General features: G+C 62.4%; 115 protein-coding genes (2 of these 115 running past the window's edge). 54 read left to right on the forward strand and 61 right to left on the reverse strand.

Going from position 1 to position 111308, the window contains the following annotated elements; translation table 11 throughout:
• Window positions 1-302 carry the 3' portion of a DUF1513 domain-containing protein gene (locus PVW51_RS04915; RefSeq protein ID WP_274573822.1) on the forward strand. The gene continues 781 nt to the left of window position 1, outside the view, so the window shows 302 of its 1083 coding nt (coding positions 782-1083); its start codon lies off the left edge, out of view; it ends in the stop codon at window positions 300-302.
• A 466-nt stretch (window positions 303-768) separates the two neighbouring features.
• On the opposite strand, the gene PVW51_RS04920 is transcribed toward PVW51_RS04915, so the two are convergent.
• The 3 genes from PVW51_RS04920 to PVW51_RS04930 form a co-directional block, all read right to left on the reverse strand.
• Window positions 769-1413 (reverse strand): Hint domain-containing protein, encoded by a 645-nt coding sequence (locus PVW51_RS04920; protein WP_274573823.1) that lies wholly within the window; start codon window positions 1411-1413, stop codon window positions 769-771.
• Window positions 1414-1646: 233 nt separating this feature from the next.
• On the reverse strand, window positions 1647-2294 hold the full coding sequence (locus tag PVW51_RS04925) for a sulfotransferase family 2 domain-containing protein (protein WP_274573824.1): 648 nt from the start codon (window positions 2292-2294) through the stop codon (window positions 1647-1649).
• Entirely contained in the window at window positions 2291-3232 is a 942-nt protein-coding gene (locus PVW51_RS04930) for a DMT family transporter (protein WP_274573825.1), read from the reverse strand. The genes PVW51_RS04925 and PVW51_RS04930 overlap by 4 nt, the downstream gene beginning before the upstream one ends.
• Before the next feature lie 86 nt (window positions 3233-3318).
• Between PVW51_RS04930 and PVW51_RS04935 the strand changes: the two genes are divergently transcribed.
• Together PVW51_RS04935 and PVW51_RS04940 are read left to right on the forward strand one after the other, a co-directional pair.
• The gene (locus tag PVW51_RS04935) at window positions 3319-4944 is read left to right on the forward strand and encodes an AMP-binding protein (RefSeq protein WP_274573826.1); all 1626 of its coding nucleotides are present in this window, start codon (window positions 3319-3321) and stop codon (window positions 4942-4944) included.
• Between the two features lie 139 nt (window positions 4945-5083).
• Complete coding sequence (locus PVW51_RS04940) at window positions 5084-6097, forward strand: hypothetical protein (protein WP_274573827.1); 1014 nt, start codon at window positions 5084-5086, stop codon at window positions 6095-6097.
• Window positions 6098-6235: 138 nt separating this feature from the next.
• On the opposite strand, the gene PVW51_RS04945 is transcribed toward PVW51_RS04940, so the two are convergent.
• The 5 genes from PVW51_RS04945 to PVW51_RS04965 form a co-directional block, all read right to left on the reverse strand.
• Window positions 6236-7591 carry an SPOR domain-containing protein gene (locus PVW51_RS04945; protein ID WP_274573828.1) on the reverse strand — a complete coding sequence of 452 codons (1356 nt, stop codon included), beginning with the start codon at window positions 7589-7591 and terminating at the stop codon, window positions 6236-6238.
• 111 nt (window positions 7592-7702) lie between these two features.
• The gene (upp, locus tag PVW51_RS04950) at window positions 7703-8347 is read right to left on the reverse strand and encodes a uracil phosphoribosyltransferase (RefSeq protein ID WP_274573829.1); all 645 of its coding nucleotides are present in this window, start codon (window positions 8345-8347) and stop codon (window positions 7703-7705) included.
• 132 nt (window positions 8348-8479) lie between these two features.
• Window positions 8480-9667: a phosphopentomutase gene (locus PVW51_RS04955; protein WP_274573830.1), complete on the reverse strand. Its 1188-nt coding sequence runs from the start codon at window positions 9665-9667 to the stop codon at window positions 8480-8482.
• Window positions 9667-10971, reverse strand: coding sequence for a thymidine phosphorylase (locus PVW51_RS04960; protein ID WP_274573831.1), 1305 nt, complete (start codon window positions 10969-10971; stop codon window positions 9667-9669). Before PVW51_RS04960 ends, PVW51_RS04955 begins: the two co-directional genes overlap by 1 nt.
• Complete coding sequence (locus PVW51_RS04965) at window positions 10968-11369, reverse strand: cytidine deaminase (RefSeq protein ID WP_274573832.1); 402 nt, start codon at window positions 11367-11369, stop codon at window positions 10968-10970. The genes PVW51_RS04960 and PVW51_RS04965 overlap by 4 nt, the downstream gene beginning before the upstream one ends.
• Before the next feature lie 212 nt (window positions 11370-11581).
• Between PVW51_RS04965 and PVW51_RS04970 the strand changes: the two genes are divergently transcribed.
• Window positions 11582-13855 (forward strand): NADP-dependent malic enzyme, encoded by a 2274-nt coding sequence (locus PVW51_RS04970; protein WP_274573833.1) that lies wholly within the window; start codon window positions 11582-11584, stop codon window positions 13853-13855.
• Between the two features lie 46 nt (window positions 13856-13901).
• Here PVW51_RS04970 and PVW51_RS04975 read toward each other — a convergent pair whose 3' ends face one another.
• Window positions 13902-14012 carry a malic enzyme gene (locus PVW51_RS04975; RefSeq protein ID WP_114275121.1) on the reverse strand — a complete coding sequence of 37 codons (111 nt, stop codon included), beginning with the start codon at window positions 14010-14012 and terminating at the stop codon, window positions 13902-13904.
• A 131-nt stretch (window positions 14013-14143) separates the two neighbouring features.
• Window positions 14144-14911: a MipA/OmpV family protein gene (locus PVW51_RS04980; RefSeq protein ID WP_274573834.1), complete on the reverse strand. Its 768-nt coding sequence runs from the start codon at window positions 14909-14911 to the stop codon at window positions 14144-14146.
• Between the two features lie 221 nt (window positions 14912-15132).
• Between PVW51_RS04980 and PVW51_RS04985 the strand changes: the two genes are divergently transcribed.
• Both PVW51_RS04985 and PVW51_RS04990 read left to right on the forward strand, forming a co-directional pair.
• The gene (locus PVW51_RS04985) at window positions 15133-17025 is read left to right on the forward strand and encodes a propionyl-CoA synthetase (protein WP_274573835.1); all 1893 of its coding nucleotides are present in this window, start codon (window positions 15133-15135) and stop codon (window positions 17023-17025) included.
• A 20-nt stretch (window positions 17026-17045) separates the two neighbouring features.
• Window positions 17046-18284 (forward strand): adenylate/guanylate cyclase domain-containing protein, encoded by a 1239-nt coding sequence (locus PVW51_RS04990; protein WP_274573836.1) that lies wholly within the window; start codon window positions 17046-17048, stop codon window positions 18282-18284.
• A gap of 192 nt (window positions 18285-18476) precedes the next feature.
• On the opposite strand, the gene PVW51_RS04995 is transcribed toward PVW51_RS04990, so the two are convergent.
• Both PVW51_RS04995 and PVW51_RS05000 read right to left on the reverse strand, forming a co-directional pair.
• Window positions 18477-18674 carry a CsbD family protein gene (locus PVW51_RS04995; protein WP_269361169.1) on the reverse strand — a complete coding sequence of 66 codons (198 nt, stop codon included), beginning with the start codon at window positions 18672-18674 and terminating at the stop codon, window positions 18477-18479.
• A gap of 229 nt (window positions 18675-18903) precedes the next feature.
• The gene (locus PVW51_RS05000; protein ID WP_205388209.1) at window positions 18904-19665 is read right to left on the reverse strand and encodes an NAD kinase; all 762 of its coding nucleotides are present in this window, start codon (window positions 19663-19665) and stop codon (window positions 18904-18906) included.
• Between the two features lie 189 nt (window positions 19666-19854).
• Here PVW51_RS05000 and glyA point away from each other — a divergent pair, with 189 nt between their 5' ends.
• A complete protein-coding gene (gene glyA, locus PVW51_RS05005; RefSeq protein WP_274573837.1) occupies window positions 19855-21132 on the forward strand; it encodes a serine hydroxymethyltransferase in 1278 nt (425 codons plus the stop codon).
• A 262-nt stretch (window positions 21133-21394) separates the two neighbouring features.
• A complete protein-coding gene (locus PVW51_RS05010) occupies window positions 21395-21790 on the forward strand; it encodes a (R)-mandelonitrile lyase (RefSeq protein WP_274573838.1) in 396 nt (131 codons plus the stop codon).
• A gap of 27 nt (window positions 21791-21817) precedes the next feature.
• Here PVW51_RS05010 and PVW51_RS05015 read toward each other — a convergent pair whose 3' ends face one another.
• A complete protein-coding gene (locus PVW51_RS05015; protein WP_269361173.1) occupies window positions 21818-22168 on the reverse strand; it encodes a VOC family protein in 351 nt (116 codons plus the stop codon).
• Window positions 22169-22183: 15 nt separating this feature from the next.
• Window positions 22184-22558, reverse strand: coding sequence for a hypothetical protein (locus PVW51_RS05020; protein WP_269361175.1), 375 nt, complete (start codon window positions 22556-22558; stop codon window positions 22184-22186).
• Between the two features lie 320 nt (window positions 22559-22878).
• Here PVW51_RS05020 and PVW51_RS05025 point away from each other — a divergent pair, with 320 nt between their 5' ends.
• The 4 genes from PVW51_RS05025 to PVW51_RS05040 all read left to right on the forward strand — a co-directional run bounded on the left by PVW51_RS05025 (window position 22879) and on the right by PVW51_RS05040 (window position 29119).
• Window positions 22879-23661, forward strand: a complete 783-nt coding sequence (locus PVW51_RS05025) for an alpha/beta fold hydrolase (RefSeq protein WP_274573839.1) — start codon at window positions 22879-22881, stop codon at window positions 23659-23661.
• A gap of 60 nt (window positions 23662-23721) precedes the next feature.
• Window positions 23722-24933, forward strand: coding sequence for an SAM-dependent methyltransferase (locus PVW51_RS05030; RefSeq protein ID WP_274573841.1), 1212 nt, complete (start codon window positions 23722-23724; stop codon window positions 24931-24933).
• Between the two features lie 184 nt (window positions 24934-25117).
• On the forward strand, window positions 25118-28600 hold the full coding sequence (carB, locus tag PVW51_RS05035) for a carbamoyl-phosphate synthase large subunit (protein WP_274573842.1): 3483 nt from the start codon (window positions 25118-25120) through the stop codon (window positions 28598-28600).
• Between the two features lie 231 nt (window positions 28601-28831).
• Window positions 28832-29119 carry a hypothetical protein gene (locus PVW51_RS05040; protein WP_274573843.1) on the forward strand — a complete coding sequence of 96 codons (288 nt, stop codon included), beginning with the start codon at window positions 28832-28834 and terminating at the stop codon, window positions 29117-29119.
• Window positions 29120-29170: 51 nt separating this feature from the next.
• Here PVW51_RS05040 and PVW51_RS05045 read toward each other — a convergent pair whose 3' ends face one another.
• Window positions 29171-30019, reverse strand: coding sequence for a hypothetical protein (locus PVW51_RS05045; RefSeq protein ID WP_274573844.1), 849 nt, complete (start codon window positions 30017-30019; stop codon window positions 29171-29173).
• A gap of 132 nt (window positions 30020-30151) precedes the next feature.
• On the opposite strand from PVW51_RS05045, the gene PVW51_RS05050 reads away from it, so the two are divergent.
• On the forward strand, window positions 30152-31276 hold the full coding sequence (locus tag PVW51_RS05050; RefSeq protein ID WP_274573845.1) for a beta-ketoacyl-ACP synthase III: 1125 nt from the start codon (window positions 30152-30154) through the stop codon (window positions 31274-31276).
• 19 nt (window positions 31277-31295) lie between these two features.
• Here PVW51_RS05050 and arsH read toward each other — a convergent pair whose 3' ends face one another.
• Both arsH and PVW51_RS05060 read right to left on the reverse strand, forming a co-directional pair.
• The gene (arsH, locus tag PVW51_RS05055; protein ID WP_443287609.1) at window positions 31296-32003 is read right to left on the reverse strand and encodes an arsenical resistance protein ArsH; all 708 of its coding nucleotides are present in this window, start codon (window positions 32001-32003) and stop codon (window positions 31296-31298) included.
• Window position 32004: 1 nt separating this feature from the next.
• Window positions 32005-32463 carry a hypothetical protein gene (locus PVW51_RS05060; protein WP_269361185.1) on the reverse strand — a complete coding sequence of 153 codons (459 nt, stop codon included), beginning with the start codon at window positions 32461-32463 and terminating at the stop codon, window positions 32005-32007.
• 259 nt (window positions 32464-32722) lie between these two features.
• On the opposite strand from PVW51_RS05060, the gene PVW51_RS05065 reads away from it, so the two are divergent.
• Window positions 32723-33304, forward strand: coding sequence for a thymidine kinase (locus PVW51_RS05065; RefSeq protein ID WP_269361187.1), 582 nt, complete (start codon window positions 32723-32725; stop codon window positions 33302-33304).
• Between the two features lie 355 nt (window positions 33305-33659).
• On the opposite strand, the gene PVW51_RS05070 is transcribed toward PVW51_RS05065, so the two are convergent.
• The 4 genes from PVW51_RS05070 to PVW51_RS05085 form a co-directional block, all read right to left on the reverse strand.
• The gene (locus PVW51_RS05070) at window positions 33660-33998 is read right to left on the reverse strand and encodes a tRNA-binding protein (protein ID WP_269361189.1); all 339 of its coding nucleotides are present in this window, start codon (window positions 33996-33998) and stop codon (window positions 33660-33662) included.
• Entirely contained in the window at window positions 33991-34806 is an 816-nt protein-coding gene (gene proC / locus PVW51_RS05075; protein WP_274573846.1) for a pyrroline-5-carboxylate reductase, read from the reverse strand. The genes PVW51_RS05070 and proC overlap by 8 nt, the downstream gene beginning before the upstream one ends.
• A 34-nt stretch (window positions 34807-34840) precedes the next feature.
• Window positions 34841-35341, reverse strand: a complete 501-nt coding sequence (locus PVW51_RS05080) for a YbjN domain-containing protein (RefSeq protein ID WP_274573847.1) — start codon at window positions 35339-35341, stop codon at window positions 34841-34843.
• A 338-nt stretch (window positions 35342-35679) separates the two neighbouring features.
• Window positions 35680-35925: an accessory factor UbiK family protein gene (locus PVW51_RS05085; RefSeq protein ID WP_274573848.1), complete on the reverse strand. Its 246-nt coding sequence runs from the start codon at window positions 35923-35925 to the stop codon at window positions 35680-35682.
• 93 nt (window positions 35926-36018) lie between these two features.
• Here PVW51_RS05085 and lgt point away from each other — a divergent pair, with 93 nt between their 5' ends.
• Genes lgt through pgeF form a run of 3 tightly spaced genes read left to right on the forward strand, consistent with a single transcriptional unit; the run spans window position 36019 to window position 38716 of the window.
• Window positions 36019-36906, forward strand: a complete 888-nt coding sequence (gene lgt / locus PVW51_RS05090) for a prolipoprotein diacylglyceryl transferase (RefSeq protein ID WP_274573850.1) — start codon at window positions 36019-36021, stop codon at window positions 36904-36906.
• Window positions 36903-37964 (forward strand): class I SAM-dependent methyltransferase, encoded by a 1062-nt coding sequence (locus PVW51_RS05095; RefSeq protein ID WP_274573852.1) that lies wholly within the window; start codon window positions 36903-36905, stop codon window positions 37962-37964. Before lgt ends, PVW51_RS05095 begins: the two co-directional genes overlap by 4 nt.
• On the forward strand, window positions 37961-38716 hold the full coding sequence (gene pgeF, locus PVW51_RS05100; RefSeq protein ID WP_269361197.1) for a peptidoglycan editing factor PgeF: 756 nt from the start codon (window positions 37961-37963) through the stop codon (window positions 38714-38716). Before PVW51_RS05095 ends, pgeF begins: the two co-directional genes overlap by 4 nt.
• Before the next feature lie 20 nt (window positions 38717-38736).
• Here the strand turns inward: pgeF and PVW51_RS05105 are convergent, their stop codons facing one another.
• The gene (locus tag PVW51_RS05105; RefSeq protein ID WP_274573853.1) at window positions 38737-38946 is read right to left on the reverse strand and encodes a hypothetical protein; all 210 of its coding nucleotides are present in this window, start codon (window positions 38944-38946) and stop codon (window positions 38737-38739) included.
• 53 nt (window positions 38947-38999) lie between these two features.
• Here PVW51_RS05105 and PVW51_RS05110 point away from each other — a divergent pair, with 53 nt between their 5' ends.
• On the forward strand, window positions 39000-39146 hold the full coding sequence (locus tag PVW51_RS05110) for a hypothetical protein (RefSeq protein ID WP_205388210.1): 147 nt from the start codon (window positions 39000-39002) through the stop codon (window positions 39144-39146).
• A gap of 305 nt (window positions 39147-39451) precedes the next feature.
• The gene (locus tag PVW51_RS05115) at window positions 39452-40240 is read left to right on the forward strand and encodes a Hint domain-containing protein (RefSeq protein ID WP_240313050.1); all 789 of its coding nucleotides are present in this window, start codon (window positions 39452-39454) and stop codon (window positions 40238-40240) included.
• Between the two features lie 36 nt (window positions 40241-40276).
• Here PVW51_RS05115 and PVW51_RS05120 read toward each other — a convergent pair whose 3' ends face one another.
• Window positions 40277-40777 (reverse strand): Lrp/AsnC family transcriptional regulator, encoded by a 501-nt coding sequence (locus PVW51_RS05120; RefSeq protein ID WP_269361200.1) that lies wholly within the window; start codon window positions 40775-40777, stop codon window positions 40277-40279.
• 219 nt (window positions 40778-40996) lie between these two features.
• Between PVW51_RS05120 and trxB the strand changes: the two genes are divergently transcribed.
• The 3 genes from trxB (at window position 40997) to PVW51_RS05135 (ending at window position 45624) form a co-directional block, all read left to right on the forward strand.
• Window positions 40997-42007 (forward strand): thioredoxin-disulfide reductase, encoded by a 1011-nt coding sequence (gene trxB, locus PVW51_RS05125; RefSeq protein WP_269361202.1) that lies wholly within the window; start codon window positions 40997-40999, stop codon window positions 42005-42007.
• A gap of 68 nt (window positions 42008-42075) precedes the next feature.
• Window positions 42076-43767 (forward strand): adenylate/guanylate cyclase domain-containing protein, encoded by a 1692-nt coding sequence (locus PVW51_RS05130; protein WP_274573855.1) that lies wholly within the window; start codon window positions 42076-42078, stop codon window positions 43765-43767.
• Window positions 43768-43908: 141 nt separating this feature from the next.
• Window positions 43909-45624 (forward strand): bifunctional sulfate adenylyltransferase/adenylylsulfate kinase, encoded by a 1716-nt coding sequence (locus tag PVW51_RS05135; protein ID WP_274573856.1) that lies wholly within the window; start codon window positions 43909-43911, stop codon window positions 45622-45624.
• 56 nt (window positions 45625-45680) lie between these two features.
• On the opposite strand, the gene PVW51_RS05140 is transcribed toward PVW51_RS05135, so the two are convergent.
• The 4 genes from PVW51_RS05140 to PVW51_RS05155 all read right to left on the reverse strand — a co-directional run bounded on the left by PVW51_RS05140 (window position 45681) and on the right by PVW51_RS05155 (window position 48170).
• Window positions 45681-46541, reverse strand: a complete 861-nt coding sequence (locus PVW51_RS05140) for a glycosyltransferase family 10 domain-containing protein (RefSeq protein ID WP_274573857.1) — start codon at window positions 46539-46541, stop codon at window positions 45681-45683.
• Window positions 46538-47428, reverse strand: a complete 891-nt coding sequence (locus tag PVW51_RS05145) for a PhzF family phenazine biosynthesis protein (protein ID WP_274573858.1) — start codon at window positions 47426-47428, stop codon at window positions 46538-46540. Before PVW51_RS05145 ends, PVW51_RS05140 begins: the two co-directional genes overlap by 4 nt.
• Before the next feature lie 106 nt (window positions 47429-47534).
• Complete coding sequence (locus tag PVW51_RS05150; protein ID WP_114275152.1) at window positions 47535-47753, reverse strand: DUF1150 family protein; 219 nt, start codon at window positions 47751-47753, stop codon at window positions 47535-47537.
• Window positions 47754-47756: 3 nt separating this feature from the next.
• Window positions 47757-48170, reverse strand: a complete 414-nt coding sequence (locus tag PVW51_RS05155; protein WP_114275153.1) for an Hsp20 family protein — start codon at window positions 48168-48170, stop codon at window positions 47757-47759.
• A gap of 159 nt (window positions 48171-48329) precedes the next feature.
• Between PVW51_RS05155 and PVW51_RS05160 the strand changes: the two genes are divergently transcribed.
• From PVW51_RS05160 to PVW51_RS05170, 3 genes are all read left to right on the forward strand, one after another.
• Entirely contained in the window at window positions 48330-48554 is a 225-nt protein-coding gene (locus PVW51_RS05160) for a YdcH family protein (protein WP_269361211.1), read from the forward strand.
• Between the two features lie 79 nt (window positions 48555-48633).
• Window positions 48634-49122, forward strand: coding sequence for a 5-(carboxyamino)imidazole ribonucleotide mutase (purE, locus tag PVW51_RS05165; protein ID WP_274573859.1), 489 nt, complete (start codon window positions 48634-48636; stop codon window positions 49120-49122).
• Entirely contained in the window at window positions 49115-50182 is a 1068-nt protein-coding gene (locus tag PVW51_RS05170; protein WP_274573860.1) for a 5-(carboxyamino)imidazole ribonucleotide synthase, read from the forward strand. The genes purE and PVW51_RS05170 overlap by 8 nt, the downstream gene beginning before the upstream one ends.
• Here the strand turns inward: PVW51_RS05170 and PVW51_RS05175 are convergent.
• Both PVW51_RS05175 and PVW51_RS05180 read right to left on the reverse strand, forming a co-directional pair.
• Window positions 50172-51314, reverse strand: a complete 1143-nt coding sequence (locus PVW51_RS05175) for an alpha-D-ribose 1-methylphosphonate 5-triphosphate diphosphatase (RefSeq protein ID WP_274573861.1) — start codon at window positions 51312-51314, stop codon at window positions 50172-50174. The two genes, PVW51_RS05170 and PVW51_RS05175, sit on opposite strands and share 11 nt — an antisense overlap.
• Entirely contained in the window at window positions 51301-52086 is a 786-nt protein-coding gene (locus tag PVW51_RS05180; protein WP_274573862.1) for an alpha/beta fold hydrolase, read from the reverse strand. Before PVW51_RS05180 ends, PVW51_RS05175 begins: the two co-directional genes overlap by 14 nt.
• A 70-nt stretch (window positions 52087-52156) precedes the next feature.
• Between PVW51_RS05180 and PVW51_RS05185 the strand changes: the two genes are divergently transcribed.
• A complete protein-coding gene (locus tag PVW51_RS05185; RefSeq protein WP_274573863.1) occupies window positions 52157-52612 on the forward strand; it encodes an NUDIX domain-containing protein in 456 nt (151 codons plus the stop codon).
• On the opposite strand, the gene PVW51_RS05190 is transcribed toward PVW51_RS05185, so the two are convergent.
• Window positions 52578-53426: a DMT family transporter gene (locus PVW51_RS05190; RefSeq protein ID WP_274573865.1), complete on the reverse strand. Its 849-nt coding sequence runs from the start codon at window positions 53424-53426 to the stop codon at window positions 52578-52580. The genes PVW51_RS05185 and PVW51_RS05190 overlap by 35 nt on opposite strands.
• A gap of 249 nt (window positions 53427-53675) precedes the next feature.
• Window positions 53676-54566 carry a DMT family transporter gene (locus PVW51_RS05195; RefSeq protein WP_274573866.1) on the reverse strand — a complete coding sequence of 297 codons (891 nt, stop codon included), beginning with the start codon at window positions 54564-54566 and terminating at the stop codon, window positions 53676-53678.
• A 115-nt stretch (window positions 54567-54681) separates the two neighbouring features.
• Between PVW51_RS05195 and PVW51_RS05200 the strand changes: the two genes are divergently transcribed.
• The 4 genes from PVW51_RS05200 to PVW51_RS05215 all read left to right on the forward strand — a co-directional run bounded on the left by PVW51_RS05200 (window position 54682) and on the right by PVW51_RS05215 (window position 57798).
• A complete protein-coding gene (locus PVW51_RS05200) occupies window positions 54682-55521 on the forward strand; it encodes a helix-turn-helix transcriptional regulator (RefSeq protein WP_274573867.1) in 840 nt (279 codons plus the stop codon).
• 208 nt (window positions 55522-55729) lie between these two features.
• Window positions 55730-56239: a hypothetical protein gene (locus tag PVW51_RS05205; protein ID WP_274573868.1), complete on the forward strand. Its 510-nt coding sequence runs from the start codon at window positions 55730-55732 to the stop codon at window positions 56237-56239.
• 228 nt (window positions 56240-56467) lie between these two features.
• Window positions 56468-57385, forward strand: a complete 918-nt coding sequence (locus tag PVW51_RS05210; RefSeq protein WP_274573869.1) for a hypothetical protein — start codon at window positions 56468-56470, stop codon at window positions 57383-57385.
• Between the two features lie 14 nt (window positions 57386-57399).
• Window positions 57400-57798 carry a pentapeptide repeat-containing protein gene (locus PVW51_RS05215; RefSeq protein ID WP_114275727.1) on the forward strand — a complete coding sequence of 133 codons (399 nt, stop codon included), beginning with the start codon at window positions 57400-57402 and terminating at the stop codon, window positions 57796-57798.
• A gap of 376 nt (window positions 57799-58174) precedes the next feature.
• Here the strand turns inward: PVW51_RS05215 and groL are convergent, their stop codons facing one another.
• The 3 genes from groL to PVW51_RS05230 all read right to left on the reverse strand — a co-directional run bounded on the left by groL (window position 58175) and on the right by PVW51_RS05230 (window position 61229).
• Window positions 58175-59821: a chaperonin GroEL gene (groL, locus tag PVW51_RS05220; protein WP_269361223.1), complete on the reverse strand. Its 1647-nt coding sequence runs from the start codon at window positions 59819-59821 to the stop codon at window positions 58175-58177.
• Window positions 59822-59891: 70 nt separating this feature from the next.
• Window positions 59892-60179, reverse strand: a complete 288-nt coding sequence (gene groES, locus PVW51_RS05225; RefSeq protein WP_269361225.1) for a co-chaperone GroES — start codon at window positions 60177-60179, stop codon at window positions 59892-59894.
• Between the two features lie 372 nt (window positions 60180-60551).
• Complete coding sequence (locus PVW51_RS05230; protein ID WP_274573871.1) at window positions 60552-61229, reverse strand: DUF2161 domain-containing phosphodiesterase; 678 nt, start codon at window positions 61227-61229, stop codon at window positions 60552-60554.
• A 52-nt stretch (window positions 61230-61281) separates the two neighbouring features.
• On the opposite strand from PVW51_RS05230, the gene PVW51_RS05235 reads away from it, so the two are divergent.
• The 7 genes from PVW51_RS05235 to PVW51_RS05265 all read left to right on the forward strand — a co-directional run bounded on the left by PVW51_RS05235 (window position 61282) and on the right by PVW51_RS05265 (window position 66669).
• On the forward strand, window positions 61282-61635 hold the full coding sequence (locus PVW51_RS05235; protein WP_274573872.1) for an MmcQ/YjbR family DNA-binding protein: 354 nt from the start codon (window positions 61282-61284) through the stop codon (window positions 61633-61635).
• Window positions 61636-61724: 89 nt separating this feature from the next.
• Window positions 61725-62645, forward strand: coding sequence for a manganese-dependent inorganic pyrophosphatase (locus tag PVW51_RS05240; RefSeq protein ID WP_274573874.1), 921 nt, complete (start codon window positions 61725-61727; stop codon window positions 62643-62645).
• Window positions 62646-62748: 103 nt separating this feature from the next.
• Window positions 62749-63621 carry a TIGR01459 family HAD-type hydrolase gene (locus PVW51_RS05245; protein WP_274573876.1) on the forward strand — a complete coding sequence of 291 codons (873 nt, stop codon included), beginning with the start codon at window positions 62749-62751 and terminating at the stop codon, window positions 63619-63621.
• Between the two features lie 86 nt (window positions 63622-63707).
• Window positions 63708-64151 (forward strand): MaoC family dehydratase, encoded by a 444-nt coding sequence (locus PVW51_RS05250; RefSeq protein WP_114275166.1) that lies wholly within the window; start codon window positions 63708-63710, stop codon window positions 64149-64151.
• Window positions 64152-64236: 85 nt separating this feature from the next.
• Complete coding sequence (locus PVW51_RS05255) at window positions 64237-65169, forward strand: bifunctional riboflavin kinase/FAD synthetase (RefSeq protein ID WP_269361236.1); 933 nt, start codon at window positions 64237-64239, stop codon at window positions 65167-65169.
• Complete coding sequence (locus PVW51_RS05260; RefSeq protein WP_274573877.1) at window positions 65166-65630, forward strand: YcgN family cysteine cluster protein; 465 nt, start codon at window positions 65166-65168, stop codon at window positions 65628-65630. Before PVW51_RS05255 ends, PVW51_RS05260 begins: the two co-directional genes overlap by 4 nt.
• Before the next feature lie 4 nt (window positions 65631-65634).
• Complete coding sequence (locus tag PVW51_RS05265) at window positions 65635-66669, forward strand: threonine aldolase family protein (RefSeq protein WP_274573878.1); 1035 nt, start codon at window positions 65635-65637, stop codon at window positions 66667-66669.
• Window positions 66670-66685: 16 nt separating this feature from the next.
• Here the strand turns inward: PVW51_RS05265 and PVW51_RS05270 are convergent, their stop codons facing one another.
• Both PVW51_RS05270 and PVW51_RS05275 read right to left on the reverse strand, forming a co-directional pair.
• Complete coding sequence (locus tag PVW51_RS05270) at window positions 66686-67492, reverse strand: alpha/beta fold hydrolase (RefSeq protein WP_274573879.1); 807 nt, start codon at window positions 67490-67492, stop codon at window positions 66686-66688.
• Window positions 67489-68085, reverse strand: coding sequence for a 2-hydroxychromene-2-carboxylate isomerase (locus PVW51_RS05275; RefSeq protein WP_269361243.1), 597 nt, complete (start codon window positions 68083-68085; stop codon window positions 67489-67491). The genes PVW51_RS05270 and PVW51_RS05275 overlap by 4 nt, the downstream gene beginning before the upstream one ends.
• Window positions 68086-68191: 106 nt before the next feature.
• Between PVW51_RS05275 and PVW51_RS05280 the strand changes: the two genes are divergently transcribed.
• A complete protein-coding gene (locus PVW51_RS05280; protein ID WP_114275172.1) occupies window positions 68192-69223 on the forward strand; it encodes a ribose-phosphate pyrophosphokinase in 1032 nt (343 codons plus the stop codon).
• 89 nt (window positions 69224-69312) lie between these two features.
• Here the strand turns inward: PVW51_RS05280 and PVW51_RS05285 are convergent, their stop codons facing one another.
• The 6 genes from PVW51_RS05285 to PVW51_RS05310 all read right to left on the reverse strand — a co-directional run bounded on the left by PVW51_RS05285 (window position 69313) and on the right by PVW51_RS05310 (window position 74791).
• On the reverse strand, window positions 69313-69663 hold the full coding sequence (locus tag PVW51_RS05285; RefSeq protein WP_114275173.1) for an H-type lectin domain-containing protein: 351 nt from the start codon (window positions 69661-69663) through the stop codon (window positions 69313-69315).
• 243 nt (window positions 69664-69906) lie between these two features.
• Window positions 69907-70344: a F0F1 ATP synthase subunit epsilon gene (locus PVW51_RS05290; protein WP_114275174.1), complete on the reverse strand. Its 438-nt coding sequence runs from the start codon at window positions 70342-70344 to the stop codon at window positions 69907-69909.
• 13 nt (window positions 70345-70357) lie between these two features.
• On the reverse strand, window positions 70358-71782 hold the full coding sequence (atpD, locus tag PVW51_RS05295; RefSeq protein ID WP_269361248.1) for a F0F1 ATP synthase subunit beta: 1425 nt from the start codon (window positions 71780-71782) through the stop codon (window positions 70358-70360).
• A 19-nt stretch (window positions 71783-71801) separates the two neighbouring features.
• Window positions 71802-72677, reverse strand: coding sequence for a F0F1 ATP synthase subunit gamma (locus tag PVW51_RS05300; protein WP_274573880.1), 876 nt, complete (start codon window positions 72675-72677; stop codon window positions 71802-71804).
• 14 nt (window positions 72678-72691) lie between these two features.
• Window positions 72692-74230, reverse strand: coding sequence for a F0F1 ATP synthase subunit alpha (atpA, locus tag PVW51_RS05305; RefSeq protein ID WP_269361251.1), 1539 nt, complete (start codon window positions 74228-74230; stop codon window positions 72692-72694).
• A complete protein-coding gene (locus PVW51_RS05310; protein ID WP_274573881.1) occupies window positions 74231-74791 on the reverse strand; it encodes a F0F1 ATP synthase subunit delta in 561 nt (186 codons plus the stop codon).
• A gap of 436 nt (window positions 74792-75227) precedes the next feature.
• Between PVW51_RS05310 and PVW51_RS05315 the strand changes: the two genes are divergently transcribed.
• The gene (locus PVW51_RS05315) at window positions 75228-76886 is read left to right on the forward strand and encodes a calcium-binding protein (RefSeq protein ID WP_274573882.1); all 1659 of its coding nucleotides are present in this window, start codon (window positions 75228-75230) and stop codon (window positions 76884-76886) included.
• Window positions 76887-76976: 90 nt separating this feature from the next.
• Here the strand turns inward: PVW51_RS05315 and PVW51_RS05320 are convergent, their stop codons facing one another.
• Window positions 76977-77723, reverse strand: a complete 747-nt coding sequence (locus PVW51_RS05320) for a methyltransferase domain-containing protein (protein ID WP_274573883.1) — start codon at window positions 77721-77723, stop codon at window positions 76977-76979.
• A gap of 64 nt (window positions 77724-77787) precedes the next feature.
• On the opposite strand from PVW51_RS05320, the gene gloB reads away from it, so the two are divergent.
• The 4 genes from gloB (at window position 77788) to PVW51_RS05340 (ending at window position 82628) form a co-directional block, all read left to right on the forward strand.
• Window positions 77788-78555 (forward strand): hydroxyacylglutathione hydrolase, encoded by a 768-nt coding sequence (gloB, locus tag PVW51_RS05325; protein ID WP_274573884.1) that lies wholly within the window; start codon window positions 77788-77790, stop codon window positions 78553-78555.
• Window positions 78556-78789: 234 nt separating this feature from the next.
• The gene (gene clpA / locus PVW51_RS05330; protein WP_274573885.1) at window positions 78790-81111 is read left to right on the forward strand and encodes an ATP-dependent Clp protease ATP-binding subunit ClpA; all 2322 of its coding nucleotides are present in this window, start codon (window positions 78790-78792) and stop codon (window positions 81109-81111) included.
• A 243-nt stretch (window positions 81112-81354) separates the two neighbouring features.
• A complete protein-coding gene (locus PVW51_RS05335; protein ID WP_269361261.1) occupies window positions 81355-81585 on the forward strand; it encodes a DUF2798 domain-containing protein in 231 nt (76 codons plus the stop codon).
• A gap of 65 nt (window positions 81586-81650) precedes the next feature.
• The gene (locus PVW51_RS05340; RefSeq protein WP_274573886.1) at window positions 81651-82628 is read left to right on the forward strand and encodes a M23 family metallopeptidase; all 978 of its coding nucleotides are present in this window, start codon (window positions 81651-81653) and stop codon (window positions 82626-82628) included.
• Window positions 82629-82639: 11 nt separating this feature from the next.
• On the opposite strand, the gene PVW51_RS05345 is transcribed toward PVW51_RS05340, so the two are convergent.
• The 3 genes from PVW51_RS05345 to PVW51_RS05355 form a co-directional block, all read right to left on the reverse strand.
• Window positions 82640-84514, reverse strand: coding sequence for a peptidoglycan -binding protein (locus tag PVW51_RS05345; protein WP_274573887.1), 1875 nt, complete (start codon window positions 84512-84514; stop codon window positions 82640-82642).
• Between the two features lie 2 nt (window positions 84515-84516).
• Window positions 84517-85713 carry a biopolymer transporter ExbB gene (locus tag PVW51_RS05350; protein WP_269361265.1) on the reverse strand — a complete coding sequence of 399 codons (1197 nt, stop codon included), beginning with the start codon at window positions 85711-85713 and terminating at the stop codon, window positions 84517-84519.
• 73 nt (window positions 85714-85786) lie between these two features.
• Window positions 85787-86317, reverse strand: coding sequence for a gamma-glutamylcyclotransferase (locus tag PVW51_RS05355; protein WP_269361266.1), 531 nt, complete (start codon window positions 86315-86317; stop codon window positions 85787-85789).
• 66 nt (window positions 86318-86383) lie between these two features.
• Between PVW51_RS05355 and PVW51_RS05360 the strand changes: the two genes are divergently transcribed.
• Window positions 86384-87400, forward strand: a complete 1017-nt coding sequence (locus tag PVW51_RS05360; protein WP_274573888.1) for a DUF2125 domain-containing protein — start codon at window positions 86384-86386, stop codon at window positions 87398-87400.
• Here PVW51_RS05360 and PVW51_RS05365 read toward each other — a convergent pair.
• The 5 genes from PVW51_RS05365 to PVW51_RS05385 all read right to left on the reverse strand — a co-directional run bounded on the left by PVW51_RS05365 (window position 87388) and on the right by PVW51_RS05385 (window position 92155).
• Window positions 87388-88179, reverse strand: a complete 792-nt coding sequence (locus PVW51_RS05365) for an extensin-like domain-containing protein (RefSeq protein WP_274573889.1) — start codon at window positions 88177-88179, stop codon at window positions 87388-87390. The genes PVW51_RS05360 and PVW51_RS05365 overlap by 13 nt on opposite strands.
• Window positions 88176-89096: a prephenate/arogenate dehydrogenase family protein gene (locus PVW51_RS05370; RefSeq protein WP_274573890.1), complete on the reverse strand. Its 921-nt coding sequence runs from the start codon at window positions 89094-89096 to the stop codon at window positions 88176-88178. Before PVW51_RS05370 ends, PVW51_RS05365 begins: the two co-directional genes overlap by 4 nt.
• A complete protein-coding gene (hisC, locus tag PVW51_RS05375; protein ID WP_274573891.1) occupies window positions 89089-90180 on the reverse strand; it encodes a histidinol-phosphate transaminase in 1092 nt (363 codons plus the stop codon). The genes PVW51_RS05370 and hisC overlap by 8 nt, the downstream gene beginning before the upstream one ends.
• A gap of 65 nt (window positions 90181-90245) precedes the next feature.
• Window positions 90246-91664, reverse strand: a complete 1419-nt coding sequence (locus PVW51_RS05380; protein WP_274573892.1) for a homospermidine synthase — start codon at window positions 91662-91664, stop codon at window positions 90246-90248.
• A 59-nt stretch (window positions 91665-91723) separates the two neighbouring features.
• Window positions 91724-92155, reverse strand: a complete 432-nt coding sequence (locus tag PVW51_RS05385; protein WP_240313051.1) for an acyl-CoA thioesterase — start codon at window positions 92153-92155, stop codon at window positions 91724-91726.
• 387 nt (window positions 92156-92542) lie between these two features.
• Here PVW51_RS05385 and PVW51_RS05390 point away from each other — a divergent pair, with 387 nt between their 5' ends.
• Complete coding sequence (locus PVW51_RS05390; RefSeq protein WP_274573893.1) at window positions 92543-92875, forward strand: hypothetical protein; 333 nt, start codon at window positions 92543-92545, stop codon at window positions 92873-92875.
• A gap of 51 nt (window positions 92876-92926) precedes the next feature.
• Here PVW51_RS05390 and rpsD read toward each other — a convergent pair whose 3' ends face one another.
• Together rpsD and PVW51_RS05400 are read right to left on the reverse strand one after the other, a co-directional pair.
• Entirely contained in the window at window positions 92927-93547 is a 621-nt protein-coding gene (rpsD, locus tag PVW51_RS05395; RefSeq protein ID WP_114275193.1) for a 30S ribosomal protein S4, read from the reverse strand.
• 219 nt (window positions 93548-93766) lie between these two features.
• On the reverse strand, window positions 93767-94345 hold the full coding sequence (locus tag PVW51_RS05400) for a DNA-3-methyladenine glycosylase I (protein WP_274573894.1): 579 nt from the start codon (window positions 94343-94345) through the stop codon (window positions 93767-93769).
• 104 nt (window positions 94346-94449) lie between these two features.
• Between PVW51_RS05400 and PVW51_RS05405 the strand changes: the two genes are divergently transcribed.
• The 5 genes from PVW51_RS05405 to yddG all read left to right on the forward strand — a co-directional run bounded on the left by PVW51_RS05405 (window position 94450) and on the right by yddG (window position 100018).
• Window positions 94450-95292, forward strand: coding sequence for an EAL domain-containing protein (locus PVW51_RS05405; protein ID WP_274573895.1), 843 nt, complete (start codon window positions 94450-94452; stop codon window positions 95290-95292).
• A 131-nt stretch (window positions 95293-95423) separates the two neighbouring features.
• Window positions 95424-96599, forward strand: a complete 1176-nt coding sequence (locus tag PVW51_RS05410; RefSeq protein ID WP_269361283.1) for an acetyl-CoA C-acetyltransferase — start codon at window positions 95424-95426, stop codon at window positions 96597-96599.
• A gap of 367 nt (window positions 96600-96966) precedes the next feature.
• Window positions 96967-97689 carry an acetoacetyl-CoA reductase gene (phbB, locus tag PVW51_RS05415; protein ID WP_269361285.1) on the forward strand — a complete coding sequence of 241 codons (723 nt, stop codon included), beginning with the start codon at window positions 96967-96969 and terminating at the stop codon, window positions 97687-97689.
• 524 nt (window positions 97690-98213) lie between these two features.
• Window positions 98214-99155, forward strand: a complete 942-nt coding sequence (locus PVW51_RS05420) for a transcriptional regulator GcvA (protein ID WP_274573896.1) — start codon at window positions 98214-98216, stop codon at window positions 99153-99155.
• Window positions 99152-100018: an aromatic amino acid exporter YddG gene (gene yddG, locus PVW51_RS05425; RefSeq protein ID WP_274573897.1), complete on the forward strand. Its 867-nt coding sequence runs from the start codon at window positions 99152-99154 to the stop codon at window positions 100016-100018. Before PVW51_RS05420 ends, yddG begins: the two co-directional genes overlap by 4 nt.
• Before the next feature lie 10 nt (window positions 100019-100028).
• Here the strand turns inward: yddG and PVW51_RS05430 are convergent, their stop codons facing one another.
• From PVW51_RS05430 to PVW51_RS05440, 3 genes are all read right to left on the reverse strand, one after another.
• Window positions 100029-100193 (reverse strand): YdcH family protein, encoded by a 165-nt coding sequence (locus PVW51_RS05430; RefSeq protein WP_269361291.1) that lies wholly within the window; start codon window positions 100191-100193, stop codon window positions 100029-100031.
• 110 nt (window positions 100194-100303) lie between these two features.
• On the reverse strand, window positions 100304-101056 hold the full coding sequence (locus PVW51_RS05435; RefSeq protein WP_274573898.1) for a tRNA1(Val) (adenine(37)-N6)-methyltransferase: 753 nt from the start codon (window positions 101054-101056) through the stop codon (window positions 100304-100306).
• A complete protein-coding gene (locus PVW51_RS05440) occupies window positions 101053-101268 on the reverse strand; it encodes a putative signal transducing protein (RefSeq protein ID WP_269361295.1) in 216 nt (71 codons plus the stop codon). The genes PVW51_RS05435 and PVW51_RS05440 overlap by 4 nt, the downstream gene beginning before the upstream one ends.
• A gap of 55 nt (window positions 101269-101323) precedes the next feature.
• On the opposite strand from PVW51_RS05440, the gene PVW51_RS05445 reads away from it, so the two are divergent.
• Window positions 101324-102322, forward strand: coding sequence for a polyprenyl synthetase family protein (locus tag PVW51_RS05445; RefSeq protein WP_274573899.1), 999 nt, complete (start codon window positions 101324-101326; stop codon window positions 102320-102322).
• On the opposite strand, the gene PVW51_RS05450 is transcribed toward PVW51_RS05445, so the two are convergent.
• The 4 genes from PVW51_RS05450 to soxR all read right to left on the reverse strand — a co-directional run bounded on the left by PVW51_RS05450 (window position 102315) and on the right by soxR (window position 107360).
• Entirely contained in the window at window positions 102315-103208 is an 894-nt protein-coding gene (locus PVW51_RS05450) for a 4-(cytidine 5'-diphospho)-2-C-methyl-D-erythritol kinase (protein WP_274573900.1), read from the reverse strand. The two genes, PVW51_RS05445 and PVW51_RS05450, sit on opposite strands and share 8 nt — an antisense overlap.
• Before the next feature lie 7 nt (window positions 103209-103215).
• Window positions 103216-104931 (reverse strand): tetratricopeptide repeat protein, encoded by a 1716-nt coding sequence (locus PVW51_RS05455; protein ID WP_274573902.1) that lies wholly within the window; start codon window positions 104929-104931, stop codon window positions 103216-103218.
• A 158-nt stretch (window positions 104932-105089) separates the two neighbouring features.
• Complete coding sequence (locus tag PVW51_RS05460; protein WP_274573903.1) at window positions 105090-106739, reverse strand: electron transfer flavoprotein-ubiquinone oxidoreductase; 1650 nt, start codon at window positions 106737-106739, stop codon at window positions 105090-105092.
• A gap of 165 nt (window positions 106740-106904) precedes the next feature.
• On the reverse strand, window positions 106905-107360 hold the full coding sequence (soxR, locus tag PVW51_RS05465; RefSeq protein ID WP_274573904.1) for a redox-sensitive transcriptional activator SoxR: 456 nt from the start codon (window positions 107358-107360) through the stop codon (window positions 106905-106907).
• Window positions 107361-107442: 82 nt separating this feature from the next.
• On the opposite strand from soxR, the gene PVW51_RS05470 reads away from it, so the two are divergent.
• The 3 genes from PVW51_RS05470 to PVW51_RS05480 all read left to right on the forward strand — a co-directional run bounded on the left by PVW51_RS05470 (window position 107443) and on the right by PVW51_RS05480 (window position 109508).
• Window positions 107443-107823 carry a VOC family protein gene (locus tag PVW51_RS05470; protein ID WP_274573905.1) on the forward strand — a complete coding sequence of 127 codons (381 nt, stop codon included), beginning with the start codon at window positions 107443-107445 and terminating at the stop codon, window positions 107821-107823.
• A 138-nt stretch (window positions 107824-107961) separates the two neighbouring features.
• Window positions 107962-108432, forward strand: coding sequence for a transcription elongation factor GreA (gene greA / locus PVW51_RS05475; protein WP_269361305.1), 471 nt, complete (start codon window positions 107962-107964; stop codon window positions 108430-108432).
• A gap of 14 nt (window positions 108433-108446) precedes the next feature.
• Entirely contained in the window at window positions 108447-109508 is a 1062-nt protein-coding gene (locus PVW51_RS05480) for a hypothetical protein (RefSeq protein ID WP_269361308.1), read from the forward strand.
• Window positions 109509-109911: 403 nt separating this feature from the next.
• Here the strand turns inward: PVW51_RS05480 and PVW51_RS05485 are convergent, their stop codons facing one another.
• A protein-coding gene (locus PVW51_RS05485) for a molybdenum cofactor synthesis domain-containing protein (protein ID WP_274573907.1) crosses the window boundary here: on the reverse strand, window positions 109912-111308 show its 3' portion. Its footprint extends 724 nt past the window's final position; the window shows 1397 of its 2121 coding nt (coding positions 725-2121); its start codon lies beyond the right edge, outside the window; it ends in the stop codon at window positions 109912-109914.

Here is a 111308-nt window from a genome sequence, read left to right on the forward strand (position 1 = left end):
TCTTCGACGCCCCGCCCGAGGCGGTGCGCGAGATGGAGGGCTATATCGGCAGTATCGCCATTTCGCCGGACGGGGCCCGGGTTGCCGTCACCTCGCCCCGTGGCAACCGGGTGCAGATCTTTGACACGGGCACCATGGCCCTGTCGCAGGTCATCTCCCTGAACGACGTCTGTGGCGTGGCCCCGGCGGAGGGTGGTTTTACCGTGACCACAGGTGCCGGAGAGCTGCGGTGCCTGCGCGGGTCGGGCGAGGCCAGGGCAAAAGCCGATCTGATGTGGGACAATCACCTGATCCCGGTCTAGAGCCTGTGACGAAACACCCGAAAAACCATGCACCACGTAGCGCGCTGAAATCACTGATTTCAGGCAGCGTTACGTGAGTAAGGTTTTCGCATGACGCCGTGAGACATCACGCGAAACGCCTTGGCGCATCATTCCGCAAGGGACGACATGTCATACATGGCATGTCAAAAATGACAGGTCTTGTATGACATGTCTGCAATTGCTTGGAGCAGGGAGCAGGGAGCAGACGGCAAATGTGGAAAGCGCAACGCGCATCGCCTGTGGTTTCGACGATGACCTGAGTGGCCTGAGGTTCAGGCACCGGCCAAAATTTGGGTTGTCCGGAGCCATTCTTGCCTCCCGGAATATGCCTGCCCCCGTGAAATGCAAAAAGGGGCCGCGGCTCTCACCTCGCGGCCCCTTTGCTGACATGGGGATGTCTGCTTGTCTCTCCGCGGCCCCCTCCAGATGGGCCACGCCGGTCAGATCAACAGGGTGCGGCAGAACTGCCACCACGACCGCCTGTGGCCAGCATCCGGTCTTCCATGGTCAGGCATGCGGCCAGAAACGCCGCATCGCTCAGCCCCAGAACGTCATAGACGGGGGCGGTGCCGTCCAGCAGATTTTCCAGCACCATCCGCGCCACCGGGCAATGGATCAAGGCGCCGCCCTCGGCATAGATGACCTGTTCATCGGCAAAGGAGATCACCACCAGCTCCACCATTTCCTGAGGTGCCGCACGGTGGATGCCGCGCACCCCTACCAGCGCCTGCGCCGGGACAAGGGCAAAGGGATCGCCATAGATATCGGCGGCCGCATCGCTTTCCACCAGCACCCCCTGATCGGCCAGCAGGGTCAGTTCGGCACGGTTGTCCAGCGCACCGGCAGGCACGATGACCGGCCAGAGGGCCGGGTTCGTATCGGGGGCGTCGATCCACATCATGACGCGGCGCAGTTCGGTGATCTGCTGCATGCCATGGTCAAAGGTCAGGACGGAATCGCCAACCGCCAGCGCTTCGACAGCGCGCCAGCCCAGGTTTGACGCCACCCGCGTGCCCGCCATCAGACCGTTTGTCAGTGTCGCAAGACCGCCGTCATAGGCGCCCGTCATCTCGGGCGTTCGGCGGTTCATTTCTTTTGTCTTCCATCCAAACATTTCATCCATCCCCATGGTGACACGCCGTGGCAGGGCGCTGGTGCAGTTGATGGCACCAAGTGGGGTGATTCCCATGTCCGGTACGGGACCGGAAAGCGGCGGAAATCTGGCATTGTCCCCGGTTCCGGCGACAATACCGCTGATTTCGGGGGAATTGAGTGGCGCAAAGATGGCAATCCTGCGGAATAGGTGACCACCGCCAGCGCGGTTCAGGGAAACCGGTAGCCGAAGCGCGCGATGTCCCCGGCGCAGCAGCGCGCGACGATCTCGCGCAGGTCCGGGGTGTAGAGACTTTGACAGGTTTCCGTCCGCGCGGATGTGTTGACATGCGGCAGCTCCAGCCGAAAGCCCAGATGATCCCAGAGCGGTGCCGCATCCGCCTCCAGATGCTCCAGCCGGATATAGGCGCTGCAGCGTTCCACGCCGGTCACATCGCGCATGTAACGGGTGGCGGGCCAGTCCCGCAGGCTGGACTGCAGTGCCGCGTCGGAGAGGAAACCTGCGAAATCCGTCGATTTTGCCAGATGCACGGCGGGGTGGTCGAATGCCTGCTCGCGCAGCCAGTGGTAATAGCTGACCACGCGGTCCCAGGGGTTGCGCACCAGGGTAAAGGTGAACATTTCCGCGATCTCCCCGGGGGTGATCAGCCCGTCGATATCCGCAAGCGTGCTGTGTTTCCACAAACGGCCCGCCGCCTGCACCCCTTTCAGACGCCGCCGCCGCTTTGCCGCCTTGGGCGTGTCGCCCAGCATGATGTCGTCTTTCATCGCCCGCGCCTCCAGCGCCAGCGCCATGGAGGTGCCGCCCGTCTTGGGGCTGTGGACAAAGATATAGGACCGTCCCCGGCTGATGATCACGGGGCTTCACCCGCAGGCGCGCGCCCCGCCGATACCGGCGTGTCGGAGCGCAGCGCGATGATGCTGCCCGCACAGGCAATCAGCGCCATGCCCGCCAGCGCCAGCGGCGGTACCGCCTGACCCCAGAGCATCCAGGCCCAGAAACTGGCAAAGACCAGCAGCGAATATTCAAAGACCGCGACATGGCTTGCCTCGCCGATCAGGTAACCGCGCACGATCAGCGCAATGCCGATCAGCGAGCCGACCGCCTGCACCGCGAACCAGAACAGCATCGGTGCGTCCAGCGGCCCCCAGGACCGCAGGACAAAACCCGCATGCCCCTCGGGCGCGCCAGTGCCGGGGATGAGCGCCATGCCGATCAGGCCGAATATCCCCAGGACACCAAAGAAGCCGGCGCTGAGCGTCAGGGTGCTTTCGCCTTCGCACCAGGCGCGGGTGGCCACGGCGCCCACGGCATAAAGCAAGCCCGCAAGGATCGGCGCGAAGGCCACCCAGTCGAGCGCCGAAGGATCGGGGCGGATCACCAGAAGCGCCCCGGCAAAGCCGATGCCCACGGCGCACCAGCGGTAGGGGCCGACCTGCTTGCCCTGGAACAGGACCGAGATCAGCACCACAAAGAGCGGCGAGGTGAACAACCCGGCCACCACCACCCCGATGGGCAGCACCGACAGGCAGCCGAAGTAGATCAGCATTGCGCCCCCCTGAAACAGGCTGCGCCCGAGCACCGCCCAGGGCCGTTTCGGCCGCAGGCTGCCAAAGCCCAGGGCAACCACCGCCCCAAGTATGGCAACCGCCATCAGCGACCGGACAAAGTGGAATTGCCAGAGCGAGCCGCGCTCGGAGATAAAGGGGACGAAATTATCCGTCAGACCCAATGTCGCCATGCCGCCCAAGACCGAAACTGCCGCCAAACCCGGCCTGATGCTCTGATTGCTCACCCGATACCCCTTTTTTTCACCTTTCCAAAGTCGCCCTCGCACCGCAATACTCAATCCGCCGAAGCGTACCAGCAGGGAGGATGCAAATGGGTTGGATGCAGGACGAAACGGGGCTTGAAAAATGCCCTGCCAATTATGTGCCGTTGACCCCCCTGTCGCATCTGCAGCGCGCGGCCGATGTTTTTGCCAGCCGCCTGGCCGTGGTCTATGGCGATCACCGGGTGACCTATGCGCAGTATCACGCGCGCTGCTCGCGTCTGGCCTCGGCCCTTGCCGCGCACGGCATCCGTCCCGGTGACGTGGTGGCAACACTGCTGCCCAATACCCCGGCACAGGCAGAGGCGCATTTCGGCGTGCCCGCCTGCGGCGCGGTGTTGAACACGATCAACACGCGGCTGGATCTGGGCACGGTGAGCTATATCCTGGCCCATGGCGGCGCAAAGCTGGCGCTGGTGGATACGGAATTCGTGCCGCTGGTGGAGGCCGCGCGGGAGCAATTGCCGCAGAGCGACCTGCAGATCGTCGAAGTGACCGATGTGTCGGCGGGCCCCGCGACCGGGCGGCATCCGGTTTATGAGGATTTCCTGGCCCAGGGCGATGCGGATTTCGCCTGGCAGATGCCGCAGGATGAATGGGAAAGCCTGGCGCTGAACTATACCTCCGGCACCACCGGGCGGCCCAAGGGGGTCGTCTATCATCACCGCGGCGCCTATCTGATGACCATGGGCACGGTGATTTCCTGGCGCATGGTGCTGCATCCGATCTACATGCAGATCGTTCCGCTGTTTCACTGCAACGGCTGGAACCACACCTGGATGATGCCCCTGATCGGCGGCACGCTGGTCTGCAGCCGCGACATCACCGCCAAGGCCATTTATGACGCCATCGCGGATGAGGGCGTGACCCATTTTGGCGGCGCGCCCATCGTGTTGAACATGATCGTCAATGCGAAAGCCGAAGACCGCCGCGACTTTGACCACGAGGTCGAGGTCTTTACCGCCGGTGCGCCGCCCGCCCCCGCGACCCTGTCCAAGATCGAGAAGCTGGGCTTCAATGTCACCCAGGTTTACGGGCTGACCGAAACCTATGGCCATGTGACCGAATGCCTGTGGCGGGCCGAGGATTGGGAGGCGCTGGATCAATCCGCCCGTGCCGCGATCAAGGCCCGGCAGGGGGTCGCCATGCCGATGATGGAGCATATCACGGTGATGGACCCGCAGATGGCCCAGATTCCGAAGGATGGCAGCACCCAGGGCGAGATCATGATCCGGGGCAATTCGGTGATGAAGGGATATCTGAAGAACCCGCAGGCCACGAAAGAGGCGCTGGCCGGCGGCTATTTCCACTCCGGTGACCTGGCTGTGCAACATGATGACGGCTACATCCAGATTGCGGACCGCGCCAAGGACATCATCATCTCGGGCGGCGAGAACATTTCGAGCGTCGAGGTCGAAGGCGTGTTGATGGGCCACCCGGACGTGAACCTTGCCGCCGTGGTGGCACAGCCGCATGAGAAATGGGGCGAGGTGCCTTGCGCCTTTGTGGAACTGAAACCGGGTGCGGTGGAAGATGCCGAGGCGCTGATCGCCTATGCCCGCGAGACGCTGGCCGGGTTCAAGACGCCAAAGCGGGTGGTCTTTCAGGAGCTGCCAAAGACATCGACCGGCAAGATTCAGAAGTTTGAACTGCGCAAGGCCGCAGCCGCGCTTTGACGCGCTCTCGGCCGGCTGCGGCGGTTGCCTGCATGATGACAACCGGGGGGTGCGGCGGAACGGCAATGCCGCTGGGCCATTGCCGCCGCCACCTTCGGTGTTAAACTAGGCAAAAAACAAGAGGCAGACCCGCACCCCCATGACCGCGCTCACCAAATATGCCCGGCTCGAGGCAACCGCGCTGTGGCGCGCCACGCCCGAGGCGCAGCGTCAGGAGGTGATCGTGTCGGTTGGCGATGCGACGCTGGTGATCTCCAACCTCAACGACCGGCCCCTGACCCATTGGTCGCTTGCCGCGGTGGAACGGGCCAACCCGAACGAAACCCCGGCGATCTATCACCCGGATGGCGACCCCGGTGAAACGGTGGAGATCGCGGAAAACGAAACCGAGATGATCGAGGCGATCGAGACCCTGCGCCGTGCGATCACCCGCGCGCGCCCCAGGCCGGGGCGGCTGCGGCTGGTGGGCATGGTTGTTTCCTTTATCGTGGTCGCCGCACTTGTCCTGTTCTGGCTGCCCGGTGCCATGCAGGATCACACCCTGCGCGTCGTGCCGGGCGTGAAACGCACGCAGATCGGGCTTGCCCTGCTCAGCCGGATCGAACGTGTCTCCGGCCCCGCCTGTGCAGAGACCGCAGGGCGCGCCGCGCTTTCGCTTCTGGCAAGCCGGCTGTCGGCGGGGAAACTGGCGGTCCTGCCGGATATGACCCGCGAGAGCCTGCATCTGCCCGGTGGCTTGATCCTGCTGGACCGCTCGGTGATCGAGGATTTCGAAGAACCCGATGTTGCCGCCGGTTTTGTCATCACGGAAATGGCCCGCCGGGCGGACAGTGACCCGCTGCGCGATCTGCTGCGGGCGGTGGGCCTGCGGGAGAATTTTCGCCTGCTGACCACCGGCGACGTCGCCCCGCAGGCGCTGGACCGCTATGCCGAACAGCTGCTGGCCACCCCACCGGCAGCGGTGAACCTTACGGCTCAGCTGGCGCTCTTTGCCAAAGCCAAGGTGCGCAGCACCCCCTATGCCTATGCCCGCGACATCAGCGGTGAAACCACCCTGCCCCTGATCGAGGGCGACCCGATGGCAGGCAAGCTGACCGCCCCGCTGATGTCCGACGCCAACTGGCTGCGCCTGCAAAGCATCTGTGGCGGCTGAGGCCTGGCTTTCTCCTTTACCGGACCTGATGGGCAAAGACGGATTTCCGCCCCGCCGCCGGACGGCCTTTGGGCAAAGAAATGGCCAGCCGGATATTCTCCGACTGGCCAGGGCAAGCTGCTGAAAAGTTGAAACGCGTTAGTTACGCGCGAAAGCGTCGCTGTAACCGGCCCCCTTCAGGCGGCGCATCGCATTCTGGATCGCCTGTGCCGAATGGAACGGTCCGGCCTGCACGGTCATATAGGTCTTGCCGTTCCTGCTGTGTTTGCCGATGCGGGCCGCCATGCCCATGCGGGCGATGTTCTGTGCCGCTCTCTGCGCATTGGCAGGGTTGCCAAAGGTCCCGATCTGCACAAAGTGCTTGTCGGCCAGGGCCCGTGAGGGGGTCGCGGCGGCGGCCTGCGGCTGCGCCGCCTTGGGCGCGGAGCGCGAGGAATAGACAGGCTGGCGCTTTGCCGGGGTCCGCGCGCTTGCCGGATGATTGCGGATGATCCGCTTGGTCAGCTGGCCGTTGCGTTGCACGATTGTGACTTCACCCAGTTCCCGGCGCTGCGTCACGATATCGAGATAGGGATAGACCAGTGGCACAGAGGCCGTCAGATCGCGCCCGGTGGCCTGGTTGATCAGGCGGCGCGGGACGGTCTGTGTCCAGATCAGCAACATGTCGCTGCGTCCGGCAAGGCTCTGCTCTGCCCGGCGCGGGTTCAACCGGCCATCTTCCCAGACGGTCTTGTAACCCGGGGGCACGCGCACGTTGTCATAGGTGTTGAGGCGGTTCTGCGCCACATGTTTGGGCACGATGCGTGTATGCGCCGTGACCTCGGACGCGGTGACAGCATAGCTCCGCGTCCCGCCGGCCGCATATCCCGGTGCGATGATCGGTTCCGCCTGGGGTCCGCAACGGACCGGTGTGCTGGCAGAGCCGCGCAGGTATTGCTGGGACAGGGGCGATGCCCCCCGGCAGGCCGTGGCGACCTCTGCGCTGCGCCGCAGCTGGGGCGCGGGCGCGGGTGCGGGAACCGGGGCGGCGATGATGACCGGCGCAGGTTTGATCCGGGGCTGTGGCTTGGGCGCCGGAGCGGTCTGGCGGACAACAACGGGGGCCGCCTGACGTTTGCGCTTGGGCGCCGCCACCTTGCGCGGTTTCGGGGCCGGTGCCGCCGCTGCGGGTGCATTGTTGAGGGTGATCTGAACAGGCGCTTCCGCCGGTTGGGCCGGTGCTGCCGCCGCCGATGCGACCTGCCCCGACAGGCTGGGCTTGAACCCGCAGATCGTCTTGCGGGACCGGGTCACGCGTGGAATCCAGGACACATTGCCATCAATACCGGCACGGATGAAGACGCAGCCCTGACTGTCAACATATTGCTTGCCCTTATAGGAGTCAGGCGGAAACTCCGCCGGTTGCTGTTCCTGAATCTGGGCATCGACCTGCAGGGCCGCCAATCCGCCGGAAGCGGCAATAATGGCAATGGCAATCAGTCTTGTAAGCTTCATCTCGTGCCCCCACACAATCCGAATGAGAATTTCGGCCAAGGATGCCCCAGCCTGTTCGCGGTGTCCAGCGCGCAAGCCGCTTTATCCAGCTGTTTCCGGGCGGTGATTGATCTACTTCGTGCCAAACATCCGGTCGCCGGCATCGCCCAGCCCCGGCACGATGTATCCCACGTCGTTCAGCGCCTCGTCCACGGCTGCGGTGACGATGGGCACATCGGGATGGGCCTCCCGCATCCGCGCGATTCCCTCAGGTGCTGCCAGAAGACACAGAAAGCGGATGTTGGTGGCACCCGCCTGTTTCAACAGGTCAATCGCCGCCGCCGAGGAATTGCCCGTGGCCAGCATCGGATCGACCGCAATCACCAGCCGGTCGTCCAGCCCCTCCGGCACCTTGAAATAATACTGCACGGGTTGCAGCGTTTCCTCGTCCCGGTAGAGGCCGACAAATCCGACCCGCGCCGAGGGGATCAGCTCAAGCACACCGTCCAGCAACCCGTTGCCCGCCCGCAGGATGGAAATCAGCGCCAGTTTCTTGCCGTCAAGCGTGGGCGCGTCCATCTCCTGCATGGGCGTGTTGATCTTCTTGGTGGTCATCGGCAAGCCGCGCGTGACCTCATAGGCCAGCAGCTGGCTGATCTCGCGCAGGAGCTGCCGGAACACCGCCGTCGGCGTGTCGCGGTCGCGCATGATGGTCAGCTTGTGCTGAACCAGCGGATGGTTCACCACGGTCAGATGGTCGTCGGTCAATGGGGGCATGGGCAGCACTTTCCTTTTGCTCCGTTGTCGCGCGAAACCGAAGATTTCGCAAGCAGCGCCCCCTGCTCTTTTTGGCCTTAAATATACCCGGGGGAATCGGCTTTGCCGATGGGGGCAGCGCCCCCCGCCCCCCTATCCGCCCGTGCCGACGCCGAGGTGGCGCGCCACCAGTGCGGCGACATCCCGAAAACCGATCAGCCCCAGCGGCCCCGCAGTGTCGCCCGCCACCAGCACCGGCACCCGCTCGCGGGTGTGATCTGTGCCAACCCAGGTCGGATCATTGCCGTGATCGGCGGTCAGCACCATGATGTCACCGGGTTGCAGCCGCCCCAGTAGCTTGCCGATCTCGGTGTCGAACCATTCCAGATGCCGGGCATAGCCCGCGACGTCACGGCGGTGACCATAAAGGCTGTCGAACTCCACGAAATTGGCGAAGGTCAGGCTGCCCGGCTCGGCCTCTTCCACCAGGTCGCCCAGGTGGCGCATCAGCTGGGCATCGGTGCCCTTGCGGACCTCGTCGATGCCCTGCATCGAAAAGATGTCCCCGATCTTGCCCACCGCATAGACCTTTTGTCCGGCGTCCTGCACCCAGTTGGTCAGAACCGGCGCGGGTGGCATGATGGCGAAATCACGGCGGTTCGCGGTGCGGGTGAAGCCTTCGTCCGCGCTGCCGGTAAAGGGCCGGGCGATCACCCTGCCCACCGTCATCCCATGCAGGCGCGGCGCGATGGCCTTGCACAGCGTCAGCAGACGGTCCAGCCCGAAGCACTCCTCATGGGCCGCGACCTGGAACACGGAATCGGCGGAGGTATAGCAGATCGGCCAGCCGGTCTCGCAATGCTGCGCGCCCAGATCCGCGATGATCCTGGTGCCGGAGGCATGGCAGTTGCCCAGGATGCCTGTCGTCCCCGCAGCCTCGACCACGAAATCGGCGAGGTCATCTGGAAAGGCGGGGCGCTTGTCCGGGAAATAGTGCCAGTCCCAGGGCACCGGCAGGCCCGCCAGTTCCCAATGACCCGAGGGGGTGTCCTTGCCCCGCGAGACCTCGGTCGCGGCACCGAAGGTGGCGTTGCCCGCACTCGGCGGCACCGTCTCACCCTCGGCCAGCGCCATTGCTTCAACAAGGCCCAGCGCCATCAGGTTGGGCAGCTTCAGCGGGCCGCTGCGCCCCTCCTCCGCGCCCCCCCGCGCGCAGGCCTGCATGATATGGCCCAGCGTATTGGCCCCGGTGTCCGGCACATCGCCGTTGAAATAGCTCTCCGCGTCCGGCGCGCCGCCGATCCCGACGGAATCCATCACCACCAGAAAGGCGCGCGGCATCATCCGACCCTTTCGATGATGAGATCCGGCAGCTTGGGCCGCGATGGCCCCAGCGTGATCGCCGCCACCACCGCCGCTGCCGCCCGGTCCGCCTGATCCGAGCGTGCCGCATGGACCACGGCGAGGGGTTGCCCCTTGCCGATCTTCGCGCCAAGCCGCACCACCTCCGACAGGCCGACGGCGGGATTGACGTGATCGCTTTCCACCTCGCGTCCGCCGCCAAGCTGCACCACGGCAAGGCCCAGCGCCTCGCCATCAATGGCGCGCACATAGCCGCCCGAGGGGGCCTTGACCTCGCGGATGATGCTGGCCTCGGGCAGGAAGCGCTGCCAGCTGTCGACAAATCCGACCGGCCCGCCCATGGCGCTGATCATCCTGCCGAAACGCTCGGCGGCGGCACCGTTGCGGATCGCCTTGGCAATGGCATCGGCCCCGTCCTGCACATCGGCCACCAACCCGCTGTTGGCCAGCAGAACGCCCCCCAGGGCTGCCGCCACATCCACGATGGGGCCACGGCCCGTGCCGGTCAGCACCCGCATCACCTCAGCCACCTCCAGCGCGTTGCCCAGGCTGGGCACCAGCGGCTGGCTCATGTCGCTGATCACCGCAGTGGTCCGGCATTTCGCCGCATTGGCCGTCTTGGTCAGCGCCTCTGCCAGGGCCTGAGCCGCGGCAAGGTCCTTCATGAAGGCCCCGCTGCCGACCTTGACGTCCAGAACCAGCCCGTCGACCCCGGCTGCCAGTTTCTTGGACAGGATGGAGGCGGTGATCAGGTCCAGCGATTCCACCGTGGCGGAGACATCGCGCACCGCATAAAGGCGTTTGTCCGCCGGGGCGATATCCGCTGTCGCCCCGACAATGGCGCAGCCGGCCTGCGCCACGATCTGCCGGAACCGCTGTTCATCGGGCTGGGTGCCGAAGCCGGGTATCGCCTCCAGCTTGTCGAGCGTGCCGCCGGTATGGCCCAGCCCGCGCCCCGAGATCATCGGCACATAGGCCCCGCAGGCCGCAAGCGCCGGGGCCAGCAGCAGCGACACACAATCGCCCACGCCCCCGGTCGAGTGTTTATCAAGCACCGGACCATCCAGATCCCAGGACAGCACCCGGCCGGAATCGCGCATCGCCAGGGTCAGCGCCACCCTTCCCACATCCGAAAGCCCGTTCAGGCAGACCGCCATGGCAAAGGCCCCGGCCTGCGCATCGCTGACCTGGCCATCGGCGAGCGCCCGGGCAAACCATCCCAGTTCGTCGCGCGTGGGGGTCTGACGTTGTCTCAGCTTTGCCAGGATGGCACGGGCATTCATCCCTGCCCCTCCATATAGGCGGCGGTGAAACTGCCGGGCAGCAGATCGGCAATTGTGGTGCCCTGTTCGACACCTGCAAGCGTGGCCATGGTCACGGGCACCTCACCAGCGCCGAATTCCGCCAGTTTCTGGCGACAGCCGCCGCAGGGCGTGACCGGCATCGGGCTGTCGGCAACCACATATGCCTCTTTCAGCTCTGTCTCTCCGGCGGCGACCATGGCGGCAATCGCCCCCGCCTCGGCGCAGGTGCCTTCGGGATAGGCGACATTCTCCACGTTGCAGCCGACATAGATTGCGCCGGATGCGCTGCGCAGGGCTGCCCCGACCTTGAAGCCCGAATAGGGCGCATGCGCGTTCTCGCGCACCTCGACCGCTGCCTGCCGCAAATCTGAACTCATGATCACCCCCTGTCACGCATTGTATAAAAACCCTCGCAGAAAGTATCAAAGGACAAAACCCCTGTTCCCGCCCGTCAAGCGGAACAACCGTCCCGGAAAAGCAAACACGGCTTTGCAATGGGGCTTTGCCAAAGCAACTGGCATATGACATTCTGGCGCATGAAAACCAGATAGTTTAACATTAAACAAAATTTCAACAGGAGCACCAGCGCATGTCCGACACCTCCAACCAGCGACAAGCCGCGCTTGACTATCATGCCCTTCCAAAGCCCGGAAAGCTTGAGATCAGGGCAACCAAGCCGCTGGCGAACGGGCGTGATCTGTCGCGCGCCTATTCTCCCGGGGTGGCCGAGGCATGCCTTGAAATCAAGGCCGATCCCTCAACCGCAGCGCTCTATACCGCGCGCGCCAACCTGGTGGCCGTTGTCACCAACGGGACGGCGGTACTGGGATTGGGCAATATCGGTGCGCTGGCGTCGAAACCGGTGATGGAGGGCAAGGCGGTCCTGTTCAAGAAGTTCGCCAACATCGACTGTTTCGACATCGAACTGGATCAGAGCGACCCTGAAAAGCTGGCCGATATCGTCTGCGCGCTGGAACCGTCCTTTGGGGCGATCAACCTTGAGGACATCAAGGCACCGGATTGCTTTACCGTTGAACGAATTTGCCGCGAGCGGATGAATATCCCCGTCTTTCACGACGACCAGCATGGCACGGCCATCGTGGTCGGCGCGGCGGCAAAGAATGCGCTGCATGTCGCGGGCAAGAAATTCGAAGACATCAAGATCGTTTCCACCGGCGGCGGGGCGGCTGGCATTGCCTGTCTCAACATGTTGCTGAAACTGGGGGTGAAGCGCGAAAACGTCTGGCTCTGCGACATTCACGGCGTGGTCTACAAGGGCCGTGAGGAGGACATGAACCCGATCAAATCCGAATTCGCGCAGGACACCAAGCTGCGCACGCTGGATGACGTGATCCCCGATGCCGACATGTTCCTGGGCCTGTCCGGCCCCGGTGTGCTGTCGCCGGAGATGGTGGCCAAGATGGCCAGCCGGCCGATCATCTTTGCGCTGGCCAACCCGACACCGGAGATCCTGCCCGAAGTCGCGCGCGCGGTGGCGCCGGATGCGATCATTGCCACAGGCCGGTCTGATTTTCCCAATCAGGTCAACAACGTGCTCTGTTTCCCTTTCATTTTCCGGGGCGCGCTGGATGTGGGCGCCAGCACCATCAACGACGCGATGCAGCTTGCCTGTATCGACGGGATTGCCGCCCTTGCCCGCGCCACCACCAGCGCCGAAGCCGCCGCCGCCTATCAGGGCGAGCAGATGACCTTCGGGCCGGAATACCTGATCCCCAAACCCTTTGACCCGCGCCTGATCGGCGTTGTCTCCTCTGCCGTGGCGCGGGCGGCGATGGAAACCGGCGTCGCGGCGCGGCCGATCGAGGACCTGGAGGCCTACAAGCGCAAGCTGGACGGGTCGGTGTTCAAATCCGCCCTGGTGATGCGCCCGGTGTTCGAGGCCGCCCGCGCTTCCCCGCGCCGGCTGGTCTTTGCCGAGGGCGAGGACGAGCGGGTGCTGCGCGCGGCGCAGGCGATCATCGAGGAAACGGTGGAAACGCCGATTCTGATCGGCCGCCCCGAGGTCATCGAAAAGCGCATCGAACAGGCGGGGCTGAACCTGCGTCTGGGCGAGAACTTCGATCTGGTGAACCCGGAGAACGATCCGCGCTATCGTGACTATTGGGAAACCTATCATCACCTGATGGCGCGGCGCGGCGTGTCGCCCGACATCGCCAAGGCCATCATGCGCACCAATACCACCGCCATCGGCGCGGTCATGGTGCATCGGGGCGAGGCCGACAGCCTGATCTGCGGCACCTTCGGGGAATTCCGCTGGCATCTGAACTATGTCGAACAGGTGCTGGGCCGCGACGGTTTGCGCCCGCATGGGGCGCTCAGCATGATGATCCTTGAGGATGGGCCACTGTTCATCGCCGACACCCATGTCCACCTGCACCCCAGCCCCGAACAGATCGTCGAGGTCGCACGCGGGGCGGCACGGCATGTGCGCCGTTTCGGGATTGAACCCAAGATCGCCTTCTGCTCGCAATCGCAGTTCGGCAATCAGGGTGACGGCACCGGGGGACGCCTGCGCGCCGCCATCGGGATACTGGACGCGGCGGGCGATGATTTCTGCTATGAGGGCGAGATGAACATCGACACGGCGCTGGATCCGGCGCTGCGTGAACGGTTGTTGCCCGGAAACCGGATGAGCGGGGCGGCAAACGTGCTGATCTTTGCCCATGCGGATGCGGCGTCAGGCGTGCGCAACATCCTGAAAATGAAGGGCGGCGGGCTGGAAGTGGGGCCGATCCTGATGGGCATGGGCAACCGTGCACATATCGTGTCGCCCTCGATCACCCCGCGCGGATTGCTGAACGTGGGGGCCATCGCCGGCACGCCGGTCACGCATTACGGATAAGGCCTGCGGGCCGCTCCGGCCTGCGCCGGGGCGGCCCTGATCCGCCTTACTTGCGGGGTGCGGCGGGTTTGATATCTGCCACGGTCGCGGCGGCCTTTGGTGCCGGCTTGGCAGCTTTGAGGGATTTCTTCTTCTTGTTGGCGATCTTGTCACCCATTGTCGTGAACCTTGTCATGACGCGGGTCCGGCGGGATGCCGACCCTGATGGTCACTTTGTCCAAAGCAAAATGCCGGGCTGTCGCATATTCGACAGCCCGGCATATTTGCGACATCAATTTTCAGGGTGGCTCAGAACCGCCAGTCAAAGACCCGGCTGACCCCGAAACGCAGGGTCCATTGATCGTCTGAACCTGCTGCCGTGATCGGGCTGTCGGCGGCAGAATTCTGCAACCGTTCATAGGCCAGGGCCCCCTCCAGCGCCCAGCGGTCATCCAGCGCATAGATCGCCTCGACCGTGACACCGGCGCCCAGCACACCGCCCTCTGCGGCGAAGGGAGCAAAGGCGGATGCCCCCGATTGCGCCGGGGTCACCCCGAAATAGGTCTGGGCATATTCGGTGTTGCCGAAGTTGACGCGCGGCCCCGCCATGATGGTCAGGCGCTCATTCGGGCGAAAGATCAGATCGCCGCCCAATGCGCCGGTGACACCATGGTGCCCGCCAAAGCCGTGACGGACCTCGCCAAAGACCTGCCAGTTGGTTTCGCGGTAGATCAGGCCCAGGCCCAGTTCAACCGCGGCGTCAATGTCGCCCAGACCGGCCAGCTCGGGGTTGTCCGCCACATCGCGCGAGCCGACGTATTTGAACGCGCCGCGCAGGGCAAAGCCGTTGTCCGGAATGGCGCGCACGCCGTTGCCCGTATTCACCGGGCCCCATGTCAACGCGCCAAAGGTGAAACCGATGTCGGGCCCGATCGTAAAATCATCCGCACCGGGATAGGAGGGAGCCGCCGAAACCCCGCCGCGCAGGGCGAAGTTGAAGGACCGTTCCTGTGCCGTTGCGGGCATGGCCGTCAGGGTGGCGGCCGCAAGGCCGAAGGCAAGCGTCGATGCGCGCATGAAAATCATCTCCGTCAATGGAAGCAATATTTACTCTTTCTCGGACCTAGCACGCGGGCCGGGAAAGAACAGCCGCAATCCGGTCACATAGGTGTAAACTCATGCGCGGCATCGGGACGGATACGGAAAATTTCTTTGCATTTCTGGCGCATCGGGGCCGAAGGCCCTTGTTCGGGCGGCCTGCCCTCGCGTAACCAATTGCAAACGGGGAGGACGAAGACATGGGCTACCACGCACTCTACGAGGCCTGGAAACAGGACCCGGAAGGTTTCTGGCTTGACGCCGCCAAGGCCATTGACTGGGTGGAACCGCCGAAGAAGGCGCTCTTTGACCGCGGCGCCGACATGTACGAATGGTACGCCGATGCGCAGGTCAACGGCTGTTACAACGCCGTGGACCGCCATGTGGAAAACGGCCGCGCCGATCAGCTCGCCATTATCCATGACAGCCCGATCACCGGGACCAAGCAAAAGATCACCTTCGCCGAATTGCAGACCCGTGTGGCCAAGCTTGCCGGGGCGCTGCAGGCGCAGGGCGTGACCAAGGGTGATCGGGTGATCATCTATATGCCCATGGTGCCCGAAGCGCTGGACGCCATGCTGGCCTGTGCGCGTATCGGTGCGGTGCATTCGGTGGTCTTTGGCGGGTTTGCCGCCAACGAACTGGCAGTGCGCATCGACGATTGCACGCCCAAGGCGATTCTCGCCGCCTCCTGCGGGCTGGAGCCGGGGCGCGTCGTCGCATACAAACCCCTGCTGGACGGCGCCATCGAGATGGCCCGGCACAAGCCCGAGGTCTGCCTGATCCTGCAGCGCGAACAGCACCTTTGCGATCTGACCCCGGGCCGCGATCTGGACTGGGCGGAGGTCTGTGACGCGGCCACCCCTGCCGGGTGTGTACCGGTCGAGGGCAACCATCCGGCCTATATCCTTTATACCTCCGGCACGACCGGCGCGCCCAAGGGCGTCGTGCGCCATACCGCGGGCCATCTGGTCGCGCTGAACTGGACGATGAAGAACATCTACAACGTCGATCCCGGCGATGTGTTCTGGGCCGCATCCGATGTGGGCTGGGTCGTGGGCCACAGCTATATCTGCTATGGTCCGCTGGTGCATGGCAACACAACCGTGGTCTTCGAAGGCAAACCCATCGGCACGCCGGATGCAGGCACCTTCTGGCGCATCATCGCGGAGCATAACGTGCGCTCCTTCTTTACCGCCCCCACCGCGATCCGCGCCGTCAGGCGCGAGGACCCCGAGGGCGACTTCATCCGGAAATACGACCTGTCCTGCCTGCGCGCGCTCTACCTCGCGGGGGAACGCGCGGACCCCGACACGATCATCTGGGCGCAGGAGAAACTGGGCAAGCCGGTCTATGACCATTGGTGGCAAACCGAAACCGGCTATACCATCGCGGGCAACCCCGCCGGGCTGGAGGCGCTGCCGGTCAAGATCGGATCGCCGACGGTGCCGATGCCCGGTTACGACGTGCAGATCCTGGATGAGGCAGGCCAGCCGCAGAAACCCGGCGCGCTGGGGGCCATCGCCATCAGGCTGCCCCTGCCCCCCGGCACCCTGCCCACCCTGTGGAATGCCGAAGACCGGTTCCGCAAAAGCTATATGACCACCTTCCCCGGCTATTATGAAACCGGCGATGCGGGCATGATGGACGAGGACGGATACCTTTATATCATGGCGCGCACCGATGATGTGATCAACGTCGCGGGGCACCGCCTGTCCACCGGCGCCATGGAAGAGGTTCTTGCCGGACATCCGGATGTGGCCGAATGCGCCGTGGTCGGCGTTGGCGACGCGCTCAAGGGCCAGGCACCGATCGGCTTTGTCTGCCTGTCCAAGGGCGTGAACCGACCCCACGCCGAGATCGCGGCCGAATGCGTGAAACGCATCCGCGATCAGATCGGCCCGGTTGCCGCCTTCAAACAGGCGCTTGTGGTGGACCGCCTGCCAAAGACCCGGTCGGGCAAGATCCTGCGCGCCACCATGGTCAAGATCGCCGACAATCAGGATTTCAAAATGCCCGCGACCATCGACGATCCGGCAATCCTGGACGAAATCCGGGCAGCGCTGCAAACTATAGGCTATGCTCAGGGATAGGTAATCTTCGGAGGATCACCTTGGAAACATCTAGAGCCACCGATTTTGAATTCGCGGCAGCGCTGTCGGATCTGACCAATTGGCTGATCCGGCAGGGTCTGGAAAACACACCCGTCGAGACCTGGCTCGAAGCCTGCTGCGAGAAACTGGTCGCGGCAGGCATCCCCCTGCAACGGGTCAACCTGTCGCTTCGGGCGCATCATCCGGAAATCGGTGCTGTGGCTTTTCGCTGGTTCCGGAGCGGGGCCTATGAACGCTTTGACTACCAACGCTCCGCCACCACACCCGACGAATACCTGCAAAGCCCGCTATACTACCTGCTGACCCACGATATTTCCGAACTGCGGCAGAAACTGACGGACCCTGAACCGGCGATGAATTTTCCGATCTTCGACGAGTTGAGGGAGCGCGGCGGGACGGAATATTACGCCGCCAAGCGCTTTTTCCTCAGGGCTGACCATGACTCGCCGGTCAATCCCCGCAACGCGGGCGAAGAGGGCATGACCATTTCCATGACCACCGATGCCCCCGGCGGGTTCACCACGGCGCAGCTGGATGCGGTCCGAAACCTGCTGCCCGCCCTGTGCCTGACGCTGAAAAGCGGTGCCAACCGTCTGATGGCCGAAGATATCACCGCCGCCTACCTTGGGCGCGACGCCAGCGCGCGGGTGCTGTCGGGTGCCATCACCCGCGGATCCTCCGAAACGATTTCGGCGGTGATCTGGTATTTCGATCTGCAAGGCTTCACCAAGATGTCCGAAACCCTGCCGGGCACCGCGATCATTGACCTTCTGAACGATTATTTCGCGCTCGCGGTCGAGGTGGTCGAACGCAATGGCGGCAATGTGCTGAAATTCATGGGCGACGGGATGCTGGCGATTTTCGATCTGGTTGAGGTCCCCGATGCGCGGCGCGTGGCACTTGATGCCGCCCTTGAGCTGCGCGCGGCTTTTGCCAGGCTGAACGAAGAACGCACAAGGGACGGCCTGACGACAACCGGCTTCACCCTCGCCCTGCATGCGGGAGACGTTCTTTATGGCAATATCGGGGGCAAGACGCGGCTGGATTTCACGGTGATCGGACCGGCGGTGAACACCACCGCGCGTATCCTGGGCATGACTGGCCCGCTGGATCAGACGATTGTCATCTCTTCCGCCGTCGCAAAACCGATTAGGGAGACCCGGCCAGAGCTGGTGTCGCTGGGCCAGTACCGGCTGCGCGGCGTCACCGAGCGGCAGGAATTGTTCACGCTTGATTAAAGTTTTCAGTTTTCGTTGAAGCGAAACATCGCCAATGTCCCGAGAGCGCCGGAGGCGCGGCAGGGTATTGGCGATACAACATAAACTGGAAACGCTACAGGGCGCACCGGATTAAGACACCCGGTAGCACAGGGGCCTCACAGCAAAGGGCGGCCGCTTGGACCGCCCTTGCACAATCTTTGTTGGCCTGTCTCAGACCCGCGCGGCGAATTCATTCACCTGACGCTCGGCCTCTTCCTTGGCCACGCCATAGCGCTCCTGAATCTTGCCAACCAGCTTTTCGCGGTCGCCTTCGGCCTCTGTCACCTCATCGTCGGTGAGTTCGCCCCATTCGGATTTGATCGAGCCGGTCATCTGTTTCCAATTGCCTTTGATCTGGTCCCAATTCATGTCTGCTCTCCTTTGATTGCTTCATTCCGCTTTGGCACCTCCTGTGCCCTACGGGTTCATTGAAGCAACGCGACCCCGCCTGTCTTTGTTCCCGGATATCCGGGTTGCCGCCTGGCTGACGGCCAGCAGATAAGCGAATTTTCGCGCGCCCGGCCCCGGCCCTGCCGTATCAATCGGGGCCGCGCAGAACCCTGTGTGCCGGGAGAGGGTGAGACCCTGATGCCGTGCTTCAGGTGAATTGTTCCGAAATCAGCCGTTCTTCCAATCCGTGACCCGGATCGAAAAGGATCGTATGTTTGACGGAAGGTTCGGATGCGATCTCGACGGTCACGACATCGCGGTAGGACGTGCCATCCGCATCGGCCATCACCGGCCGCTTTTCCGGTTCCAGCACGTCAAACCGCACCTTGGCCGCTTTCGGCAACAGCGCGCCGCGCCAGCGCCGGGGCCGGAAGGCCGCCATCGCCGTCAGTGCCAGAACATCCGACCCGATCGGCAGAATCGGCCCGTGGGCGGAATAATTATACGCGGTAGAGCCGGCAGGCGTCGCGACCAGAGCACCATCACAGACCAGTTCATGCATCCGCAGCCGCCCATCCACCGAGATCTGCAGTTTTGCCGCCTGTGGCCCTGCCCGCAGCAGGGAGACTTCGTTGATGGCCAGCGCCGTGGCCATGTTTCCGTTGATCTGGGTGGCCTGCATGACAAGCGGGTTGATCACGGCGGTTTCCGCCGCGCGCAGCCGCTCGATCAGGTCGCTTTCACTGTATTCGTTCATCAGAAAGCCGATGGTCCCGCGATTCATCCCGTAGACCGGCAGATCCAGCGCCTGGGTCTCATGCAGGGTGGCCAGCATGAATCCGTCGCCGCCCAGCGCCACGATAATCTCCGCCTCCTCCGACGCGACATTGCCATAGCGCCCCGTCAGGACAGCCTTGGCGGTCTGCGCAACCTCGGCGCGGCTGGCCACAAACGAGATTTTCATGGACATGTCCGAGACATCTCAAAGATCATGGCGAAGGTTTCCGATGCTGCCCGTATTCCCCCGAACCAAGCACATATTGCCAATCGCTGCCAGTGCTGCCGCGCATATTGGCATTTGCGTCGTTTTACAGCCTTTCAGACCAGCGTCCTTTCCGCTACGAAACGACGAAATTTCCGGCCTCAAAGGAGCCCTCGCATGAAAGATTTCTTCACCGCCTCGCTGGCCCAGACAGACCCCGAACTTCTGGCCTCCATCACCGGCGAGCTCGGCCGCCAGCGCCACGAGATCGAATTGATCGCGTCGGAGAACATTGTCTCTGCCGCTGTGCTCGAAGCGCAGGGCTCCGTGATGACCAACAAATACGCCGAAGGCTATCCGGGCCGGCGCTATTACGGCGGCTGCGAATGGGTCGATGTGGCCGAGAATCTGGCCATCGAACGGGCTTGCAAGCTGTTTGACTGCGGTTTTGCCAATGTCCAGCCGAACTCCGGCTCCCAGGCGAATCAGGGGGTTTTCCAGGCGCTGCTGCAGCCGGGTGACACGATCCTGGGCATGTCGCTGGACGCTGGCGGCCACCTGACCCATGGGGCCGCGCCGAACCAGTCCGGCAAATGGTTCAACGCCATCCAGTACGGCGTGCGCAAGCAGGACAACCTGCTGGACTACGACCAGGTTCAGGAACTGGCAACCGAGCATCAGCCCAAGATGATCATCGCAGGTGGTTCCGCCATCCCGCGCCAGATCGACTTTGCCCGGATGCGCGAGATTGCCGATTCCGTCGGTGCCTATCTGCATGTCGACATGGCGCATTTTGCCGGTCTCGTAGCCGCTGGCGAACATCCCTCGCCCTTCCCCCATGCCCATGTGGCCACCACCACCACCCACAAGACCCTGCGCGGCCCGCGCGGCGGCATGATCCTGACCAATGACGAGGCGCTGGCGAAAAAGTTCAACTCCGCCATCTTCCCCGGCATCCAGGGCGGTCCGCTGATGCATGTGATCGCCGGCAAGGCCGTCGCCTTTGGCGAGGCGCTGCGCCCGGAGTTCAAGACCTATATCCAGCAGGTCGTGAAGAACGCCCAGGCGCTGAGCGATCAGCTGATCAAGGGCGGGCTGGACACGGTCACCCATGGCACCGACACCCATGTGGTTCTGGTCGACCTGCGCCCCAAGGGCGTGAAGGGCAATGCCACCGAAAAGGCCCTGGGCCGCGCGCATATCACCTGCAACAAGAACGGTGTTCCCTTCGACCCGGAAAAACCGACTGTGACCAGCGGCATCCGCCTCGGCTCCCCCGCCGGGACCACCCGCGGTTTCGGCGAGGCCGAGTTCCGTCAGATCGCGGACTGGATCATCGAGGTTGTTGATGGGCTTGCCGAGAACGGCGAGGAAGGCAACGCCGAGGTCGAAGCCAAGGTCAAGGCCGAGGTCGAAGCCCTTTGCGCGAAATTCCCGTTGTACCCCAACCTGTAAAGACGAAGGTGGGCCAGCGGCCCACCTGCACCCCCACGGCCCGCGGCACAGCGGCGGACCGTGGGGGGGCCCACCGCTGACAATACAGCGCCCCGAGTCGCAGGTTTCTGCGCCCGCAACTCCCGGATGATCCGAATATCTGAAGCCTTAGCAAGCGAGGCCTGTTGCTTCTGCCTGTCCGGAATGACGCGGCGCGTTGTATCTTTTGCCCGCACCGCCTTAAGGTGATCGTCTCGCCCAGCATTTCATGTGGAGACAACAGATGATCATTCACCGCGCGGGGTCGCGCCCTTCGAGCAGACCCAATCCCGAGTATTTCACCGGTACTGTCCGAATGGACCCGCTGATCAGCGCCCCTGCCCCGGCGCGCCTCAATGGCCTTTCCGTGACCTTCGAGCCCGGCGCGCGCACCAATTGGCATACCCATCCACTGGGCCAGACCCTGATCGTGACGGCCGGCGCGGGCCGCGCGCAAAAAGAAGGCGAAGAAATCGTCCGGCTCGCCCCCGGCGATGTCGTGTGGTTCGCCCCCGGCGAGAAACACTGGCACGGGGCAGCCCCCGATTGCGCAATGACCCATATCGCCCTGCAGGAGGCGCTGGAGGGCACAACCGCAGACTGGCTTGAACCTGTCACGGATGCGCAATACGGCTCCTGAACGCGGGACCGTTGGCCTCTGCTGGCGCTAGAAATGCGACAGGATGTTGATCTCGCGCCCCATCGGATCGGCAACAAAGAACCGCCGCACGCCCCAGCTTTCGTCGGTGATCGGATAGGTGATCGTTGCCCCCATCGCACGGGCGCGGTCATGAACCTCGTCCACGTTCTCGACCTCGACCGAGATGTCCGGCACCGGCGCACCGGCCCCACCCTGCGCGGCGATGCTCATCTGGACCGGCCCCAGTTCACCGGAGCCCAGCGTGATGATCCAGCCCTGGTCCATCAGGATGTTCAGGTTCAGCAGCTCGCTGTAGAAAGCCGCCAGTCCCGGCACATCGGCACTGGCGAAATTGCAGACGATACGTGTCACGGTCATCGAAATTTTCCTTGTTCAAAGATAGCCGCGCCACGACAGCCAGAACAGGAAGGCCGTGATCACGATCAACAGGTTCGCGGCCACAACAGCGGCAAGACCGATCAGACGCCCCTTGCGTCTGTCGGCCACATCTATCGCGGCCAGATGCGCGCTGACATCCGCATAGGCCTGGGAAAATTCGCGCGGGTCCAGCTGCCGCGCCAGTTTCGGATGGCCTGCCATCTTCTGGGCCGCAACCAGACGCGCGGCCTGCCCCCGCACCCGGCGCGGCAGGCGGCGGCCTGCACGGCGCAGCGCCTGTTCCAGGTCGCGCCCGCGGACCCCCAGCTTGGCCTGGAGCAGCCGCAGCAGGGCCTGGGACTTTGCGTTGATGTCTTTCTCGGTCAACATTGCCTACATCTAGGGCCTGTGGACACTCATCTTCGCCCACCCGTTTCAGTCCAAAATTGCTCAGTTCCAGGCAAGAGAGCGCGGAATAGCCAGTTATTTCAAGCTCTCTTTGCGCAGAAATGGGCAATTTGGGCGAAACCCCTTCGGGGCGGGGCGGATTTTGCCTCTGACATCCCGGATGTTCGCTTCCAATGATCACATTGCTGCGCTCATATCAGGGCGCCAGCGGCAAAATCCGTCTCGCGCGGGTGGGCGACGATGAGTATCCACAGGCCCTAAAGCGACTGGCACATTCGGCGCAATGGCGCTAACCCTTGGCCATGCTGAACTATCTTGAATATGGCACCGCATCCGGCAACCGGCCTTCGCTGATCATCGCCCACGGCCTTTTCGGATCGGGCCGCAACTGGGGCGTGATCGCCAAACGGCTCGCTGACAGCCGCCATGTCATCACCCCCGACATGCGCAACCACGGCACCAGCCCGCGCGCATCGACGCAAAGCTATCGCGACATGGCCGGGGATCTGGCCGAACTGATCGAGGCGGTCGGCGGTCCCGTTGACCTCTGCGGCCATTCGATGGGCGGCAAGACGGCGATGACCCTGGCACTGCTGCGCCCGGAACTGATCCGAACACTGATCGTCGCCGACATTGCGCCAGTCGCATATTCCCACACCCAGTCGATGTTCATCGACGCCATGCGTCAGGTGGACCTTGCCACGCTGACCCGCCGCTCCGAGGCGGAGGCGCAACTGACCTCTGCCGGGGTCGAACCCGCGCTGCAAAGCTTCTTCACCCAGTCGCTGGACGTGCCGAACAAGGCCTGGCGTCTGAACCTGGACGTGCTTGAGGCTGAAATGCCCAAGATCGTCGGCTGGCCCGAGGACCTTGGCGGCACTTTCGGGGGGCGCTGCCTGTTCCTGTCGGGTGGCGCATCCGATTACGTCCTGGCCGGGCACCGCGACCGGATCAAATCCTATTTCCCGGCCGCGCGTTTCGCCAAGCTTCCGGGTGCGGGCCACTGGCTGCACGCTGAAAAGCCACGCGAATTCGAGGCTGCGCTGCGCACTTTTCTCGATTCGGAGAGCGCGCCGGCCACTTGACCCTCTTGCCTTTCGCGACAAAAGGTTAACCTTTGGCGGTGAAGAGCATGAGGAAAGGTCATGTGGAAGTCTCTGTATGAAAAGATGATCAGCACCATGATGGTGCAGGATCGGCTGAAAACTGAATTCCCCGACGGTACAACAGCCACCTACGGGCCGGAGCAGGGCGAAATTGCCCAGGTCGCCATCCGGGACCCCCGCGCATTGCGCCAATTGTGCCTCAACCCCGACCTGGCCTTGGGCGAGGGCCTGATGAATGGCACCATTGTCCTGATCGACACGACCCTGGACGATTTCCTGCGCATCATCCTGCAGAACCGCGCGGCCGGGGATCAGCCGGGCTGGATCAAGACTGCGAACAGCGCCCGTTTTCACACCCGCCGCTTTATCCAGCGCAACACCCCGGAACGCGCCCGCGCCAATGTCGCGCATCACTACGATATTTCCGACGACCTCTACCGGCTGTTCCTGGATCAGGACATGCAATATTCCTGCGCCTATTTCACCGACCCCGCGATGTCGCTGGAGGATGCACAGGCAGCAAAGAAGGCACATATCGCCGCCAAACTGTGCCTGTCACCCGGTCAGCATGTGCTGGACATCGGATGCGGCTGGGGCGGCATGGCGCTGACCCTGGCGCGCGATTTCGACGTGCAGGTGACAGGCATCACCCTGTCCGAAAACCAGCTTGCCACCGCCCGGGCCCGTGCCCGGGCGGAAGGGCTGCAGGACCGCGTGACCTTCCGCCTGCAGGATTACCGCAATGTGACGGAAACCTTCGACCGGATTGTCAGCGTCGGCATGCTGGAACATGTGGGCGTCCCGAATTACGACACCTATTTCGCCAAGGTGGCCGAGCTGCTGAAACCCGATGGCGTGGCCCTGATCCACACCATCGGACGCAGCGCGCCACCGATGCCGCACAGTTCCTGGCTGAACAAATACATCTTTCCGGGCGGCTATGTGCCCTCACTCTCCGAACTTGCCGGCCCGATGGAACGCAGCGGATTGTGGCAAGCCGACATCGAGTTCTTGCGGCTGCATTACGCCTATACCCTGCGGCATTGGCGCAAGCGGTTCGAAGCCAATATCGACACCATCCGCGACATGTATGACGACCGGTTCATCACCATGTTCCGCTACTATTTCGCGATCTGCATCGCGGCCTTCGAACAACAGATGCAGGGCGTCTATCAGATACAGCTTGCCCACAAACGCGATGCGGTACCGCTGAGCCGTGACTATCTGTACCAGCCTGCCCCCGCAGCCTGAGCGACGGTCAGCCGCAAGGACTGGAACCGGCAGGTTTCGCCGCCCAAAAGTGTCCCCCGGGGCATTTCATTTCTTTTTGGCGAAAAATATCCCGCCTGCCCGGGGGTCGCGCGCCCAATCCGGCCTTGCGCCCGATCACGCCATGCCTATAACGCAGTGAATTTGCATATCAGGGGGCACTGCCATGCCAAAGCGCACCGACATCAAATCAATCATGATCATTGGTGCTGGCCCCATTGTCATCGGACAGGCCTGCGAGTTCGACTACTCCGGCGCACAGGCCTGCAAGGCGCTCAAGGAAGAAGGCTACCGGGTCATCCTCGTGAACTCCAACCCGGCCACCATCATGACTGATCCGGGCCTCGCCGATGCCACCTACATCGAACCCATCACGCCCGAGACCGTCGCAAAGATCATCGCAAAGGAACGCCCGGATGCGCTGCTGCCGACCATGGGCGGGCAGACCGGGCTGAACACCTCGCTGGCGCTTGAGGAAATGGGCGTGCTGAAGGAATACGGCGTCGAGATGATCGGTGCCAAGCGCGAAGCCATCGAAATGGCCGAAGATCGCAAATTGTTCCGCGAGGCGATGGACCGGCTGGGGATCGAAAACCCCCGTGCCACGATCTGCACCGCACCCAAGGATGCCAAGGGCAAGAAGGACCTTGCCGCCGGGGTCAAGCTCGCGCTCGAAGCGCTTGAAGACATCGGCCTGCCCGCCATCATCCGCCCCGCCTTCACCATGGGCGGCACCGGCGGCGGCGTGGCCTACAACCGCGAGGACTACGAATTCTTCTGCCGCTCCGGCATGGACGCCTCGCCCATGGGCCAGATCCTGATCGACGAGTCGCTGCTGGGCTGGAAGGAATTCGAGATGGAGGTGGTGCGCGATACCGCCGACAATGCCATCATCGTCTGTTCGATCGAAAACGTGGACCCGATGGGCGTGCACACGGGCGATTCCATCACTGTCGCACCTGCGCTGACACTGACGGACAAGGAATACCAGATCATGCGCAACCACTCCATCGCGGTGCTGCGCGAAATCGGCGTGGAGACGGGGGGGTCCAACGTACAATGGGCGGTGAACCCCGTCGACGGACGCATGGTGGTGATCGAGATGAACCCGCGCGTGTCGCGCTCCTCGGCGCTGGCCTCCAAGGCGACCGGCTTTCCCATCGCCAAGATCGCCGCCAAACTGGCGGTCGGCTTCACGCTGGACGAGCTGGACAACGACATCACCGGCGTGACCCCCGCCTCCTTCGAGCCGACCATCGACTATGTCGTCACCAAGATCCCGAAATTCGCATTCGAGAAATTCCCCGGCTCCGAACCGAACCTGACCACCGCGATGAAGTCGGTGGGCGAGGCAATGTCCATTGGCCGCACCATCCATGAAAGCATGCAAAAGGCGCTGGCATCGATGGAATCGGGCCTGACCGGGTTCGACGAAATCGACATCCCGGGTGTCGCCCCCCTCACCCCGGCCCTCTCCCCCTTGGGGGAGAGGGAGCAGCGCTCCCCGGAGAGCGGTTCGATCGAGGCTACAGACTCCGCTGCTAGCGGAGCGGGAGCCCTCTCCCCTCGGGGGAGAGGGTTGGGTGAGGGGGATCTGGCACCGGACCAGCGGGCCGCGCTCATCAAATCCCTCAGCAAGCAGACCCCGGACCGGTTGCGCATCATCGCGCAGGCCATGCGTCATGGGATGTCCAACGACGACATCCACGGCATCACCATGTTTGACCCCTGGTTCCTGGACCGCATTCGCGAGATCGTGGAAGCCGAAGAAGAGGTCCGGGCAAGCGGGTTGCCGCAGGACGCGAACGGGCTGCGGCACCTCAAGATGATGGGGTTCACCGATGCCCGCCTGGCGCATCTGTCGGGGCGGAGCGAGGCGGAAGTCCGTAGCGCCCGGCTCGACGCTGGTGTGAAGGCCGTCTTCAAGCGCATCGACACCTGTGCTGCGGAATTCGAGGCGCAAACGCCCTACATGTATTCCACCTATGAAGCCCCGATGATGGGTGACGTCGAATGCGAGGCGCGCCCCAGCGATAAAAAGAAGGTCGTGATCCTCGGCGGTGGCCCCAACCGCATCGGCCAGGGGATCGAATTCGACTATTGCTGCTGTCACGCCTGCTATGCGCTGACGGACGCGGGTTATGAGACCATCATGGTCAACTGCAATCCCGAGACTGTCAGCACCGATTATGACACTTCCGACCGGCTGTATTTCGAACCGCTCACCTTCGAACATGTGATGGAGATCATGCGGGTCGAGCAGGAGAACGGCACCCTGCATGGTGTGATCGTGCAATTCGGTGGCCAGACCCCGCTGAAGCTTGCCAATGCCCTGCAAGAGGCCGGTATCCCGATCCTGGGCACCACGCCCGACATGATCGACCTGGCCGAGGACCGCGAGCGGTTCCAGCAACTGGTGCAGAAGCTGGGCCTGAAACAGCCCAAGAACGGCATTGCCCATTCCGATGCCGAGGCGCTTGAAATTGCGGCCGACATCGGCTTCCCCCTCGTGATCCGCCCGTCCTATGTGCTGGGTGGCCGCGCGATGGAGATCGTGCGCGATCAGCAAAGCCTTGAGCGCTATATCCGCGAGGCGGTTGTGGTCTCGGGCAAGAGCCCGGTCTTGCTGGACAATTACCTGTCCGGCGCGGTCGAACTGGACGTGGATGCGCTTTGCGACGGCACCGATGTGCATGTGGCGGGCATCATGCAGCATATTGAGGAGGCCGGCGTGCATTCCGGCGACAGCGCCTGTTCGCTGCCGCCCTATTCGCTGGATCGCGCCATCATCGAGGAAGTCACCAAGCAGACCCATGCCCTTGCGCTGGCGCTGAACGTGGTCGGCTTGATGAACATCCAGTTCGCGGTCAAGGATGGCGAGGTCTATCTGATCGAGGTCAACCCGCGCGCCTCGCGCACCGTGCCCTTCGTGGCCAAGGCGACGGATTCGGCCATCGCCTCCATTGCCGCGCGAATCATGGCGGGCGAGCCGCTGTCGAACTTCCCCAAACGCGCACCCTACCCCGAGCAGGCCGCCTATGCCGACGTCTTGCCGCTGGGCGATCCCTTGACCCTGGCGGATCCGGACATGCCCTGGTTCTCGGTCAAGGAGGCGGTGCTGCCCTTTGCCCGCTTCCCCGGCGTCGACACGCTTCTGGGGCCGGAGATGCGCTCCACCGGCGAGGTCATGGGCTGGGACCGCGACTTCCCCCGCGCCTTCCTCAAGGCGCAGATGGGTGCCGGGAACGTCATGCCACGCGAGGGCTGCGTCTTTATCTCGATCAAGGACATGGACAAGACGGATGACATGCTCTCCGCCGCGCGGATCCTGCTGGAGCAGGGGTTCAGCATTGTCGCCACCCGTGGCACCGCCGCATGGCTCAAGCAGCACGGCCACGCCTGCGAGACCGTCAACAAGGTCTACGAAGGCCGCCCCGATGTCACCGACATGATGAAGGACGGGTCTGTGCATCTGGTGCTGAACACCACCGAGGGCACGCAGGCGGTCGAGGACAGCAAGAGCATCCGCAGCATCGCATTGTTCGACAAGATCCCCTATTTCACCACCGCCGCGGGGGCCTATGCCGCCGCGCTGGCGATCAAGGCGCAGGCGGAGGACGAGATCGGGGTGAAGAGCTTACAGGGGTGAGCGCCGGTCCGGGCAAAGCCCGGCAATCGCTCCGGTGGAGCGATTGAGACGCGAACGGGCGGAGCCCAGGCCATTTCATGCAAAACGCGGCGACGGGCAGCGGCAGACCCTGGGTCGGCACGGCTGACCGGCGCTGCTTTGGAGGTTGAAGCCGGGCCTGGCCGATGCGTGCCCTCCCGTTAAACGAGAAATCGTGTTATCCTGCCGTCAGTTCAGCCAGAGGAGGCCCCCATGTTCCGCGCCATCATTCCCACCCTGCTGCTCATTGCCGCCTGCACCCCCGTCCCCGGCACTGCCCCCTCATCCCTGCCCTTTTTCGGGAACGGCTACCGCTTCGACGGCGATGCCTGCCGCCGTCTGGGCGAGGATGCCTATACCAATCAATTCCTCGACGATGCCGCCGATCTGGTCGGCTGTCCGGCGGATCTGGAGAACCTTGGCGTCTTTGTCATCGACACCGGCGCGCAGGAGGTCGCGCGGCGGGATGGTTATGTGCTCTACTCCGTCCCGCTGCGCTAAAGCCCCCCGCCTTAAACTTGTATCAAGTTAAAGCCGGGGCGCTGTAAGGCGTCACAGAGCGGCGTATTTGCCCATCAACCTGGTGAGCCGCTGGCTGAGTGTCTCGCCGATGACGGAGGCCTTTTGCAGGTCGCGCACCTCCAGCGCCTCGCCATTGGCCGCCGCCGCAAGCAGGTCACGCAAAGCCACCCATTTGGAAGCCACCTGCCCCAGGCCGAGCTTGATGCCGATGTTCGGCGCCCCGGGCAGCCCGCGCACAGCATCCCCTTCAATCAAGGCGGTATTGATGCTCTCAAATAGGGCGATCTTTTCGATCATCTGCGCCGGTAGTTCGGCAGAGCCAAGCGACAGGCGCAGATAGCACAGGTCGCGCAGCAACTCCTCGATCAGGGTCCGCTGTCCGGCCAGATGCAGCAGTGCCGCCTGCTGTTCTGCGGAGAAATCACCCTCAAGATACCTCGGACCCGCGGCGCGGGCGGCGGCAAGCAGACCATCGGCGACATCCTGATTGCGCGACAGCAATAGGCGCATCGGCACACTGTGAAAGTCACCCGATACGATCTGTTCCGCCGAACGTGTCACCCCGAAAGACATCCGCTGTATGCGGGACAATTCCGTGCTGTGCGCCGGATCCCTCTCAGCCGTCAGCGCCGGATCACCCGCGCCGTCGATCAGCGCCTTCATCATCTGTTCGAACGCCTGCGCCTCATGCAACGCGGTCTCTGCATGCAGTTGCGATTGTGATCCCGACATCACGAAACAGGTCGACTTCGCCACCCGAAGGGCACGCTGCGCCTGTTCCGTCAACAGGGTCACCCGCAGGTGGCCTTCGGATTGCGCCAGGGCGGCGCCTGCCGACACCAACAACAGGCACAGAGCAGCCCTTATCGTCTTGATCATGCCCGGCTCCCTTGCTTGCCCCCGCAGGACTACAGGGCAATCTTTAACAGAAGCTGACCGCCGGTCCTTGTCCTGCCCCTTGCCCAGCGCCCTTTGCCCCGGTTAGTTTGACAAAACTCAAGAGGTTACCGAATGTTCACACCCGTCATCACCGGCACCGGCATCTTCACCCCCGATCAGATCATCACCAATGCGGAGCTGGTGGCCTCGTTCAACGCCTATGTCGATCTCTATAACGCGGAACATGCCGCCGCCATTGAAGCGGGCGAGGTTGAGGCCAAGGCGCATTCCTCCGAAGAGTTCATCGTCAAGGCCAGCGGGATCGAGCAGCGATATGTGATCGACAAGGCGGGCGTTCTGGACCCGCAGGTGATGCACCCGCTGCTGCGCCAGCGCAGCGATGACGAACCTTCGCTGATGGCCGAAATGGCACTGGATGCCGCCAGCAAGGCGCTTGCCAAGGCGGGCAAGACGGCAGCGGATGTGGATGCGGTGATCTGCGCCGCCTCGAACCTCGAACGCGCCTATCCGGCGGTGGCGATTGAAATCCAGGAACTGTTGGGCATCAACGGCTTTGCATTCGACATGAATGTCGCCTGTTCCTCTGCAACCTTTGGCATCCAGGCGGCGGCGGACATGGTGCGCAGCGGCTCGATCCGCTCTGCCCTGGTGGTCAATCCGGAAATCTGTTCCGCCCATCTGGAATGGCGGGACCGCGATTGTCACTTCATTTTCGGCGATGTGGCCACCGCCACGCTGATCGAGCGGGAGGAGGCCGCAAAGGGACCCTATTTCGAAATCAGATCAACCCGTTGCGCGACGCAGTTCTCAAACAACATCAGAAACAACAACGGCTTTCTGCGCCGCTCCCGGCCCGACGGTGTAGCCGACCGGCGCGACATGCAGTTCATGCAGAATGGCCGCAAGGTGTTCAAGGAAGTGCTGCCGCTGGTTTCCGATCATGTCGCGGGGCATATGGCCGACAATGGTGTCGTCAGCGGTGATCTGAAACGCATCTGGCTGCATCAGGCCAACAAGTCGATGAACGATTTCATCGGGCGCAAGGTTCTGGGCCGGGTGCCGGAACCGGGCGAACAACCCAATATCCTGCAGGATTACGCCAATACCTCCTCCGCCGGGTCGATCATTGCCTTTGCCAAATATTCCGACGATCTGAAGGACGGCGATATGGGGCTGATCTGTTCCTTCGGGGCGGGATATTCGGTGGGCTCCGTCATCGTGCAAAAACACGGCTGAGCGCACTGCCTAAGCCGCGTCAGAGGGATTTCAGCGATACCCTTTTGTGAACTTCCTCCGCGCTTTCCACCCGCTCGGAATACCGATCCACCAGATAGTCGGCACGCCCGCGCACCAGCCAGGTGAACTTGACCAGTTCCTCCATCACATCGACAACGCGGCTGTAGAACGGCCCCGCAGGCAGCTGCCCTGCGTCATCGAACTCCAGCCAGGCCTTGGGGATGCTGGACTGGTTGGGAATGGTGACCATCCGCATCCATCGTCCCAGAATACGCATCTGATTGACCGCGTTGAAGGACTGCGATCCGCCGCTGACCTGCATGACCGCCAGAGTCTTGCCCTGCGTCGGCCTGATCCCGCCTTTCAGGGAGAGGGGCAGCCAGTCGATCTGTGCCTTCATCACCGCCGTCATCGCCCCGTGCCGTTCCGGGCTGGACCAGACCATGCCTTCGGACCACACGGCAAGATCGCGCAGCTCCTGCACCTTGGGGTGATCAGCATCCGCCCCATCGGGCAGCGGCAGACCTGTCGGGTCGAACATCCGGGTCTCGCAGCCCAGGTGCCGCAGGATACGCGCCGCTTCAACCGCGGCCTTGCGCGAATAGCTGACGTCGCGCAGCGAGCCATAAAGCAGCAAGATGCGCGGCTTGTGCCCCGGATCCCCTTCTGCGCGCAATTGGTCCGTGTCGATCTGCGGCAAGGCATCCGCTTGCAGGGAGGACAGCAAATCAGCCACTTTCTTCTTCCAGGTTCAATTTCATGTCGATCAGCACCTGCTGCAGCATCGTCGTCTCGCGCAGCAGCCGCTTTGCTTCGTTGACCGTGATCCGGCCATCTTCCATGGATTGCTGATACTCGGCCATCAGCATCGCGAAACGCTGGCTCAGGGCGATCACATCGGAATTCACCCCACCCGAGCGTGGCGCATTCGGGCGGCCGTCATGAAAGGACAATTCGACGCCCCGCAGCTCTGCCAGGGCAGCGGTCACATGAGGATAGCCCGCCGCCTTTTCAAGCTCCGCCACCGCATCAATGGGCATGAAGCGATCGGCATGTTCGGCGTTGTCTGAATAATAGCGTCCCAAGGTCGCCTTGGACTTTCCGGTCAGGGCGCAGGCAGGCTCGATCCCGACATCCTTCACAAGGGCTTCGGTGTGTTTCTTCAAATAGCTGCCCATTCCGGCCATAACTTCGCTTCTCCGTTATCCGGCGCTTCCCCTTCGGGGGAAAGCGCCTCGGTTTTTCCCATTAACCGCAGACCCGACAGATGTCATTCACATTCTATCCGCAGCGTACGCGGAATGACGAGTGACCTGCGGACCCTGCGCAACGTCTGTTTTGGTTCGGCCATTTCTGAAGAGGGAGGGAACTTCAGGCCCGCAGGGCAGCAAATGGGCGAACCCTTTTGCTTGATCGCCGTGACAAACCTGACGTATGGGATGCGCCATGGCCAAACTCTATTTCCATTATTCAACCATGAACGCGGGGAAATCCACCGTTCTGCTGCAAGCTGCGCATAACTACGTCGAACGGGGGATGCGCCCCTATCTGCTGACGGCACAGCTCGATGACCGCGCGGGCGAGGCGCGCATCGCCTCGCGGATCGGCATCGGCCAGAAGGCAGATACCTTCGCCCCCGAGGAAAACCTCTTTGCCAAGATCGAAACCCGGCTCACCCAGGGGCCATGTGCGTGTATTTTCGTGGACGAGGCACAGTTCCTGAGCCCGGATCAGGTCTGGCAACTGGCACGGGTGGTCGATGACCTGAACGTGCCTGTCATGTGCTTTGGCCTGCGGGTTGATTTTCGTGGCGAATTGTTCCCGGGCTCTGCCACCCTGCTGGCCCTGAGCGATGAAATGCGCGAGGTCCGCACCATCTGCCATTGCGGCAAGAAGGCCACCATGGTGGTGAGGATGGATGCAGACGGCAAACCCCAGCGCGACGGGGCTCAGGTTCAGATTGGCGGCAATGAAACCTATCTTTCCCTCTGCCGCCGCCATTGGCGCGAGGCGGTTGGGGATAAATGACAGGTGGAATGTTTTCATAAACCGATCATTTTTGATCCCTATCCACAGCAATTCGACGATTTCTTGTGAATATCCGATAGCGGCCTGAACTTACCCCCACAGTCGATATCGGAAGTGCTACACCGCCAAACTTTCGCAATACCCCTCCTGGCAACACGAAAATCCGCCAAAAAGCACGCATTCTGGTCGCGCTGAGGGCAAAATCCCGCATCACGACGCCTCCAACGGCACCACAGAGCCGATGTGGAAATCAGCTCCGCACAGCTCACGCAGGACTTCAGGAAAGCGGCATAACTCCTTGATTTAAATCGCCCCGCCTCGAACCTGCATCAGATCAAAGGCAGGGCGCTGAAATTCAATGCATCCGCCCGCCGTCGGGAACCTCCTGATCCGGCGACAGCAGCACGATTGCCCCGTCCTTGTCCGGAACCCCCAGGACCAGGACCTCGGACATGAAGGGACCAATCTGGCGCGGCGGGAAATTCACCACCGCCATCACCTGCCGCCCGATCAGCTCATCGGGTGCATAATGTACCGTGATCTGCGCCGAGGTCTTGCGCGTGCCGATCTCCTCGCCGAAGTCCACCCAGAGCTTGATCGCGGGCTTGCGTGCTTCGGGAAAGGGTTCCGCGCGGATCACCGTGCCGACGCGGATGTCCACCTTCATGAAATCATCGAAATCAATCTCAGCCACGCGACAACTCCCTTGATCTGTCCGTGGCCGCCGCCACCGCGCGGTTCAAAAGCGCGGGAAACCCCGTTTCTGCATCCATCAGCACCTCAAGCGCAGCCTGGGTCGTGCCATTCGGGCTGGTCACATTGATGCGCAGCTGCGTGGGGTCTTCCGCCGCCTCCATGGCCAGCGCCCCGGCCCCGGCGACCGTCGCCTTGGCAAGTTGCAGGGCCAGGTCGCGCGGCAAGCCCTGGGCCACGCCGGCATCCGCCATGGTCTCAATCATGTGAAAGACATAGGCCGGGCCCGAGCCGCTGACCCCGGTCACCGCGTCGATCTGCGCCTCTTCGGTCAGACGCACGACCTCGCCCACGGCGCTGAGCAGCGCTTCGGCCTCGTCCAGCGCCGCTGCACCGGCAGCGGCATTGCCCACGATGGCCGTGATCCCGCGCGAAATCGCTGCAGGCGTGTTCGGCATGGCGCGCACGATGGGGGTCTGCGCGCCCAGAACATCTTCGAAATAGGAAATCGGGGTCCCGGCAGCGACGCTGACAAACACGGTGCTGCCTTTGCCCATGGCCTGCAGGGTCGGCAGGGCCTCTGCCATCATCTGCGGCTTGACCGCCACCAGCACAAGCGCCGGTGTTTCGGGCAGGGTTTCGTTCAGATGAACCCCCTGCCCCTGCAGCCAGTCAGATGGCACAGGGTCCATGACCCAGACGGAGGTTGGCGGCAATCCGCGCCCCAGCCAACCGGCCAGCATGGCCGACCCCATCTTGCCGCAGCCCAGCAAAACCAGGCCTCCGGCAGCAATCCGACTGTCTTTCATCACAAATCTCCCGCGTTAAACTCGCGGGAAACTGTTACGCGTGGCCGTAGGCCTCCGCAATGGCGACCTGAAGCGCATCTTTCGGTGTCCGGTCACCCCAGATCAGCAGTTGCAGCGCGGGGTAATACCGTTCCGCCGACATGACCGCAGCGGTGATCATCATGTCGATCTGCCCGGCAGAGGCATCCTGCCCCCCTGCAAGCACCAGGCCATAGCGATAGACCATGAGCTTCTGCTCGGCCCAATAGGTAAAGCTCCCCGCCCAGCATTGGTCGTTGATGGCGTTGAGCAGTTCATAGACCCCGGGCAGGGAATGCTCCGGCGGGTCCATGTCGAAGGTGCAGATCAGCCGCAGCGTTTCGTCGAACGCGGACCAGGCCAGGGTAATCGAGTAGGTGCGCCACTGGCCCTCGACGGCCATGGCGATCTGCTCATCGGAAATCCGGTCGAAATCCCATTCGTGATGGGCCGCCAGGTTTTCCACGATATCAATGGGGTGAATGTCTTCTTCAAGGTATTGCTCGGACAGGGCCATTTCGCCACCTCTTTTTTAGTCCAGAGCCGTGGTGCGCCTGCGCCACCAGCTATGGATGCCTGCACTAATAGGCGGGGAACATCTCCACGCCTATACCAGATATGGTGGGCGATAAGCGTGACCTGTGGCAACCTTTTTCTTGGGGATAACTACAAATTGCGGGGGATATCTCCAATATATTGTGGGAAAAACAATCACTGCCGCAAAATCTTAGCGGTGTTTTTCTTTTTGGCCTGAAATATCCATGCGCTCCCGCGCAAACGGGTGCCCCCTCAAGGGCCGGGTGATCACCCGCCCCTTGCAATAAACTGGAATGGCGCGGCAGCGCCGCCTTTGGGTCAGCCCTTCTTTGTCTCCAGCGCGTCGAGCCGCGCCCTGAGCGCCTCGTTTTCCTCGCACGCCTTCTGCGCCATCGCGCGCACCGCGTCGAATTCCTCGCGGGTCACAAAGTCGCGATCCGCCAGCCAGCGGTCCATCATGCCTTTCAGCGCGGTTTCAGCCTCGTTCCGGGCCCCCTGTGCCACGCCCATGGCATTGGTCATCATCTGGCTGACGTCGTCGAAAAATTTGTTGCGGGTCTGCATGTCTCGCCTCCGGGGTTCGCTTTCATCCTATATGGGGGCCACTTGTCGCAGGCGCAAGGTTGACTTCCCCGCCGGGGCGCGCTCAATCAGCGCATGATCGCAATGCTCCCCTTCCCCGAAATCTCGCCCGAGATCTTCTCGATTTCCCTGTTTGGCACAACCTTCGCACTGCGTTGGTATGCGCTGGCCTATATCGTCGGCATCCTGCTGGGCTGGCGCATCGTTGTCCGCGCCACCCGGACCCCGCGACTATGGAAGAACAACACGCCCGTGATGACCCCCTCCCAGGTCGAGGACCTGCTGTTCTGGGTGATTCTGGGCGTGATCCTGGGCGGGCGGCTGGGCTATGTGCTGTTCTATCAACCCGGGTTCTACCTGGCCAATCCGCTGCGCATCCTGCAGCTTTGGGAAGGCGGCATGTCCTTTCACGGCGGGGCCCTGGGCGTCATCCTTGCCGGATGGCTTTATACCCTGCGCCACAAGATCCCCACCATCCCGACCGGCGATATGGTCTGCCTCGGGCTGGCACCGGGGCTGTTCCTGGGGCGACTGGCCAATTTCATCAATGCCGAACTCTGGGGCCGGCCAACCGACCTGCCCTGGGGCGTCGCCTTTCCGACCGATGCCGCGCAATATTGTCCCGATGTGGCCGGACTCTGCGCCCGGCACCCCTCGCAACTCTACGAGGCGCTGCTCGAAGGGCTGATCCTGGGGGGCCTTCTGGTCTGGATGGCCTGGCGGCGCGGGGCGTTGAAACGCGAAGGGCTGATCGGCGGCACGTTCCTCGCCGGTTATGGCATCGCCCGTTTTATGGTCGAATTCGTCCGCCAGCCCGATGCGCAATTCGTCAGCGATGGCAATCCGCTGGGCCTCGCCTGGCACATGGGCGGCTATGGGCTGACCATGGGCCAGATCCTCTGCCTGCCGATGATCCTGGTCGGGGCGTTCCTGATCCTGCGGGCACGCCGTCGCCCGGCATGAGCCTGCATGACCATATCGTCGCGCGCATCCGGGCCGAAGGGCCGATGCGGCTGGATGACTACATGCAGTCCTGCCTGTTGCACCCGCGCTGGGGCTATTACGCCACCCGCGACCCGCTGGGGGCTGCGGGTGATTTCACCACCGCCCCCGAGATCAGCCAGATGTTCGGCGAAGTCATCGGTCTGTCGCTGGCACAGAAATGGCTGGACGATGGTGCGCCCTCCCCCTTCACCCTGGCGGAACTGGGCCCCGGCCGCGGCACGCTGATGGCGGACATCCTGCGGGCCTGTGCCAAAGTGCCGGGATTTGCCGAGGCGGCGGAAATCCAGCTGATCGAAGCCTCGGACGCCCTGCGCCAGATCCAGGCCCGGACTTTGCAGGCCTGGCAGGTCACCTGGTCGACCGAGGTGGGTGACCTGCCGGATCAACCGCTTTACCTGGTGGCGAATGAATTCTTTGACGCGCTGCCGATCCGCCAGTTCCTCCGGGACGGGATGCGCTGGCGCGAACGGCAGGTCGGCCTGCAGGACGGGGCGCTTGCCCTGGGTCTGGGCCCCGCCCAGCCGCAACCGGCGCTGAACAACAGGATCGAGGACACCCGCGACGGCGATGTGGTCGAGATCTGCGGTGCCCTGTCGCCAATCCTGTCCCGGATCGCCCCCCGGATCGCACAGCACGGCGGCACTGCGCTGATCATTGATTACGGCGACTGGCGCACGCTGGGCGACACCTGGCAGGCGGTGCAGGATCACGAACCCACAAACCCGCTGGCCAACCCGGGTGCCGCCGATCTGACCGCACATGTGGATTTCGAAGCGATCGCCCTGGCCGCAGCCCCCTGCGCCTACAGCCGTGTCACCCCGCAGGGGGTATTCCTTGAACGGCTGGGCATCACGCAGCGGGCGCAACAACTGGCACAGAGGCTGACCGGCCCGGCGCTGGACAGCCATATCGCCGCACATCGACGGTTGACGCATCCGCAGGAAATGGGAAACCTCTTCAAAGTGATCGCCCTTTATCCGCCAGAGTCGGCACCGCCACCGGGATTGGAACCATGACACTGGAAATTCTCACGTCGGACTGTCTTGCCCCCCTGCGCCACGGGTTTTTCACCCGCGCAGGCGGTGCATCCTCGGGCGTGTTCGCCGGCCTGAACTGCGGACAGGGCAGTTCGGACCAGCGCGAAATCGTGGCCATCAACCGCAGCCGCGTGGCAGAGGCCATGGGTGTGGCGCAGGACCACCTGCTGGGCGTGCACCAGGTCCATTCCGCCACCGCGATCACCGTGACCGCACCGCAGGCGGAAAAGCCGAAAGCGGATGCGCTGGTCACCGCCACCCCCGGCCTTGCGCTGTCGGTGCTGAGCGCCGATTGCCAGCCTGTGCTGTTTGCGGATGCCAGGGCCGGCGTCATCGGGGCGGCCCATGCCGGATGGCGGGGCGCGCTGGACGGGGTGTTGCATGCCACCGTCGATGCCATGGTGGCGCTGGGAGCCGCGCGGCCTGACATCACCGCCGTCATCGGGCCCTGCATCAGCCAGCGCGCCTATGAGGTTGGTCCGGAATTCTTCGAGGATTTCATTGCCGAGGATCAGGCCTATGCCCGCTACTTTGCCAATGGTGACGGCGACAGGATGCTGTTCGATCTGCCCGGCTTTGGGCTGAACCGGCTGCGGGCGGCTGGTGTGGGCCATGCGGAATGGACACATCACTGCACCTACAGCGATCCGGCACGGTTCTATTCCTATCGCAGATCCACCCATGCCAAGGAGGCCGATTACGGCCGCCTGATCTCTGCCATCACCCTTTGATTTTGACGCAATTGGGGCAGCTATGGCCCCCTTCCTGCCCGAATGACCCACTCGCAAAGCGGAAACAATCCCGCGAAAGCGGCAAGATTGGCCACGAAGCACCAATGATTTTCAATAAAACAAGGGCTTTGCGCAATTGAGGCGGTGCGGTCACAAATCACCGGCCAAATGATGAAGCTTTCTTGAAAATTCTCGTCAAACGCCAAAAACCCGCCCGATTGGTCCGGCATATTGATCCTCAAGCAAGGGCAGCGACCCGAAAATACAGACCGAGGATGAGACAATGAAGACCAACACACGCTTTATCAAGAACGTCGTCGAAACCGCAGCCAAGAATGACACCGTGATGCCCTGGGCGCGCGGCGCACGCCGGAAGGCTTTCATCGCCAAGCGCAACGCATCCGAGACATCGGCGCGCAAGTCCGCCTGAACACCGCACCAGCCTCCCCGAAGCGACCAGTTTCGCTGGTACGAGTGCATACCCCCCACGCGTTGATTCGCGAGGGGGGTCTTTTTTTGCGTGAAATGTGGCAGCGTCACGCGGAATTGGGGAAACAGAACGGCGAAAATCCACCAAATTGGCCTTAAATGGGGCATTAATGTTCGACAAACTTTGACAATCTAACCCTTTCATGACGATTTAAGCCTCGTAGAAGACATGAAATGACGAATGTTATTTCCGTTGTTGTCGGTGGGGGCCGACACGGATGTGACCTACCTTGGAAGGGTGATCGCATGAATATTACTGCTGCCTCAGGCGCCCGCCTGCAGACCAGACTGAAAGCACCACGCGGGTTCGACCTGAACGCGCCGGGTCCCGCAAATGGCGGGCTGCGCGCAACCGCCCCCATGCCAATGCGCAATTTCGAAATAGCGGCGTTGCGGACGGACGGTTCGCTTTACATCGGACAGGACAGGGCACCGGCCATTCCATTGTTCGAATCCGCCTTTTCCGCTTTTGCGCGCGGCACGCTGATCCAGACCGTCAATGGTGAGGTCGCGGTCGAGGATCTGCAGCCCGGCGACATGATCAACACCTCCACCGGCGAACCGGCCAAGCTGATCTGGATCGGTTCCTCCAGCTTCGTGCCCGCCGACGCGGGCCGCCGCATGCCGCTGGTGCGGATCATGGCCGACAGCTTCGGACAGGGGCGCCCCTCGTCCTTCCTGACCGTCGGACCGGGCGCAAGGGTGCTGCACACCCCCCACCACCTGCGGTCAGAGGCCGGTGGCACAAGGATGCTGACCTCGGTCCGGGAATTCGTGGACGGTGTGAACGTGATCGAGATCGTACCGCCAACACCCGTGCGACTGTTTCACATCTGCCTGGACCGCCATGCCGCGATCAATGCGGGCGGGCTTGAGATGGAAACCTTTCACCCCGGTGCCAATGCGACACGGACGGTGACCCATTCGCTGCGCGACCGTTTCCTGGGGATGTTTCCGCGCATCAGCCACATCACCGACTTCGGTCCGCTGGCCCATCCGCGCGCGCCGGAGCCTGAAAACGGTCAGGTCGCCTGAAGCCACGCCGCGACGACGCCCTCCGGGGCCTGCGCCTCAGGGGGTGGTTTTCAGGCGTTCTTCCAGAACGTCGAAGGGCACGCCGGGTTCATCCTTGGCCCCACGGATCACCAGGCTGGTCTTGACGCTGGCCACATTCGGGGTGGTCAGCAGCTTGCCGGTCAGAAAGCTTTGAAAGCTGGACAGGTCCGGGGCCACACATTTGATGATGAAGTCGACTTCGCCGTTCAGCATGTGACATTCACGGACCAGGGGCCAGTCGCGGCATTTCTGCTCAAAGGCGCTCAGGTCCGCTTCGGCCTGGCTGGCCAGCCCGACCATCGCAAAGACCTGCACCTCGAATCCCAGTTCGCGGGCATCGACATCGGCGTGATAGCCCCGGATGTAGCCTTGTTCCTCCAGCGTGCGGACCCGGCGCAGGCAGGGTGGTGCTGAAATGCCGACCCGCTTGGCCAGCTCGACGTTGGTCATCCGCCCATCGGCCTGCAATTCGGCCAGAATTTTCCGATCAATCGGATCAAGCCGTGTACCTGCCATGATGTCCCCCGTGGTATTTGCGATTCTTATATCAGCGCGGCGATTCTGCGCAATATTGTTTCGTATTCGCGCAAGAATCTTCCAGAGTCGACACTTAGCGCCGGCATCCGGGGATGAAAAGCCCTATTGGCCCGGCTTCCGGCCCCTCCAACGGGGGTTTAAGCGGCGGCGGAGCTTGTCTATATGACGAGGGCTGCAACAGATGTTCGGGGGTGCCGTATGGCCGAGACACGCAAAACCAAGGTTCTGATCATTGGCTCAGGCCCGGCAGGCTACACGGCCGGTGTCTATGCCAGCCGCGCCATGCTGGAGCCTATTCTGGTACAGGGGATCGAGCCGGGCGGCCAGCTGACCACCACCACCGAGGTCGAGAACTGGCCCGGCGACAGCGAAGTTCAGGGCCCCGATCTGATGGTGCGCATGCAGGACCATGCCAAGGCCATGGGCACCGAGATCATCGGCGACATCATCACCGATCTGGACCTGTCCAGCCGTCCGTTTCACGCCAGGGGGGACAGCGGCACGACCTATATCGCCGACGCGGTGATCCTTGCCACCGGCGCGCGGGCGAAATGGCTTGGCCTGCCGACGGAGGACAAGTTCAAGGGTTTCGGCGTCAGCGCCTGTGCGACCTGCGACGGCTTTTTCTATCGCGGCCAGGAGATCGTCGTGGTCGGCGGTGGCAACACAGCCGTGGAAGAGGCGCTGTTCCTGACCAACTTTGCCTCCAAGGTGACGCTGATCCATCGCCGCGACGAACTGCGTGCCGAGAAGATCCTGATCGACCGGCTGATGAAAAACCCCAAGATCGAGCCGCTGTGGTTCCATGAACTGCACGAGGTTTATGGCACCGACAGCCCGCTGGGTGTCGAGGGCATCAAGGTAAAGCATGTTGAAACCGGCGAGATCACGGACATCCCCGCCAAGGGCGTCTTCATTGCCATCGGCCACGCACCGGCAAACGAACTGGTCAAGGACGTGCTGGAAACCCACATGGGCGGCTATGTCGTGACCAAGCCCGACAGCACCGAAACCTCGATCCCCGGTGTTTTTGCCGCCGGTGACCTGACCGACCACAAGTACCGGCAGGCGGTGACCAGCGCCGGCATGGGCTGCATGGCAGCGCTGGAAGCGGAACGGTTCCTGGCCGAAATGGGCGACGATGTGGAAATCCAGGGCGGCAAGGACACCTCGCTGCCCCTGGGCCACGGCGCACAGGTGGCTGAATAGGCCACCAACACCCTTCTTGACCTGCTCCTTGCCTCCCCGCAAAGTCTGACCAACGCAAGGAGCAGGACATGAGCGATCTTTGGCGCGGAACCACTGCAACCCGCCTGCGCATCGCCAGCGGTCTGGTGCTGTTCATCTACGCCCTGCTGCATTTCCTGAACATCGGGCTGGGCCTGTTTTCGACCGAGCTGATACATGCGGCGCAGGATTGGCGTCAGCTTGTCACCCGCAGCATCCCGGGCACGATCCTGATCTACGGTGCCTTCACCATTCATCTGTCCATGGTCCTGGGCAGGCTTGCCCTGCGCGGCACACTGCGCATGCCGTTCTGGGAAGCGGCACAGACCGTGCTTGGCCTGATGATCCCCGTCTTGCTGATCGCCCATCTGGTCCACACCCGCACTGCGCACGAGCTTTTCGATGTGAACGACGAAATGGGGTATATCTCGCTCCTGCTCTACAACACCCTGGATGGCTGGAAACAATGCGCCTTGCTGGTGCTGGTCTGGGCGCATGGCTGCACGGGCTTGCATTTCTGGCTGCGCGGAAAGCCATGGTGGCGCAGGTCATTGCCGGCCCTTGCGGGCATTGCGGCGCTTGTCCCCGCCTTTGCACTGGCAGGCTTCCTGACCGAAGCGCGACGGATCGCCGGGAATTTTCGCATTCCCGAAAACCGTGAGGCGATCTATGCCGCCTACAACTTCCCCGATGCCGAGACTTTCGCCATGCTCATCGCCTGGACGCGCTATCTTGGCTGGGGGCTGTTTGCGGTGCTGGTTGCAGTCGGCGCAATCTATGCGATCAAATCGGTCCTGTCGCGGCGGCAATCAGTGCGGGTCAGCTATGTGGACGGGCCAGAGGTCTGGGCACCCAAGGGCCTGACTCTGCTGGAAGTTTCCCGCCTGCGGGGCGTGCCACATGCATCGCTCTGCGGGGGCCGGGGGCGCTGCACCACCTGCCGCGTTCTGATCGAGCACGGGGCAGAGAAGTTGCACCCGCCCAGCCCGGCAGAGGCCCGCGCCCTTGCCGCCGTGGGCGCAGGACCGGGGGTGCGGCTGGCCTGCCAGATCGTCCCCGTCGCCCCCACCACCGTGTTCCGCATCTTTCAGCCCGACGGACGCCGCAAACACCGGACCCACGCCAGCCAGGGCGAAGAAAAGAAGCTTGCGCTGCTGTTCCTTGACATGCGTGGCTTCACGGCCCGCACAACCGGCCAGTTGCCCTATGACGTGGTGTTCCTGCTGAACCGGTTCTTTGACGCTGTGGTTCCCGCGGTCAACCGCGAGGGCGGCACGATTGACAAATACCTCGGCGACGGGTTCCTGGCGATCTTCGAGACGGCAACCCCCGAAAGCTCTGCCCAGGCCGCGCTGCGCGCGATCGAAGGCATTGCGCAGGAACTGGACCGGTTTAACGCACAGCTTTCGGACGAAGGACAGGGGCCCGTCGCAATCGGGATCGGTGCGCACCTCGGCGAGGTGGTTCTGGGCGAAATCGGCGCTATCGGTCAGTCCCCCCGCACCCTGATCGGCGACACGGTGAATACCGCTTCGCGGCTGGAGGGGGTCACCAAGGAACACGGCGTTCAGGCGATGATCTCTGCACCGCTGCTGACGGCGGCTGGCCATGCGCCCGCAGCGGAGCTGATGGTGGAACTGACCCTGCGCGGGGTCCACGCCCCTCTTGCGGCGTGGCCGGTGAAACATGCCCATGACCTGGCCGCACAGCTGGACGCCCTGCCCGCCACCGGAACTGCCTGAAACCGCCCATGACTGGCCATTTTCCGCAACCCGGACCGGATTTTTTCTGTTTTTCGCCTTGCACCGCTAGACTCTGGACGCGCTGCGGGGGCATAGGGCCTGCAAACTGTCACGACGACATAAGGCAAAAGCGAGTTTGACATGACGATGGTGCAAAATTTATCCCCGATCCCCGAGCTGTATGTTTCCTACGAGTCGGCCCAGAAGCTGAAGCATGAGGCGGGTGAGCTGGTCAGCCACGATCTGACCCCGCGCCAGATCTGCGATCTGGAACTGCTGATGAACGGCGGCTTCAACCCGCTGAAGGGTTTCCTGACCGAAGCCGATTACGACGGCGTCGTGGAAAACCTGCGGCTGGCCGACGGCACCCTTTGGCCGATGCCGATCACCCTGGACGTGAGCGAGGATTTCGCCGAGAAACTGGAGCTGGGCCAGGACATCGCCCTGCGCGATCAGGAAGGTGTCATCCTTGCCACCATGACCGTGACCGACCGCTGGGAGCCGAACAAGGCCCGCGAAGCCGAAAAGGTATTCGGTGCGGATGATGACGCGCATCCGGCGGTGAACTACCTGCACAACAAGGCCGGCAAGATCTATCTTGGCGGACCGGTCACCGGGATTCAGCAACCGGTTCACTATGACTTCCGCGCACGCCGCGACACGCCCAATGAACTGCGCGCCTATTTCCGCAAGATGGGCTGGCGCAAGGTCGTGGCCTTCCAGACCCGCAACCCGCTGCACCGCGCACACCAGGAGCTGACCTTCCGCGCCGCGCGTGAAGCCCAGGCCAACCTGCTGATCCATCCGGTTGTCGGCCTGACAAAGCCCGGCGATGTCGATCACTTCACCCGCGTCCGCTGCTATGAGGCGGTGCTGGACAAATACCCGGCGGCCACCACCTCGATGTCGCTGCTGAACCTTGCCATGCGCATGGCGGGCCCCCGCGAGGCGGTCTGGCACGGGTTGATCCGCAAGAACCACGGCTGCACCCATTTCATCGTCGGCCGCGATCACGCGGGCCCCGGCAAGAATTCAGCCGGTGAAGATTTCTATGGCCCCTATGATGCGCAGGACCTGTTCCGCGAGCATCAGGAGGAAATGGGCATCGAAATGGTCGATTTCAAACACATGGTCTATGTGCAGGAACGCGCCCAGTACGAGCCCGCAGACGAGATCGAGGACAAGGACAACGTCACCATCCTGAACATTTCCGGCACCGAACTGCGCCGCCGCCTGCGCGAAGGTCTGGAAATTCCTGAGTGGTTCTCCTTCCCCGAAGTGGTCAGGGAGCTGCGCCGCACCTCTCCGCCGCGTTCCGATCAGGGCTTTACCGTGTTCTTCACCGGCTTCTCCGGCTCGGGCAAATCCACCATTGCCAATGCGCTGATGGTCAAGCTGATGGAAATGGGCGGTCGCCCTGTGACGCTGCTGGACGGCGATATCGTCCGCAAGAACCTCAGCTCCGAGCTGGGCTTCTCGAAAGAGCACCGTGACCTCAACATCCGCCGCATCGGCTATGTCGCCTCCGAGATCACCAAGAACGGCGGCATCGCCATCTGCGCACCCATCGCACCTTATGCGACCACCCGACGCGCGGTTCGCGAAGACATCGAAGCCTTCGGCGCCTTTGTCGAGGTGCATGTGGCCACCTCGATCGAGGAATGCGAACGCCGCGACCGCAAGGGGCTGTACAAGCTGGCGCGCGAAGGCAAGATCAAGGAATTCACAGGCATTTCTGACCCTTACGATGTGCCGCAGAATCCCGAACTGTCACTGGACACCGAAAGCGTGGACGTCGACAACTGCGCCCATCAGGTTTTGTTGAAACTGGAAAGCATGGGTCTGATCAGCGGCTGATCCGATCCCTTCGCGACGAACCCGAAACGCAGCCCCCCGGGGCTGCGTTTTGCGTTTCACAGACTGTCGCGGATGGCGCGGGCGGCGCGGCCTTCCAGATCGGCCCAATGCGCCGCCTGCGGCTTGGCCGCGCGCAGGGCGGAGGCAAGCTGGTCATACAGCCCCCCGCTTGCCGCGCGGATCGCATCCTTCATCTGGGCCGCATCCTCGCAGATCACCATCCCGCCGGTATCCATGAAATCCCCGATGTTCGGACAACCCCAATAGATCGGCACCGTCTCGCAGAGCACGGCATCGACGATCTTTTCGGTAAAGTAGTTCCGCTCGCGGATGTTTTCGATCACCACGGAGAAACGGTAGGGTGCCAGCCCGTCGGACTTTTCCGCAAAAGGGGCATAGCCGCGCCCCAGGATTTCGACCTCCAGCCCCTCGTCCCTGACCAGATCGACCATCTCGTGCCGCAGCTGGTGGCCCAGCGTGTCGCGCTTGGCCGAGGCGATGAGCGACATGTGCCGTGTCTTGTCGATCTTCAATCCGGACGGGTCCGGCACCCAACTGGTGCCGAAGGGCAGCATGATGCCGTTCGGGATTGCCGCCAGCAACGCGTCGTCGTGACAAAGCACCCGGTAGAAGCGCCGCCAGGTCCAGCGCAGCAGCCGCAGGTGCCGCCGGTGGATCGCGGCAGGTTCCACCACCATGACAGAGACCCGCGCGGGTGTCGCCCAGCGCAGCCGGAAATGCATCGCCGTCTTGGGATAGACGATCAGGTGATCGTCAGGCAGCAGATCCCCCACCTGCCCCGCCGCCAGCCGGTCGGGCCGCCCAAGGGGCCAGTGCAGATCGTCCAGCGGCACCTGCGCAAGCGCGGCCCCCAGTTGCGACCCGTAGGGCAGGACAGCGATGGCCGGATCGGTCACCGCCCTTCATCCCCGGCGGGAAGAAAGACATCCCCCGTCATGATCACGCAGCCCTGCCCGGCGACTTGCACCCCGGTGATGGCGTCGCGCGGCCCCAGGACGGTGACCTGCGCCTGACCCGGCCTGCCCATGCCATGTCCCTGCTCGGCCACATAGGAAGGGCTGTCCAGCAGCCCCCGCGCCCAGAGATAGCTGGCGGCCGCACCGGTGGCGGAACCGGTGAACGGGTCCTCCGGCGGGCTGGGCGGTGCCAACAGAAGCCGTGCACAGGTGTCGCCGGCAGAGGTAGCCCCTTCCAGGGTGATCCAGTAAGGCTCCATGATATCAATACCGTCGTGACCCAAAGCCTGTGCATAGGCCTTAAGCGCCGAAGGGTCGAACCGCAGCCCGTCGAGGGCGGCACGGTTCCGCAGCACCGTAATGCAGAACGGCAACCCGGTTGATACAATCTGCGGCGGGCTGATGATCTCTTCCGGGGTGATGCCGCCGATTGCAGCAACCAGATGCGGAGCGACCTCTGCGCCGAATGTCGGCGCCACCTGTGTCATCGTGATCAGGTCGCCCGCCACCTCGACCGCCACAATGCCCGCCCCGGTTTCCAGCCGCAGCGGCCCGTCGCCGATCATGCCGCGATGGCGCAGCGCAGCCACGGTGGCAATCGTGGGATGACCCGCAAAGGGTATTTCCCGGCTGGCCAGATAATATTTCACCCGCAGGTCCGCCACATCGGACGGTCCGGTAAAGGTGCATTCCACCAGAGAGGTTTCGCGCACGTAACCCATGCAGGTTTCATCGCTCAGAACCGCACCGCCATGCACCACGGCACAGCCGTTTCCGCCAAACGGCTGGGTGGTAAAGGCATCGACCCAATCAAATTCAAGGCGCATCGCAAACTTCCCCGGATAACAAAAAAGGCCGCAGTGCGCTGCGGCCTCTTACAAATCCATGATCCGCGTGGCGGGGTAAAGGCCCCGACCGCGCTTAATGCATCTTCTAATGCACCATCACCGGCGCATAATCATGTTCGCGCGCCAGATGAAAGGCCAGTTTGCGGTCGCCGACAAGCGCCAGCTGCTGGCCTTGGGCATCGTGAACCGAATAGAGCAGTTCCAGACCTTCGGCCTGATCGCGTACTTCGCGAGGCAGATCGCTGACGGCGATTGTCTTGACGTATACCGTCCGGTCCCCGCCATGGGTTGTCATGTCATGCATATCTTACCCTTTCTTGATCTTTATGGTCTGTACAACTGTTTCGGGTTTGGCCCGGGTCAAGTCCACGTGCAGCAGACCGTTCTCCATCTGAGCTTCGCCCACATCCACCCCGTCGGCCAGCACAAAGCTGCGCTGGAACTGCCGTGCGGCGATGCCACGGTGCAAGAACACCCGGTCTTCGCCGTCATCGTGCTGACGTCCCCGGATCACCAGCTGGCGGTCCTCGACAGTGATGGCAAGATCATCCTCGGCAAAGCCCGCAACGGCCAGCGTGATGCGGTAGCTGTAGTCGGATGTCTGTTCGATATTGAAAGGCGGATAGCCTTCGTTGCCGGATTTCGCAGTGCGTTCCAGCACCCGTTCCAGCTGTTCAAACCCCAACATGTGAGGATAAGAAGCAAGCGTCAGTTTCGTCATGCGACACGTCCTGTATTAAAGCGACAGTCAGGCATGGGCCCCTTCAGCGGCAACCCATGGCATAAATATGGGGGCATGGACTACCGGGCGCAAGGGCTATGCGTGAACAAGCGCACGCCCTATATTGGGGTACTCTACTGTGATGGAATCACCCGACCGATGAATGCGCCGACTGATCTTTCCATGAAAAACGACGATGTGCTGCGTGTGGAACTTGAAGTGTTCCGCCGCGAACACCGCGATCTGGACGAGGCGATCAGGGCCCTGACGGACCGGAACACGGCAGATCAGCTGACCCTGCAACGGCTGAAAAAACGCAAACTGCGGCTGAAGGATCTGATTGCCCAGATCGAAGACCGCCTGACCCCCGATATCATCGCCTGAAACATCCTCTGCGCGCATTGCCCTGCAGGCGCGGACAGGTATAGTGCGCGCTCTGAATTTCTGCAAAAGGCTGCTTGGCATGACCCCTCCCCCCGTTGGCATCATCATGGGTTCGCAATCTGACTGGTCCACGATGCGCGAGGCGGCGGCGCTGCTGGACGAGCTGGCGATTCCTTACGAATCGCGCATCGTTTCCGCGCACCGCACCCCCGACAGGCTGTGGGACTACGGCAAGACGGCGGTGGATCGTGGCATGCAGGTGATCATCGCAGGTGCCGGCGGTGCCGCACATCTGCCCGGCATGATGGCCTCGAAAACCCGGGTGCCGGTGATCGGCGTGCCGGTCCAGACGCGGGCATTGTCAGGGGTCGATTCGCTTTATTCCATTCTGCAGATGCCGCGCGGCTTCCCGGTGGCGACCATGGCCATCGGTGCCGCGGGCGCTGCCAATGCGGCCCTGATGGCCGCGGGTATCCTCGCCCTGCAGGACCCAAAACTTGCCGAGCGGCTGGACAATTGGCGCGCAGCCCTCAGCGCATCCATTCCGGAGGAGCCCACAGATGACTGAGCCGCTCCCCCTTGGCAGCACCATCGGCATTCTTGGCGGCGGTCAACTGGGCCGGATGCTGTCGGTTGCCGCCTCCCGTCTGGGGTTCAGGACCCATATCTTTGAGCCGGGGGCAGAGCCGCCCGCAGGCCATGTGGCCGATGCCGTCACCACCGCCCCCTATGAAGACGACGCCGCGCTCAGGGCCTTTGCCAGCGCCTGTGACATCGTGACGTTCGAGTTCGAGAATGTCCCCACAAGCGCGCTGGACCTGATCGAGGCGCAGGTGCCGATCCGGCCGGGCCGCGAGGCGCTGCGCATCAGCCAGGATCGCCTGACCGAAAAGGAATTCCTGCAAGGTCTGGGGCTGAACGTGGCCCCCTATGCCGATATCCCCGATCAGGCGGCGCTTGATGCCGCCGTGACAACCATCGGTACGCCTTCGATCCTCAAGACCCGGCGCTTTGGCTACGATGGCAAGGGTCAGCTGCGCCTGCGCAGCGCCGAGGAGGCTGTCGGCACCATGTCCCAGATGGGCGGCGCCCCCTGTGTCCTGGAAGGTTTTGTCGATTTCAGCCATGAGGTTTCCGTCATTGCGGCGCGCAGCGTGACCGGCGAAGTGGCCTGTTTTGACCCCGGTGAAAACGTCCACCGCGACGGTATTCTACACAGCACAACGGTGCCCGCCCGCCTGTCGGCCAGCCAGCGCACCGACGCGGTTCTGATGGCAGCCAGGATCCTGAATGCGCTGGATTATGTCGGGGTTCTGGGGGTCGAGCTTTTCGTCACGGCGCAGGGTCTGATCGTGAACGAAATTGCGCCAAGGGTGCACAACTCGGGCCATTGGACACAACAGGGTTGCAGCGTGGACCAGTTCGAACAGCACATCCGTGCCATCACCGGCTGGCCGCTGGGCGATGGGTCACGCTATGCCGATGTGGTGATGGAAAACCTGATCGGCGATGACATGGACAGGGTGCCGGAGCTGGCCCGGGAAAAGAACACCAGCCTGCATCTTTATGGCAAGGCCAGCGTCAAACCGGGCCGCAAGATGGGCCATGTGAACCGGATCACGCGGTAAAACGCTCGGCAATCTCGCCCGACATGTAAGACACCCGCCCGGCGACAAATGTCGCGGCCACACGGCCCGTGGCGGCATCCAGCACCACAAGGTCGGCACGTTTGCCCGCCTCCAGCACGCCGCGGTCGGTCAGCCCCAGAAGGGCGGCGGGCCCGCCGGAAACCAGATGCCAGATGTCCGCCATCGGGGCGACGCCCGCCTCTGCCAGCATCAAGGCGGCGCGGCGCGGCGAAGGGTAGTGATAATCTGACGCGATGGCGTCGCAATAGCCCATCACGATCAGATCCAGGGCCGACAGGTTGCCATTGTGCGACCCGCCGCGCACCACGTTGGGCGCGCCCATGATCACCGCATCACCTGCCGCCTGCGCCGCCTCTGCCGCTTCCAGCGTTTCGGGGAATTCGGCAATGCGCACACCGCGCTTGCGCCAGGCCGCCCGACCTTCCGCTGTCGTATCGTCGTGACTGCCCATCCGCAGGCCTGCACGGCCCAGCGTTTCACACAAACCGTCAAGTGCTGCGGGCACCTCATCCCTTTGCCCGTGCAGTTCCAGCATCATGGCATGGTGTTTCTCGGGGCTGCGCCCGGCCTTCAGCGCCTGCCCCATCAGCCTGCGCGGCTGTTTGCCCGCCTCCAGCCGGTCATGCGGCAGATGATCGTTGAAGACGATGTATTCGACCCCCCAATCCGCAATCCGTCCCGGCATTTCTTCATAAAGATCAAGCAGATGGGTCTCGAATCTCAACTGCCCCCGCAGGTCGGTGACCAGCGTGTTCCGGGTGTCAGCAATGGCGCGAAAGACCTTGTCGGCAAAGGATAATCCGCGCATTCCGCCTTCCCAGCTCACGAATTGGGCCAGTACCGCCGTGGTGATCCCGTTTGCGGCCAGCTCGGCCTCGCAGGCGACCAGACCCTCATCCATCTGCTTCATGGCCCCGCGCCGCTGGGCCAGATGACGTTCAAAGCCATCGCCATGCGGGTCAACGATACCCGGCAAGATGTTGAATCCCCGCAAATCCACGGAACGACCCACAGGTTTATCCACAATCACGCCACCCGCAAAAGACAGCGGCGCATTGCTCCACCCCTCCCGGCGCAGCACCTGGCCCCCGGTCAGATCAATCTCGGGCATCGCTGCGGCCTGTCAGGCAGCTGCCGGCGGGGCAGCCGAAGGAATCCAGCACCCCGCCAATCCATGTCATCGACTGGTCAAAGGCACCTGTGTTGAGAAAGCTCATGGTCTGGGCGATCACCCGCGGATTGTTCATCATGAAGGTATGTGTCACCGGCAGGACGATGTGATCGGTCATGCCCGCCACACGGGTCGAGGCGACCGATACCTTGCCATCGTCCGGCCCCGGCAGAATTGACGAAAAATATGGGTTCAAAGACTGCGATCCCGCAATAATGCCCAGGGAAAACGTGACCGGCGGCAGGCTGCGCGGCAGGGCGTCCGGACCGGTGCCCATCTGCGCGCCCGCCGGGCCGTTGATCCAGTCAAAGGCGACGACCTCGTTCAGCTCATCAACCACTTCGCTGCCCTGATTGGGCGGGGCCAGCATCACCACCCGCCCGACACGGTCAGCCCCGGCATCGACAACCCATTGCCGCAACAGGATACCCCCCATCGAATGGGTCACAAAATCGACCTTGGGGGTCCCGCAGGCCGCCACCGCGTCCGGCAGGGTCTGTTTGACCAATGCCTCCACCGGTGCCTCTGTCGAAGGGTAGCCGGGGCGCACCACGCGGTAGCCTTCACCCTCCAGTGCCGCCTCCATCAGGGCGAAGGAGGCTTCGGTCCTGGCCAGCCCGTGCAGCAGGACCACACAGCGCGACGGCGCTGCGGCAAGCCCGGAAGCAGCCCCCAGGGACAGGACGGAAACGATGGCAATGATGCGTATCATGGGCCTGAGATAGACTGATTTATCCGAATATGAAATGCTGGCGCCACTGACGTTGCGAAAAGATCGCCCTATGCCTTCTGCCTCCCCCCGTCTTGCGGCCCGCGCCATCCTGATACATCAGGACCGGTTGCTGCTGGTCAACGCCTACCCCAACGGCGAAAGCCCCCTGATGTGCGCCCCGGGCGGCGGGGTGCATCCGGGCAGTTCGCTGCCGGACAACCTGGCGCGGGAGGTCTATGAGGAGACCGGTCTGACCATCACGGTCGGCGCGCCCTGTCTGGTCAATGAGTTCCACGACCCCGGCGGCAGTTTTCACCAGGTCGACATCTACTTTCGCTGCATGTTGTCGGGCGCCCCCGACATCGACCCCGCCTGGCAGGATGTGGACCGGGTGGTGAACAAATGGCAATGGACCAGCCGGGACGAGCTGGCCAGCATCCCGCACAAGCCCGACAGTCTGGGCGCGGTCGCCTTCGGTGTGCCGGGAGCGATCAGCTACGATCCGCTGGAACCGATTGTGCGCTGATCGCCCAGCCGATCCCGCCCAGGACCAGGAAAGCGGCAATGATCAGCAGGAGGCTCAGGCTTTCGCCCAGAAACACCACACCTGCGCCGATGGCGATCACCGGAACGCTCAGTTGCACCACGGCGGCGGTGGCGGAATCGAACCCTGGCAGCACGTTGTACCACAGCGCATAGCCCAGCCCCGATGTAAGTCCGCCGCAAAGGATGCCCAGCGCGAGGCCCGTGAGACTGAAATACAGCCCGGTCGAGGCCAGCAGGACCAGAAGGATCGGCAGGCAAAGCAGGAAATTCGCCGCTGTCGCCGCAAGGGGGTCAGCGGCACTGCGCCCGATGATCGTATAGGCGGCCCATCCCAGCCCGGCAAAGACCATCAGCAAAGCCCCGGCAAGATCGCTGCTGTTCCCCGCCCCCGGCCAAAGCGCCACCAGCAGCCCGGCAAAGGCAATCGCGGCACCTGTGATCTGCCGCATGTTGGGGGCCGTACCCCGTATCGCACCATGGAGAAACATCGTGATCTGCACCACGCCGAACAGGATCAGCGCGCCCAGCCCCGCATCCAGCGTGAGATAGGCCAGCGAGAACCCGATCATATAGGCGGCAAGGCTGAACGCCCCCGGCAACCGGTTGCGCCGCAGCAGCGGCAGCCCCCCGCCCCGCAGGGTGATCACCATCCCCAGCACCAGCGCACCGGACGCCACCCGGACAATGGCAAAGCCCAAGGGGTCAATATGCTGCCCTTCGATGGCCAGCCGGGTCAGGACGGAATTGGCCGCAAAGGCGATCATGGTGAGGGCGGTGAGCAGGGCAAGGCGCATGGCAACAGCAGTAGCGACAGGAGCGCCTTTCGCCAAGACGTTGAACGCGCAACCGGAACGATCCCGTGCAAGGCAAGGGGGAACGACCGCTTCGAGCCCAAGGTGACTGATGCTGCATGGTCCATGGATGTCCGCTGTTGCGAGATGGCCGAAAACCTTCAACAACTGCTTGAGTTTTGAACGGGGTTATTGGCTGCCGAAAATTGACCGTTTGTCAGCCATGCCAAAAGGGAGGGTTTTTGGCGCGGCTCAAGGTCTACCTTGCAGACCCTGGGGGCGCTCACGGTTGCGAAACATCACGATGTTCCCGACACCTGCCAGCACCACCCCCATGGCCGCGCTCGCCGTCCACACGTAGCCTTCGAACAGAGTCGATGCCGTCAGAGCGACGATTGGAAAGAGCACCGTTGCGTAACCGGCACGAGCAGAACCAATTCGCTCGACGAGTAGGAGATAGGTCGTGAAGCCAACGACCGAACCGACGACTGCCAAATACGCCAGTGCGGTCCAATAGGCACTGCCTTCGGGTGCGACAAGAGGTTGTTCCCTGATGACCAAAAGCGCCAGAAGAGTAAGTGCCCCCATCCCCATGCCCCAAGCATTCGCAGTCAACGGCGAGACGCCGAGGCTCGAATTCTTCCGCGATGCCATGTTTCCCCATGAAAATATCATAGTCCCCAAAGTGGCCCATCCGATACCCCGCAGTGTTGTCGGGTCCAAGGCAACTGCAAGATCCTGCCAGAACAACAGGGTCAGCCCCGCCACCCCCAGCCCACCTGCTAGGATCGTCTTTCGCTCGATCCGGTCACCAAAGAAAATCCGTGTATTTATCGCGTTGAAGATTGAGGCCAGCGAGAAGATCACCGAGACGAGGCCCGAGGGTACAGTGGCGGTTGCCGTATAGAGGCACAGAAAATTCAGGCAGAAGAGGCACAGTGCTTGCACGACGACAAAGCGCCAGACTGCGGGCCGCCGCAACCGCCCCAGACAGGCTAGCCCGGTCAGCATCACAGCTCCTGCCAGAGCAAAACGATAGAACACCGAGACGGAAACGGGGACATCTCCGACTTGGGCCGCAATTGCGATCCAAGTCGTGCCCCAGATGAAAACAGTCGCGATAAAGAGGACGGGTGTGCTCATTGTAGGCTCCTTTGCCATCGTCTCTATGCGAGATTGCTGACGCGCATTTGCACGATCTTGCGGTGAACCGCAGCGGGACCATTTTCGTTTGGACTGCGCTGGTCTAAACAGGGGCATGAAGCAGATTGTTCGTGATTTCCTTGCCCACTCTCCCACAGCGAATGCAGTGACCACGCTTGACCTTGGCGCAGGGCGCCAGGTGACGATTTGGGAACACCGGGATGATCGGGTATTTTATGACGGGCCCCAAGGGCACGCCTTCAGCCTGTACCTGCAGGGCGGCTACGGCACCCGAAGGCTGGACCGCGGGGCGGGATCAGGACAACCGGGCACCGTGTGCATACTGCCCGAAGGTCACAGATCGAACTGGGAGATTACCACGCCCGTCCGCTTCATCCATCTTTACATGCCGGACGATCGCCTGAGGTCTAGTTTTGCCGCAATCCACGACCGTGACGCCAGACAACTGGATCTGCCAGAAGTGACTTTTGCCGAGATGCCAGGTCTTGTCGGACCGCTGAACGCTCTAGCCCAAGCGGCCATGACGGGCGACAGGCTACTGGCCGATACTGGCCTGGCCGAACTGATCGGCCAGCTCGGCGGTTGCAAGATCGTACTGCGCGGCGGGTTGCCGCCCCGACTTCTGCGCCTATTGGAAGACTGGATTGAAGTTCATCTGGGCGAAACAATCCGGCTAGAAGATCTTGCCCGGATTGCCGATTTGTCTCCGTTTCACCTTAACCGGATGTTCAAAGCGTCAAAGGGGATCGCGCCGCATGCCTGGATCACCCTCAAACGGATCGATTGCGCGAAAGCGATGCTCCGCGACCATGTACCAATCATCGAAACCGCTTTGGCGTGCGGCTTTTCCAGCCAAAGCCATTTCACTCGAACGTTCCGTGCTCACACCGGAACAACCCCCGCCATATTTCGACTGACCTATAATGGCGGGTAAAAGCTCGACACCGCATTTTTCTGCGTCAGCGCAGAGCGCTCCAAAAACGAGCGTTTTTGACGCACAGGTTTTGGCATAGAGTTTTTGGCAATCTCGTTCATGGACGCATACATCCCCGTTGCGTTTTGTGAAGGCGTAGCGAACGATGGTCTTGGGCTTCCTTTACCAATGATGGATAGAACCTGTTCCGCACGTGCGCGGAGGTTCCATGCAACACAGTTTCAGCGACTTCCTCAGACATGGTGGTAACGGTCACTATGTTATTGCACGGCGCGATGGTCGCATTGTTGGTCGTCGTCTGGGATTGTCATTTAAATCGACGTTCCCAAACTATTCTGCTTTGAGGGCCGATTTCAGCGAACGCCTCGATGAGGTGATTTCCGAGAACACCCAGCTGCTGCTGAATGCACTGACTCCGCCGGACACGGTTCCAACTGTCACCAAAGCTGATCTGCGGGATGTGTCGGATGCAAAGGAAGAGGCGCTTGATGCATGGGACCTGCGCCTTGAGAGTATTTTCAGCGAATATGAGAACCACCAACAGCGATTGCGTCCGCTTCGAACCGCAATGGAAGAACGCCTTTTGCGTGCCTTCGCAGGATTGATCAACCAGCTCCGGCAGGAAGACCTTGGGATTGTGCAGTACATCTGGCGCTCGCGCGATGATGCTAAAGTGCGCGACAGCCACCCTGCATATGATGACCGCGTTTTCCGTTGAGATGATCCCCCGGAAGGCGGGCATCCAGGAGAAGCACCCAATTGCCGGTGCTACGCCGAGCCTGTTTTGCCCGGCGTCCAGAGCAATGTGGTACTGGCGGATTTCGCACCCACGGCAGGTGGCTTTCCCGCTGTCGATCCAACTGATGCGATACGTGGCCTACGCGCTCTGACTGGCGTTGGCGCGGCGCTTCTTGCGTCTGATGCATTGCAGGACTGGACGGAAGCCATGCGTGATCGACGCGTGGATGAGGCAGGTGCGCGGCTTGGTGTCGATGTTGCCACCGTCGAAGGTCGTCTGGCCGCAACAGCCTATGCGCTCATACAGGAGGGGATCAGCAGCGGGGGGTATCCGGTTCTGCCCAAGAACCCCGAATTTGCACGCATCGGCGCTGAGGCAGCTGCGCTTTTCGAGTTGCTCAACCCTGGTACCATTTTGGAAACAGGCGATGGTGGCGATCCCGCGAAACAGCGCGCTTTGCAAGACTTCATTGAAGCCGCCGGAGAAGCGTTCGCACGCGGGGATTTACGGCTTCAGGAAGGCGAGCTGGCACAAGGCTGGGTCGAGGTCTTCCCTGAATTGACAGAAGGTGAGCGCCGACTGGGAGAACTACCCGGTTTCACCCCAGAACGGATCGAGCAATGGCTTGAAACCTATCCCATTGATGAGCTGGGCCTGCCAAACAACACCGGTTCTCCTATTCCCGGTGATCCAACCGACACCATCATTTCAACCCCAATCCCAGAGGAGACGGGGCCAAACATCGTTGCCATCGAACGTACACAAGAAGAACTTGATGCTCTTGCTGCCGACCCGTCACACGGGGGTGCCATACGTGAACAAGGTATGCGAGAGCGAGAAATTGGTCTCGGTGCCGAGGAGGCCGGGCTAGTTCCGGGGCCTATTGTTCGCGACCCCACCGGCGCAGCCGAATTCATTGATGCGAATAACCAAGCGTGGGACGTCAAGGGCTTCAGAAGCGGATTCCCCGCAAGTGCAGGCGGATTCGACGTGACCACCGACGTTGCAAAGATTGAGCGAGAACTTCGGTCAGGGCATAATGTAATCATTGATACCGGGTTCCTGACGGAAACGGACCTCCACTCTCTGCAAGAAGAGGTTGATCGTAGAGGTATCTCAGACTGAGTGGTATATTGGCCATGAAAAATCTTGACCTACAAAAACGGCTGGAAGCTTTCAGCTCAGGGCAGGGCAAAAACCAAGAGTTAGGCACTTACTTGGAAGAACTAGGCCTCGATTTTAGAGGTACTCGGCCCAACGGCTTGAACTTGAATGGAGCCGTTATACCCGCCTCGAACTTCTCCGGTATGACTTTAGAGAACGTCGATTTCTACGGTGCGAACTTGGGTGGTGCAAATTTCTCTGGGGCAATACTCAAGAATGTGGACTTCACAAAAGCAAACCTCGACAATGCTAATCTCACAAACGCAACAGTTGTTGGAGGGAGCTGGTTCAGAGCAACATGTATAGGTGCGCAGGTTGCAGGGCTCACCTTCTCCGGGACCAATTTGGAACGGACCTTTCCCCAGCTTTCATAGCGTGATTGTCGGACGATTTCGGTCATTACTCATAGGTTTTTGTCACCGGCAGAAACGACCGTTTGTTGAACGGTTTGCCAAAACCGGACATTGGAGAACGCGAAGTAAAGGTCGGCTTTGTCCCGCTTACCAGACTTTCACGCGCTTCTCGGCGAAGGTCCAGAAAGCGCCCTTTCGAACCTCGGAGGCGAAGCGCAAGCCGGGCCTGGGTGCTCATGTTTGACGGCAACTTTGTCCACATTATCCCCATCCGTCCATCAAAGATATCTCGGGCCGAATTGCCCCTCCTTCACAACCACCGCCATGAACCGCCGATCCATGAAAAAGGGGCGCGCCTTGCGGCACGCCCCGGTTTTCTCTGACAGGTCAGAGCAGCTTACATCATGCCGCCCATGCCGCCCATGCCACCCATGTCGGGCATGCCGCCGCCGTTGCCGTCTTTCGACGGACGATCGGCAACCATGGCTTCTGTGGTGATCAGCAGACCGGCGATGGATGCCGCGTCCTGCAGTGCTGTGCGCACAACCTTGGCCGGGTCGATCACGCCGAACTTGAACATGTCGCCATATTCTTCGGTCTGCGCGTTGAAGCCGAACTTCAGGTCGCTGCTTTCGCGGATCTTGCCGGCAACAACCGAACCGTCCACGCCGGCGTTTTCAGCGATCTGACGCAGCGGTGCTTCCAGTGCCTTGCGCACGATGGAGATACCGACGTTCTGATCGTTGTTCGCACCGGTCAGGCCGTCCAGCGATTTGGCTGCCTGAACCAGGGCCACACCGCCGCCGACGACGATACCTTCCTGCACAGCCGCACGTGTCGCGTTCAGGGCGTCGTCGACGCGGTCCTTGCGCTCTTTCACTTCGACTTCGGTCATGCCGCCAACGCGGATGACGGCAACGCCGCCTGCCAGCTTGGCAACACGTTCCTGCAGCTTCTCACGGTCGTAGTCGCTGGTGGTCTCTTCGATCTGGTTGCGGATCTGGGCCACGCGTGCCTCGATCTCGGCCTTTTCGCCAGCGCCGTCGACGATTGTGGTTTCGTCCTTGGTGATGGTGACTTTCTTGGCCGAACCCAGCATGTCCATGGTGACGGATTCAAGCTTCATGCCCAGATCTTCGGAGATGACCTGACCGCCGGTCAGGATCGCGAGGTCCTGCAGCATCGCCTTGCGACGATCGCCAAAGCCCGGTGCCTTCACGGCTGCGATTTTCAGACCGCCGCGCAGCTTGTTGACCACGAGGGTCGCCAGCGCTTCGCCTTCCACGTCTTCAGAGATGATCAGCAGCGGCTTTTGCGACTGGATCACCTGCTCAAGCAGCGGAACCATCGGCTGCAGCGAAGACAGTTTCTTCTCGTGCAGCAGGATGATGGCATCTTCCAGCTCGACGGTCATCTTGTCGGAGTTGGTGACGAAATAGGGGGACAGGTAGCCGCGGTCGAACTGCATGCCTTCGACGACATCGGTCTCTGTTTCCAGACCCTTGTTCTCTTCGACGGTGATGACACCCTCGTTGCCGACTTTCTGCATCGCATCGGCGATCTGACGGCCGATTTCTGCTTCGCCGTTGGCGGAGATGGTGCCGACCTGTGCAACTTCGTCGCTGTCGGTCACGTCACGGGCCGCTGCACGGATCGCTTCGACAACCTTGGTGGTCGCCATGTCGATGCCGCGCTTCAGGTCCATCGGGTTCATGCCGGCGGCAACCGATTTCATGCCTTCCTTGACGATGGCCTGCGCCAGCACGGTGGCGGTTGTTGTACCGTCGCCTGCTTCGTCATTGGTGCGCTGGGCCACTTCTTTGACCATTTGCGCGCCCATGTTTTCGAACTTGTCCTCAAGCTCGATCTCTTTCGCCACGGAAACACCGTCCTTGGTGATGCGCGGTGCGCCGAAAGATTTGTCCAGAACCACGTTGCGGCCTTTCGGGCCCAGCGTGACTTTCACCGCATCGGCAAGGATGTTCACACCCTTGAGCATGCGGTTACGTGCGTCAGTCGCGAATTTGACGTCCTTAGCAGCCATTTTGTTTTCTCCTCTTGAGAGTTCTTGTTCAGTTCAGTTCAGCGATCAGGGTTCAGAGCGGCCGGATGGCTTACTCGATGATCCCCATGATGTCGCTTTCCTTCATCATCAGCATTTCCTGACCGTCGACGGTCACTTCGGTGCCGGACCATTTGCCGAACAGGATCTTGTCGCCTGCCTTGACCGCCGGTGTGATCAGTTCACCGCTGTCCTTGCGGGCGCCTTCGCCCACGGCAACAACTTCGCCTTCGGAGGGTTTCTCTTTTGCGCTATCGGGGATGATCAGCCCGCCAGCAGTTTTCTCTTCGCTTTCAGTGCGCTTTACCAGCACGCGGTCGTGAAGCGGTTTCAATGCCATCTTTGTAGCTCCTTAACGCTCAAAGTTTCTCCCAGTCGCCCGTTTGTCCGGGCCGTTATCACTCAACATGGTCGAGTGCTAACGGCGCATAGCTAGGGTTCGGATGAAGCCGAGTCAACCATTGGTTTGTGGAAAATTTTATTGTGCCGGGAGTGGCGCGGTGGCTTCGCTGAAACTAAGCATACAGGCCTTGCGTTCAAGGGATGTTCTGCGGTCTCCAAACCGAGTTCAGAGGTGCGGAGGGTCCCGATCTTTTCAAAAAGATCGGCTCGGAGTTTTCAAAAACTCCGACACCACCAAATCCAGCCCCGCCTTCCCGAAACCGATCTTTTCAAAAAGATCGCTCCGGAGTTTTCAAAAACTCCGGCACCGTCAGGTCCCCAGGACCCTTCCGCTGACCCCAACCGCTTCGGCCCCCGCCGGGGTCAGGCCATAGACCCCCTTCTCGACCTTCTCGAACCAGCCATAGTGGTTGTCGCGCATCATCGTGGTCGCGCGTGCGACGCCGGTTTCCCGGGCCACATCCGCGCCCCGGCTGGCCCCGACCTCGAACAGGTAGACCGCAAGTTTCAGCGTGTCCTGCCGGTAGGCGGTGACCAATCCCGCCCGCGTCTGCCCGCCATCATTGGGGTCACCCTGCCGCCGCGCGAATTCGCGCAGCAACATCGCCTGCCGCCTAGCCGATTTGCGCGGGGCATAGGGGCCGGGATCGCAATGGACCTCGACCAGCCCGTCGGACAGCCGCACGGTGATCAGCCCCAGACCCAGTCGCCGCGCCAGCGCGGTATTCGCCTTGATCGCCTTGGCAAACCGTTTGCCCGGCTGGCGCGCCACCGCCAGATAGATGTCATCGCTGACCTTGAGCCGTTCAAGGCACTGGTGGAACAGCGCCAGTGAAAACCCCAGCTTCAGCTCGATGATCAGGGGCGGTTCCGCACCGCGCACAGCCATCACATCCGCCGCGCCGACTTCGGCCTTCACCACATAGCCCTGATCTTCCAGATAAGCCTTGATCGGGGGGTAAAGATCGGTTTCTCGCGGTTGCGTCATGGCGCCAGAGTGACCTATTTCGCCCGCCCTTCCAAGCCGCTATGATCGCTTGATGACCCGTGATGACCTGAATCGATTCTGCGCCGCGATGCCCCAGGCGACCCATGTGGTGCAATGGGGCAATGCGGATGTCTACAAGGTGGGCGGCAAGGTGTTCGCCATCATCGGCTTGGGCGAAAGCGGAGATACCGTGACCTTCAAGGTATCTGAACTGGCATTCGAAGTGCTCTCCGACAGCCCGGGGCTGCGCCCTGCCCCCTACATGGCCTCGCGCGGGTTGAAATGGATCCAGCAATATGGCCAGCCGGGCCTGTCGGATGACAGCCTGCGCGATCATATTGCAGCCTCATACGACATGGTCGTGGCCGGGCTGAGCAAGAAGCGGCGCAGCGAGCTGGGGCTGTGATGCTGCGCCGCAGCATGACGGGGTGACAAGGCAGGGCACTCCCCCTATAAGGCGCGCGAACCCACCGTTTCAATCGCAGGAAAAATTGCATGACAACGCTCGTTTTCGGTCACAAATCACCCGACACCGACAGCACCGGCTCCCCCATCATCTGGGCGTGGTATCTGAACCATGTCCACGGCGTCGACGCCGCCCCCGCCCTGCTGGGCGAGCCCAATACCGAAGCGCTGTTCATGCTGGACCATTGGAAGCTGGACAAACCGCAGATCATCGACGGCGTCAAAGACGACCAGCCCGTCGTGATCGTGGACACCAACAACCCCGCCGAGCTGCCCGACAACATCAACAACGCCGACATCAAGGCGATCATCGACCATCACAAGCTGGTCGGCGGGCTGGAAACCAAGGGGCCGATCCACATCAACATCCAGCCTTTGGCCTGCACCGCGACCATCATGTACAAGGCCATCGGTGACGACATGGCGCAGATGCCAACCGAGATCAAAGGCGCGATGCTGACCTGCATCCTGTCCGACACGCTGGAATTCCGCAGCCCGACCACCACCCCCGAAGACGAGGCCATCGCCAAGGCGCTGGCCAAGGATCTGGGCATCGACATTGCCGAATATGCCGCCAATATGTTCGCGGCCAAGTCGGACGTATCCTCTTTCTCCGAAGCAGAATTGCTGCGGATGGACAGCAAGGAATACGAAGTTGGCGGCAAGCAGTTCCGCGTCTCTGTTCTTGAAACCACCTCGCCCAAGAGCGTCCTGGACCGCAAGGATGCGCTGATGGCCGCGATGCCGGGCGTCGCGACAGAGGACGGCGCCGACCAGGTGCTGCTGTTCGTCGTGGACATCCTGAACGAGGAAGCGACCATGCTGATCCCGAACGAGCTGAGCAAGACCGTTGCCGAGAAAAGTTTTGGTGCCTCCGTCTCCGGCGATACGGTGGTTCTGCCCGGCATCATGAGCCGCAAGAAGCAGATCATCCCGAACCTCAAGGTCTGATTGTAACGGCGGGGGTCGGCACGCCACGCCCGGCCCCTGCGTCACACGGTTTCCTATTCACCGGGAATCGCCTATGGCTGCGGCAATCGCCAAGGAGAATCCCATGAACCGTATCATCACCAGCCTTTCCCAGGTTTCTGCGCAATATGATGCGTTGTTTGTCGATCTCTGGGGCTGCGTGCACAACGGTGTGACGGCCTTTCCCGAAGCGGTGGCAGCGCTTCAGGCCTATCGTGCATCGGGTGGCAAGGTCATCCTGGTGACCAATTCGCCCCGCCCCCGTGCCGGGGTCGAAAAGCAGCTGGTGCATTTCGGCGTACCGCAAGACGCCTGGGATTCCATCGCCACCTCCGGCGATTCCGCGCGCGCCGCTATGTTTCGCGGCACCGTGGGCCAGAAGATCTGGTTCATCGGCCAGCCCGGCGAGGAGAAGTTCTTTGAACCGCTCAGCATCCAGAAAAACCCGATTGAGGTCACACAGGTGCCCCTGGACGAGGCCGAAGGGATTGTCTGTACCGGCCCCAAGGATCCTTTTGCCGACCCCGAGGTCATGCGTCCGGAATTTGAAGCGGCGATTGCCCGCGGCCTGAAACTGCTCTGCGCCAATCCCGACATCGTCGTGGACCGGGGCGAGGAACGCGAATGGTGCGCCGGGGCGCTGGCGCAACTCTACACCGAAATGGGGGGCGAGAGCCTTTATTTCGGCAAACCGCATCCGCCGATCTATGACCTGGCGCGGCGCCGCCTGACCGCCCTCGGCACCGAGGTCCCCGACGACCGGATTCTTGCCATCGGCGACGGTATCCTGACCGACATCAAGGGCGCACAGGGCGAAAACATCGATTCGCTCTTTATCACCGGCGGTCTGGCCGCGAGTGAGACCCAGACCGGCAGGCAGCCGAATCCGGAAGCGCTCAGGGCCTTTCTGGCAAGGGATGTCTACGATCCGACCTATGCAATCGGGTTCCTGCGGTAGAAAAAGACTTGCGTTTCTGCGCCTGCGAAGTAATTAAGTTGCCAGAAGTTCGCTCTTTGCGGCATTTTATTACCTAGGGGGACGGTATGTTGGACAACTTTCCGCGCGGAACCATTGTCATAGAAGACATTGAAATCGGCATGTTCCGCTATATCCGCAAGGAAGTGACCGACGCGGATATCGAGATGTTCGCGACCGTCTCGACCGACCGCAACCCGGTGCATCTGGATGACGATTACGCGCAGGACACCATCTTTCAGGGCCGCATCGCCCACGGGATGCTGACGGCGGGTCTGATCTCTGCCGTGATTGGGGAACAATTGCCGGGGCATGGCACCGTCTATCTTGGCCAGTCGCTGAAGTTCCTGCGCCCGGTGCGCCCGGGCGACGAGGTTTATGCCGAGGTGAAGGTGACCGATATCGACATGTCCAAACGGATCGTCCGGATGGACTGCCATTGTTCGGTCGAGGGCAAGAAGGTCCTGATTGGCGAAGCCACGGTTCTGGCCCCCTCGCGCAAGTTCGACTGAGGCACCGGCACCCCAGCCCGGACTTTTTGGAAGATTGGAATTGGCGTGTCTTGCCCTCCCCCTGAGGGGCGGCTAGGCAAGAGCCATGCAGATCTTGCGCGATTATCAGTTCGTAGAAGCCGCCGACCGGGGCGCAACCGCCGCCATCGGAAATTTCGACGGGGTCCATCGCGGCCACCTGTCCGTGATCGAACTGGCCCGCGCGGCGGCACCGGATGCCCCTTTGGGGATTGTCACATTCGAACCCCACCCGAGAGAGTTCTTTGCCCCCGATGCGCCCCCCTTCCGGCTTATGGGCCGCGTCGCCCGCGCCCACCGGCTGGAGAAGCTGGGCGTCAAGAAGCTCTATGAGCTGGCCTTCAACAAGAACCTTGCCGCGCTGAACCCCGAAGCCTTTGCCGCCGATGTGTTGCGTGACGGGCTGGGGCTGAAGCATGTGGTGGTTGGTGCGGATTTCTGCTTTGGCAAGAACCGTGCCGGCACGGCGCAGGACCTGGAACGGTTCGGCCGCGACATGGGATTTGGCGTGACCATCGCACCCCTTATGGAAAACGACGACAAGACCGTGTCGTCCACCGCGATCCGGCAGGCGCTGACGGACGGCGAACCGCGTGTCGCCGCCGCAATGCTGGGCCATTGGCACCGCATCGAGGGCCCCGTGATCGGCGGTGAACAGCGTGGCCGGGAGCTGGGATATCCAACGGCCAACATGTCCATTGACGGGCTGCATCCGCCTGCTTTCGGGGTCTATGCCGTTCTGGTCGATGTGCTGGAAGGGGCGCACGCCGGATCTTATCACGGCGTGGCAAGCCTTGGCGTCCGGCCCATGTTCGGGCAGAACAAGGCGAACCTTGAAACATTCCTCTTTGATTTCAAGGGCGATCTCTATGACACGCCCCTGTCGATTGCGCTGGTCGATTACCTGCGCGGCGAAGAGAAATTCGACAGCCTTGATGCGCTGATCACCCAGATGGATGCAGACAGCGCCGAGGCACGGCGCATTCTGGCGGCGCTGTGAGCGATCCCATCCTCCGCAACGGCCTGCGTCCCCGGTTCTGGGAGACAACGCCGCTGACGAAAATGACGCCCCGTGAATGGGAGGCGCTCTGCGACGGCTGCGGCAAATGCTGCCTGAACAAGCTTGAGGACGAGGACACCGAGGAAGTCGCCCTGACCCGTGTCGCCTGCCGCCTGCTCGACGATGCCACCTGCCGCTGCGCCCATTACGAGAACCGGCACGAATTTGTCCCCGATTGCATCGTGTTGCGCCCCGACAACCTGGACACCCACGCATACTGGATGCCGCAGACCTGCGCCTATCGGCTGCTGTGGCAGGGCAAGCCCCTGCCCGACTGGCACCCGCTGATCACCGGCACCGCGCAATCCGTGCACGACGCCGGCGTGTCGGTTCAGGGCCGCACTGTTTCGGAATTTGATGTCCCCTTCGAAGAATGGGAAGACCACATCATAGAGGAGTAGCACCGTGTTTTTCAGCTCTGACAACGCCGGTCCCGTGCATCCCGCGATCATGGAGCGGATCGTGGCGGACAACGCCGGGTACCAGATGCCCTACGGCAAGGACACCATCATGGACGAGGTGCGCGACCGGCTGCGCGACATCTTCGAAGCGCCGGAGGCGGCGGTCTATCTGGTGGCCACGGGAACGGCGGCAAATGTGCTGGCGCTGGCGTGTTATGCGCAGCCCTGGCAAACGATCTTCTGCTCCAGCGTGTCGCACATCCATCAGGACGAATGTAACGCGCCCGAATTCTACACCGGCTCGGCCAAGCTGACCCTGGTGGAAACGCAGAGCAAGATGTCGCCCGAAGGTCTGGAGGCCGCGATCTCCGGCCAGAAGCCCGGCAACGTTCATGGCGCTCAGCCGGGGCCGGTCTCCATCACGCAGGTCACCGAACGGGGATCGGTCCACAGCATTGCCGAACTGCAGGCGCTGACGGCAGTGGCCAGGGCGCATGACCTGCCCGTGCACCTGGACGGCGCGCGCTTTGCCAATGCGCTGGTGTCGCTCAATTGTTCCCCGGCGGAAATGACCTGGAAGTCCGGTGTCGACGTGGTCAGCTTTGGCGGCACCAAGAACGGCTGCATGGGTGTGGAGGCGGTGATCTTCTTTGATCCCGAAAAGGCATGGGAGTTCGAATTGCGCCGCAAACGCGGGGCGCATCTGTTTTCCAAGCACCGCTATCTTTCGTCACAGATGGCGGGCTATCTCGCGGATGACCTCTGGCTGCGCATGGCGCGGCAGGCCAATGACAATGCGGCATATCTGGCCGATGGCCTGCGCAAGGCAGGTGCGACCTTCCTGCACGAACCTCAGGCCAACATGATCTTTGCCAGTTGGCCGCGTGCGGTGCACCGCAAGCTGCACGAGGCCGGGGCGCGCTATCACCTCTGGGGCGGCAGCCTTGAAGGGGCGGATGACGAAATGGTCGCTGCGCGCCTTGTCTGCGACTGGTCCCTGCCCCGCGACCAGATTGATGCCTTCCTCAGCCATTTCTAGGCCGGTGCCGTCAGGCTCAGACCGTATCCAGGAATTCCTTCCAGATCGCCGCTGTCTCCCCGGGGTGGCTGATCGGGGCCATATGTCCCGCGCCCGGCACAACAGCCTGCCGCGCATTGCGCATCCGGGCGGCCAGACCGTCATTGGTCGCGATGATTGCGGGATGGGCCTGCTCTCCGCGCAGCACGAGGGTCGGCATACGCGCTGCATCCAGACCGCCCGGTTGCAGTAACCCGCGGTCGTCGTCGTAAAGCACATCGCGGCTGCCCGGCACCACATGAACGCCACGCGTCATTGCGGCACGGGTCCGCTCCGGCAGGCTGTCCCAGGCCGGGGCCTGATCGCTCCACATCCTGTTGAAGACCCGCGCGCCGGCCTCCGCATCACCGCTGTTCATCGCCTTTGTGAAGGGCAGTGAATGGCGTTCGTGGGCGGCAAGGGCGTCAGGCGCATCCTGCCGTGCGATGGCGAAAAAGACCGGTTCGATCACCGTCAGGCTGCGCACCCTTTCGGGATAGGACACCGCGATGCGCAGCGCGGTCATGGCGCCGAAGGAATGGCCGATCACATCCATCGGTGTGTCATCCATCGCGGCAACCGAAGAGGCCACCGCCGTATCGCTCAGGTGGCTGACCCCGTCCCAGTCATCGCTCTTGCCATGGCTGGGCATATCGGGCGCGACAAATGTGACCTCTCCGTCCAGGGCATCGACCATCCCCGCCCATGCGCCGCCAAATGCCAGCGTGCAATGCAGTCCCAGCACCCGGCGCGGACCCTGGCCCAGGGTCCGCACATGGGCGTGGAAGCCGGGTTGTGGGGTCACAGATCGCCTGCAAGATGCAGGTCGATGTCGGCAATCCGGTCCTGCCCCCAGAACCGCTGATCGCCCACGAAATAGAACGGTGCGCCAAAGACGCCGCGCTCCACCGCTTCCTCCAGGTTGCGGGCATAGGTCTCTGCCCCTTCCAGCAGACCGCTGTCCGCCAGTTTGGGGTCGAACCCCGCCTCGGTCAGGCAGGCGCGGATCACATCATCCTCGGCGATGTCCTTTTCCTCGGCCCAGACCGCGCGGGTGATCACATGCGCCAGCTTGCCCAGATCGCCGCCGCCGGCATTTTGCGCCGCGATGAACGCATAGGCCGCGGGCGCCCCATTTGTGGGCCAATGTGCAGGCTGCAGATTAAAGGGCATGCCCAGCTTCTTTGCCTGCCGGACCAGTTCCTGCGCCCGGTATTCGATGCGGCTGATGTGCCGGTCCTTGGGGGCTGTGCCCCCGGTCCGGGCAAAGGCGCTGACGATGTCGAAGGGCTTGTAGTTGATCGTTGCGCCATGTTTCCGGGCCACCTCTTCGAGCCGGGTGCCGGCAAGGTAGCAATAGGGGGACAGTGTCGCGAAAAAGTAGTCGATCTGGGACATTTGGCGTTCCTTGAGGGGCTGATAGCTTGGTGGCACCGTAGCTGCGTGCTAAGCGAGGTTCAACGACACGAATCTGTCATATTCCCGCTGCCACGGAGACCCTCCCATGCCCCGCACTTCCGAGCCCAAGCTTATTTCAGGCAATGCCAACATGCCGCTGGCCAAGGCGATCGCACGGCGGATGTCGCTGCACCGGGGTGTCAACGTGGGGCTTGTCGATGCACGGGTGGAGCGGTTCAACGACGGCGAGATTTTCGTGGAGGTGTTCGAAAACGTGCGCGGCGAGGATATGTTCATCATCCAGCCCACGTCGAACCCGGCCAATGACAACCTGATGGAACTGCTGATCATGGCCGATGCCCTGCGCCGGTCCTCGGCTGCACGGGTCACTGCGGTGCTGCCCTATTTCGGTTACGCCCGGCAGGACCGGCGGACCAAGGCGCGCACGCCCATCACTGCCAAGATGGTGGCAAACATGCTGGTCGGCACCGGGATCGAGCGGGTTCTGACCATGGATCTGCATGCGGCACAGATCCAGGGGTTCTTTGATATCCCGGTGGACAACCTTTATGCCTCTCCGGTCTTTGCGCTGGACATCGCGAATGCTTTCAAGGACCGTATGGACGAGCTGATGATCGTCAGCCCTGATGTGGGTGGCGTGGCGCGGGCGCGCGAATTGGCCAAACGCCTGAACGCCCCGCTGGCCATCGTGGACAAGCGCCGCGAGAAAGCCGGGGAAGTCGCCGAGATGACCGTGATCGGCAATGTGACCGACAAGATCTGCCTGATCGTCGATGACATCTGCGACACTGCCGGCACCCTTTGCAAGGCCGCCGAAGTGCTGCTTGAGAACGGGGCGAAGGAAGTGCATTCCTACATCAGCCACGGTGTCATGTCCGGCCCGGCGGTGGACCGCGTCACCAAGTCGGTGATGAAGTCGCTGGTGATCACAGACAGCATCCAGCCCACGGAAGAGATCAAAAAAGCCGCAAATATCCGCATCGTGCCGACGGCGCCGATCTTTGCCCAGGCGATCCTGAACATCTGGAACGGGACCTCTGTGTCATCGCTGTTCGAGGCCAATACGCTGGGCCCGATCTATGACGGAATGTACGCGGCGGAATACGCCACCCGCTGACCGGACACGCCCGCAACAACTTCGGGTTTGAGCATCTGAGGGCCTTCTGACCCGAGCCCCGGGCGCAGAGATGGGCCGTCACCGGAACGCTATTCGACGTCCCAGTCGCCTTCGTCGCTCAGATGGCCGATGGCAATCCAGGAAATGCGCATCCGCGCGACCCGCGTGTCGCCCCAGGTTCTGAAAACCATGTCGAAACCGGATTTCGTGACGGATTCCGCGCTGATGTCCGCGCGCATGACTGTTGTCGCGTCTAGATCCCACAACGACGGGGAAAGCTGGACCGTGGGCGGCTCCAGATAGGTTTCGGAAAATCGAATATGCCGCCTGCGCTCGCGCTGGCCGCGCCCGGTCCACATCGCCCCCCCGTCTTCGTAATCCGAAAACAGGATGACATCGCCGCTGTCCACACCGGTCGTATGACTTCTTAATCTTTTCATGGGTATATTATGGCCTGAAAGTGGCGTCGATCAAAGCCGGATTATGCGCCTTCAACCCCAGGTATCGGGTTGTTATCACGTCGATTTCCGGCTTCGGGTATTCTGTGTGGCCAACATGGCGTTCAAAGCGGGCCGCTTTGCGACCCAGGGCCGGAAACCCTGATCCCACCGTCTGCCGTTGCCCTGCATCCGGAACAAAAAAGCCCCGCTATTGCAGGGCTTTTCCTTGGAATGTCGATGACGTCAAAGATTTGGTTGCTTTGAAGACAGGCCAATCTCGCCGCCAACCGCCACCATGTCGGCGAGCAGCTTGGCCGCGTCGTCAACCGGTCCCGGCTCGTTCTCGAAGGCTTCCTTTGCCCTGGAATAGACATGGGTGGCCTCTTCGATCATCTCATCGAGATGTTCCTGGGTCATGTCACCCTTGGGCACGGCACGCTCGGCCAGAACCGATACACCACGGCTGCTGATCTCGGCGAAACCGCCGGTTACAACGTATTCCGCCGTGCCTTCCGGCCCTTCGACCGACAACACGCCGGGGCGCAGGGTGGTGATGGTGGGGGCATGCCCCTCCATCGCTGTCATGTCGCCATCGGCACCGGGGATTTGCACGGAGGTGACCTGCAAGGAGGCCAGCCGCCGCTCGGGCGACACCAGATCGAATTGCATTGTGTCTGCCATCAGTCAGGCTCCCTCAGGCTGCTTCAGCAGCCAGTTTTTCGGCTTTCGCCTTCACTTCTTCAATGCCGCCTACCATGTAGAACGCACCTTCCGGCAGGTGGTCATATTCACCGGCCACAACCGCCTTGAAGGACGCAATGGTGTCTTCCAGCGGCACCTGCACACCGTCGGACCCGGTAAAGACCTTGGCCACGTCGAAAGGCTGGCTCAGGAAACGTTCGAGTTTACGGGCGCGGGCAACGGTCATCTTGTCGTCTTCGGACAGTTCGTCCATGCCGAGGATCGCGATGATGTCCTGAAGCGACTTGTAGCGCTGCAGGATCTGCTGCACGTCGGTCGCAACCTTGTAGTGTTCCTGACCGATGATCTGCGGATCCAGCAGGCGCGAGGTGGAACCCAGCGGGTCCACAGCCGGATAGATACCCTTTTCAGAGATCGCACGGTCCAGAACGGTTGTCGCGTCAAGGTGCGCAAAGGATGTCGCTGGCGCGGGGTCGGTCAAGTCATCCGCAGGCACGTAAACGGCCTGAACGGAGGTGATCGAACCGTTCTTGGTCGAGGAGATGCGTTCCTGCATCTGGCCCATGTCGGTCGCCAGCGTCGGCTGGTAACCCACCGCCGAAGGAATACGGCCGAGCAGAGCCGAAACCTCGGAGCCCGCTTGCGTGAAGCGGAAGATGTTGTCGACGAAGAACAGAACGTCGGAACCGGATTCGTCGCGGAACTGTTCGGCCAGGGTCAGGCCGGACAGGGCAACACGCATACGCGCACCGGGAGGCTCGTTCATCTGACCGTAGACCAGCGCAATCTTGGATTCCTGCAGGTTGTCAGGGACGATAACGCCGGATTCGATCATCTCGTGGTACAGGTCGTTGCCCTCACGGGTACGTTCGCCCACGCCCGCGAAAACGGACAGGCCCGAGTGCACCTTGGCGATGTTGTTGATCAGTTCCATGATCAGAACCGTCTTGCCCACGCCGGCACCGCCGAACAGACCGATTTTACCACCCTTGGTGTAGGGGGCCAGCAGGTCGATCACCTTGATGCCTGTGGTCAGGATTTCGGTTTCGGTGGACTGCGCGTCAAACGAGGGCGCTTCGCCGTGGATGGCGCGGGTCTCGTCGGTTTCGACCGGGCCCTTTTCGTCAACCGGCGCGCCGGTCACGTTCAGGATGCGGCCCAGTGTGGCCTTGCCGACGGGCACCTGGATGGGGGCGCCGGTGTCGGTGACCTTGCCGCCGCGCACGAGGCCTTCGGTGGCGTCCATCGCGATGGTCCGCACGGTGTTTTCGCCCAGGTGTTGTGCCACTTCGAGAACCAGCGTCTTGCCCTGGTTTTCGGTGTGAAGGGCGTTCAGGATCTCGGGCAGGTTGTCTTCGAACTGCACGTCAACGACGGCGCCGATGACCTGAGTAATTTTGCCGACTGCTTGTGCCATGTCGTTTCTCCGATATTGCTTACAGCGCTTCCGCGCCGGAAATGATTTCGATCAGCTCGTTCGTGATGACGGCCTGACGGGAACGGTTGTATTCGATTGTCAGGTCTTCGATCATCTCGCCCGCGTTGCGTGTGGCGTTGTCCATGGCGGACATGCGCGCGCCCTGTTCAGAAGCGGCATTCTCCAGCAGACCCGAGAAGATCGCCGTGGCGACACCGCGCGGCAGAAGATCGGCCAGAATGGCCTCTTCGCTCGGCTCGTAATCGAACAGGGTGCTGGCGCTGTCGGCCTCGCCCTCTTCGAAAGTTGCCGGGATGATCTGCCTGGCCTGCGGGACCTGGCTGACCACGTTCACGAATTCCGCAAAGAACAACGTGGCGACATCGAATTCGCCCGCGTCGAACCGGTTCAGAACGTCCTTGGCAATGCCCTGTGCGTCGGCGTAGCTCAGGCGCTTCACCTCTGACAGATCGACATGGCCGACCAGGTGTTTGCCAAAGTCGCGGCGCAGCTGGTCACGGCCCTTTTTACCGACGGTGAGGATTTTCACCTCTTTGCCGACGCCGAGCAGCTTTTGCGCGTGTACCTTGGCCTTCTTCACGATGTTCGTGTTGAAACCGCCGCACAGCCCCCGCTCTGACGTCATGACGATCAGCAGGTTCACCTTGTCCGACCCGGTGCCTGTCAGCAGCTTGGGAGCGCTGTCGCTGTCGCCAACCGAAGCCGCCAGCCCCGCCATCACGGCATTGAACCGTTCGGCATAGGGGCGTGACATTTCGGCAGCCTCCTGCGCGCGGCGAAGTTTCGCCGCGGCAACCATTTGCATGGCCTTGGTGATCTTGCGGGTCGATTTGACCGACGAGATCCTGTTTTTAAGGTCCTTGAGATTTGCCATTGGCTTATCTCTCCTTAAGCGAAGTCTGCGGCGTAAGCGTCGAGCGCAGCTTTGATCTTGTCTTCCAGCTCGTCTTTCACCTTGCGGTCATTGTTGGTGATGTCCTTGAGCAGATCGGCGTTCTTGGAACGCAGGTGCGACAGGAGCCCCTGTTCCCAGCGACCAACTTCGGTGACTTCCAGCTTGTCGAGGTAGCCATGTGTACCGGCGTAGATGACGCAGACGATTTCCGCGTTCGACAGCGGCGAATACTGCGGCTGTTTCATCAGCTCGGTCAGACGCGCACCGCGGTTCAGCAGGCGCTGGGTGGCGGCATCGAGGTCGGAACCGAACTGCGCAAAGGCAGCCATTTCGCGGTACTGAGCCAGCGACAGTTTCACCGGACCGGCAACCGAGGACATCGCTTTGGTCTGGGCCGAGGACCCAACGCGCGACACCGACAGACCGGTGTTCACGGCGGGGCGGATGCCCTGGTAGAACAATTCGGTTTCCAGGAAGATCTGGCCGTCGGTGATCGAGATCACGTTGGTCGGAATAAAGGCCGACACGTCGCCGCCCTGGGTTTCGATGATCGGCAGCGCCGTCAGCGAGCCGTTGCCAGCGTCGTCGCCCAGCTTGGCCGAACGCTCCAGCAGACGGGAGTGCAGGTAGAAAACGTCGCCCGGATAGGCTTCACGGCCCGGCGGGCGGCGCAGCAGCAGGGACATCTGGCGGTAGGACACGGCCTGTTTGGACAGGTCATCATAGACGATCAGGGCGTGACGGCCGTTGTCGCGGAAGAATTCCGCCATCGCTGTCGCGGCATAGGGTGCCAGGAACTGCATCGGCGCGGGCTCGGACGCGGTTGCGGCAACAACGATGGAATAGGCCATCGCGCCGGTGTCTTCGAGCTTTTTGACCAGCTGGGCCACGGTGGACCGCTTTTGACCAATCGCAACGTAGACGCAGTACATCTTCTTGCTTTCGTCGCCCTCTGCGGCGTCGTTGACCTGCTGCTGGTTCAGCATCGCGTCAAGCGCGACGGCGGTCTTGCCGGTCTGACGGTCACCGATGATCAATTCACGCTGGCCACGGCCAATCGGGATCATGGAGTCAACGGCCTTGAGGCCGGTTGCCATCGGTTCATGCACCGATTTACGCGGGATGATGCCCGGCGCCTTCACATCGGCAACGCCGCGCTGCTTGGCGTTGATCGGGCCCTTGCCGTCGATCGGGTTACCCAGACCGTCCACAACCCGGCCCAGCAGTTCGTTGCCAATCGGCACGTCCACGATGGAGTTGGTCCGCTTGACGGTGTCGCCTTCCTTGATGTCCCGGTCGGAACCGAAGATCACGACGCCGACGTTGTCGGATTCAAGGTTCAGGGCCATGCCCTGAATGCCGCCGGGGAATTCAACCATCTCACCGGCCTGAACATTGTCCAGCCCGTAGACGCGCGCAATACCGTCACCGACGGACAGCACACGACCGACTTCGGCAACCTCGGCCTCTTGGCCGAAATTCTTGATCTGGTCCTTCAGGATTGCAGAAATCTCTGCGGCTTGGATACCCATTTATCCGACCTCTTTCATTACGTTCTGGAGGGAATTGAGCTTAGAGCGGATCGACGTGTCGATCATCTTGGAGCCCACTTTGACGATAAGACCGCCGATGAGGCTCTCATCAACGGTCGATTGAAGTGTTACGGCTTTGCCGGTGTTCGCGGTCAGCGATTTTGCCAGCTTGTCAGATTGCGTCTTTGTCAGCGCCTTGGCGGAGGTCACCTCGACAGTGACTTCACCCTTGTCCTCGGCGATCTGGGCGCGCAGCGTCTTGACCAGCTGGGGCAGGACGAACAAACGCCGCTTTGTCGCCATCAGCGACAGCGTGTTGGTCATGATCGGGGACAGTTTCATCTTCTTGGCAATTGCGGAAATCGCAGCGCCCTGCTGGTCACGGGTATAGACCGGCGAATGGATCAGGTTGCGGAAATCTTCGCTGTCATTCAGCGCGTCGCTCAACGCGTCCAGGTCGGCTTCGATGCCTTTGACCTTTTTGCCATCCTTGGCCAGATCATAGACCGCCGAGGCGTAGCGCTGTGCGATACCGGTGGAAATCGAAGCTGTTTCGGACACGTCCATCCTCTCAAAAATCTGTCCGGATATGCGAAAGAAGTCGCGTCACCGGTTCGTTGGCGCGGCTTGAATAGGCTCAAGACGTCTAAATCAGGTGCCATGTAGCAGAGCACTTCCCTGCCCGCAACACAGTATAGTGCGGCTTTATGACCTGCATATCCCTTTATTTAGGACACGGATAGCACTCTGCGTTTTTTTGCGGGTCGCGCCCTGGTCGTTTGTTCAAACCATGGGCGGGGCGGCGAATCTCCTTGCGGCCTCCGGGGTGCGGCCCGGCGCTGCAACCCCATGATGCGCCGGGTTCGCGATAGTCCGCACTGATCTGCAGCAATTGTTTCATCGGGGGCAACGACTTGCCCGGTTTTTGGCCAGGCATTTGACAGAGGGTCGCTTATCGGTTGCCATGCTCTCGCCTGTTTTGTTTTAGGGGATTCCCATGCTTGGTCTCACACTTCTGCCGCTGCTCGGTGTTGGCCTTTTGCTGATGGCTTTGAACAATGACGACGACACGGTGGACACGCCCGATCCGGTGGAACCGCCCGAAACGCCAGGTGAACCCACTGAGGGCAGTGTCTTCAACGGGACTGCTGACGATGACCAGATTGAGGTCCACGTTGACAATGCGACCGTAAACGGCGGTGCAGGTGACGATGAACTGATCACGGACAGCCGGTACGATGGGAACGTCCTGAATGGCGACGCGGGAAATGACACCATCGCAAGTTTCGGTTCATCCACAGCCAACGGTGGTATCGGAGACGACAGGCTGTCCGGCAGCGGCACCCTCAATGGCGGTGCCGGGGACGACGAGCTGATCTACTATTCGGGTGCCCATGCGGACGGGGGCGAAGGCAACGATTTCATCCGAGCAGCTTCCGGTCTTTCCGGTAGCGGGCCAGTCACGGTAAATGGCGGTGATGGTGACGACACCATTGGGATCGCAGTCACTGAATATACCGATCCGGAGGAAGGCGCCCTGCGCAGTTTCAGCGGCGGCGCGGGCAATGATACCTTTGCGTTCAGCTACAACTCGGCTGATACCGATATCGGGCTGATTGCCCGGATCGAGGATTTCGACCCCGCGCAGGACAGGCTGGAACTGGACCTGCTGGGCGGGCAATTGGCGCATTCGTCCCATCTGCAATTGAACGACGTCACCTTCGCCGAGGCGGATGACGGCAGCTATACCGACCTGATCCTTTCCATCACCGCTGAACGATCCGATGAAGCCAGCGACGTTTCCATAAGACTGGAAGGTGTCGCAGGTCTGACGATGGACAATCTGACCTTTGTCGACCCAAACGGAGAAGTGCTGAACCCGGGGTTTGACGATGCAACTGGCACCGATGACAGCGGCGTGAGTGTCGTGAGCGGCACCTACAACACGCTTGGCGGTGGCAATGACACAGTGACCGGGGATGGCGGCGGCGCGTTTACGCAACTCGGCGATGGCGACGATCTGTACCAGGTCGATGGCGCCCAAAACAGCACCGTGAGCGGCGGTGATGGCAATGACACCATCGAAGCCGGTCCGGCCGGTGGCAATGCGCTTTATCTGGGTGGCGCAGGCGATGATGTGCTCAGCGTCGATCACGACACGGCAGAGGTGTCGGGCGGAACCGGTGACGACACAGTATTGATTGGTGGCGACGACATTTTGGCTGATGGTGGCTCTGGTGACGATGTGTTCATAGCGCAGGAAGGGTCTGGACCGGATGTGTTGTTCCGGGGTGGCACCGGGTCGGACAGTTTTACCATTCGTGCAGGCCAGACAGCCATTGATACCCCTGACCTCAGCGATGGTACGTTCGTCGTGAACATCGCCGAGGATGAAGTGACCAACGGTTTCGCAACAATTTTAAAACCGGCAGGTGGGTCCAGTATTCTGCTGAACATCGATCCAGCGATCGAAGGGGACATTAACGTCGTAACATACAGTTACGAGAGCCCCCTGGGAGAACCATTGCAAGAGTTTGCGATCTTCGTGGGTGACACACAGGTGCTGCAATTGACTACAGCGCCCATTGGGTCAAACGAGACGATCTATGCGAACGAAAACTTCGACTTCGACATCAACCGCGCAGGCGCGGCGTAGCGGGTTCGGGCTGCAGGGTGAGGTGTTAACAGGGATGCCGTGATGTTGGGGCCGCACCAGCGGCAGCCCAGCCCAGGTTTTTTCAGACCCCTAGGTCCGGGCGCTGCCCACGGCGGGCTCGGTGAGCCCGTCCAGCACGCTGATGCGCTTGCGGTTCCTTTGCGTCCGGCCCTTGGGCGGATAGACCAGCTTTGTGGCCTCCACCATGAATGCGCCCCCGGCAAAGATGGTCGGCACGTGCCGACCGATCCGTTCGAACAGGCCGGAGGATTTCATCCAGATACGTTGCTGCGAGGGGATCTGGTAAAGCGCGCCGACCTGGCGCTCAGGCAGAAACTGATGCTTGCGCAGCTGCGCGTCGAGCTGCCCCGGCGAATAGGGTCGCCCATAGCCGAAAGGCGTCCGGTCCCGCCGCGCCCAAAGCCCGGCGCGGTTCGGCACGATGAACAGCGCCTTGCCCCCCGGCCCCAGCACCCGCCAGCATTCCTCCAGCAAGTCCGAGGGCCGCTCTGACGTTTCCAGTCCGTGCAGCAATACCAGCTTGTCCACATGCCCGGTCTCGATCGGCCAGAGCGTTTCCTCGGTCAATACGGAGGTATTCGGCATGCCCGCAGGCCAGGGCATCACCCCCTGCGGTCCGGGCATCAGCGTCATTACCCGTCGCGCATCGCTCAGGTAGGGGCGCAGCAGCGGCGCGGCAAAGCCGAAGCCCACCACGGTCTGGCCCTTGGCCTCCGGCCACAGCCCCAGCATCCGGGTGCGCAGGGATTTCTGCGCCGCACGCCCCAACGTGCTGCGGTAGTAGAAATTACGCAGGTCCTGAACATCAAGATGCATTGCAGCCCATCGTCGTGAATGTCACTCTGGCCCTGACCTTACCAACAGGAGAGAGGAATACACCATGCCCTTTGATCTGATTACAATTCCCTGCCTGTCCGACAACTATGCATACCTGCTGCATGACGAGGCCACCGGCGAGACTGCCTGCATCGACGTGCCCGAAGCAGGCCCGATCAAGGCGGCGCTTGAGGATCACGGCTGGACCCTGTCGCAGGTGTGGCTGACGCACCATCACTGGGACCACGTCGATGGGCTGGCCGACCTGCTGGCGGATCACCACGCCTCTGTCGTGGGTGCGGCGGCCGACGCCCACCGGATGCCGGAGCTCAATGTCCCGGTAAAGGAAGGCGATACCGTCAAGCTGGGCAGCCTCACCGCGCATATCCTGGAGGTATCGGGCCACACGGTTGGCCATATTGCCTTTTATGTGCCGGGTGCCAGCGCCGCCTTTACTGCCGACAGCCTGATGGCGCTTGGCTGTGGCCGCCTGTTTGAAGGAACGCCCGCGCAAATGTGGGATTCCATGCAGAAACTGATGAAATTGCCCGGCGATACGACCATCTGTTCAGGGCATGAATACACCGCATCCAACGCAAAATTTGCGCTGACTGTTGATCCGCAGAATGACGCTCTTATATCAAGGGCCAAGGCCGTTGAGGACGCCCGTGCCAAGGGTCAGCCAACGGTACCATCGCAACTCTCAACCGAACTCCAAACCAATCCCTTCCTGCGCCCCGCCGACCCCGGCATTCGCGCGAACCTGGGGATGCCAGACGCTTCGGACAGCGACGTCTTTGCCGAAATTCGCAAGCGCAAGGACAATTTCTGATCGGGCGCGCCGCTGCGTTGCATGTGCAATGCCCTGGACCGCTCCGATCCGTCAGCAAACCTGCCGCATCTGACGCCAAAACAACGCTATCACGGTCTTTGTGAAGAGAATTTTCAAGAAAATGCTTGAAGCCGGGCCATGATCAACCAAACTCTAATACTATGAGGCCATGGTCGGACCGGGGCCCTGTTATTCCACAGCCCCCTGCCGACCCCGATCGAAAAGGAGCACCTCGTGCCTTCATTCTCGAATACGCTTGAGCAAGCAATTCATGCAGCGCTGGCCCTGGCCAATGCCCGCCGCCACGAATTCGCGACTCTGGAACACCTTTTGCTGGCCCTGATCGACGAACCCGATGCCGTCCAGGTGATGAAGGCATGTTCGGTCGATGTTTCCGAACTGCGCGACACGCTGGTCGAATTCGTGGACGAGGACCTGAGCAACCTTGTCACCGATGTCGACGGCTCCGAAGCCGTGCCGACAGCCGCCTTCCAGCGCGTGATCCAGCGTGCCGCAATCCATGTCCAGTCGTCCGGCCGGACCGAGGTGACGGGCGCGAATGTGCTGGTCGCCATCTTTGCGGAACGTGAATCAAACGCCGCCTATTTCCTGCAGGAGCAGGACATGACCCGCTACGACGCGGTCAACTACATCGCGCATGGCGTGGCCAAGGACCCCGCCTATGGCGAGCAGCGCCCGGTGGCCGGCGCGCCGGAGCATGAGGAAGAACCCCAGGGCGTGACCGAGGGCGACAAGAAGGAATCCGCACTCGCCAAGTATTGCGTGGACCTCAACGCCAAGTCGCGCGAAGGCGACATCGACCCGCTGATTGGCCGCGAGGCCGAAGTGGAGCGTTGCATTCAGGTGCTGTGCCGCCGCCGCAAGAACAACCCGCTTCTGGTGGGTGACCCCGGTGTGGGCAAGACCGCCATCGCCGAAGGGCTCGCGCGCAAGATCGTCGCGGGCGAGACGCCGGAAGTGCTCTCCAAGACCACCATCTATTCGCTCGACATGGGTGCTTTGCTGGCCGGAACCCGGTATCGCGGCGATTTCGAGGAACGGTTGAAAGCCGTGGTTTCGGAACTTGAGGCGCATAAGGACGCCGTCCTTTTCATCGACGAGATTCACACCGTGATCGGTGCGGGCGCGACTTCGGGCGGTGCGATGGATGCCTCCAACCTGCTGAAGCCCGCGCTTCAGGGGGGCAAGCTGCGCACCATGGGCTCCACCACCTACAAGGAGTTCCGCCAGCACTTCGAAAAGGACCGCGCGCTGAGCCGCCGGTTCCAGAAGATCGACGTGAACGAACCTTCGGTCGATGACGCGGTGAAGATCCTGCGGGGCCTGAAACCCTATTTCGAGGATCACCACTCGGTCAAATATACCTCCGACGCGATCAAGACGTCGGTGGAACTGGCACACCGCTATATCAACGACCGCAAACTGCCGGATTCGGCCATCGACGTCATTGACGAGGCCGGTGCAGCCCAGCATCTGGTCGCTGCCTCCAAGCGCCGCAAGACCATCGGCACCAAGGAGGTCGAAGCCGTGGTGGCCAAGATCGCCCGCATCCCGCCCAAGAACGTGTCCAAGGATGATGTTGTGGTGCTGAAGGATCTGGAAGCCTCGCTCAAACGCGTGGTCTTTGGCCAGGACAAGGCGATCGAGGCGCTGTCCTCTGCCATCAAGCTGGCCCGTGCGGGCCTGCGCGAACCGGAAAAGCCCATCGGCAACTATCTCTTTGCCGGGCCGACCGGTGTCGGCAAGACCGAGGTGGCCAAACAGCTGGCGGATACGCTGGGTGTGGAACTGCTGCGCTTCGACATGTCTGAATACATGGAGAAACACGCGGTCTCCCGCCTGATCGGCGCGCCTCCAGGCTATGTCGGCTTTGACCAGGGCGGCATGCTGACCGATGGTGTCGACCAGCACCCGCACTGCGTGCTGCTGCTGGACGAGATGGAAAAGGCGCACCCGGATGTCTACAACATCCTGTTGCAGGTGATGGACCACGGCAAGCTGACCGACCACAACGGCCGGACGGTGGATTTCCGTAATGTGGTGCTGATCATGACCTCCAACGCGGGTGCCGCTGAACAGGCCAAGGAAGCCATCGGGTTTGGCCGCGACCGCCGCACAGGCGAGGATACGGCGGCAATCGAACGCACCTTCACGCCGGAATTCCGCAACCGTCTGGATGCGGTGATCAGCTTTGCACCGCTGCCCAAGGAGGTGATCCTGCGTGTGGTCGAGAAGTTCGTGCTGCAGCTTGAGGCACAGCTGATGGACCGCAACGTGACCATCGAGCTCAGCAAGAAGGCCGCCGAATGGCTGGCCGACAAGGGCTATGACGACAAGATGGGTGCGCGCCCGCTGGGCCGCGTGATCCAGGAACACATCAAGAAGCCGCTGGCCGAAGAACTGCTGTTCGGCAAGCTGGCCAAGGGTGGTGTCGTCAAGGTCGGCGTCAAGAAGGAAGAACTGTCGATCGAGGTTCTGGGGCTGGAAAACAAGCGTCTTTCGGGCAACAAGCCCCCGCTCCTGACCGCCGAGTGACAGGTACGACGATCTAGTCAAAAGGCGCCCCGCGGGGCGCCTTTTTTCATTTCCGGTTGATGGAATCGAAGAACCCTGTGATGCTTGGGTGCCGAAAAGAGGCCCCGATCGGACAGGTCATCCGATACCGCCCCATCCGGGCGGGCCTTGTTGAAAAGACGCACCCACGGCACCTGACCCCGCAACGGCGGGCAGGTGCCCAATTGCGAGGTGCTTTGCCTGCCTTCTTCGAAAGGCACGACCATGAAACCTGAAACCCGTATCGCGATCCTGACTGGCGCGATGATGTCCTTTGTCATGTCCCTCTTTTTCTCTGGGTTCTTCACCCTGCTGGCACTTGGCCCCGGTGCCGCATGGCTCGCGGCTTGGCTGCGCGGGCTGGCTATCGGCTGGCCCCTTGGCTTCCTGCTGGCTGCACTGACCGGCCCGGTGATACGCCGCCTTGCGCTCTACATTGCGCTGCCGCGGCGCTGAGTACGTGACAAGCGGTGCGCGCGGTCTATGCTGAGCGAAACAACCATCAGAGGACCGCGCGCGCCGTGACCCCTGCATTCTTCCGCACCATTCTTTCTGCAATTGCCCTTGCCTTGCCAGCCACGGCACAGGAGCCGAGGCTGGTGCCTCCAATCGACTGCGACCTCACCCGCTCCTGCTACATCCAGCAATATATGGACCGCGATCCCGGCCCCGGCGCCACGGATTTCACCTGCGCGGGCCTGACCTATGATGGTCACAAGGGAACCGATTTCGCCCTGCCCACCCTGGCGGATATGGCTTCGGGCGTCGATGTGCGCGCTGCGGCACCCGGCATCGTGGCGGGCGTTCGCGACGGGATGGATGACCTTGGTTATACGCCCGAACGCCGCGCCGAACTTGCAGGGCGCGAATGCGGCAACGGGGTGCTGATCCAGCATGAGGGGGGCTGGCAGACCCAATATTGCCACCTCAAACAGGGCAGTGTCGCCGTCAGCCAGAACCAGACCGTCGAAACTGGCACCGTCCTGGGCCAGATCGGCCAGTCCGGCAATGCCGCCTTTCCACATGTGCATCTTTCGGTGCGCGATCCCGATGGCGCTTCGGTTGATCCCTTCGATCCGGATGGCACGCTGAGCTGTGACACGCCCGGCGACAGCACGCTCTGGGCCGACCCGCCCGCCTACCGCCCCGGCGGGCTGCTGAACCTTGGGTTTTCGGACGCGGTCCCCGACTATCAAAGGGTCAAAGCAGGAGAGGCCGCCGCGGACAGCCTGCCCGTGGACGCCCCGGCGCTGGTGGTCTTCGCCTATTTCTTTGGCCCGCGCGCGGGCGATATCCTGCAGCTGGAGATTACCGGCCCCGCCGGACAGGTCATCGCGGACGAGATCACGCTGAGCAAGACCCAGGCCAAGGCATTCCGGGCAATCGGCAAACGACGCAGCAGCGCGCCCTGGCCTGCCGGGCGTTATACCGGCACGGCGGTGCTGCTCCGGGACGGCGCGCCAGTGGACCGCATGACCGCGGAGATTTCCCTGCGCTGATCGGCTCCGGGTTACTTCTCGGTGAATTTCAGCTCGATCCGGCGGTTCTGCGCGCGGGCTTCCTCGCTGTCGCCGGTGGCGACAGGCTGATACTGGCCAAAGCCGTTCGCAGCCAGCCGGTCGGGCGGGATTCCCTGAGCGCTGATCATGTATTTCACCACCGAAAGCGCCCGCGCCTGAGACAATTCCCAGTTGTCGGCGAATTCGCCCAGGCCGGAGAGCGGCACGTTGTCGGTGTGGCCGTCCACCCGGATCACCCAGTTGATCTCGGACGGGATGTCGCCCGCGATGGCGCGCAGGATGCCCGCCACCTTGGCAATCTCCCGTTCACCGTCGGGCGACAGCACCGCTCCACCGGGCGGAAACAGCACCTCTGAGGAAAAGACGAAGCGGTCCCCTTCGATCCGTACCCCCTCCTGCGCGCCCAGCAGATTCCGCAAACGGCCGAAGAATTCGGAGCGGTATTGTTCAAGGTCCTTGGTCTGCGCCTCAAGCCGCGCGCGCTCTGCCGCTTCCAGCTCGGCACGGCGGCGCTGCTCTGCCGCGACACGGGCCAGGGCGGTGTTCAGCTCGGACCCAAGCGATTGCAGTTCCACCGATTGCGCCGCATCCCGCGCCACCGCATCGTCCAGCAAGGCCTGAAGGTCGCCCAATTGCTGGCGCAGGGCCGCAATCTGCTGGTTCAGCAATTCCGTCTGCCGCTGGGCCGCAGCACTTGTGGCTTCTTCCTCGGCCAGTGCCGACCGCGCCGCCGCAAGCAGCGCCGCGCGTTTTTCCGCCTCGCTTGTTGTATCCTCGGCCAGGGTTTCCGCCGCCAGCTTCGCCGCCAACGCCTGTGCCAGTTGTGCGCGCAGGTCGTCGCGCTCTTCCGTCAGCTCTGCACTTGTTTCATCAAGACGCCCGCGCAGCGTTTCGATTTCCGCACGCAGGCGCGCGGCGTTCTCCTGCGCGTCCTCGCCTTCGGAAATTGATTTTTCTGCCTCCTGCAAACGGAGCAGGGTCTGCGACAGACGGCTGTCCAGATCCGCCTCCGCCGCCCTTGCCGCGGCCAGCAGGGTCAGGGTTTCCTCCGCCTCCCGGCGTTGCTGCTCCAGTGCCAGGGTCATCGCCGTCAGTTCCGCATCCGCATTTTCCAGACGGTTGCGCAGCATTTCCGCTGCTGCCGCTTCGGCCAGCCGCGCGGCCTCTTCCTCGCTCAGTGCTGCCTCGGTCTCGGCAACCTGTTGTGTCAGGTCGGCCACCTGGCCCTCGGCCTCCGCGTTGCGCGCCCGCAGGTCCGCGACCAGGGCATCCAGCGCCTCGCGGCGGGAGGCAGCAAGGCGCGCGGCTTCGGCCTGGGCATCCACCTCGTTGCGCGCGCTGGCCAATGCGAGGTTCAGCGCCTCCTGTTCGCTCAGCAATTGCGCCTGACGTTCCTGCAAGCTGGCCTGCGAATCCTCCAGTGTCGCCACCTGACCCAGCGCATTGTCGCGCGCAGCGATCAGGGCGGCGACCTGCGCCTCGAACCCGGTAATCCGGGTTTGCGCGGCTTTCAGTGCAGTTGCCTGGCTGTCGCGCTCGCTTGTCAGAGATGCGATCAGGGCGGCCTGCTGGTTGACCTGTTCCTGCGCATCATTCAGCGTTGCGTTAAGCGCGCCTAGACGCGCCTCAAGCTGTGCGTTGGAACGTTCCTCCACCCCCAGCGCGCGGGCCAGGGCGGCAACCTCACCCGAAAGCTGGTCCAGCTCGCTTTCCTGACCGGTGATCCGTTCGGTCAGGACATATTGCACCACCATGAAGATGGTCAGCACGAACATCAGAACCAGCAAGAGACCGGTCATCGCATCCACGAAGCCGGGCCAGATCGACCCCTGGAAACGCGTTCCTGTCCGCCGGGACAAAGCCATGGTCAGCTCTCATCCGGCGTTTCGGGACTGCGCATCCGGCGCGGCACGGATGCGGGCCGCCCGCCCGATACCGCCTTGGCCAGCAGCGAGATGTCATGGCGCAGCTCAGCCATGGTTTCCTGACGGCCGGCGGAAATCTCTTCCAGGATCCGCAGCATCTGCACGTCGATGGACCGCAGGCGCATCCGGCTTTCGGCATCCATACCGTCGCCGCCCGTCTTTTCCAGCGTGGCGATCAGCCGTTCCTGCCCCTCCGCAATACGCTCCAGCGTGCTGGCAGAGTTATCGCCCCGTTCCATCCGGTTTGTCATCCGGTCCACCGCATCGGCCAGCTTGCCCAGTTTTTCATCCACCATGGACCGGCTGATGTCGGACTGGGTGTACATCTGCTGCAGGCTTTCCATCTGCTCCGCCATGTGATCGACCACGCCCGCCATCATATGCTGATCGCTGGTGGCATCATCCCCGGCAGAAAAACCGACGCGGGTGATGGAGCTCAGCCAGTCTTCGAGTTCCTGATAAAACCGGTTCTGTCCGTGGCCTGCGAAAAGCTCAATCAGCCCCACCACCAGCGACCCGGCCAGACCCAGCAGGGAAGAGCCAAAGGCAACGCCCATGCCGCCCAGCTGCGCCTCAAGTCCTGTCATCAGGCGGTTGAAGACATTGACGCCCCCTTCACCCTCGGAGGGTGCCAGGCTGCGAATGGTATCCACCACCGCCGGAACGGTCGTGGCCAGCCCATAGAAAGTCCCCAGAAGGCCGAGGAAAATCAGCATGTTGACAATATAACGCGTGATCTCCCGTGCTTCGTCGATGCGGGTCGCAACGGAATCCAGGATAGAGCGTGTCGATGTTGCGCTGATCTGCATCCGCGCCCCGCGCGTCCGCAAAAGCTGCGCCAGAGGTGCCAGCAGTTGCGGCGCCATTGTTTCCGGGTCGGGCTTGTCCGAGGCGAAATTCTCGATCCAGCGGACCGAACCGATCAGCTGGAAGACCTGATAGAAACAGGCCAGCACACCGATGACGAAGACAAAGACGATCACCCCGTTCAGATAGGGGTTGGCCACAAAGATCGGAAACACGGAAGGCAACGCAATAAAGCCGCCGACGGCGGTCAGGGCCAGCACCACCAGCATCAGTGTAATCTGACGCACCGGCTGGGAGAATTGCGGTGTCTGCGCGCGGTCTGGCTGCGCCATCAGGCTTGGCTCCTGACCCTTTTTCCTGCTCTCACCAGTGTTTATACCGAATTTGCCGCGTTGCGCCATGTAATTATGAGGTCAGATGCCTCACCCTTTCGTGCAGCCAATCCAGTTCGGCGTCGTGCAGGCCGATCTCGGCCAGATGGCTGGCCGTGTTGTAGAGGTATTCGGTATTGGGCCCCCGGCCCCCGACCGCACGCGCGATGATCTGCGCCTGCTCCTCCAACGGCAAACCACCACAATACTGGTCGTGGGTTTCGTCGATGACATAGACCACGGCCCGGACCCGCCTGCCATCGGTCAGATCGACGTCCAGGTTCTTTTCCAGATAGGCGGAGGAGATCAGCTCACGCTCCCGCAGATAGGCCAGCGTCGCCGCCTCCTGCCCCGGCGCCACGCGCAGGGCGATGCCGGTGCAGGCATGATCCGGCTGCTCGTCCAGCGCCAGCACCAGTCCCGGAGATTCCTCGCTGCCGCGATGGTGGATCGAGCGCATGCAGAAGGACCGCGCATATCCCGGCAGAGTGCCGACCACGCTTTCCGCAACCTCGAACCCCGGGTTCCACAACAGGGACCCATATCCGAACACCCACATTTCCATCTGGCTGGTCCTTTCGCTTTGCCCCCGGTAAACCGCATCATCGGGTCGAGTTAAAGGGGGCTCTTGATGCGCAGCTTGGTGATTTTGCTCATATCCGTCGCCCTGCTTTGGTCTGCATGGTGGGCCGGGGCCAGCTATGCCCTGCGGCAAGGGGCCCTGGCATGGCTGCAGGACCGCCGCGCCGTCGGGTGGCAGGCAGAGGCCGATGTGACGCAAAGCGGCTTTCCGCTGCATTTGCGCAGCCAGGCACATGGGGTGACCCTGGCCGACTCGGCCAACGGGAATGCGGTATCGGCGGAACGGATCACGCTGTCGGCGCCGACCTATTGGCCCGGTTATGTCACGCTGGAGCTGCCGCAAACGCCGATCACCATCACCCTTGCGGGTCAGCAGTTCAGCCTGCAGGCACAGGATGCCGCCGCCCGGTTGCGGCTGCGCCCGGGAACCGCGTTGCAACTCGAAAGCGTGGCGCTGCACAGCTCGGCATGGCAGTTCGCGGCCATACAGGGTGCCTTGCTGCGCGCGGATGCCCTGACCCTGACGGCACAGCAGGATGCGGCAACCGAAACGCTCTATACCATTGATGTCGAGGCGGCAGCGCTGACACCGGGCGATGCCCTGCGCGACCTTCTGAACCTGACCGATGACTGGCCAGCCACATTTGACAGCTTTGCGCTGAAGGGCGCCATCCGGTTTGACAGGCCGCTGGACCGGGAGGCGCTGATAGGCCCGCCCGCACAGCCGCGCGCGATGGACCTCAAGGCGCTTGATCTGCGGTGGGGTGCGCTGGCGCTGACCGGCAATGGACAGGTTACGATTGACGCGGCCGGTGTGCCGACCGGTGATGTGACCCTGCGCCTGGCACAATGGCAGGAGATGATCGACCTCGCCGCAACCTCAGGCCTGCTGGACCCGGCCCAGCGCGATCAGGTGCAGCTGCTGATGGGCGGGCTGGCCAATATCGGCGGTCAGGACGGCGATATCGAAATCACCCTTGCCTTTGCGCAGGGGCAGATGGCGCTTGGCCCGGTCGCGCTTGGACCCGCGCCGCGCATCATGCTGCGACAGGATCAGCGGCAATAGGATCCTGACCGGTAACGCGCGGTATCGAAATGAAAATGGTCGCGATGAAACCGGTTGGCATTGGGGCCCAGCACCGTGCCGAACGGTCCGCAGGCGGCCTTGTGCATCTGGCGCAGTGGTTTGGAATAGGTTCGCGCATTCCACCCCTGCAAAACGCTGACCTCGGTGCCGTTGTTCAGGACGAAGCCCGAAATGTCGATGGCCCGGCCCTTGCCGTGTTCGGATATCTTTGCGCCCTTCTGGTTGTTGCGCCCCCGGCAAGCGTAATGCGCCGCCACCCTGACACCTTTCAGACCGCCACCCGATCTGGAGAGGGCCGGTTTGGCCGCACGTTCCATCCAGGCTTTCAATGCATTGGCCGTGGTGCAATCCATCACCGCGCCGGTGCTGAGCTTTACGCCTGAGACCGACCGCACCTTCACCGCATTGTCCACACCGCAGCCGCTCAGCGTGCCCTTGACCCGGCCCAGGACTTCGCCCTGGATTGCCAGATCACCGCAGACGGCGCCTTTCCTGAGCGTTTCGCGCTGCGTGCGGGCGGTCTTTTCGACTTTGCGGGACCGGAACAGGGGGCGCAGGGATTTGAACAATCCCTTCCTTTCGGGCTGCACATCCTGCGTCATGATGGTGTCGTCGGGCTGCCCGGCCGGAGCCACCGGTGCCGATTGAACCGGCTCACCGCCCTCGCGCGGGACCGGACGCAGCGACGTGTTCGGGCCGCTGGCCTGGGCCAGCGTGGCCAGAACCAGCAGAACACATGCCGCCCCCGCCACTTTCATTTCTTGCTCCCTCCCCGGCCGAAGTCGGGCGCATCGGTATCCTGACCCGCCTCGATGATCCCCTTGCGGATCGCGCGGGTCCGGGTGAAGTAATCGTGCAGATGCGCCCCGTCACCCTGTCGGATCGCCCGTTGCAGCGCAAACAATTCTTCGGTGAAGCGGCCCAGGATCTCCAGCGTCGCATCCTTGTTCGACAGGAAAACGTCGCGCCACATGGTCGGGTCAGAGGCGGCGATGCGGGTGAAGTCGCGGAAACCACCGGCGGAATATTTGATGACTTCGCTGTCGGTCACCCGGCGCAGATCATCGGCGACCCCCACCATCGTATAGGCGATCAGGTGTGGCGCATGGCTGGTCACCGCCAGCACAAGATCATGATGTTCCGCATCCATTTCATCGACATTGGCACCAAGACCTTCCCAGAGCCGCCGCAGTTTCGCGATGGCTTCAGGGTCCGTACCCTCCGGCGGGACCAGAAGGCACCAGCGGTTTTCGAAAAGCTCGGCAAAACCCGCACGCGGACCGGAGTGTTCGGTCCCGGCCAGAGGGTGTCCCGGGACAAAATGCACATCTTGCGGAATATGCGGTCCGACCTGGGCGATGACATCCGCCTTGACCGATCCCACATCGGTGACGGTGGCCCCCGGTTTCAGCGCCGGGGCGATTTCCGCCGCCAGTTCCCCCATCACGCCCACGGGAACGCAAAGCACGACCAGATCCGCGCCCTCAACCGCCTCAAGCGCGGTGTCGCAGATCCTGTCGCAAAGACCGATCTCGCGCGCGATCTTGCGGGTCTCGGCGGAACGGGCATAGCCGGTGACCTCGCGCGCCAATCCGCCCCGTTTGATCGCCCATGCCATCGAGGAGGCGATCAGGCCAAGGCCGATCAGCGCCACGCGGTCATAGACTTCAGTCATCCGCCTCACCGTTCTTGAATTGGCGCACCGCATGCACGACCCGGCGGCACGAGGGTTCGTCTCCCACCGAAATCCGCAGGCAATTGGGCAGGTTGTAGCTGGCCGAAGGCCGCACCAGCAGGCCCTGAGAGGTCAGATGTGCGTTGCAGGCCGCAGCCTCTTCGGGGCTGGCGAAACGGGCCAGCACGAAATTGGTCAGCGACACGTCGGACGGCACGCCGATTTCGGCCAGCGCGTCGGCCATCCAGGTCCGCATGCGTGCGTTTTCCGCACGGCAGTGATCCACATAGGCCACATCGCGGATGGCCGCCTCTGCCGCGGTCAGCGCCGCCTGGGACAGGTTGAACGGCCCCCGGATGCGGTTCAGCACGTCGATGACATGGCGCGGGCCATAGCCCCAGCCGATGCGCAGGCCGCCCAATCCGTAAATCTTCGAGAAGGTCCGCGTCATGATGACATTTTCGCGCGCCTCCACCAGGGCTGCACCGCCGTCATAGCCATCGACATATTCCGCATAGGCCCCGTCAAGCACCAGCAGCGCCTGCGGTGGCAGGGCCTCCGCAAGCCGCGCAACTTCGCCGGGCGCAATCATCGTGCCGGTCGGGTTGTTGGGGTTGGCGATAAAGACCAGCGCGGTCTTGGGACCGCAGGCGGCAAGGATATTGTCCACATCCGTGACCCGCTCGCGCTCTTTCACCTCCACCGGGGTGGCACCGGCCGCCAGCGCATTGATCTTGTACATGCCGAAACCGTGTTCGGTATGGATCACTTCGCGCCCCGGCCCGGCATAGGCCTGGCAGAGAAAGGCGATGATCTCGTCCGAACCGGCGCCACAGATGATGTTGTCGGGATCGAGGCCCAGGACCTCCCCGATTGCCTGACGCAGACCGGCATGGTCCGTTGACGGATAGCGATGCAGGCTGAACGCCGCACGGCGGAAGGCCTCCATCACAGCTTCGGAGGGGCCCAGGGGGTTCTCGTTCGAGCTGAGCTTGACCACGTTCCGGATGCCCGCCACATGGCTGGCCCCGCCCTGATAGAGCTTGATATCCATGATGCCGGGCTGCGGCGTTATCTGTGTCATGCGGCGCACTCCATGATGATGGCCCAACTTCTAGCGGCCGCCGCGGGGCGGCACCACCGGTTTCGTCAACTGGCCAGCACGTTGCGGAAAAGCCAGGGATCGCTTTCGTCGATATCCTCGGGGAACAGCTCCCAGCGGTTCTGCAGCGGCGTCCAGTCGGTATAATGCGCCTCTACCGGGCCCAGGTAGGGGCGTTGCACCTCAAGGCAGCGGGCATGATCCATCTCGTCGGTTTCGACAATCCCGGCGGTCGGGTTTTCCAGCGCCCAGACCATGCCCGCCAGCACGGCAGAGGTCACCTGAAGGCCGGTGGCATTCTGGTAGGGGGCCAGTTCGACCGCCTCTGCGTTGCTCAGGCGGGAGCCATACCAAAGCGCGTTCTTTTCATGCCCGTAAAGCAGCACACCCAGCTCGTCGATGCCTTCGCTGATCTCATCGGGTTCCATGATGTGGTGTTTGGTCTGGGTCACGCCGGAACCGAACATCTCGTGCAGGGAGAGCACCGCGTCGTCAGACGGGTGATAGGCATAATGACAGGTCGGGCGGTAATCGGGGTTCCCGGCCGCGCCGACGGTGTAATAGTCCGAGATCGACACCGCTTCGTTATGGGTCACCAGAAAGCCGAACTGCGGACCGGGCGTGGGGCACCAGGTGTGCACCCGGGTGATGGCACCCGGACGCTCGAACCAGATTGCCGCCTGGCAGCCCGTGTCATAGCTATGGGCATTCTCCGGCATCCAGGTCTCGTGCGTGCCCCAGCCCAGTTCGGCAGGCTGGAACCCTTCGGAGATGAACCCCTCCACCGACCAGGTGTTGACGAAGGTGCCGCGTGGGCGGGGAATGCGGCGGGCCTGGGTGTCGCGTTCGGCGATATGCACGCCCTTGACGCCCAGCGACTGCATCAATGTCGCCCAGCCCTCGCGGGTTTCGGGGGTGGTCACCTGCCTGCCCGTATCCTGTGCCAGGGTCAGCAGCGCCTCTTTCACGAACCAGCTGACCATGCCGGGGTTGGCCCCGCAGCAGGACACCGCCGTTGTCCCGCCGGGGTTGGCCGCCGCCTCGTCCCGCACCTTCTGGCGCAGGGCGTAATTGGTGCGTTCCGCATTGTTCTGGGTTTCAAAATAGAACCCCTCCCAGGGCTCCACCACCGTGTCGATATAGAGCACGCCCAGCTCGCGGCACAGCTTCATGATATCAAGGCTGGAGGTATCCACGCTGAGATTCACGCAGAACCCCTTGCCGTCCTTGAAAAGCCCCCCCAGCAGATCGCGGTAATTGTCGCGCGTGACCTTTTCCGCGATATGGCGAATCTTGCGCTGGCTCAGAAAGGTATGCACGCCCGCATCAGGTTCGATCACCACAAGCTGATCCGCGTCATAGTCGAAATGGCGTTCGATCAGCGGCAGCGTGCCGCGCCCGATCGAGCCGAAGCCGATGATCACGATTGGACCGTCGATGCGGCCATAGGTTGGATATGCGGTCATGTGGCGTACCTCACTTTGTCACGGGTTGCCCCCGCTGATGCATGAGGCAGGCTACAGGGTCAATCCTGTGCCGGTGTGTCGTTGACCAGACAGGCTTCGAGTGCGGCTTTCACATCGGCGGGCCAGGGGATCGAAATATGTTTGTCGAGGTCCGATGCGGCCAGGACCTGGGTGCTGGACCAGCGCTTTTCGCCCTTGCAGCTGATCTCGTGGTACATGGTCACCGAAGAGCGCCCGACCTTTTTCACATGCACCTCAAAGGTCAGTTCCTCGCCGAAAAAGGAGGGGCTGGAAAAGTCGGAGGACAGATGCACGGTGGGCGTGCCCCAGCGGTCTTCCCAGATGATCTTGTGCCAGGGCCAGCCGAGGTGAAGCCAGAATTCCTCGTTCACGCCGTTGAGAATATTCAGGTAGGAGGGGAAATAGGCGGTGCCAGAGATGTCGCAATCGCCGAAATTCAGCATGCGGGTGGTCTTGAACGGAACTTGCATGGGCGTCTCCTCCTGCGTTGGGGGATGTTGGTACACTGGCAGAGGCCGCTTTCCCAGATACATTTCCCAAATACAAATCAAGACATGTCAAAAATGACATGTCTTGATTTGTAGATCGCGGAGGAGACGCCGAGCTGAGGCTTAGGGACCCTCAAGGAGTATGGCAGATCAGCCAGACAGGATGTGTCAGGGCTGAGCCTTTCCGGGGCGCCTGTATGAAATGTCCGCCACACATGCTCCCAGGCCGCGCTCTTCACCTGCCAACATTGCCGACGGTTTTGCCCAAGGGGCCCGTTAACCCCGCCTTCACCTCCCCCCGTTACGCAAAAGAAGACATGTCAAAAATGACATGTCTACATTTGCAGATCGCGGAGGAGGCGGCCGGGAATGCTGACCTACAGACCAGACAAGTTCGAGCGCGCCTTTCATCTGCAGGACGGTGCAGCGCTCTGGGATTTTCTCAGGCAGCCCGAAAACCGCCTGCGCATGGAAACAGCAACCTATCTCGGCCGTCCGGCCATCGAACCGCTCTCCCCCGCGCTTGTACAAGCCTTCGGCAACCAGGTCAGGGATCATCAGATCAGGCAGATGATCGGCCATATGGTGCGCCAGATCATAGAGGAAGGCGGCTATCGCCTGGACCGCAGCGGCGTGCGCATCAGGCGCAGGAACAACATATTCTTCAGCGGCAGCAGGTATCTCGCACCCGATTCCGCATGAAAAAGGCCGCACCCTGCGGTACGGCCTTTCCAGACAGGATGGCGAAAAACCTTAGTTCTTCGCGTAGAATTCCACGACCAGGTTCGGTTCCATCATCACCGGATAGGGCACATCGCCCAGACCCGGTGTGCGCACGAATGTCGCTGTCATCTTGGAGTGATCGGCTTCGATGTAATCGGGCACGTCACGCTCGGCCAGTTGTGTCGCTTCCAGCAGGGCAACCATTTGCTTGGAACGGTCACGCACTTCGATCACGTCACCCTCTTTCACGCGGTAGGAGGGGATGTTCACTTTCTTGCCGTTCACGCGGACATGGCCGTGGTTCACGAACTGGCGCGCGGCAAATACGGTTGCGACGAACTTGGCACGGTAGACAACCGCGTCCAGGCGACGTTCCAGCAGGCCGATCAGGTTTTCACCGGTGTCGCCTTTGACACGCTCGGCTTCACCATAGATGCGGCGGAATTGTTTCTCGGTCAGGTCGCCGTAGTAGCCTTTCAGCTTCTGCTTGGCGCGCAGCTGAATGCCGAAATCGGACAGTTTGCCCTTGCGGCGCTGGCCGTGCTGGCCGGGGCCGTATTCGCGGCGGTTTACCGGGGATTTCGGACGGCCCCAGATGTTTTCGCCCATGCGGCGGTCGATCTTGTGCTTGGCAGCGGTGCGTTTTGTCACGGCTGTTCTCCTTTATGTGGCCCCGAGGGGCGGTAAAGGGCGTTGTCCTTTGGGCTTGCGACCCCGACAGGCATCCCCTTGCGGGGGCCACCAACACCAATGAAGCCGCGCTTATACGGGGGTGCCACGGGGAGTCAATGCAAGAATTCCCGATTCCGGCAGACCGCGCGGATCCGACGCCAGATCCGTCTTTGGCCGCTGGTATCCACCCATCGGGCCTCAGGCGCCTGAACGCCCCATTTCCGCACATGCCGCGTGCCGGTGACAGGTCACGATATGGTCGTTGACCAACCCGCAGGCCTCCATCCAGGCATAGACGATGGTGGGGCCGCAGAACTTGAAACCTTCCTTCTTCAGGTCCTTCGATACCTGCTGTGACAGCACGGTCTGCGGGGGCACGTCGGCCTGTGTTGCAAACCGGTTCTGCAATGGCACACCGTCCACATAGCGCCACATGAAGGTGTCAAAACCTTCGCGGGCCTCCACCTCTTGCCAGGCGCGGGCATTTGCGATCGCCGCCTCGATCTTGCCCCGGTGACGGATGATCCCCGGATTGGCGACCAGCCTGGCCACCTCCGCCTCTCCCCAGGTTGCGATTTCATTGGGATCGAACCCGGCAAACGCCCTGCGGAAATTGTCCCGCTTCCTGAGGATGGTGATCCAGCTCAGCCCGGCCTGGAATCCATCCAGGATCAGCTTTTCCCACAAGGCCCGGCTGTCATACTCGGGCACCCCCCATTCCCTGTCGTGGTAGTCCATATATACCGGGTCGGTCCCGGCCCATCCGCACCGCTGCATGGCCCCTCCTCTGCGCAGGAAAAATTCGAAGCAAATTCGTTCCTTAAAGCGCCGTTATCACTTTGGACGCCAAGGTGGCGCAGCACCGTGGGAAAGTACATGCCGTGAATGCCAGACAAAAACAGAAATGGGCCGATGTGCCCGCAGATGCCGTCAATCCGCTGACCCATGCCGTCGCCGCGCGCGACCGCAATACGCTTGCCATGGTCCGTGATGCCATAACGCACAAGGAAACCATGCTGGCCTATCAGCCTGTCGTCTCCGCGCGCGCGCCCGGCACCCGGGCCTTTTACGAGGGGTTGATCCGGGTGCTGGACGCCACCGGTCGCGTGATTCCGGCGCGCGAATTCATGCCGGTGATCGAAGACACCGATCTGGGGCGCGAGATTGACGTCATTGCCCTGCGGATGGGGCTGACCGCCCTGCAACGGCATCCGGCCCTGCGCCTTTCGATCAACATGTCTGCCCGCTCCATCGGGTACAAGGCCTGGAAGCAATTGCTGCACCGCGCCCTCAACCGCAACCCGATGCTGGGCGAACGGCTGATCCTGGAAATCACCGAAAGCTCTGCCATGACCGTGCCGGAACTGGTGGTCGACCTGATGGATGAACTGCAACCCAAGGGAATCTGCTTTGCCCTTGATGACTTTGGCGCAGGCCAGACCGCCATCCGCTATTTCAAGGATTTCCTCTTTGACGTGATCAAGATCGACGGCCAGTTCATCCGCGGCATCGCACGGGATGCGGACAACCGCGCCCTGACCGGTGCCCTGGTTTCCATTGCGCAGCATTTTGACATGCTCACCATCGCCGAATGTGTGGAAAACGAACAGGACGCCGCGGCCGCCGCTGCCCTTGGCGTGGATTGTTTGCAGGGCTATTTTTTCGGCGCGCCCACCACGCAGCCCGACTGGCTGAAACCTGCAGTGCAGTCTTCGGCCCGGTAACCTGCCTGCGCCACTCAGTTGCCGCGCCCCTGTCCTTGGGATATGACAAGCCAGAGGGCAGAGGAGTCGCGGTATTCACCCCTTCACCGCGGCGAGACTCTTCTGTCGAACATGAAGAGGAACGCTATCTCATGACCAACGTCGTCATTGCATCCGCCGCGCGCACCCCAGTGGGCAGCTTTGGAGGCTCCTTCGCCAATATCCCTGCCCACGATCTGGGCGCTGCCGTCTTGCGTGAACTCGTTGCCCGCGCGGGCGTGGATGCCGCCGATGTGTCCGAAACGATCCTGGGCCAGGTACTGACCGCTGCACAGGGCCAGAACCCTGCGCGTCAGGCCCATATCAATGCGGGCCTGCCGATCGAATCCGCCGCATGGTCCATCAACCAGGTTTGCGGCTCCGGCCTGCGGGCCGTGGCCCTTGGCGCACAGCACATCCAGCTGGGTGATGCCGCCATCGTGGCCGCCGGTGGCCAGGAGAACATGACCATGTCGCCCCATGCGCAAAACCTGCGCGCGGGCCAGAAAATGGGCGACCTGCAATTCATCGACACGATGATCCGCGATGGTCTTTGGGATGCCTTCAACGGCTACCACATGGGTCAGACCGCCGAAAACGTTGCCGAAAAATGGCAGATCAGCCGTGACCAGCAGGACGAATTCGCTGTCGCCTCCCAGAACAAGGCCGAAGCCGCGCAGAAGGCCGGCAAGTTTGCCGACGAAATCGTCGCCTACACCGTGAAGGGCCGGAAGGGCGAAACGATTGTGGATCAGGATGAATACATCCGCCACGGCGCCACCATCGAAGCCATGCAGAAACTGCGCCCCGCCTTTACCAAGGACGGCTCCGTAACCGCCGCCAACGCCTCCGGCCTCAATGACGGTGCCGCCGGCGCCCTGCTGATGAGCGCGGACGAAGCCGAGAAACGCGGCATCGAACCGCTGGCACGGATCGCATCCTATGCCACTGCCGGTCTGGACCCGTCGATCATGGGCGTCGGCCCGATCTATGCCAGCCGCAAGGCGCTGGAAAAGGCCGGCTGGAAAGCTGAAGACCTGGACCTGGTCGAGGCCAACGAAGCCTTTGCCGCCCAGGCCTGCGCGGTGAACAAGGACATGGGCTGGGACCCGGCCATCGTGAACGTCAACGGCGGTGCCATCGCCATCGGCCACCCCATCGGGGCCTCCGGCGCGCGGATCCTGAACACCCTGTTGTTCGAGATGAAACGCCGCGGCGCGAAAAAGGGCCTGGCAACATTGTGCATCGGTGGCGGCATGGGCGTTGCCATGTGCCTTGAGCGCCCTTGATCTGATTGGCAACGCGGCCCTTTCACGGGGCCGCGTTGCAGCGCGCTGATGCCTGCACTTCCCCGCCCTCCTGTTTCGAACGCTGGTCTGCTGAGGTGGCGGGAGGGACGGCTTTTCCCCGCAACATGTCACCGAACCCTGCGCCGCGGCAGATCAGGCGCGCAGCCCGGGCAAGACTGCGCCGATGCCGCGAAAACGCTGAATTGGGTGGCTGAAGTTCTCTCCCCATATAGTAGAATCGACAAATTGAACCGCCAAGCTCGCTTCGGTGTTGCCAAGCTTGAACAAGCCGCATAAACCGGATGTGGTAGCAATAAAGTTGCGTCTGATAGATGCATTTCGAAATATCATTACTGGAGGAAACTAAATGTCCCGTGTCGCACTTGTAACCGGAGGGAGCCGTGGGATCGGCGCCGCCATCTCGAAAGAACTGAAGGATGCAGGCTATTCCGTTGCCGCCACCTATGCCGGCAATGATGAAGCCGCTGCCGAATTCACCAAGGAAACCGGGATCAAGACCTACAAGTGGAACGTTGCCGACTACGAATCCTCCAAGAATGGCATAGCACAGGTCGAATCGGACCTGGGGCCGGTCGAAGTGGTCGTCGCCAATGCGGGCATCACCCGTGACGCACCCTTTCACAAGATGACGCCGGAACAATGGCACCAGGTGATCGACACCAACCTGACAGGCGTGTTCAACACCATTCACCCGATCTGGCCGGGCATGCGCGAACGCAAGTTCGGGCGCATTGTGGTGATCTCCTCGATCAACGGACAAAAGGGGCAGTTTGCGCAGGTCAACTATGCCGCAACCAAGGCCGGTGACCTGGGAATCGTGAAATCGCTGGCGCAGGAAGGTGCGCGGGCGAACATCACCGCGAATGCGATCTGCCCGGGCTACATCGGCACGGATATGGTCATGGCCGTGCCTGAGAAGGTCCGCGAATCGATCATCGCGCAGATCCCGGCGGGCCGTCTGGGCGAGCCGGAGGAAATTGCCCGCGCCGTCAAATTCCTGGTCTCGGATGATGCAGGTTTCATCAACGGCTCCACCATCTCGGCCAATGGCGCGCAATTCTTTGTCTGATTGCAGCAGTTAAGACAATCAAAGGCCGGCTCCTTCGAGCCGACCTTTTTGCTGGTACGGGCTGGGAAAGCCCGATCCGCCGCCCTTAGAACGCCAGACCTTAAACCCGAGACATGAATACCCTGGCGCGCCTGCGGCGCTCCCGGGGCATTCATGCCGCTGGATGCTTCAGGTTAAAGGTCGGACGCTTTAGCGGCTGGAACGGGGAAACAACCAACCCCAAAAGGCGTTGACAGCAGCCCCACGCGCACGATGTGCCTTGTGGATGGCGTTGCGGGCTGCGGCGTTTGTTGTGGCTTCAATCATCGGATCAATCCTTGTGATCGTTTTACAGCGTCCCGCCTTTCACCTGATACATTCCGTATCGCCGATGTCCCGAAAGCGCGAAGCGCGGCAGGGTATCGGCTATACAGGTTTATGGCGGGGCGCTTTAGTGTTTTTGACCTGAACCCAATCTGGGCCTTTGCAACGGTGCTTACAAACGAGACTTTTCAATCCGTCAGTTAAAGTATACTTAACTGAGAATGGTAGGTCGCCTTCCCCCTCTCACCGCCCTGCGCGCCTTTGATGCCGCTGCGCGTCACATGTCCTTTGCCAGGGCGGCAGCGGAACTGAACGTCACCCCTGCCGCGTTAAGCTTTCAGATCAAGTCGCTGGAAGAACACCTTGGCACCCCCCTGTTCCGGCGCCTGAACCGCATGGTGGAACTGACCGAAGCCGGGCGCGCGCTCGCGCCGGATGCCCGGAGTGGTTTTGAAATTCTGACCCGGGGCTGGCGTGCGGCCCAGCGCACCCAGGACCATCAGTCACTGACCGTGACAGCGGGGCCTGCCTTTACCGCCAAATGGCTAGCCCCCCGGCTTTTCGACTTTGCGCAGGAACATCCCGACATCGAACTGCGGTTCTCGGCCTCCCTGCATCTGGTGGACTTTGCCCGCGACGATGTGGATGTGGCGGTGCGCTTTGGCCTTGGCCCCTACCCCGGCCTTTATGCCCTGCCGCTGGCAGAGGAATGGGTAACGCCGGTGATGGTGCCCGAACTGGCCGCCCGATACCCCGAGCCTGCCGATCTGCGCAACGCGGTGCTGATCACCGATGAATCGATGGATTTTCTCGCCCCGCCCGCCGATTGGGCCGCATGGTCCGCCGCATTGGGCTTGCCTCCGCTCAAGCCGACGGGCCCGCGGTTTTCGCAGGCCGATCACGCGGTGGATGCTGCCCTTGCGGGAATCGGCGTTGTGCTGGGGCGCCGCGCATTGGTGATCAAGGACCTGGCAGAGGGCCGCCTGATCGCGCCGTACAAGACCGCCCTGCCGACCGGGGCAAGGTTTACCTTCATTTGCCCCGAAGGGGCAGAGGACCGCCCCCAGATTGCGGCCTTCCGGGACTGGATGCTGCGGGAGATTGACAAAACTGCACATATCGCCGACGCAATGACCGTGTTGAACAGGGCATCCCCATCATGACAGGCAAGGCCGCCACCGCCATCGGTTTCATCGCCGTGCTTCTCTGGGCGCTGCTGGCGCTTTTTACCGTCGGATCGGCACCCACACCGCCCCTCCTGCTCAACACATTGTGCTTTGCTATCGGCGGTACGCTTGGGCTGATCTGGGCCTGTGCGACCGGTTCGATTGGCGCATTACGGCGGGTGCCGCTGCGGGTCTATGTCTTTGGCACCCTGGGGCTGTTCGGCTATCACGCGCTCTATTTCTCGGCCCTGCGCCTGGCACCTGCGGCCGAAGCGGGGCTGATCGCCTATCTCTGGCCGCTTCTTATCGTGATCTTCTCGGGGTTGCTGCCGGGCGAACGGCTGCGCGGCGGCCATATGCTGGGGGCCGCGTTGGGGTTTGCGGGTGCCGCCCTGATCATTGCCGGGGGCGGTCTGGGGTTTTCGGCGGAAAACCTGCCGGGCTATTTGCTGGCCCTGCTCTGCGCGCTGACCTGGTCCAGCTATTCGGTTCTGTCACGGCTGGTGGGCGATGCGCCGACCGTCTCCGTGACCGTCTTCTGCCTCGCCGCGGCGGCCCTGTCCCTGCCCCTGCACCTTTTGTTCGAGCAGACGATTCTGCCCGCCACCGCATTGGGCTGGGCGGCGATTCTCGGCCTTGGTCTTGGCCCGGTCGGGCTGGCGTTCTTTGTGTGGGATATCGGTGTGAAACACGGCGACATACAGCTATTGGGAACAAGCTCTTACGCGGCACCGCTTCTGTCCACGCTGGTGCTTGTACTCGCCGGGGTCGCCGCCCCCAGTCTCACGTTGCTGTGGGCGGCCTTACTGATCACTGGCGGCGCAAGTATTGCCGCCTATACCAGCATGAGAAAGCGTTAGGTCCGCAGACCTACGCCGAAAGGCGCGCGATTTCTTCCTTGAGGCGCAGTTTTTCTTTTTTCATTGTAGCAACTTCCAGATCATCAACTCCAGGGGAGCGTTGGGCCGTCTCCACCGCTTCGCTCATCGCCTGATGTTTCCTTCTCAGAGTCTCCAGATGTGCGTCAAAAGCCATATAATCCTCCATATGATGAGCTAACCCTTCGAGTGGATCACAGAACGATGTTTCTGTCACGCTGCCTCGCAGCATAATCGCTAAAGTAGTAAAAGATTGCCTAACGCGGCCTAAAACTTCAGCGCGGCCCCGGCGCGGAGCACGGCGTCAACCGCCGGAACATAGTCTTTTGCGTCACTTTCGCGATGCGCCCCTGCATGCAGTGCGAGTGCGGGGTGCAGGCGGAATGCCGCCCGCCCGCTCTTGCGCGCCCGCAATATCACGCGGTCAGGGGCACGCCCCGGCCGGGCCGCAAGCGGCAGCACCTCGACAGAGCCAAGGTCATCCGGCAGGGCGCGGATCAGGTCGGGCAGGCGCTCGACCCGGTGAATGAAATGGGCCTGCCCCTTGGGGGCGAGACGTTTCGCCGCAACCCTGACCCATGTGGCCAGCGGCGTTTCCTCTCCGTGCGCCGCCTCACGCGCCGGATCGTCGGACCGGACAGAGGCCGCGCGATCATAATAGGGCGGATTGGCCAGCACGTGGTCGAACTGGCGTTCACGCAGGGCCTGCGGCAGCCTGGCAAGGTCGGCTGTGAACACCTCCAGCGCCTCGCCTCCGTTGCGCCGGGCCAGATCCGCCATCGGCGGATGGAGCTCCACACCCGTCAGCGCCAGGCCGGAAACCCTTGAATTCAGGCATAAGATCGCAGCACCCACGCCGCACCCCAGATCCAGCACGCGCTGGCCGGGCCGGGCCTGCACAGAGGCGGCCAGCAGCACCGCATCCACCCCGGCGCGGTAGCCCTGTCGCGGCTGCCACAGGTGCAGCCTGCCGCCCAGAAAGGCGTCATGGGTCAGATCGCTGTCACCCGACCCGCTCACAAGCCCAGCGGGATCCCGTTATCGCGCATCACCTGGCAGGCGGCGTCATGGTCATCGGGATGCACCATCAGCCGGCGCGGAAAAATTCCGATGCCGCCTTCCAGCACGCTCATATTTACGTCCATCTCGAAGCAGGCTATATCCTCGCCCCTGAGAAGGGCCGTGGCAAAGGCGATGATCGTCATGTCGGTGCTGCGCAAAAGTTCCTTCATCAGATTGATTTGGGGCAAGCGTGCCCGTTTGTCGAGCCTTGGGTGGGGCCATGCCATGAATATCGCGACAAAGGCCAAGCCGCACGAAAGGCTCGCCGCCTATCTGACCGAGGACATGGCCGCCGTTGGTGCGCTGATCCGCGAGCGGATGGCGTCGAAACATGCGCCGCGCATCCCCGAGGTCACGGCGCATCTGGTCGAGGCGGGCGGCAAGCGCCTGCGCCCCATGCTGACCCTCGCGGCGGCCCGCATGTGCGGCTATGAAGGCCCCTACCATGTCCACCTCGCAGCGACGGTGGAGTTCATCCACACCGCCACACTGCTGCATGACGATGTAGTCGACGAAAGCGCCCAGCGGCGCGGGCGGCCCACGGCCAACCTGTTGTGGGACAACCAGTCATCGGTGCTGGTGGGCGACTATCTGTTTGCGCGGTCCTTCCAGTTGATGACCGAACCGGGCTCCATGCGGGTGATGAGGATCCTGTCGAATGCCGCGGCCACCATCGCGGAGGGGGAAGTGCTGCAACTGACCGCAGCGCAAAACCTGGCAACCGACGAAAGCGTCTATCTGCAAGTGGTCCGGGGCAAGACCGCCGCGCTCTTCTCTGCCGCCACAGAGGTCGGCGGCGTGATCGCCGATGCACCCGAGGATCACGTGAAGGCGCTGTTCGATTATGGCGATGCTTTGGGCGTGGCCTTCCAGATTGTCGATGACCTGCTGGACTATCGCGGCCAGGCCGATGCCACGGGCAAGAACGTGGGCGACGATTTCCGCGAGCGCAAGCTGACCCTGCCGGTGATCAAGGCAGTGGCCCGTGCCGATGCCGAAGAACGCGCCTTCTGGGTGCGCACCATCGAGAAGGGACGCCAGGAAGACGGCGATCTTGAGACCGCGCTGGACCTTTTGCAGCGCCACGGCGCCCTGACGGACACGCAGGAGGATGCCATGGGCTGGGCGGAACAGGCCAAGGCGGCGCTTGCCCCCCTGCCCGACCATCCGGTGAAATCCATGCTGATTGATCTTGCGGATTACGTGGTCAGCAGAATCAGCTGATCCGCGGCTGGCAAAGCGCCTGCATGTCGCCCAGTTGCGTCGAGGTGACCCACCAGTCCGGCCGCACGTCCGACAGCCACGCGGCAGCTGATTTGGCCCTCGCGGCATTCTCGTAGAGCCCGAAACAGGTGGCCCCCGATCCCGACATCCGCGCCAGCAGGCAACCTGCCGAGGCCCTGAGGGTTTCCAGCGCATCCTGGATCACCGGTGCCAGGGACACGGCCGGTTCTTGCAGGTCGTTGCGCTGATCCTTCAGCCAGGCGATCAGGTCGTTGGCTGTATGGAAGTCTGGCAAATGATCCGGCATTTCCGGATTCCCACGCTGTTCCAGCGCCTTGAACACCGATGGTGTAGACAGGGCCACGCGGGGGTTTGCCAGAACCGCATGTAGTCCGGGCAGGCCCGGCACCGGGCTCAGGTCCTCTCCGACCCCGCGCATCCGGCTGGGACGACACGACAGGCACACCGGAATGTCAGCGCCCAATGCCAGCAACCGGTCGGCCAGATCCGCCGGAACCGCACCCGTTCCCCGGCTGGCAAGCAATGCCCGCACCACCGCCGCGGCATCGGCGGAGCCACCCCCGATACCGGAGGAAACCGGCAGGTTCTTTTCCAGCCTGAATCTGCCGGTGGGCGTCCCCTGCATCAGGGCTGCCGCCCGCAGCACAAGGTTGTCGCCACCACCCTGCAACCCGCCGCCTTCCGGGCCGGAAATGGTCAGCGAAAGCGGTGTGCCCGTGCTCAGCTCCAGCCTGTCACCCACATCGGCAAAGACCACCAGCGAATCCAGCAGGTGATATCCGTCGGGGCGTTGCCCGGTGACATGCAGTGTCAGGTTGATTTTCGCAGGCGCGCGGACCCGCACGCGCAGCGGTACGTCAGCCACCGGCCGCTCAGATATCGCTGCTGGTTTTCAACGGTTCGGCGCCTTCTTCCTCCAGCACCGCGTCCAGACCAACCTCAAGCTTGCGGCGCATCCTTTCGGGGTCCGCTTCGCCGTCGGTATCCTCGGGGTCGACAAAGGAGATCGCCCGGCGCCACTGGAATTCCGCTTCGCGTTTGCGCCCGACAGCCCAATAGACATCGCCAAGGTGATCGTTGATCACCGGATCGACCGCCAGGAGCTCCACCGCGCGCTCCATCTGATCCACCGCTTCCTCGTAACGGCCAAGCCGATAAAGCACCCAGCCCAGCGAATCCACGATGTAACCGGAATCAGGGCTGGCCGCGACGGCGCGTTCGATCATGTCCAGCGCCTCGTCCAGGTCGCGCTGCTGTTCGACCAGCGAATACCCGAGGTAGTTCAGCACCTGCGGCTGCTCGGGATTGATCGCCAGCGCGGCACGGAAATCCGTTTCGGAGGCGGCCATGTCGCCGGAGCGTTCATAGGCGATGCCACGGGAATAGAAGAGCACCCAGCGCATGCGGTTGTCTTGTGGCACCCGTTCAATGGCGCGGTCATAGGCGGCAATCGCACCGTCCCAGTCTTCGCGCCCGCGCAGCAGGTCACCCAGGGTCGAATGTACCACTGCCAGATCGCCGTGGCTGCGCGCCAGCTGGGTCAGCACCTCAATCGCCTGATCGTCCTTGCCGGATCGGCGCAAAGCGCCCGCGCGGCCCAGTTCGGCAGCATGATAGGTGGGGTTGTCCGCAGGCACCGCGGCGAATTCGTCGATGGCCAGTTGATACTGGCCAAGGTTTTCCAGCAGTTCGGCGGTCAGCAGCAGCGCATCCATGTGATCGGGCCGCAGGTATCGTGCGACACGGGAATAGAGCAGCACATAGTAATCGCCGGTATTCTCGTTCTTCAGGACCGCCGCAAAGGTATAGAACACCTCGGCCATCCCGGCCAGGGGGTCCGGCACATGGGTAAAAGGCACCGGTTCCCCCGCCGCAAGCGCCGCAGTCAGCATATCGAGTTCGGGGTCGGTTCCGGTGCCAAAGCTGGTGCGGATCAGTGTCAGCGCCTCGTCCTGCCGGTCGAGTTGCGCCAGGATTTCGGCATGGGCCATGACACCCCGGCGGGTCTGACCGGCAGCGCCCACCAGGCCCTCGCCGAATATGTCTGCGGCACCTTCGTAATCGCCGACGCTCGCCAGTGCGAGGGCCTTGTGATACATCACCAGTCCCTGCATCCCCGGTTCTTCGCTGAGCGTATCAAACGCCGCCATTGCCGAGGTCACGTCACCCACACCCATATGCGCCCAGGCCTTGACCAGCCCGTCGACCCAGGGGCCGATCCCGGTTGCGTCATCGCCCCGTTCCAGCAGGCCTTCATAATCACCCCGCTTGGCCATGTCGGCGGTCAGGACAAGCCGGGCCACCTGGCTGCGGTGGTTCTTTTCCTCAAGCGCGCGGGCCAGCGGCACGGCCTTTTCCACATCACCCAGGGACAACAAGGACAGCGTCCCGCTTTCCATCAGTTCGGCATTGGTCGGATCATGGCTCAGCGCCTCGGTGTAATACCGGGCGGCCTCCGCGTAGTCACTGCTGACAGCAGCATGCCGCCCCGCCAGATAGGCCCCCGCCACCGATTGCGCCTGTACCGGCGGTGTCAGGGCGCTGCTGGCCGCAAGAATGGCAACCGCACTCAGCACTCGTTTCATCATTTTGCAACGGCCTCTAATTCTGTTTTCCCAAAGGCTATCAGGTCCAGCGCCAAGCGCAATGGCACAGCCCCGCCATGACGCACCTGTGAGCAAAGTGGCGCGGACAGGAAAAAGGCGGGGTCACCCCCGCCTCATTTCGCATCACATGTCATTTCGCATCACATGTTGGGATAGTTCGGCCCGTCGCCCCCCTGCGGCGTGGTCCAGACGATGTTCTGCGTCGGGTCCTTGATGTCGCAGGTCTTGCAATGCACGCAGTTCTGGAAGTTGATCACGAAACGCGGGTCCTTGCCGTCTTCGATGACAAATTCATAGACCCCTGCCGGGCAATACCGCGCCGAGGGCCCTGCATATTCGGGCAGGTTGACCTTGACCGGGACATCCGGGTCTTTCAGCGTCAGATGCGCAGGCTGGCTTTCCTCGTGGTTGGTAAAGGAGAACGCCACATTGGTCAGACGGTCAAAGCTGAGCTTGCCGTCGGGCTTGGGATAGTCGATGGGCTTGTGCATGGACGCCTTTTCAGTGGCTTGCGCATCGGTTTTGCCGTGGCCCAATGTTCCCAGCAACGAAAAGCCCAAGGTGTTGCACCACATGTCGAAACCGCCCACCGCGAGGGAGGTGGTCAGGCCGAATTTGGACCACAGCGGCTTGACGTTGCGCACTTTCTTGAGGTCCGCACCGATGGCACCGCCGCGCACGTCCTCCTCATAGGCGGTCAGCTCATCGCCAGACCGGCCAGCCGAGATCGCCTCAAAGGCTGCTTCCGCCGCTGCCTTGCCGGAGAGCATGGCATTGTGGTTGCCCTTGATGCGCGGCACGTTGACCATGCCGACGGAACAGCCCAGCAGCGCCACGCCCGGTGCCACCATCTTGGGCATCGACTGATAGCCGCCCTCGGTGATCGCCCGCGCGCCGTAAGCCACGCGCTTGCCGCCTTCCAGCAGCTCCTTGACCATCGGGTGATGCTTGAAGCGCTGGAATTCCATGTAGGGAAACACATGCGGGTTCTTGTAACCCAGATGCACCACAAAGCCGACATAAACCTGATTGTTATCAAGGTGATAGATGAAAGAACCGCCGCCCGCGTTCTTGCCCAGCGGCCAGCCCATGGTATGTGTCACAGTGCCTTCGCGGTGCTTGGCCGGGTCGATCTCCCAGATTTCCTTCATGCCAAGGCCGTATTTCTGCGGCTCCTTGCCTTCGTCCAGACCGTATTTGGCGATTACCTGCTTTGACAGGCTGCCGCGCACGCCTTCGGACAGGAACACGTATTTGCCATGCAACTCCATGCCCGGCTCATAGCTGGGGCCGGGCTTGCCATCCGGCCCCACGCCCATTTCCCCGGCGACGACGCCCTTGATTTCGCCGTTGTCACCGAACACCAGCTCGGAACAGGCCATGCCCGGAAACACCTCGACACCCAGTTCCTCGGCCTGTTCAGCCATCCAGCGGCAGACATTGCCCATGGAAACGATGTAGTTGCCGTGGTTGTTCATCAGCGGCGGCATGGGGAAGTTCGGCACCCGCAGCTTGCCCGCCTCGCCCAGCAGGTAAAAGTTGTCTTCCTTCACCGGCACGGTGACAGGCGCGCCCTTTTCCTTCCAGTCGGGGATCAGCGCATCCAGCCCGCACGGGTCCAGAACCGCGCCCGACAGGATATGCGCCCCGACTTCAGAGCCTTTTTCGAGCACGACGACATTGCAGTCGGCATCCAGTTGTTTGAGCCGGATCGCAGCGGAAAGACCGGCAGGCCCCGCGCCCACGATCACCACGTCATATTCCATTGCTTCGCGTTCGATCTCGGCCATGCTCGGCGCTCCCTCCAGGCAATTAAAAAGGTTTGAAATTGGCTAAACCACGCCAAGCCCCTTTGCAATCCGGACGTGGGGTGAAATTTCGGGCGTGTCGTCGCATGCAGGCAAGGGAAAGCGCCCCGACAGACGACCGGGTTCCGCTGGCATGATGCCGCAGGATCAGCCTTCGGGCGTGTCGCCCATCAGGTAACGCGGCCCCTGCCCCCGATCCGCCGCCTTGTCGGCAGGGTTGTAAAGCGCGCAGCTGTCCAGGCTGAGGCAGCCACAGCCGATGCAGCTGTCCAGACGTTCGCGCAGCTTGGTCATCGTGTCGATGCGCTGGTCCAGCGCGGCCTTGAAACCGGCGCTGATCTGGGCCCAATCGGCCTTGTTCGGCGTCCGCCCGCCCGGCAGCCGGTCCAGTTCCGCCTTGATCTGGGGCAGGGTAAATCCGAATTGCTGCGCGATCATCACAAAGCTCAGACGCCGCAGATCCGCCCTTTCGAACCTGCGCTGGCCGCCTGCATTGCGCCAGGGCCGGATCAGCCCCTGCGCCTCGTAATAGCGGATAGCAGAGACCGCCAGGCCGGTCCGGTCCGCCAGCGCCCCAATCGACAAACCGTCATTTACCGCCATCTGAAATTTCTCCGCAAAATACCTTGACCTAAAGTGAGGTTTAGCAATTACGATGAAAAAATCAACAACAAAGGAGGCCCAGATGCCTGCGATCCTCGAACATACGAATTACACCGTGTCCGACCCTGCCGCCACCGCCGCATGGATGGAAAAGCTGTTTGGCTGGCACATCCGCTGGCAAGGCGATGCCATGGCGGGCGGGCATACGGTTCATGTGGGCACTGACGATCATTACCTGGCGCTTTACACCCCCGGCACCCCGGCCAGCGAAGCGACCTCCAGTTACACCCGTGTCGCCGGCCTGAACCATATCGCGGTCGTCGTCGACGATCTGGACGGCACCGAAACCGCCATCAGGGCGCATGGGTTCAAGACCGGAAATCACGCCGATTACGAACCCGGACGGCGGTTCTATTTCCACGACGATGACGGCATCGAATACGAGGTCGTGGCCTACAACTGATCCCCTCTGCCGCCGATCCTGCGCTGCCCCCCTTGCAATCGGCGGCAACTTTGGGTCACTTGGAGTCCAAGCAAAGCAACCAAGGCCGCTCCCGGTATCAAACCGGGGTGCGGCCCTCCTTACGTGGACGGACGGCCCATGGAAAAGATCCCGATGACCCGCGCGGGTCACACCGCACTGGAAACCGAACTCAAGCAGCTGAAGAGCATTGAGCGCCCCGCCATCATCAAGGCGATTGCAGAAGCGCGCGAGCATGGCGACCTGTCGGAAAATGCCGAGTACCATTCCGCCAAGGAAAAGCAGTCCTTCATCGAAGGCCGCATCAAGGAGCTTGAGGGCGTGATCTCGCTCGCCGATGTGATCGACCCCGCGAAAATGTCCGGCCCGATCAAGTTCGGCGCAACCGTGACATTGGTCGACGAAGACACGGACGAGGAAAAGACCTATCAGATCGTGGGTGAGTACGAGGCCAAGATCGAGAATGGCCTGCTGAACATCAAATCGCCCATCGCCCGCGCCCTCATCGGCAAGGAAGAAGGCGATTCGGTCGAAGTGCGCACACCAGGGGGCGAAAAATCCTATGAGGTTCTCAAGATCGTCTATGCCTGACAGGGGGCTGCGGCATGACTGACGCGCCCGAATCCGCTGCCGGCACCGAAACGTCCGAGACCGCCAAACCGGCGGCCAGGGCGCCCCGGGTGACCCCCTTGGGAATTTACGACAAGCCAAAGCCCGATGCGATCACCTCGATCGAGGTGATTGCCATCGCGCTGAGCGCCGTCTGGCTTCTGGGGGCCGGTATTTTCTTTGTCTTTGTCAGCTCCGAGCCGGAAACGCAGGCGGAATCCGGCGGGTTCCGGTTTCTGATGACCATGCTGGCAGTCTTCATGCCGGTTGCGATGATCTGGGTTTCGGCGACGGCGGCGCGCGCCAGCCGCGTGATGCGCGAGGAAAGCCAGCGCCTGCAATCGGCCATCGACGCGATCCGCCAGTCCTATATCGCGCAGCAGCAGGGCATGCATATGCGCACCGAACCCTCGGTCGCGCGCAAACTTGATGAAATCGCTGCCGCCGCCCGCAAGACCGAAACCGCGCTGGCGACCTTTCAGTCGCGCCGCGATGAGCGGATGCGCCTCGCCCCCCTTGCCCCCGCGCCACAGGTCGATGACCAGCCGACACTGGCACTGGGCACCCAGGCCAGCGACATGATGCCGCTTCTGTCGAACGAAGACTTCATCCGCGCCCTCAATTTTCCCGAAACCGCCGAGGACGAGACCGGCTTCGCCTCCCTGCGCCGGGCCTTGAAGGACCGCGCTGCCAAACAGCTGATCCAGGCCGCGCAGGATGTGCTGACCCTGCTCAGCCAGGACGGCATCTATATGGACGACCTGCGCCCCGACCGGGCACGCCCCGAAGTCTGGCGGCAGTTCGCGCAGGGCGCGCGCGGCCGGCCGATTGCGGCACTGGGCGGCATCCGGGACAGATCGTCGCTGGCGCTGAGCAATGCACGGATGAAGCAGGATCCGATCTTTCGCGATGCCGCGCATCACTTCCTGCGTCGCTTTGACAAGACCTTCGCGGCCTTCGAGCAACAGGCATCGGACGGAGAGATTTCGGCCCTCGCCGACACCCGCACCGCGCGGGCCTTCATGCTGCTGGGCCGCTGCGCGGGGACGTTTGACTGAGGCTTGAACAGGTTTTGTGCCTTGGGTTCCGGCCCTAGGTCGTGTTGACATTCATTGTCGCCCACCCGCGCGAGACGGATTTTGCCGCTGGCACCCTGATGTGAGCGCAGCAATGTGATCATTGGAAGCGAACATCCGGGATGGCAGAGGCAAAATCCGCCGCGCCCCGCAGGGGTTTCGCCAAAATTGCCCATTTCTGCGTTACAGCGTCCCGCCTTTACTATAAGGTAAATCACATCGCCAATATCCCGAGAGCGCGTAGCGCGGCAGGGTATTGGCGCTTCAATTTCAAGGCGGGGCGCGCAAAGAAAGCTTGAAATAGCTGGCTATTCCTGCGCTCTCTTGCCTGGAACTGAGCAATTTTGGACTGAAACGGGTGGGCGACAATGAATGTCAACACGACCTAGAGCCCGAAACTCCCGTAAGGAATGAACCGCACCATGTCCCCCGGCGCCACTTCTGCCGCCGGTTCGGGCAGTTCCACCAGCCCTTCCGCCCAGCTTAACCCGCTGATCCGCCCCGACCCTTCGGAGGCAAAGACCTCGGCCCGCCCGTCCCGCATGCGCGCCCGCAGATATTCCCGGCGCCCCGCCTTCTTGCGCTTGGTGAATCCGGCGGGCACGTCGAAGCCCTGGGGCACCGGCCAGCTTTCCCCGGCCAGGACCGCCAGCGCGGGCCGCGCAAAGATCAGGGTACAGACCAAAGCCGCAACCGGGTTGCCCGGCAGGCCAAAGACCGGTTTGCCCTGCCACATACCCAAGGCCAGCGGACGCCCCGGTTTGACAGCGATGCGCCACAGGCCCATCGCCCCCGCCTCTTCCAGCAGGGCCGAGACGTGATCCTCATCCCCGGCAGAGGCGCCGCCGCTGGTCAGGATCACATCCACCTGCCCCGCCGCATCATCGAGCACCCCGCGCAGCGCCGCCCTGTCGTCACCCACCTGCCCCAGATCGACCGGCTGATGGCCAAAGCGCTGCAACAGGGCCAGCAGCATCGGGCGGTTCGCATCGAAGATCTGCCCGTCGGAGGCCGGATTTCCCGCAGCGACCAGTTCATCACCCGTTGACAGCACACCGACCCGCAGCGCGGCCCGCACTGCAACTTCGGCATTTCCCGTAGCTGCCAACAGGGCCAGGTCGGGGGCGGTGATGCGCCGACCCGCGCGCAGGACAGGATCACCCGCCTGCACATCCTCACCCGCCCTGCGCGTGTTGGACCCTGCCTTGACCGGCCCCTGAAAAGTCACCTCTGCACCGTCAAGCACCACGTCCTCTTGCAGGACAACGGTATCGACCCCTTGCGGAAGGGCTGCCCCCGTCAACACGCGGATCGCCTGCCCCTCTGGCACCACGCCGGGGCGGTCCCCTGCCGCTGCACGCCCTTTGGCCAGGGTCAGGCGATGGCTGCCTGCGCCACGCGCGCCTGCAAATCCATAGCCATCCACGGCCGTATTCGGCAGCGGCGGGTTCGCCCGCAAGGCGGCAACATCCGCCGCGGCAACCCGGTGCATCGCCTGATCAAGGGAAACAATCTGAAGCGGAGTGACCACCTGCATCCGTGCTTTCAGATGCGCCAGGGCCTCCTCCACCGGGGTCCAATGCACCCCCGGCGGCAAGGCAAAACAATCGTTGCGCAGGGGCGGCGGTGCCGCGCCTGCCTGCGCCGCCGCGATCAGCTCATCGCGTATCCGCGCGCCCAGTATCCAGGCCTCCTCGCCCGCCTCATCCGGCAGATCCGCCATATCCGCCACCAGCCGGTCGGGCGGCAATTTGGCCAGCGCATTGGCCAGCAGCCGCACCT

Origin of the sequence: Sulfitobacter sp. PR48, assembly GCF_028807335.1 — a bacterium.
Taxonomy (GTDB): domain Bacteria; phylum Pseudomonadota; class Alphaproteobacteria; order Rhodobacterales; family Rhodobacteraceae; genus Sulfitobacter.

Excerpts from the sequence above, each read along its gene's own strand:
- trxB (WP_269361202.1), top strand. The coding sequence starts at position 40,997 with ATGGCCGAGACACGCAAAACCAAGGTTCTGATCATTGGCTCAGGCCCG.
- groL (WP_269361223.1), bottom strand. The coding sequence starts at position 59,821 with ATGGCTGCTAAGGACGTCAAATTCGCGACTGACGCACGTAACCGCATG.
- PVW51_RS04980 (WP_274573834.1), bottom strand. The coding sequence starts at position 14,911 with ATGCGCGCATCGACGCTTGCCTTCGGCCTTGCGGCCGCCACCCTGACG.
- PVW51_RS05390 (WP_274573893.1), top strand. The coding sequence starts at position 92,543 with ATGCTGACCTACAGACCAGACAAGTTCGAGCGCGCCTTTCATCTGCAG.
- PVW51_RS05210 (WP_274573869.1), top strand. The coding sequence starts at position 56,468 with ATGCGTGATCGACGCGTGGATGAGGCAGGTGCGCGGCTTGGTGTCGAT.
- PVW51_RS05285 (WP_114275173.1), bottom strand. The coding sequence starts at position 69,663 with ATGAAAAGATTAAGAAGTCATACGACCGGTGTGGACAGCGGCGATGTC.
- PVW51_RS05385 (WP_240313051.1), bottom strand. The coding sequence starts at position 92,155 with ATGCAAGTTCCGTTCAAGACCACCCGCATGCTGAATTTCGGCGATTGC.
- PVW51_RS05000 (WP_205388209.1), bottom strand. The coding sequence starts at position 19,665 with ATGTCCATGAAAATCTCGTTTGTGGCCAGCCGCGCCGAGGTTGCGCAG.
- hisC (WP_274573891.1), bottom strand. The coding sequence starts at position 90,180 with ATGACACAGATAACGCCGCAGCCCGGCATCATGGATATCAAGCTCTAT.
- PVW51_RS05050 (WP_274573845.1), top strand. The coding sequence starts at position 30,152 with ATGTTCACACCCGTCATCACCGGCACCGGCATCTTCACCCCCGATCAG.
- PVW51_RS05180 (WP_274573862.1), bottom strand. The coding sequence starts at position 52,086 with ATGATACGCATCATTGCCATCGTTTCCGTCCTGTCCCTGGGGGCTGCT.
- lgt (WP_274573850.1), top strand. The coding sequence starts at position 36,019 with ATGATCGCAATGCTCCCCTTCCCCGAAATCTCGCCCGAGATCTTCTCG.
- PVW51_RS05250 (WP_114275166.1), top strand. The coding sequence starts at position 63,708 with ATGTTGGACAACTTTCCGCGCGGAACCATTGTCATAGAAGACATTGAA.
- PVW51_RS05115 (WP_240313050.1), top strand. The coding sequence starts at position 39,452 with ATGAATATTACTGCTGCCTCAGGCGCCCGCCTGCAGACCAGACTGAAA.
- PVW51_RS05025 (WP_274573839.1), top strand. The coding sequence starts at position 22,879 with ATGCTGAACTATCTTGAATATGGCACCGCATCCGGCAACCGGCCTTCG.
- PVW51_RS05120 (WP_269361200.1), bottom strand. The coding sequence starts at position 40,777 with ATGGCAGGTACACGGCTTGATCCGATTGATCGGAAAATTCTGGCCGAA.
- pgeF (WP_269361197.1), top strand. The coding sequence starts at position 37,961 with ATGACACTGGAAATTCTCACGTCGGACTGTCTTGCCCCCCTGCGCCAC.
- PVW51_RS04940 (WP_274573827.1), top strand. The coding sequence starts at position 5,084 with ATGACCGCGCTCACCAAATATGCCCGGCTCGAGGCAACCGCGCTGTGG.
- PVW51_RS05445 (WP_274573899.1), top strand. The coding sequence starts at position 101,324 with ATGAATATCGCGACAAAGGCCAAGCCGCACGAAAGGCTCGCCGCCTAT.
- PVW51_RS05315 (WP_274573882.1), top strand. The coding sequence starts at position 75,228 with ATGCTTGGTCTCACACTTCTGCCGCTGCTCGGTGTTGGCCTTTTGCTG.
- PVW51_RS05060 (WP_269361185.1), bottom strand. The coding sequence starts at position 32,463 with ATGGCCGGAATGGGCAGCTATTTGAAGAAACACACCGAAGCCCTTGTG.
- PVW51_RS05175 (WP_274573861.1), bottom strand. The coding sequence starts at position 51,314 with ATGCCCGAGATTGATCTGACCGGGGGCCAGGTGCTGCGCCGGGAGGGG.
- PVW51_RS05130 (WP_274573855.1), top strand. The coding sequence starts at position 42,076 with ATGAGCGATCTTTGGCGCGGAACCACTGCAACCCGCCTGCGCATCGCC.
- PVW51_RS04995 (WP_269361169.1), bottom strand. The coding sequence starts at position 18,674 with ATGAATTGGGACCAGATCAAAGGCAATTGGAAACAGATGACCGGCTCG.
- PVW51_RS04955 (WP_274573830.1), bottom strand. The coding sequence starts at position 9,667 with ATGCCGCGCGCCTTTCTGGTGGTGATGGATTCCGTCGGGATCGGCGGC.
- PVW51_RS05010 (WP_274573838.1), top strand. The coding sequence starts at position 21,395 with ATGATCATTCACCGCGCGGGGTCGCGCCCTTCGAGCAGACCCAATCCC.
- PVW51_RS05355 (WP_269361266.1), bottom strand. The coding sequence starts at position 86,317 with ATGGAAATGTGGGTGTTCGGATATGGGTCCCTGTTGTGGAACCCGGGG.
- glyA (WP_274573837.1), top strand. The coding sequence starts at position 19,855 with ATGAAAGATTTCTTCACCGCCTCGCTGGCCCAGACAGACCCCGAACTT.
- PVW51_RS04945 (WP_274573828.1), bottom strand. The coding sequence starts at position 7,591 with ATGAAGCTTACAAGACTGATTGCCATTGCCATTATTGCCGCTTCCGGC.
- PVW51_RS05280 (WP_114275172.1), top strand. The coding sequence starts at position 68,192 with ATGCCCCGCACTTCCGAGCCCAAGCTTATTTCAGGCAATGCCAACATG.
- PVW51_RS05400 (WP_274573894.1), bottom strand. The coding sequence starts at position 94,345 with ATGCAGCGGTGCGGATGGGCCGGGACCGACCCGGTATATATGGACTAC.
- PVW51_RS05105 (WP_274573853.1), bottom strand. The coding sequence starts at position 38,946 with ATGCCGGACCAATCGGGCGGGTTTTTGGCGTTTGACGAGAATTTTCAA.
- PVW51_RS05345 (WP_274573887.1), bottom strand. The coding sequence starts at position 84,514 with ATGGCTTTGTCCCGGCGGACAGGAACGCGTTTCCAGGGGTCGATCTGG.
- PVW51_RS05350 (WP_269361265.1), bottom strand. The coding sequence starts at position 85,713 with ATGGCGCAGCCAGACCGCGCGCAGACACCGCAATTCTCCCAGCCGGTG.
- PVW51_RS05200 (WP_274573867.1), top strand. The coding sequence starts at position 54,682 with ATGAAGCAGATTGTTCGTGATTTCCTTGCCCACTCTCCCACAGCGAAT.
- PVW51_RS05370 (WP_274573890.1), bottom strand. The coding sequence starts at position 89,096 with ATGACTGAAGTCTATGACCGCGTGGCGCTGATCGGCCTTGGCCTGATC.
- PVW51_RS04960 (WP_274573831.1), bottom strand. The coding sequence starts at position 10,971 with ATGAATGCCCGTGCCATCCTGGCAAAGCTGAGACAACGTCAGACCCCC.
- PVW51_RS04935 (WP_274573826.1), top strand. The coding sequence starts at position 3,319 with ATGGGTTGGATGCAGGACGAAACGGGGCTTGAAAAATGCCCTGCCAAT.
- PVW51_RS04985 (WP_274573835.1), top strand. The coding sequence starts at position 15,133 with ATGGGCTACCACGCACTCTACGAGGCCTGGAAACAGGACCCGGAAGGT.
- PVW51_RS05085 (WP_274573848.1), bottom strand. The coding sequence starts at position 35,925 with ATGCAGACCCGCAACAAATTTTTCGACGACGTCAGCCAGATGATGACC.
- atpA (WP_269361251.1), bottom strand. The coding sequence starts at position 74,230 with ATGGGTATCCAAGCCGCAGAGATTTCTGCAATCCTGAAGGACCAGATC.
- PVW51_RS05255 (WP_269361236.1), top strand. The coding sequence starts at position 64,237 with ATGCAGATCTTGCGCGATTATCAGTTCGTAGAAGCCGCCGACCGGGGC.
- PVW51_RS05380 (WP_274573892.1), bottom strand. The coding sequence starts at position 91,664 with ATGACCGCATATCCAACCTATGGCCGCATCGACGGTCCAATCGTGATC.
- phbB (WP_269361285.1), top strand. The coding sequence starts at position 96,967 with ATGTCCCGTGTCGCACTTGTAACCGGAGGGAGCCGTGGGATCGGCGCC.
- PVW51_RS05015 (WP_269361173.1), bottom strand. The coding sequence starts at position 22,168 with ATGACCGTGACACGTATCGTCTGCAATTTCGCCAGTGCCGATGTGCCG.
- greA (WP_269361305.1), top strand. The coding sequence starts at position 107,962 with ATGGAAAAGATCCCGATGACCCGCGCGGGTCACACCGCACTGGAAACC.
- upp (WP_274573829.1), bottom strand. The coding sequence starts at position 8,347 with ATGCCCCCATTGACCGACGACCATCTGACCGTGGTGAACCATCCGCTG.
- PVW51_RS05155 (WP_114275153.1), bottom strand. The coding sequence starts at position 48,170 with ATGACGAAACTGACGCTTGCTTCTTATCCTCACATGTTGGGGTTTGAA.
- PVW51_RS05215 (WP_114275727.1), top strand. The coding sequence starts at position 57,400 with ATGAAAAATCTTGACCTACAAAAACGGCTGGAAGCTTTCAGCTCAGGG.
- PVW51_RS05455 (WP_274573902.1), bottom strand. The coding sequence starts at position 104,931 with ATGATGAAACGAGTGCTGAGTGCGGTTGCCATTCTTGCGGCCAGCAGC.
- PVW51_RS05235 (WP_274573872.1), top strand. The coding sequence starts at position 61,282 with ATGACCCGTGATGACCTGAATCGATTCTGCGCCGCGATGCCCCAGGCG.
- PVW51_RS05410 (WP_269361283.1), top strand. The coding sequence starts at position 95,424 with ATGACCAACGTCGTCATTGCATCCGCCGCGCGCACCCCAGTGGGCAGC.
- proC (WP_274573846.1), bottom strand. The coding sequence starts at position 34,806 with ATGAAAGACAGTCGGATTGCTGCCGGAGGCCTGGTTTTGCTGGGCTGC.
- PVW51_RS05320 (WP_274573883.1), bottom strand. The coding sequence starts at position 77,723 with ATGCATCTTGATGTTCAGGACCTGCGTAATTTCTACTACCGCAGCACG.
- PVW51_RS05460 (WP_274573903.1), bottom strand. The coding sequence starts at position 106,739 with ATGGCCGAGATCGAACGCGAAGCAATGGAATATGACGTGGTGATCGTG.
- PVW51_RS05275 (WP_269361243.1), bottom strand. The coding sequence starts at position 68,085 with ATGTCCCAGATCGACTACTTTTTCGCGACACTGTCCCCCTATTGCTAC.
- PVW51_RS05240 (WP_274573874.1), top strand. The coding sequence starts at position 61,725 with ATGACAACGCTCGTTTTCGGTCACAAATCACCCGACACCGACAGCACC.
- soxR (WP_274573904.1), bottom strand. The coding sequence starts at position 107,360 with ATGGCGGTAAATGACGGTTTGTCGATTGGGGCGCTGGCGGACCGGACC.
- PVW51_RS05030 (WP_274573841.1), top strand. The coding sequence starts at position 23,722 with ATGTGGAAGTCTCTGTATGAAAAGATGATCAGCACCATGATGGTGCAG.
- PVW51_RS05300 (WP_274573880.1), bottom strand. The coding sequence starts at position 72,677 with ATGGCAAATCTCAAGGACCTTAAAAACAGGATCTCGTCGGTCAAATCG.
- PVW51_RS05440 (WP_269361295.1), bottom strand. The coding sequence starts at position 101,268 with ATGAAGGAACTTTTGCGCAGCACCGACATGACGATCATCGCCTTTGCC.
- PVW51_RS04965 (WP_274573832.1), bottom strand. The coding sequence starts at position 11,369 with ATGAGTTCAGATTTGCGGCAGGCAGCGGTCGAGGTGCGCGAGAACGCG.
- PVW51_RS05095 (WP_274573852.1), top strand. The coding sequence starts at position 36,903 with ATGAGCCTGCATGACCATATCGTCGCGCGCATCCGGGCCGAAGGGCCG.
- PVW51_RS05110 (WP_205388210.1), top strand. The coding sequence starts at position 39,000 with ATGAAGACCAACACACGCTTTATCAAGAACGTCGTCGAAACCGCAGCC.
- PVW51_RS05360 (WP_274573888.1), top strand. The coding sequence starts at position 86,384 with ATGCGCAGCTTGGTGATTTTGCTCATATCCGTCGCCCTGCTTTGGTCT.
- PVW51_RS05040 (WP_274573843.1), top strand. The coding sequence starts at position 28,832 with ATGTTCCGCGCCATCATTCCCACCCTGCTGCTCATTGCCGCCTGCACC.
- purE (WP_274573859.1), top strand. The coding sequence starts at position 48,634 with ATGACCCCTCCCCCCGTTGGCATCATCATGGGTTCGCAATCTGACTGG.
- yddG (WP_274573897.1), top strand. The coding sequence starts at position 99,152 with ATGACAGGCAAGGCCGCCACCGCCATCGGTTTCATCGCCGTGCTTCTC.
- PVW51_RS05170 (WP_274573860.1), top strand. The coding sequence starts at position 49,115 with ATGACTGAGCCGCTCCCCCTTGGCAGCACCATCGGCATTCTTGGCGGC.
- PVW51_RS05045 (WP_274573844.1), bottom strand. The coding sequence starts at position 30,019 with ATGATCAAGACGATAAGGGCTGCTCTGTGCCTGTTGTTGGTGTCGGCA.
- PVW51_RS04970 (WP_274573833.1), top strand. The coding sequence starts at position 11,582 with ATGTCCGACACCTCCAACCAGCGACAAGCCGCGCTTGACTATCATGCC.
- carB (WP_274573842.1), top strand. The coding sequence starts at position 25,118 with ATGCCAAAGCGCACCGACATCAAATCAATCATGATCATTGGTGCTGGC.
- PVW51_RS05135 (WP_274573856.1), top strand. The coding sequence starts at position 43,909 with ATGACGATGGTGCAAAATTTATCCCCGATCCCCGAGCTGTATGTTTCC.
- PVW51_RS05205 (WP_274573868.1), top strand. The coding sequence starts at position 55,730 with ATGCAACACAGTTTCAGCGACTTCCTCAGACATGGTGGTAACGGTCAC.
- PVW51_RS05420 (WP_274573896.1), top strand. The coding sequence starts at position 98,214 with ATGGTAGGTCGCCTTCCCCCTCTCACCGCCCTGCGCGCCTTTGATGCC.
- PVW51_RS05480 (WP_269361308.1), top strand. The coding sequence starts at position 108,447 with ATGACTGACGCGCCCGAATCCGCTGCCGGCACCGAAACGTCCGAGACC.
- PVW51_RS05160 (WP_269361211.1), top strand. The coding sequence starts at position 48,330 with ATGAATGCGCCGACTGATCTTTCCATGAAAAACGACGATGTGCTGCGT.
- PVW51_RS05080 (WP_274573847.1), bottom strand. The coding sequence starts at position 35,341 with ATGGCCCTGTCCGAGCAATACCTTGAAGAAGACATTCACCCCATTGAT.
- PVW51_RS05190 (WP_274573865.1), bottom strand. The coding sequence starts at position 53,426 with ATGCGCCTTGCCCTGCTCACCGCCCTCACCATGATCGCCTTTGCGGCC.
- PVW51_RS05470 (WP_274573905.1), top strand. The coding sequence starts at position 107,443 with ATGCCTGCGATCCTCGAACATACGAATTACACCGTGTCCGACCCTGCC.
- PVW51_RS05145 (WP_274573858.1), bottom strand. The coding sequence starts at position 47,428 with ATGCGCCTTGAATTTGATTGGGTCGATGCCTTTACCACCCAGCCGTTT.
- PVW51_RS05335 (WP_269361261.1), top strand. The coding sequence starts at position 81,355 with ATGAAACCTGAAACCCGTATCGCGATCCTGACTGGCGCGATGATGTCC.
- PVW51_RS05245 (WP_274573876.1), top strand. The coding sequence starts at position 62,749 with ATGAACCGTATCATCACCAGCCTTTCCCAGGTTTCTGCGCAATATGAT.
- PVW51_RS04920 (WP_274573823.1), bottom strand. The coding sequence starts at position 1,413 with ATGAACCGCCGAACGCCCGAGATGACGGGCGCCTATGACGGCGGTCTT.
- PVW51_RS05150 (WP_114275152.1), bottom strand. The coding sequence starts at position 47,753 with ATGCATGACATGACAACCCATGGCGGGGACCGGACGGTATACGTCAAG.
- PVW51_RS05230 (WP_274573871.1), bottom strand. The coding sequence starts at position 61,229 with ATGACGCAACCGCGAGAAACCGATCTTTACCCCCCGATCAAGGCTTAT.
- atpD (WP_269361248.1), bottom strand. The coding sequence starts at position 71,782 with ATGGCACAAGCAGTCGGCAAAATTACTCAGGTCATCGGCGCCGTCGTT.
- gloB (WP_274573884.1), top strand. The coding sequence starts at position 77,788 with ATGCCCTTTGATCTGATTACAATTCCCTGCCTGTCCGACAACTATGCA.
- PVW51_RS04975 (WP_114275121.1), bottom strand. The coding sequence starts at position 14,012 with ATGGGTGACAAGATCGCCAACAAGAAGAAGAAATCCCTCAAAGCTGCC.
- PVW51_RS05065 (WP_269361187.1), top strand. The coding sequence starts at position 32,723 with ATGGCCAAACTCTATTTCCATTATTCAACCATGAACGCGGGGAAATCC.
- PVW51_RS05020 (WP_269361175.1), bottom strand. The coding sequence starts at position 22,558 with ATGTTGACCGAGAAAGACATCAACGCAAAGTCCCAGGCCCTGCTGCGG.
- PVW51_RS05195 (WP_274573866.1), bottom strand. The coding sequence starts at position 54,566 with ATGAGCACACCCGTCCTCTTTATCGCGACTGTTTTCATCTGGGGCACG.
- PVW51_RS05365 (WP_274573889.1), bottom strand. The coding sequence starts at position 88,179 with ATGAAAGTGGCGGGGGCGGCATGTGTTCTGCTGGTTCTGGCCACGCTG.
- PVW51_RS05185 (WP_274573863.1), top strand. The coding sequence starts at position 52,157 with ATGCCTTCTGCCTCCCCCCGTCTTGCGGCCCGCGCCATCCTGATACAT.
- groES (WP_269361225.1), bottom strand. The coding sequence starts at position 60,179 with ATGGCATTGAAACCGCTTCACGACCGCGTGCTGGTAAAGCGCACTGAA.
- PVW51_RS05290 (WP_114275174.1), bottom strand. The coding sequence starts at position 70,344 with ATGGCAGACACAATGCAATTCGATCTGGTGTCGCCCGAGCGGCGGCTG.
- PVW51_RS05430 (WP_269361291.1), bottom strand. The coding sequence starts at position 100,193 with ATGGCTTTTGACGCACATCTGGAGACTCTGAGAAGGAAACATCAGGCG.